The sequence below is a fragment of the Arthrobacter sp. CAN_A214 genome (genome assembly GCF_015751955.1).
Lineage (GTDB): Bacteria > Actinomycetota > Actinomycetes > Actinomycetales > Micrococcaceae > Arthrobacter_D.
The window spans coordinates 170,870-285,504 of the sequence record NZ_JADOUU010000002.1 but is presented as its reverse complement, the minus strand read 5'-3'; the positions used below and the strand labels follow the sequence as shown (position 1 = coordinate 285,504).

Below are 114,635 nucleotides of genomic sequence, written 5' to 3'. Positions count from 1 at the left end.
TTGAGCGGTTGGCAATCCACCTGCACCACGCCCCCGGCCCGGAGGGCATCGAGAAGCTTTTTGCCCCTGTTCCCTCCGCTGTGCCGCAACACCAGCACGACATCCGGGGCAGGGTCGCGGAGATACGCCAGGGCATCCTCGAGGAAGCTGTCATTCATCTGGGCGAGTCCCCCGGCTTCGATGACTTTCCAGTCACCGAAGAGGGATGGACTGGCGTGGATGGTCAGGCTCCCCGGTTCATAGGTGGCGGCATCCAGGGTTACCAGTTCCGCCGAAGGCTGGGCGCGGCGCACCTGGTGCCGGATGGACTCGGAGGCCTTCGCTGCAAGGTAGTCCTCAGGCCCGATGAGCAGGACCACCGGTGCCGGCTGGACCTCCCGCCAGGATGCCGGTGCGCTGTTCGCCGTGTTGCGGTTGGTGTTCCCTTTGGTGGCCACGAGTCCTTCATTCCGGCTGGTTGATGCGACACTTCACTGTGCCATGTGGGGGATCCTCCGCCAAGTATGGGTCACTGCGCGCTGCGGATATCGAGGACCGAACCGTTCAGGGTCAGGGTGAACGAGCCGAGCTGGTCTGTCCGTGCAGTGACGATGCCCTCCGCGTCCAGGGTAGTGACGATGGCGGGATGTGGGTGGCCGTAGTCGTTACCCTCTCCGACGGAGATCAGTGCTACCTTCGGCCGGAGTTCCTCGATGATGGCGGAACCTCCGTTTCGAGCACCATGATGAGCCACTTTCAGGACGTCGATGCCCTGTCGGGTGAGTGCGGGATTCGCGGCGAGCATCCGCGCGGCAGCAGCCTCCTCAATGTCGCCGGTGAAAAGGATGCTTAGCGCTCGCCCTGCTGTGCCCATCTCGACCTGCACCACGGCGCTGGCGTCGTTCTCCTCGCCCGGCAATGCGCCCGGTTGCGGCCAGAGCACGGCGAACTCGACCTCGCCTGCGCGGAAGGAGTGCCCCGTACCGATCCGGACGGGCTCAGTTCCGGCCTCCCTGGCGACATCCACCACCTCACGCGGCAATTCGGGCTCCGCCGAGGAATAGAAGACGGCGTCGAGCCGGCGGCCCTCGGCAACGCCCGCAATTCCTCCGTAGTGGTCGAGATGGAGGTGTGTGAGGACCAGGACCTCCACTACGTCGATGGAGAGGTCGGACAGGCAACGGTCAACCGCCGCGGCATCCGGACCTGCGTCGATCACCACCGCCCGTCCGGTCCCTGTCCGCAGGACGAACGAATCACCCTGTCCTACGTCACATGCGGCCAGCAACCATCCGCCCGCCTCGTCATACTCGTCCAGCGGCAGGACCACCACGAGCAGGACGCCGATTCCGCAGCCGGCACAGATCAGAACCAGCCAGGGAGGCGGCCGGATGAACTGCCGCACCCTCCTTCCGTTGCGGCTGAGCGCCGGCGCGAAGACGAAACCGAGGACGACGGCGAGGCACAGACCACCGGTCAGGGCGGCACCCGCCGGTCCGCCCAACCAGGGCACCGAGGCGTAGGGAGCATTCTCGAGGGTTCGAGCCACCGCTGCCACCCAGGACGTACCGACCTGACCGGACACAAGGAAAGGGACCACCGCGGGAGGGAAAAGGGTTAGGGCGCCGATCGACAGCATCCCCGCAATGGTGATGAACGGTACCAGCGGAGCCGCGGCGACGTTCGCGGGCACCGAATAGAGCGGCAGCGATGGCTGCAGCATTACCAGCACGGGTGTGCAGAAGAGCTGTGCCGTGACCGGCACGGCAAGCAGCTGTGCCGCGAAGGTGGGCATGATGCTGCCGAGCCGTGCTGCCAGATAGGGGCCGGCCACCACCAGCCCTCCCGTGGCACACACCGACAGGATGAACGCGTAGGACGAATGGAGCCACGGATCCGCGGCGAGCAGGGCGATGATGGATAGGAACAGCAGTGACAGCGATAGGCGTCCGCGGCCGGTCAGGACGGCAAGAACGCCGATCGATCCCATGACAGCCGCGCGGAGAACGCTCGGTTCCGGCCGGACAAGGAGGACGAAACACACCAGAGCGGCGAGTGCCGCTCCAGCGGCCCAGAGCCGTGGCAGCCTGGCACATCGGGCTCCCAGGAAGACGAAGGCCAGCACGTAGGAACAGTTGGCTCCGCTGACTGCCGTCAGGTGGGTGAGGCCGGTGGTCCTCATCGCCCCGGCGAGGGCCTGGTCAAGGCCTGAGCGGTCGCCGATTGCCATTCCCGGCAGGAGACCGCCGTCATTTGCTCCGCGAGCCAGCGCAGCGTCGGTGAAACCGTCCCGTAGGTTCGCGGTATACGCCTGCCACCCCCGCGCCGGTGCGATACGAGGCCCGGCGGTGGGGATGAACAGGGCTATCTGCTTGCCCGGCCCGAGGGGTGGCGCCAGGGTTCCCAGAACCCGCACGGTGTCACCGGGAGTCATTTCGAGCCACTCCCCACCTGCAAGCACCGTCACGGGAGAGGCTGAGCTGAAAGGCTCGCCCAGGTACTGACCGCCGGTCACGGTGGCGTCGATCATCACACGCTCCTGGCCGCTGAACCTGTCCGGCGTAACAGTAGTGGGTTCTCCGTCGATGCTCAGGATCACTGCGAGGCCGCCACCCTGCACGGCTGCTTCCGCTACCGGTCCTGCCGCGTAGCGGACCAGGCTGCCTGCAGCGGCCAGGCAGATGAGGCACGCGGCCGCGGCGGGTACCACCAACGTCCCGGGAACCGACGCCAGGATCAGGTGAACCGGCCGTTCGCTGTTCGTCCGGGCGCTGCTGAACATTGCGTGGGCGCAGGCGAGGATCAGCGCCACACCCGCGAGGAGCAGCCCGGCGAACAGGGCCATGCCGGGTTCCAGTTCCGTCGATATTGCTGCCGCGGCCCACGCTGCAACGGCCGGCAGCCCGAGCCGAAGGTCGAGGGGGGCTGATGGTTCCAGCCGCACTGACTGCCCTGGGGCCCGCACGGCGTCGGGAACCAACGCATCCAGAGCCGCACGGAATTTGACCCACGCGATCATCCCGGTACCCGCGCGTCGCGGTGCGCCCTGCGCCAGGCGCGGCGTCGACCCCCGCATCCTACCCGGTCCGCCCGACCACCCGCCGGACCACCTGCCGGGCCGCAGTCCGTCGAGCCGAGTCGGCGCTTTCTTCGCGTCCGGCGTGCTTCGCGGAGGGACTGCCGGCCCGGGGCGGAAACCGGCATCCCGGAATCGCCGCCGACGGGCAGCGCTTGCTCTTGCCTCGTCCGAGGTCACGTTGCGGTGACGAGAGGCAGGATCGCCTCGAGCAGGGCCGGCCCGATGCCGGGTACGGCGTCCAGGTCGCCCGGCTGGGCGAAGCTGCCATTCAGCGTGCGCCACTCAAGGATCCGTTGCGCGAGGACGGGCCCTACACGGGGCAGGCTGTCGAGCTCGGCAAGCGTGGCGGTGTTGAGGTCGATGACCGGTGCCTGCGACCCCTCAACAGGGCCGGCAGGTGCCGGCTGGACTGGTCCTGCCGGCCGCAGTGGCTCGCCCTGGACGGGGACATGGAGTTGCGCGCCGTCCTGTGCCACCGCGGCGAGATTGACCCCGGCGAGGTCGGCCTCCCCCAGTGCGCCTCCCGCCTTCTCCAGCACGGTGAAGATCCTCGAACCGGGCGCCACTTCGACGACGCCGGGCTGCGCGACGGCTCCCGTCACGTGCACGTAGAGCGTTTCCGCGCGGGCAGCCGGCGGTATGCCCTCCGGTACCGTCTCCGGGAGGACTTCCGGAGAAGCACCCTCCCCCTGCCCGCTACCCGGGTCGATCCCGACCGGGCCGGGGCCGGAAGAAGGGGGGTCCTCCGCTTCGACCGCGGGGTCCTGGCCGAGTTCAACCGAGGTGGCAGCCGACGACGGCTCGCTGCTGCGCACGAAGAACAGGGCAGTGCCCACTGCCAGCGCAACTCCCAGGAAGACCAGGGCGGCTGCCCTGGTCGCTGCCCAGCGCCGTCGGGCCGGGCCCTGTCCCGGCAGCACGTCGGGCGCCGGAAGCCCCTCGACGGCGTCGGCCTGATAGCCCGAGATTTGCTGGACCCGCCCGCGAGGGTCCGTGGTAGCCCACCGGTGTCTTGGCATGTTCCACGGTAGGCAGGACACCAGCTTCCGGAAGCTTGCTGCGGAGGCTATGTGGACAACGACCTACCTGCATCGACCTACCCGAGAGCCGCCCTTCCGCTGATTGCCACGGCGACGACCCCGAGGCCGACATGCGCAGCGAGCACGGCGGGACAGGGTGCCACCGAGATCCGTGCCGCCGGTGCCGCGGCACCGAGACGCCCGGCGACACCTGCAGCCTGATCCTCGTTGCCGTAGTGGTGGACGGTCAGTTCAACCGCAGGGTCACGGGTTGCGAGGTCCGCGCGCACCAGTTCCTCGACGCGTTCCAGGGCGCGCCTCGGTGTCCGGACTTTCTCGAGCGGCACCAAGCGCCCCTCCTGCACCTTGAGCAGGACCTTGACGGACAGCACCGAGCCGAGCCAGCCCGCCGCGGCGCTGATCCTGCCCCCGCGGCGCAGCCGGTCCAGGTTCGGCACGTAGACGTAGAGGGCCGACCCCCGTCCGGCCATTGCTGCGGCCGCCGCGCTGCGCTCGAGGTTGAGACCTGCGCGGAGGGCGGCGGCAGCCTCCAGGGCGGCGTAACCCTGCGCCATTCCTGTGGTGCCGGTGTCGATGACCTCGACGGGGATGTCCACCGACGCCGCTGCAAGGCGTGCCGCATCAACCGTTCCCGACAGCAGGCCCGACAGGTGCACCGAGATGATGCCGTCGAATCCTGCGGTCTCCAGCGCCCGGTAGACCTGCTCGAACCGGCCCGGGGACGGTCGGGACGTCCGGACGTCCGTACCCTGGGCGAGCGCCACACTGAGCGGCCGGAACAGCGCGGCATCGTCCTGGGCGACAGTCTCCCCGCCGATCGAGACGGGAACCGGCACCACGGTGATTCCCCGGGCGGACCCGGGTCCCTCGAACCAGCCGGGCGGAAAGCCCGCGGCGGAATCCGTCACCACGGCGATGCGAGGCGGAGTCGCAGGCACGGTCAGTTCGGAACGATGTTGACCAGTTTGGGTGCCCGCACGATCACCGTGCGGATGCTCCGTCCGTCGAGGATCCTGGTGACCGGTTCGCTCCCGAGAGCCAGGGTCCGCAGCTCGTCCTCGGAGATGTCCGGAGACACTTCCAGCCGGTCCCGGACCTTGCCCTGCACCTGGACCACTGCCACTACGGTGTTCTGGGTCAGCAGGTTCCCGTCGACGGCGGGCCAACCGGCGGTGGCGACCGTCGCGCTGCGGCCCAGCCGGCTCCACAGGTCCTCGGCCGTGTACGGCGCGAAAAGACTGAGCAGGACGGCCACGGCTTCAGCGGCTTCGCGGACCGCAGGGTCCGCGCCGCCGGGACCGGAGTCGATGGCCTTGCGCGTGGCATTGACCAGTTCCATCAGCTTCGCGACCACCACGTTGAACTTGTTGGCATTCATGAGTTCGGCGGCGTCGGCCACCGTTCGGTGGGTGATGGAGCGGAGCTCCCGGTTGCCGGACGCGGGATCGGCTCCGGGCTCACTCGTCACGTCGGCTCCGAGGCGCCATGCGCGGGCGAGGAACTTCGCCGAGCCCGACGGCGAAACATCCGCCCAGTCGACGTCGTCCTCGGGAGGGGAAGCGAACACCATGGTGAGCCGGATGGCGTCGACACCGTACCGGTCGAGCTGCTCGCTCAGGTCGACACCGTTGCCCAGCGATTTGCTCATCGCCTTTCCCCCGTTGAGCACCTGACCCTGGTTCAGGAGCGCGGCGAAGGGCTCGGTGAAGTCGACCATTCCCAGGTCGTACAGAACTTTGGTGAAGAACCTGCTGTACAGCAGGTGCAGGATCGCGTGTTCCACGCCGCCGACGTACTGGCCGACGGGCAGCCACTTGTTGACGGCATCGGTGTCGAAGGGTGCCGTCTCGAGGTCAGGTGAAAGGAAGCGCAGGTAGTACCAGGACGAGTCGACGAAGGTGTCCATCGTGTCGGTGTCCCTCTTGGCCGCCCCGCCGCACGAGGGGCACGGAACGTTGACCCACTCCTCCACCGCTGCCAGGGGGGACGTGCCCTTCGGGGAGAGGTCCTCACCGCGCAGATTCTCAGGCAACCGGACGGGCAGCTGGTCATCGGGGACCGGGACCTCACCGCAGGACGGGCAGTGGATGATCGGGATGGGCGTACCCCAGAACCGCTGCCGGGACAACAGCCAGTCGCGCAGGCGGTAGTTGATGGTGCGCTCACCCGTACCCTGCGCGGCCACCAGCTCGATGGCCCTGGCGATCGCTGCGTCCTTGTCCAGGCCGCTCAGTTCTCCGGAGTTCACGAGGGTTCCCTCGCCGGTGGTCGCGACACCGCTCACGGCCGCGTCCTCTGCGCCGGTGTCGACGACGGTGCGGACAGGAAGGTCGAAACGGCGGGCGAAGTCGAGGTCGCGCTGGTCATGCGCCGGAACAGCCATGATGGCGCCCGTGCCGTAGTCGGCCAGGACGTAGTCCGCGGCCCAGACGGGCAGTTTCTCGCCATTCAATGGATTGACGGCGTACCGGCCGGTGAAGACGCCGGTCTTTTCCCGCTCGGTGGCCTGGCGCTCGATCTCGGACAGCGCCTTGACCTCCTCGCGGTAGGCCTCCAGCTCACCGCGCTTGTCCGGGGTGACCAGGTCCAGCGCCAGCGGCGCATCGGCTGCCACCACGAAGAAGGTTGCCCCGTACAGGGTATCCGGGCGGGTCGTGAAGACTTCCACCTGGTGGCCGACCTGACCGTCCACGGGCTCGATGGCGAAGCTGACGTGCGCGCCCTCGGAGCGTCCGATCCAGTTGCGCTGCATCGCCAGGACGCGCTCGGGCCAGTGGCCCTTGAGCTGCTCCATGTCATCCAGCAGGCGGTCCGCGTAATCCGTGATCTTGAAGTACCACTGATTCAGGTCCTTCTTGGTCACGAGGGTCCCGCAGCGGTCGCAGGCTCCGTTGATGACCTGCTCGTTCGCCAGGACGGTCTGGTCCTTCGGGCACCAGTTCACCGGTGAATTGCGGCGGTACGCGAGGCCCTTCTGGAAGAACCGGACGAAGAGCCACTGCGTCCACCGGTAGTACTCGGGGTCCGAGGTGTGGATCCTCCGGGACCAGTCGACGCTGATGGCATAGCGCCGAAACGAGTTGGCCTGCGTCTCGATGTTCGCGTAGGTCCACTCGGCGGGGTGGGCGTTCCGCTTGATGGCCGCGTTCTCGGCCGGCAGACCGAAGGAGTCCCACCCGATGGGGTGCAGGACATCGAAGCCCTGCTGGCGGTAGTAACGCGCCGCGACGTCCCCCATCGCGAAAGCCTCGGCGTGGCCCATGTGGAGATCCCCCGAAGGGTAGGGAAACATGTCGAGCACGTAGCGGCGCTTCCGGACGCCGTCATCGGCCGGCCGGAAGGGTTGGAGTTCCTCCCACACTGCGGGCCATCGCGCTTCGATGGCAGCGGCGTCGTAGGTGTTCTCGTTCGGCTGCGCGGCCTCGGGGTGGGTGCTCACTGGGTATCGCCCTGTCCTGTTCGAAGAAACGTTCAAAGTGCGTGGTGCGGCTTGCCGCCGTTGCTGCGGCGGGCGCGTTCGGGATTACAGTCCGGCCGGACACACAAAAGCCCCTCACACATGGAGGGGCCGCCGCACGGTTGGAACCGGGCGGCTAGGTAAGGAGGAGCTCGTGCGGCAGAGAAACAAGCATGGAAACACCTTAGCAGTGTCCCTGACCGGACCCTTCTGAGCCGATGACGCCAGCCGCTGACCAGGTTACTGACACCAGCCACTGACAAGGCCACTTACGCCAGGCCGCCCGGTTCGTTCCCCTGCAGGGAACGAACCGGGCAGCCGGCAGGTGAGGGACGCGGCGGCAGTACGTGTTACTGGACGTCCTCGTCGACCCAGTCGAACGTCCGCGTGACAGCCTTCTTCCACAGGCGCAGCTGGCGGTCCCGTTCGCCTTCATCCATCGAGGGGCTCCAGCGCTTGTCCTCGGACCAGTTCGACGTCAGCTCTCCGAGGTCGTTCCAGAATCCGACGGCGAGTCCCGCTGCGTACGCGGCTCCCAGGGCCGTCGTCTCGATCACCTTGGGGCGGACGACGTCGACCCCGAGGATATCAGCCTGGAACTGCATGAGCTCGTCGTTGGCGACCATGCCGCCGTCGACCCTCAGGTCCTTCAGCGGAACACCGGAATCGGCGTTGACGGCGTCGAGCACCTCGCGGGTCTGGAAAGCCGTGGCTTCCAGTGCTGCCCGCGCGATGTGGCCCTTGTTGACGAACCGTGTCATTCCGACGATGGCGCCCCGGGCGTCGGGACGCCAGTAGGGTGCGAAAAGGCCCGAGAAGGCCGGCACGATGTACACGCCGCCGTTGTCCTCCACGCTGCGCGCCAGTTCCTCGACCTCGGGAGCACTCTTGATGATGCCGAGGTTGTCTCGAAGCCACTGGATCAGTGAACCGGTGACCGCGATCGAACCTTCAAGGGCGTAGACCGGCTTGTTGTTCCCGAGGCGGTACGCCACGGTGGTCAGCAGGCCGTTCTCCGAGCGGACGATCTCCTCGCCCGTATTGAAGATGAGAAAGCAGCCCGTGCCGTAGGTGTTCTTGGCGCCACCCTGACCGAACGCGGCCTGACCGAACGTCGCTGCCTGCTGGTCGCCGAGGATGCCGGCAACCGGCACTTCGCGCAGCAGCTGTGAACCGTGAACCGTGCCGTAGACCTCGGACGAGGACTTGATCTCGGGCATCATCGACACCGGGACGCCGAAGTCCGCGAGGATGCCCTCGTCCCACGACAGTGTTTCGAGGTCCATGAACAGCGTGCGCGAGGCGTTGGTGACATCGGTGATGTGGACACCGCCGTCGGTGCCTCCCGTCAGGTTCCAGGTGACCCACGAATCGGTGTTGCCGAAGAGCAGGTCACCGGCTTCGGCTTTCTGCCGGGCGCCGTCGACGTTGTCGAGGATCCACTTGATCTTCGTTCCCGAGAAGTAGGTGGCGAGGGGCAGCCCTACCTTGGCCTTGTAACGCTCGACCCCGCCGTCCTTCGCAAGCTCGTCCACGATGTTCTGCGTCCGGGTGTCCTGCCAGACGATGGCGTTGTAGACCGCCTTGCCGGTGGTCCTGTCCCACACCACGGCAGTCTCACGCTGGTTCGTGATGCCGACGGCGGCAATGTCGTGGCGGGTCAGGTTCGCCTTGGACAGGGCGTTGCCGATCACCTCACGCGTGTTGTTCCAGATCTCGGCGGGGTCGTGCTCGACCCAGCCGGCCCGCGGGAAAATCTGTTCGTGTTCCTTCTGGCCCGAGGAAACGATGTCCCCGTGGTGATCGAAGATGATGGCGCGGCTCGACGTGGTTCCTTGGTCGATGGCGATAACGTACTGCGACATGTCCTACTCCTTTGTTGAATGTCGGTGGTCCTGCAGGCGCCCTGCGGCGCCGTTTCGTTGGCTGGGCTGGTACTAGGCGGGAAGCGGGAAGTCGACGAGCTGGATGGCTAGTCCGGCAAGGATGCCGCCGATGATCGGTCCCACGATCGGCACCCACGCGTAGCCCCAATCGCTGCCGCCCTTGCCTTTGATGGGCAGGAAGGCGTGGGCGATACGCGGGCCGAGGTCGCGGTTCGGGTTGATCGCGTACCCGGTGGGCCCGCCGAGCGACGCGCCGATTCCGACGACGAGCAGCGCAACCGCGAGCGGCCCGAGCCCCGAGGGGGTGTTGCCGAAGGACAGGATGACGAACACCAGCACGAACGTTCCGATGACCTCCGTGACGACGTTCCAGCCTGCGGAGCGGATAGCCGGGCCCGTGGCGAAGACACCCAGCTTGTTCGCGGGATCCGGCTCTTCATCGAAGTGCTGTTTGTAGGCCAGCCAGCACGCAACGGCTCCGAGGATGGAGCCCAGCATCTGCGCTGCAAGGTAGCCCATGGCGTTCATGAAGGACTTGTCGACACCGCCCGCGAACTCGGCGGTGTCACCGTTGACCCAGAGGCCTACCGTCACCGCGAAGTTCAGGTGGGCACCGGACAGGGCCGCCACATAGACACCGGCGAAGACCGCAAGGCCCCAGCCGAAGTTGACCATCAGAAAGCCGCCGTTGTTGCCTTTGGTTCGAGCCAGGGCAACGTTGGCGACGACGCCGGTACCCAGCAACAACAGCAGGAACGTACCGAACGTTTCAGCGATAAATACTTCAAGAGACATCTTTGACTCCTCTGTCTATTCATTTATTGACGGCACCGCCGCCTCGACGGCACCGTTGGTTCCCCCCGGCAAGCACTGCCGATGGCCCTGCGACCGCTGTTTGCATCAACGGCCCGATCACGAAGGGAAGGCCCTACGCGATCAAACTTTCCACCTGCACCCCGTGCGACTGGGCGAGGACCCTTGCGGCCCGGTGGATCTCCTCGGCTGTCTCCGCTTCGTCCCAGCCGAGTAACGGCGCGAGGGCCTGCGCGAGTTCGGTGAGTAGCTCAGCCGTTACAAGCCCGCGGAAAGCGAGCGAGGTGCGCCGGATCAGGATGTCGACGAGGTGGCCGACCTGCTCGCGCTCCACCATGTAGGCCACCTCACGCCCGCTGAGTTCCCTGGTGGAACTGAACAGCGTTTCGGGCTCTACGGCGAGGAAGTCGAGAACTTCATCCGCCCGGGTACCGTAGCGGGTCAGGAGGACCTGGACCCTTGCCTCGTCGATTCCGGGACGGACGGCCTTTTGGATCCAGTCGCGCTCCTCGTCCCCGCTCCTCGGGAAGTCCTTTCCTCCGCCGATCGCCACACCTGCTGTCGATGTGGACCGCTGTTTCCCGAGTGCGGCGAGTGCATCATCGGCCAGATGCTCCGACAGGGCACGGAACGTGGTCCATTTGCCACCGACGAGGCTGAGCGTGGTGACCTTCCGGCTCCCCCGCGTCTCCTCGCGCTTCTCGATGCGGTAGTCCCGCGAGACGAAGCCGGGCTGGGTGTCGTCGTGACGGGGAAGCGGACGGACACCGGAGAAGCTGTAGACGATGTTCTCCTGGGCGACCTTGATGTCCGGGAAGACATGCCCGATCAGCTCGAAGAAATACGCGATCTCCTCGTCGGTACAGACCGCCTGCTCGTTGATGTCGACGTCGATGTCGGTGGTACCCACGAGGACGCGGTCACCCATCGGATAGATGAGCACGATGCGCCCGTCGACGTGCTCGAAGAAGATCTCGGTTCCGTTGCACGCCTCGAGCAGTTCGGGGTGGTCCAGCACGATGTGCGAGCCCTTGGTGCCGCCCATGAAGAGGGTCTCGGCGCCCAGCGCGGCATTTGTGCCGTCGGTCCAGGCGCCCGTGGCGTTCACGACGACGTCGGCCTGGAACGGAAAGGTCTCGCCGCTCAGTTCGTCGCGGAGCAGGACACCCTCCTCGCCGTTGCCGATGGCGCTCACGTAGTTGGCGGCGCGTGCAGCGGAATTCGCGATCTGGCCGTCCCTCAGCACGTCCAGGGTGAGCCGCTCGGGGTTGTGGACCGATGCGTCGTAGTAGGTGGCCGCATACTTGACGTCCTTGCGGAGTTGGGGCATCGCTGCGAGGGCCTTTTTCCTCCCGACGAACGAGTGCCGGGGCACGTTGCCGCCATCGCGCGAGAAGAAGTCATACATCGTGAGGCCGGCCTTGATGAGGACCGCACCGCGCTCCACCTGCTTGCCTTGCCGATGCGTCAGGAAGCGCAGAGGGGCGGAGAGGATTCCCGAGAACGTCGTGTAGATGGGGATGGTGGTCTGGAGCGGCTTCACGTAGTGCGGTGCGATCTTCATCAGGGCGTTGCGCTCGACGACGGACTCGCGGACGAGGCGGAATTCCCCGTTCTCCAGGTAGCGGATACCACCGTGGATCATATGGGACGATGCCCCGGATGCGCCCTGGCAGTAGTCGCCGCGCTCCACGAGAGCGACGTCGATGCCCTGCAGCGCGAGGTCCCGGAAGGTTCCGACTCCGTTGATGCCGCCTCCGATGATGAGCACCGAGGCACGGGGGGTGTTCTTCAGTCGCTGCACCCCGGCGCGGGGCTGGGGTGGAGCGCCATTCCCGTTGGTGCGGTCGGCGGAATTCCTCAATGCACTTCTCCATAACTGATCGGACCACGTGGCTGTTGCCCATTCTTCTGACCGGTGGGAATAATAGTCAACCGAATTGCACAAACGTGCAGAGGCGCGGAGACTGGAAGAATGACGGCCACCGACGACGACGCCGGACCCCCGGTCCCCGCTGCCTCCGGATACCGCTCGCGGGATGCCCTCCGTGCCGCGCAGATGTACTACCTGCAGGACCTGACGATGAACGCCATCGCCCGGGAGCTGGGGACTTCGCGCTCCACCGTGTCCAGGCTGCTGTCGATGGCGAGGGAGACGGGCCTGGTGCAGATTCAGGTCAATAACCCGACCGAGCGGGCACCGGTGCTTGAGCAGCACATCCGGCGCCGGTTCGGTGTCGAGGCGCACGTTGTTCCGGTCGTAGACACTGTGAGCGATTCCGAGGCGCTCGAGCGCGTGGCCATCCAGGCAGCACGGACTATCGGGCCGCTCGTCGACTCCAACGCCATCATCGGCGTGGCCTGGGGCTCCACACTGAGCGCCGTGAGCCACCACCTGACCCGGAAACTCACGCATGACAGTGCAATCGTGCAGCTGAACGGCGCGGGAAACACGCAGACCACCGGTATCAGCTACGCCAGTGAGATCCTGCGCCGGTTCGGTCAGGCGTACGGTGCACGCGTCGAGCAGTTCCCTGTTCCCGCTTTCTTCGACCATGCTGAGACCAAGACGGCCATGTGGAACGAGCGCAGCGTCCGGCGCATCCTCGACCTGCAGCGCCGCATGACCATGGCCATCTTCGGTGTCGGCTCGATGGGCGCAGGCGTCCCCAGCCACGTGTACAGCGGCGGTTACCTCGACGCCGGTGACCTCGAGCAGCTCGAGCGGGACCGTGTGGTGGGCGATATCGCCACCATGTTCTACCGGGCGGATGGCACTCACCGGGACATCCTCCTCAACGGGCGCAGCACCGGGCCGGACCTCACGCTGCTGAAGAAGGTCCAACGGCGGATCTGCGTCGTGTCCGGCGAATCGAAGATCCATGGACTCCGGGGAGCGCTCGCCGCGGGACTCGCAACGGACCTGATCCTTGACGAGGGCTCGGCCCGTCGGCTGATGCATTCCTGAGCGAGCGCCGGGAGAGTTCCGCTGATTCACCGAACCGGCGTCGTTCCTGGCACCGCCGCCGGAGACGGACTGGAGCTACCCAGGGCATCCAGCACGGCGTCGAGGTTCTCCGTTACCGGACAGACGGCGTCGAGTCCCACGCGTGCTCGAAGGTCCGCCCGCCGAACGGGGTAAAAGTCCCGAGGATCCAGTGGATGGAGAAGACCGGCATGCCGAGTTCTCGACCGAGGACTTCGGCCAGGGTGCTTTCCCCCGTGCCCGGTACGCCTGTGATGATGAGCTGAGCCGGCGATCGTCCCGGAGCAGCCGCTTCGAATACGGCGGGTAGGCGCGGTGACAGGTCGGTAGGTACGAGTGGGTGAAGCCAGGTGGAAAGAATTCGATGCGACGCCCGCTCGGAGACGGTACAGCTGAGGACATCGATGGAACCGTCCCTGTTGCGCAGCTACGCCCGATCGGTATGCCCGAGCGGTATGTCCGGCGCTTTCGAGGAGGGAGACGGTCAACGGTGCGTAAGCGGGCGCCCGATCGAGGGTTCTCTGGACGTAGTCGACGGGGTGAATGGCATCGGCGAACCCTGGATCGAGCGCTGTGGCGCTGCCAGAACCCCACCCTGGATCGACCAATCAACCGAACCGACCACGCAGAGGGTGAAGCTGCTTCTCGGTAGAGTTCCACTATGCAACGCGCTCCGAAAATCAAGCTCAACAACGGCTCCGGGATCGACGCCGTCGGCTACGGCGTGTACAAGGTGCCGCCGGATCAGACCGCTGTGCTGTGTACGACGGCGATCGACGCCGGATACCGCACACTGGACACCGCGGCGCTCTACGGGAACGAAGTAGGCGTCGGGCAGGCTGTACGGCAGGCAGCGGACACCGTGGGACGCCCGGAGCTCTTCGTGACGACGAAGGTCTGGAACAGCGATCACGGCTACGACGCAACGCTGCGTGCCTTCGAGGAATCCCTGAGCCGTCTGGGGCTCGACTACGTGGACCTGTACCTCATCCACTGGCCGTGCCCGGAGCGCGCACTGTACGGGGAGACATACCGCGCGCTCGAACAGCTGCACCGGGACGGCCGCGTGCGCGGAATCGGTGTGTCGAACTTCCAGCAGGCGCACCTCGAGCGGCTGCTGGAGAACGCAACAGTCGTGCCGGCCGTCAACCAGGTGGAGCTCCACCCCTACCTCCAACAACATGGGCTGCGGAAGTTCCACGACGCCCACTCGATCGCGACGCAGGCCTGGAGCCCCCTCGGCCGGGGCGCCGTCCTCGAGGATCCGGTCATCTCGGGAATCGCCGCCGAGTGCGGGCGCACGCCCGCCCAGGTGATCCTGCGTTGGCACTACGAAACCGGCAACCTCACCATCCCGAAGGCGAGCAGTGCCGACCGCATTGCGGGAAACCTGGACATCTTCGGTTTCGAGCTCGACGCCGGACACAGAGCCGCCATCGGGCAGTTGGACCGCGGCCAGCGGTTCGGCTCCCATCCGGATCAGGTGAATTGATGGCGGCCGGATCGGGCACCGCCGACGGCGCCGTCCGCACAGAAAGGCCCGCCGTCGTCCGTACCATCCCGTGGAACGGAGTACTCCAGTGCTACTGGGATTTCCCGCCGGCTGACGCCGCGGCCGACGGCACCGCCCCGGCCATTTTTATGGTCCACGGATTCCGGGGGGACCATCACGGGCTGCTCCGCATTGTCGAAGCCCTCCCACGGAACCGCATCATCGTGCCGGATCTCCCCGGCTTCGGTCAGTCCGGGCAGCTCGACGGCGCGCACACCACCGAGGCCTACTCGCGTTTCGTGGAGCACAGCCTTGGCGTGCTTGCGCTCGGGCCGTCCACAGTGCTCCTCGGGCATTCCTTCGGTTCGATCGTGGCAGCCGACTTCGCCGCGAGGCATCCCGGAAGAGTTGCCGCCCTCGTGCTGGTCAACCCCATCTGCGCTCCAGCCCTCGAGGGGCCCAGCCGCCTGGCGTCCAAAGCCGCCGAGCTTTACTACGTTGCAGCCGCGCACCTGCCCGAGGCCGGGGGCAGGGCGCTCCTTGCCAATCCGCTGATCGTGCGGCTCATGAGCGTCTTTCTGGCCAAGACCCGGGCTCCCGAGGTGCGCCGCTACATCCACGCGCAGCACTCCGCCCACTTCAGCTCTTTCGCGTCGCGGCGCGTGGTACTCGAGGCGTTCCGTGCCTCCATCTCGGGTACCGTCCGGGACAGCGCGGCGGGCCTGCGAATGCCGGTCCTCCTGATCGCCGCCGAGCTCGACGACATCGGTTCCGTCGAGGGCCAGCGCAGACTCGCCGCCCTCATTCCCTCCTCGACCCTGTCGATCCTTCCCGGTGTGGGGCATCTCATCCACTATGAGAAGCCCGGCGAGGCAGCTCAGCTCATCACCGAATTCCTCGCGGGTGTCCCGGCCGTAGGGCCGGCTGCTGAGCAGGATCCCGGACGGGCCACCAGCACTTCCGCCGGCCACGCCGTCGGGCCTTCCCCCGGTCCACCGGCACACTCGCCCGCGGAGCCGGCCAAATGAGGATCCTGATCGATGCCCGGTTCACCCGGACCGATCACCACGACGGCATCAGCCGTTACGGAGCGAGCCTCATCGCCGCCGTCGCCGGGCTCGCGGACGTGACGATGCTCATCAGCGACGAGCGGCAGCTCGCCCTGCTGCCCGACGTCCCCCATGTCCTGATGGGAAGTCCGCTCTCCCCCGCCGAGGTCTTCCTCGCCCGGGAGATCAACCGACTGGCGCCCGACGTCGTCTTCAGTCCGATGCAGACCATGGGGTCGTGGGGGCGGAAGTATGCGCTGGTCCTGACGCTTCACGACCTCATCTACTACCAGAACCGCACCCCGCCGTCATTCCTTCCTCTTCCCGTACGCGTGCTGTGGCGGCTCTACCACCTTGGGTACTGGCCACAGCGCCTCCTGCTGAACCGTGCGGACGTCGTGGCGACCATCTCGGACACCACGGCCTCACTCATGGCCCGTCACCGTCTCACACGACGCCCCGTCCGGGTTGTCGGAAACGCTCCGCAGGCGTCCGCCGTCTCCCGGCCGCCGGGCGGAGAACCTGAGAGGTCCCTTCTCTACATGGGATCCTTCATGCCCTACAAGAACGTCGAGACCGTGATCGCGGGTATGGCCGGGCTGCAGGGCTACACCCTGCACCTGCTGAGCCGGGTTTCAGCCGGCCGCAGGGCGGAACTCGAGCAGCTGATCCCGCAGGGAGCCGCCGTCGTCTTCCATGACGGCGTGAGCGACGACGAATACGACGCCCTGCTCGCCAGGGCCACTGCGCTCGTGACGCTGTCCAGGGCGGAGGGTTACGGCCTGCCGGTGATCGAGGCGATGGCCGCGGGAACCCCCGTCGTCGCGGCGGACACGCCGATCTTCCGGGAGGTGGGCGGTAGTGCAGCAATTCTGGTCGACCCGGACGATCCTGCGGCGTTCACTGCCGCGATCCGGGCGCTCGGCGACCATGACCGGTGGGACCGCGCCGCGACCGAGGGGAGGGCACGCGCCGCGGCCTACTCCTGGGAGCGCTCGGCACGCCAGCTCCTCGATGCCGCTGAGGAGGCCCTCCGCCTGCATCGGGAGCGGTGACCGCAGGGCCGCCCGGGACGATGGAGGATGTCGGAAGGCATCAGGGGATGTCAGGGGATGTCAGAGGATGTCGACGGCATCGCAGCGGATGTGCACCGGCTCGCTCGTGCGCTTGGCGGACAGCTCGACCCGCCGCGCCCGCAATCCGGCCACGGCAGCCGCGGCGTTCCGGTAGGAGAAGAAGAGCAGCAGCCGGTGTCCGCCGGTTCCCGACAGGGAGCCCGGGTCGGCCTCCACCGGCCTCCCTCCTCCGGCCGGCACCGGAACAGGCCCGGCGCGGCGCACGAACAGCTGCAGATCGATTCCCTCCACGAACGCCGCGAGGCTCTCCCTGCTGCCCGTCAGGGCCGCGTACCGCACCGACGGTGGAAGCCCGAGTTCCTTCCGGAGCGTCAACTCCCTCGAGGCAGCACCCATCGGGTCCCATCGGACGAGGTGGCCGATCGTGGCGTCGTCGTCCCCGGTGGCCACTACGAGCCCGCCCTGGTCGGCAGGTCGGGCAAGGACCGCCGCGGTGAACCATTTCCGGAGTGCGTCCTCGCCTGCGCGCAGTGATTCGCGGCTCAGCAGCGCAGTGCCGTCGAGCAGGATCACCGCCGAGTAGCCGTTGGCGGCAAGCGGCTCGGCACCCGGCGTCGCGACGACGACGGCGGGCACATCAGGCACGGTGTCGACGATGTGCTCGCCCGCTGAGGACACCACGGGAACCCCGGGGAAGGCTCGTCCCAGTTCCTCCGCCGTGCGCGTGGCACCCGACACGGTGGCCCGGATCCGACCACTGCCGCAGTGCGGGCAACGCCAGGAAGGATCCGGGCGTCCGCACCACCGGCAGGACAACGGTCCGCCGCGGCTCAGCTGGGCCAGCGGACCCGTGCACGCGGCGCATCGCGCAGGGTTCCTGCACTGTTCGCAGGCGGTGGCGGGCGAGAATCCCGTCCGCGCGACCTGCAGCAGCACCGGCCCTTTCCTCAACCCCTCCTGGGCTGCCTTCCAGGCGGCATGCGGGATGCGGGCCTGGGCTGCGAGGGGATCCCGCTCCACCTGGAAGGCGTCGGTGGCATGCTGCACGCGCGGGGTGCTGCGCCGTATCTCGGGGCGGCCGGGGTGGATGGACCGCGCCCAGCCGCCGTCGACCAGCCGCTGCGCCTCCGTGCTCCGCGCCACCGAGGCGAGGAGTACCGCCGCATGCTCCTGCTCGGCGCGCAGCAGCACGACGTCCCGTACGTGGTGGTAGGGGGCGCGCTGCTCGAGGTGGAGGTCGTCGCCGTCGTCCCACAGGCAGATGAGGCCGAGATCCGGCACTGGTGCGTAGGCCGCCGATCGCGTACCCACCGCCACGCGGGCCTGCCCATGGAGCAGTCGCAGGAAGTTGCGGTAGCGCGGCGTGGGGCCGTCCTCCCCGGTCAGGCGCGCCACGATGTCGGGACCGAAGCGGTCCGCCAGCGCCGCTTCCACGCGGGCCAGGTCGCGCTGGTCAGGAACGACGACGACGGCGCCGCGGCCTGAAGTCACCGTCGCGGCGACCGCGTCGGTCACCTCCTCCGGCCAGGCCCGCGGCCCGTACCCTCCCACCGATGTGAGGACAGCGCGCGGTGACTCCCCCGCCGCAAGGTGCAGGAGGAACGCCTCGCCGTTCTCATAGCGGCTGAAACTGCCCGATCCGGCCCGGCTGCTCGGGGGGCTCCCGCCTTCGGGGACGGGCCTTCGGCCGGCGGTCGCAGGGGCGGGGTGCGCGCCGGATACTTCAGGACCGGCCGGGGCGAACTGGTCGGGGTCGAATTCCTGGTCCACCCGCGCGGCCCGCGGCGGGATGGCCAGCCGAAGGACGTCGCTGACCAGCCCGGCCGAACGCGCGGCGACAGCGCGGGCCAGCGTGAGGATCTCCGGCGTCAGGACCGGCTGGCCGGACACCACCGAGCCCAGCGGCTGGAGGGTGGCGCTGGTGGAGGAGGAGGCGGACCGCTGCGCCACGTAGCCCGTGTGCTCGCGCCCGGCGAAGCGGACCTTCACTCGGACTCCGGGGCGGGCCACGGCATCGAGGTCGGCCGGCACGAAGTAATCGAAAAGCCGGTCCAGGTGTGGCAACGGCGAGTCGAGGATGACCTGCGCGATCGGATTCACCGCGGCAGCACCGGGAACGCCCTGCGGAAGTTTGGGGACCCCGAAGCCGTGCAGCAGGGACAGCTGCATCCCCCCGGTGTCCGCACTGCCGCTCATGTCCTGCTCACCCTGCGCTCCTCGGGGACGACCGGCCGGTCGGGCTGGCCTGTCAAGCGTTGAAATAGCTCCGAAGCTTGTCGACGCGGTCGGTCAGCTCCCAGCGAAAGCCTTCGTCCTCGCGTCCGAAGTGCCCGTGGGCTGCCGTCTTCTGGTAGATGGGGCGCTTGAGGTCGAGCGCGTCGATGATGCCGAGCGGCCGGAGGTCGAAGATCTCCCGGACGGCGGTTCCGATCGCTGCCGGATCGACCGTCTCCGTGCCGAAGGTCTCGACGTAGATCCCCACTGGCTGGGCCATGCCGATCGCATAGGCGATCTGGATCTCGGCGCGGCGCGCCAACCCGGCTGCCACCACGTTCTTCGCTACCCAGCGCATCGCGTACGCAGCCGACCGGTCGACCTTCGAGGGGTCCTTGCCGCTGAAGGCCCCTCCGCCGTGACGCGCCATTCCACCGTAGGTGTCCACGATGATCTTCCGCCCGGTCAGGCCCGCGTCCCCCACGGGGCCACCGATCACGAACTCGCCGCCCGGGTTGAGGATGTGCCGGACACTCGAGGTATCGAGGTCCGTCGTCTGCAGGACGGGCTCGATGACGAAGGTGACGAGGTCGGCTCGCAGCTGTTCGAGTGATACCCCGGCCGCGTGCTGGGAGGAGATGACGATGGAGTCGACCGACACGGGGATATCGCCGTCGTAGCCGATGGTGACCTGGGTTTTGCCGTCGGGCCGCAGGTCCGGCAACGTGCCGTCCTTCCGTACCGCGGTCAGCCGCTCCGAGAGGCGGTGTGCAAGCCAGATGGGGGTGGGCATCAAGACGGGTGTTTCGTCACTGGCGTAGCCGAACATGATGCCCTGGTCCCCTGCACCCTGGGCGTCGTACGGGTCAGATCCCGTTCCTTCGCGGGTTTCGAGTGACCGGAACACTCCGGAGGCAATTTCAGGGGACTGCTGTCCGATGGAGACGGAGACCCCGCAGCGTGCACCGTCGAAACCGTTGGCCGATGAGTCGTAGCCGATGCCGAGAATGGTCTGCCGGACGATTTCCGGGATCTCGACGTAGGCCTCGGTGGTCACCTCGCCCGCAACGTGGACGAGCCCCGTGGTGACGAGGGTTTCTACGGCGACCCGGGAATCGGGGTCCTGTTTCAGCAGCCCGTCGAGGATGGCGTCGCTGATCTGGTCGCAGATCTTGTCGGGGTGACCCTCGGTCACGGATTCGGAGGTGAAAAGCCGCAGGGCGGGGATGGGCGTTGCTGGATTCACGTGCCCACTCTACTTGGTTGGAGGAGCGGTTCCGGGCCGTGGTGCCTGCGGGAGGCAACTGTTACGGGGCGGTCTCAGCCGACGAGGATCCGGGTGATCCGCGCCACGACGGCGTCGGCGACATCCCGCTTCGAGCCGCTCACCGGCGCCGATTCGCTGCCGTCGGAGCCGAGGATCACGACAGCGCTGGCGTCCTCGCCGAAAACCCGGCCCTGCCCGACGTCGTTGAGCACCAGGAGGTCGCAACCCTTCCGCAGAAGCTTGGCGCGCGCGTGGGCAAGGGGATCGCCGTCGGCGTCACCTGTTTCGGCAGCGAAGCCCACGATCACGGCGGGCCCGCCGGCAGCCCGGCGGCGCTCCACCGACTCCTTGAGGATGTCGGGATTGCGCACCAACGAAATGACGGGGTCGACGCCGTCGTCGCCCTTCTTGATCTTCGAGGTCATGACGTCGGCCGGCCGGAAATCGGCAACCGCCGCGGCCATGATGAGGACGTCGGAAGCCGGTAGCGCGGCGAGGACTGCAGACCTCAGTTCATGTGCGGTGCTGACCCGGGTCACCTGCAGGTCTGCCGGCACCGGCACCTCGAGGTGGGCTGCGATCAGGTGTACCTCGGCGCCGGCGGCGCGAGCTGCCTGGGCGAGGGCGATCCCCTGTTTCCCGGAGGACCGGTTGCCGAGGAACCGCACCGGGTCCAGCGGTTCCCGGGTACCACCGGCGGTAATGGTCACGGTGCGGCCTGTGAGTTCGTCGGTAGCGGCGTGGGAGGCACCGCACACCCCCAGGGCGGCTGCGAAGATCTCCGCCGGTTCGGGTAGCCGTCCAGGCCCTGAATCGGCACCGGTCAACCGGCCCGACGCCGGTTCCATCACTGTGACACCGCGGGATCGCAGGGTTGCCACATTGGCCTGTGTCGCCGTATGCCGCCACATCTCGGTGTGCATCGCGGGGGCGAAGAACACAGGGCCACTCGCCATCAGCAGCGTGCCGGTCAGCAGGTCGTTCGCCAGGCCGGCGGCGGCACGGGCCAGGACGTCGGCGGTGGCCGGGGCGACGATGATGAGGTCGGCTTCGTGGCCGAGGCGCACGTGATTGACCCTGTCGACGTCGTCCCAGACGCTGTTGCTGACCGGGTTGCCGGACAGCGCCTCCCAGGTGGCCGTCCCGACGAAGCGGGTTGCCGCCTCCGTGGGGATGACGGTGACGCTGTGCCCTGCCTCGGTCAACAAACGAAGGAGGGACGCAGCCTTGTAGGCCGCGATCCCTCCTCCAACGCCGAGGACTATCCGCACTGGCGTCTGTTCTCCCGGTTCGACGCTGCCCGTACTACTCCGCCGCGTCCAGGGGGGCCGAGACGAGCATGCCCTCATTGATTTCACGCAGTGCGATCGACAGTGGCTTCTCGTTCAGCTTGGTGTCCACGAGGGGACCGACGTACTCGAACAGGCCCTCGTGGAGCTGTGAGTAGTAGGCGTTGATCTGGCGCGCGCGCTTCGCACCATAAATCACCAGGGCATACTTCGAGTCCGAGACCTCAAGGAGGGAGTCGATCGACGGGTTGATGATGCCTTCAGGCTGAGTTGACACAAAATCTCCAAAAAATAGCTGTTACCGGTCCCTGACCTGCGGTTTAGCGCTGGAGAGGGCGTAGTCCCATCAATGAAACGAGCTCGTCCGCCGCATGCTCGACACTGTCGTTGACCACGGTGTGGTCGAATTCAGGTTCGGCGGCAAGTTCCAGTTTAGCGGTTTCCAGGCGCTGCCGTTGTTCATCGGGCGTTTCGGTGCCCCGACCCACGAGCCGGCGGACCATCTCATCCCACGTGGGAGGTGCCAGGAAGACGAAATTCGCCTCGGGCATGCTCTCCTTGACCTGGCGGGCGCCCTGGAGATCGATCTCCAGCAGCACGGTCCTGCCCTCGTCCATGGCTTCCTGCACCGTGCGGCGCAGGGTTCCATAGCGGTTGCGGCCGTGGACGACCGCCCACTCGAGAAGCTCGCCGTTGCGGGCGAGGGCGTCGAATTCGTCCGCGGAGACGAAGAAGTAGTGCAGCCCATGGACTTCACCGGGCCGCGGGGGCCGGGTGGTGGCCGAAACCGACAGCCACACCTCGGGGTAGTTGTCCCGGATGTAGGTGGATACCGTGCCCTTGCCGACGGCAGTCGGGCCGGCCAGTACTGTCAGCCGGGGCTGCGTCACGAAGAGTTCCTTACTTACTGGCCGGGCCAGGGTGCTGTTGTTCGAGATGATTGACCAGTGCCTTGCGCTGGTGGATGCCGAGCCCGCGCACCCGGCGCGTGGCGGCGATGCCGACGTCGTTCATGATGGCGAGCGCACGCACGTCCCCTACACCGGGCAGGGCCTTGAGGAGATCGAGCACCTTCAGGCGTCCGACGGCGTCATCCCCCGAACTGCTGGCGATGACCTCCGCGACTGTCACTTTACCCGTTTTGAGCCGGACCTTCAGTTCCGCCCGGACGGCACGTGCGGCCGCCGCCTTCTCGCGCGCCTGCATCCGTTCGGAGTCGGTGAGGGGCTTGAGGGTCACGAGTGCTCCCTGCAGTAAGCGGACCGTCGGTGGGCACCGCAGGACCGCTGATCGAGTGGAATGGGCTTGAACTGAACCTATCGGTTCGGGTATCCCAAATCAATCCGCGGACGGGAGGGTTTCCAACTCGTGCGCGGCCTCCCTGGCAGCAGCCCGCAGTGCCTCGATGGTGGGACCCGCAGCCAGTACTGCACGGCTCGACGTCGGCACCACCAGGGCGAGGGCTTTCCCGAACGTCGCGGCGAGCTCCCGTGCGCCCGCACCCTGCGCGCCGACACCCGGAGCGAGGATCGGGCCGTTCAGGGCAGCGAGGTCCAGACCGAGCGCCTTCACCGCGGAACCGGCCGTCGCACCGACCACCAGGCCCACCGAACCGGGCGTGATCGACGCTTCGTGCGGGATGGAATTCTCCGCGGCCGCAGCCCGCGTGATCGCGAGGGCAACCGAGGCCGCTCCCCCTGCATGCTGGACCGAAGCACCCTCGGGGTTCGATGTCAGCGCGAGGACGAAGACACCCCGCCCGGTGGAGCGGGCGAGGTCAAGGGCAGGACGCAGTGACTCGAACCCGAGGTACGGGTTGAGCGTCACCGCGTCCGCCGCGAGCGGTGACCCATCAGCAAGCCATGCTTCGGCATACGCCGTCATGGTGGACCCGATGTCGCCGCGCTTGGCGTCGGCGATCGTCAGCGTGCCCTGATCGGCGGCACGCGCCAGCACCGTCTCGAGGACGGCGATGCCGCGGGAGCCGTGCCTTTCGTAGAGCGCGACCTGCGGCTTGACCGCGGCGGCCACCGGCCCGACGGCGTCGAGCACGCTCAGCGAGAAGCGCTCGAGCCCGGCCGCCGAGTCGTTCAGCCCCCAGGCCGCCAGCAGCGCCGGATGCGGGTCGATGCCCACGCAGAGGCTGCTCCGGGCAACCCTCGCACGCGCTAGGCGGACCCCGAAGGGCTCGCGGCCGGGAGTACGTCCGGGCTCGGCCGTGGCGCTGTTCCCGGGCTGGGCAGGCGGAGGCGCCACACCGGTTCCGGGCCGGGATGCCGCACCGCTAGCCGGCATTCCCGGCCTCCGCGAACGCGCGCAGCGTCGATTCCCGAAGGTTCGCCGCATGCTCCTGCAGGCTCGTCACCGACCATTCGAAGGACCGCATGGCCTCGATGGCCTGGACTGCGGCGCCGACCTCGGGGATCGTGGTGATGACCGGCAGTCCGTAGGACGTCGCCGCGGCACGGATTTCGTAGCCGTCACCGCGAGCCTGGCCCCCGGAAGGCGTGTTGATGATCATGTCGATGCCGCCGTCGGTGATGAGGTCCACCACGGTGCCTTCACCGTGCTCGCCGGTTCCCTCTGCCACCTTGCGCACCGTGGTGGCCTGGATGCCGTTGCGTCGCAGGACATCGGCTGTTCCCCCGGTGGACACGATCTCGAACCCGAGGTCCACGAGGCGTTTGACGGGCAGGATGATGGCGCGCTTGTCCCGGTTTGCGACCGACACGAAGACCTTCCCCTCGACGGGCAGCGCCGCGTTGGCAGCGGCCTGGCTCTTGGCGAAGGCTGTGTCGAAATACTTGTCGATGCCCATCACCTCGCCCGTGGAGCGCATCTCCGGCCCCAGCAGGGAGTCGACGACGGTGCCGTCGACGGTGCGGAACCGGCTGAACGGGAGCACTGCCTCCTTGACCGAGACGGGGGCGTCGAACGGAAGCGATCCGCCGTCGCCCTGGGCCGGCAGCAGGTGGTGCACGGCGCGGAGCTCGGCGATGCTCACTCCGGTTCCGATCAGGGCTGCTCCCTTGGCGAGCTGGACGCCGGTCGCCTTCGAGACGAATGGCACGGTGCGGGAGGCACGCGGGTTCGCCTCAAGGACGTAGAGGACGTCGGAGGCGAGGGCGAACTGGATGTTGATGAGCCCTCGCACTCCCACGCCCTCGGCGATGGCCAGCGTGGCCGTGCGGACCCGCTGCAGGACGTCCGCGCCGAGCGTAATGGGCGGAAGCACGCACGCGGAGTCGCCGGAGTGGATGCCGGCCTCCTCGATGTGCTCCATGATGCCGCCGAGATACATCTCGGTGCCGTCGTAGAGGGCGTCGACGTCGATCTCGATGGCGTCCTCGAGGAAGCGGTCGATCAGGACGGGGTGGGCCTCGGTGATTTCGGTGGCGTTGGCGATGTAGCGCGACAGGTTCGCCTCGTCGTAGACGATCTCCATGCCGCGTCCGCCGAGGACGTAGGACGGCCGGACCAGCACGGGGTACCCGATCTCGTCGGCAATCTTCTTGGAGTCCTCGAAGGACACCGCGGTGCCGTTCTTCGGCGCGATCAGCCCGGCGGCGTCGAGCACCCTGCTGAAGGCACCACGGTGCTCCGCGAGGTCGATGGCCTCGGGCGAGGTGCCGAGGATCGGGATGCCTGCGTCCGCGAGCTCCTGTGCCAGCTTGAGCGGGGTCTGGCCGCCGAGCTGCACGAACACGCCCAGCACCCCGCCCGTGCGCTCCTCCGCGGCGATGACCTCGAGCACGTCCTCGAGGGTCAGCGGTTCGAAGTAGAGCCGGGTGGAGATGTCGTAGTCGGTGGACACCGTTTCGGGGTTGCAGTTGACCATGACGGTCTCGTACCCGGCCTTGCGGAGCGCCAGGGTCGCGTGGACGCACGAGTAGTCGAACTCGATGCCCTGGCCGATCCGGTTCGGTCCGGAGCCGAGAATGAGAATCGACGGCTTCTCGTGCTGCGCAACCTCGTCCTCCTCGTCATAGGACGAGTAGTGGTAGGGCGTGTAGGCGGCGAACTCGGCGGCGCAGGTGTCGACGGTCTTGAAGACCGGCCGGACGCCGAGCGCGTGGCGTACACCCCGCACCACGGCTTCCGGCATGCGCCGGATAGCGCCGATCTGCTCGTCGGAGAAACCGTGGCGCTTGGCGGAGCGGAGGACGTCCTCCGTCAGCGCGCCAGCGTTCCGCACCTCTTCGGCGACCTCGTTGAGGAGCACCAGCTGGTCGAGGAACCAGGGGTCGATGCCGGTGGCGTCGTAGAGCTGTTCCACGCTCGCTCCGCCGAGCAGCGCCTGCTGGACCTGTGACAGGCGTTCAGTGGTGGGACGCCTGGCCGCTTCGACGAGGGCTGCGACGTCGCCCTCGGCGACCGGCTCGAAGACCAGCTGCGAGCCCTTCTGCTCGAGTGATCGCAGCGCTTTCTGCAGGGCCTCGGTGAAGTTCCGTCCCATGGCCATCGCCTCGCCCACCGACTTCATGGTGGTGGTCAGCGTGGGGTCCGCGGCGGGGAACTTCTCGAAGGCGAAGCGCGGAACCTTGACCACCACATAGTCCAGGGTCGGCTCGAACGAGGCCGGCGTCTTCTGCGTGATGTCGTTGGGGATCTCGTCGAGCGTATAGCCGAGGGAGAGCTTCGTGGCGATCTTCGCGATCGCGAAGCCGGTCGCCTTCGATGCGAGGGCCGAGGACCGCGAGACACGCGGGTTCATCTCGATGACGACGACGCGACCGGTGTCCGGTTCGATGGCGAACTGGATGTTGCAGCCGCCGGTATCGACGCCGACCTCGCGGATGACGGCGATGGAGATGTCCCGCAGCCGCTGGTACTCGCGGTCCGTGAGGGTCAGCGCGGGGGCCACCGTGATGGAGTCACCGGTGTGGACACCCACCGGGTCGAAGTTCTCGATGGAGCAGACCACCACCACGTTGTCGTTCTTGTCCCGCATCATCTCCAGTTCGTACTCCTTCCAGCCGAGGATGCTCTCCTCGAGGAGCACTTCGCTGGTGGGACTGTACTGGAGGCCCTGGCCGACGATGCGACGGAGGTCGCCCTCGTTGTAGGCAAGACCGGAGCCGAGCCCGCCCATGGTGAAGGATGGCCGGACCACCATCGGGTATCCGAGGTCCTCGGCGGCGATGAAGGCCTCGGCCAGGGTGTGGATGATCATGGAACGGGCCGACTCCGCACCGCAGCGCTCCACCACGCCCTTGAACTTCTCGCGGTCCTCGCCGAGCTCGATCGCGGCGATGTTCGCCCCGATGAGTTCCACGCCGAATTCCTCCAGGACGCCGTTCTTGTCGAGGGCGATGGCGGTGTTCAGCGCGGTCTGCCCGCCGAGGGTGGGGAGCAGCGCGTCGGGTCGCTCCTTCTCGATGATCTTCGCCACCACCTCGGGGGTGATCGGCTCCACATAGGTGGCGTCGGCGAACTCCGGATCGGTCATGATCGTGGCCGGGTTGGAGTTGACGAGGATGACCCTCAGGCCCTCCTCCTTCAGGACGCGCAGCGCCTGCGTTCCCGAGTAATCGAATTCGGCGGCCTGGCCGATCACGATGGGACCGGAGCCGATCACCAGGACACTTTTGAGGTCGGTTCTGCGGGGCATCAGTTGTCTTCCTGGGCGGGGAGCTGGTGGGTGCTGGTGGTGGCGAGCGAGACCGTGCTGGCATCGGTTCCGCCCGGGAAGTTCTTCTCCGCCGTCATGAGGTCGATGAAACGGTCGAAGAGGTACGCGGAGTCGTGGGGACCGGCTGCCGCTTCGGGGTGGTACTGCACGGAGAAGGCGGGCATGTCGAGGCAGGCAAGGCCCTCGACGACGTCGTCGTTGAGGCAGACGTGGCTGACCTCCACACGGCCGAAGCCGCCGTGCGGCGCGTCGACGGGACCGTCCAGGGGTGCATCGACGGCGAACCCGTGGTTGTGGGAGGTGATTTCCACCTTGCGCGTGCGGCGGTCCATGACCGGCTGGTTGATGCCGCGGTGTCCGTAACGGAGTTTGTAGGTTCCGAACCCGAGGGCCCTGCCCAGGATCTGGTTTCCGAAGCAGATGCCGAAGAAGGGGATGCGTGCTGAGAGGACCTCGCGCAGCAGCGCCACCTGCGTATCAGCGGTCGAGGGGTCACCTGGTCCGTTGGACAGGAAGACGCCGTCCGGCTCCACCGCCCGGATCTCCTCGAGGGTTGCCGCCGCGGGAAACACTACGGTGCGGACGCCGCGCTGTGCGAAGTGTCGAGGGGTCATGGCCTTGATGCCGAGGTCGAGCGCGGCGACGGTGAACAGCGGCTCGCCTTCCCAGCCGTGGTCCGACGGGTCCACTGTGTACTGCTCGGTCACACTTACTTCCTCAGCGAGCCGGGCGCCCTCCATCGGATCCTGGGCCAGCACCCGGTTCCGCAGCTCGGACTCGGCCAGGACGGCATCGGCTCCGGAGAAGATCCCGGCCCGCATCGCGCCGCGCTCGCGGAGGTGACGAGTGATGGCGCGGGTATCCACCCCCTCGATGCCGACCACGCCCTGGCTGCGCAGCTGGTCGTCCAGGCTCTGCTCGGACCGCCAGTTCGAGGGGCGCCGTGCTGCATCGCGGACGATGTAGCCCGCGACCCAGATCCGGCGCGATTCGGCGTCGTCGGCGTTGACGCCGGTGTTGCCGATGTGGGGGGCGGTCTGCACCACGAGCTGCCGCGCGTAGGAGGGGTCGGTGATGGTTTCCTGGTATCCGGTCATTCCGGTGGCGAAGACTGCTTCGCCGAACGCCGTGCCGGTGGCGCCGTAGCTGCGCCCGCGGAAGCATCGGCCGTCCTCCAGCATCAGCACGGCTGCGATTGGGGTGGATGTGTTCACTGGGATTCCCTGCCTGTGGAGTCTTGCGGTGGTGTCGTGTCTGGTGTCAGCGCGGCGGCTGCCGCCAGCAGCTGCGGTTTGTGTGCGGCATGGCGGGTGCGGAAGCCCGTATCGACGCGCTTGTCCGTCAGCCGCCAGGTGAGGACGACGAGCCCGTCCTTCTCGACGAACTTGCCCGCCATGCCGCCTTCGAGCCGGACCGAGTCGAGATCGTCCCGGGGGATGAAGATGTCCGGGGCACCGGCGCGTGCGAGGAGCACGCCCTCCGGGTGCACGGTCGCCACGGCGTTGGAGCGGATGCCCATCCCATGGACCGCCACGCGGTCCAGCCAGTCGCCTGCCGTCGTCGTGGCGACATACTGGCCCTCGGCCTCGTACAGGACCGGCCCGAGGTCCGACGGCGTTGCGGGCGGTGCGCCGATTCCTGACTGGCGCCGAAGCCGGCCGCGCCAGCCGAGGGCGATGAGGGCGACGATGAGGGCGATCATCCCCAAGGTCGTGGCGATGATGCCTAGATATTCCACGCCGGTTCCTCTGCGTCGAAAAGGAGCGGGCTGTTGAGCGCGCCGCCGAGCACCGTGGGGTGACCGCGGTAGAACGTTGCGATGACCCGGCCGGGAAGGACCGTCCCGGCGAAGGGACTGTTGCGTCCCTTGGTCGCCATTTTATGCGGCTCGACGGTCCACCGGGCCGCGGGATCGACGAGCAGGACGTTTGCGGGTTCGCCCTTCCCGAGCGGCCTGCCCTGGGATTCCAGCCGTCCGATGCGCGCCGGGGCGGTCGAGGTGACGCGCGCGAAGCCCTCCCAGTCCATGAGTCCCGTTTCGATCATGGCGTGCTGGACCACCGAGAGTGCGGTTTCGAGCCCCGTCATGCCCATGGCGGCCTGTGCCCACTCGCACTCCTTGTGTTCGCTCGGGTGGGGCGCGTGGTCGGTTCCGACGACGTCGATGGTGCCGTCCGCGAGCGCTTCGCGCAGCGCCTGGACATCCGTGGAGGTGCGCAGCGGCGGGTTCACCTTGTAGACGGGGTTGTAGCTGCGGACGAGTTCCTCGGTCAGGAGGAGGTGGTGGGGTGTGACTTCCGCAGTGACGCGGATGCCGCGCGACTTGGCCCAGCGGAGGATGTCGACGGAACCGGCAGTGGAGACATGGCACACGTGGAGCCGGGAGTCGACGTGCTGGGCCAGGAGCACATCGCGGGCGATGATGCTCTCCTCCGCCACGGCGGGCCAGCCGGTGAGCCCGAGCACGGCGGAGACATCGCCCTCGTTCATCTGGGCACCCTCGGTCAGGCGGGGTTCCTGGGCGTGCTGGGCGATGACGCCGTCGAACGCCTTGACGTACTCGAGGGCGCGCCGCATCAGAACGGGGTCGGAGACGCAGATGCCGTCGTCGGAGAACACCCGCACGTTGGCCCGTGACTCTGCCATGGCCCCCAGTTCCGCCATGCGCAGACCGGCGAGCCCCACGGTCACGGCGCCGACCGGGCGGACCTCGACCCAACCCGATGTCCGGCCGAGGCTGTACACCTGCTCCACCACGCCGGCGGTATCGGCCACGGGCGAGCTGTTCGCCATGGCGTGGATGGCGGTGAACCCGCCGAGGGCCGCCGCGCGGGAACCGGTCTCCACCGTTTCGGCATCCTCGCGGCCCGGTTCGCGGAGGTGGGTGTGGAGGTCGACCATGCCGGGGAGGGCGATGAGCCCGTCGGCGTCGATGATGGATGCAGCTGATCCGGCGCCGTCCGTCGCGTCCGGGCCGACGGCGGCGATGATGCCGTCGGCGATCAGCAGGTCCGCGGTCCGGCCTCCGAGGATCGAGGCGCCCCGGATGAGGTACTGGGTGCTGTGCTTGCTCATGCTGGCTCCTGCGTTGTCCGGTTCGCGGTTGTCGGGGTGGCGGTTGCCGGGGTAGCGCCGCCCGGGTCCGGCACTTCGTCGGAATGACCCTGGCCGGACAGCAGCAGGTACAGCGCTGCCATCCGGACCGACACGCCGTTGCGCACCTGCGCGAGCACCGTCGAGCGGGGCGAGTCGGCTGCCGCTGAGGAGATCTCCAGCCCACGATTCATGGGACCGGGGTGCATGATGACGGTGTCGTCGAGGCCCATGACGTCGAGCAGCGCGAGCCGCGCGTCGTCGAAGCCCCAGTTCCGTGAATACTCACGGGTCGAGGGAAAGAACGCGGCGTTCATGCGTTCGGCCTGAAGCCGCAGCATCATGACGGCGTCGGGCCGGGTCGCCAGGGCGTCGTCGAGGTTGTACCGGACCTCGCAGGGCCAGGACCCGACGCCGACCGGCAGCAGGGTGGGCGGGCCGACCAGCGTGATGTGCGCGCCGAGGGTCGTCAGGAGCCACACGTTGGAGCGAGCGACCCGTGAGTGGAGGATATCGCCGACGATCAGGATGCGCATGCCGGTCAGGTCCGTTCCGGAGGACCGGGTCCCCGCGATCCTGGCCCAGTGCCGGCGGAGGGTGAAGGCGTCCAGGAGCGCCTGGGTGGGGTGTTCGTGGGTCCCGTCGCCCGCGTTGACCACGGCGGCGTCGATCCACCCCGACGCCGCGAGGCGCGCCGGAGCTCCCGAAGCCGGGTGGCGGATCACGACGGCGTCGGCGCTCATGGCCTCGAGGGTCTGCGCGGTGTCCTTCAGCGATTCACCCTTGGAAACCGACGAACCCTTGACCGCGAAGTTGATGACGTCGGCTGACAGGCGCTTGGCTGCGGCCTCGAAGGAGATCCGGGTGCGGGTGGAGTCCTCGAAGAACAGGTTGACCACCGTGCGGCCGCGCAGGGCTGGCAGCTTCTTGATCTCCCGCTCCCCCACCGCTGCCATCTCCTCGGCGACGTCCAGCAGGTGGAGGGCATTGACGGCCGACAGGTCGGAGGTGGAGAGCAGGTGCTTCATGCGCCGCCCTCGATGACGACCTCGTCGCCGGGCCCACCGCTGGCTGCCACACCGGCGGCGTCGACCTCGCGCAGATGCACGCGCACCCGTTCGGACGACGACGTCGGGAGGTTCTTCCCCACATGGTCGGCCCGGATGGGAAGTTCACGGTGGCCGCGGTCCACGAGGACGGCGAGGCGGACGATCCGGGGCCTGCCGAGATCCACGAGGGCATCGAGCGCGGAGCGGATGGTCCGGCCGGAATAGAGGACATCGTCCACGAGGACCACCACCTTGTCATCGATGCCGGTGGCGGGGAGCTGGGTGGCCCGGGGGGATCTCGTTGGGTTCCGCCGGAGGTCGTCGCGGTACATGGTGACGTCCAGCTGCCCAGTGATCGCGTCCGGGTCCACTGTGGGATCGACGTCGGCGATCTTCCGCGCGAGGCGCTGCGCCAGCGGAAATCCGCGGCGGGGGATCCCGAGCAGTACCAGATCGGTGGTACCCCGGTTGGCTTCGAGGATTTCGTGGGCGATGCGGGTCAGGGCCCGGTCGATATCGGCTTCGGCGAGAACAACGCGCTGTTTGGCTCCGGAATACGGTGCAGGCACGGTCATAACACGCTTCCTCCTTCCCCGCCTCACTGGACGGAACTTAAAGGGTGGTTGCGTTGACAAAACTACCACAGGCGCATCTGCCCTTAGGGTGAAGCCATGGCCAGCAACGACCCGCATCGCCCCCTGCCCGGCACATTCCGGCCGCCGGACTCCGGTTGGTGGGAGACTTCGACCACGCGGAACGCCCAGGTGGCACCTCCCGTGAGCCTGTCCGCTCCCTTCCCTCCCGTGTGGGAGCAGCCCCGCGCCCGTGGCGCGGGCGCGCTGAATATCATCCTCGCCATCGCAGCGGCCGGAATCACCGCGCTGGTGCTGCTGTTCCTTTCCGTGTCCCTTGGTCCCTCCGCGCTGGTGCTGTGCGGCGTCCTTGCGCTGATTCCCCTGGCCATCTGCCTGCTCGGCATCCGCTGGATCGACCGCTGGGATCCGGAGCCGCGGGGTGCGCTGCTGTTCGCCTTCCTGTGGGGTGCAGGCGTCTCGGTGGTGGTCACCCTGCTGCTCGGGAACTACGTGGTCGAGTTGCTCGGGGCGGCGCTGACCACCACACCCGACGACGTCATCGGGCCGGTGCTGCAGGCGCCCCTCCTCGAGGAGATTGCCAAGGGATTCGGTGTCCTGATACTCGTGTACACGCGCCGAAGCCACTTCGATGGCCCCGTGGACGGCATCGTCTATGCCGGGACCGTCGCGGCCGGCTTCGCTTTCACCGAGAACATCCTCTACTTCGGTACGGCCGTGATCGACACCGGCAGCACCGGCGCACTGGTCAGCGTATTCATCCTCCGTGGCCTGTTCTCGCCCTTCGCGCACGTGATGTTCACGGCGGCGCTCGGCTTCGTCCTCGGACTGGCGGTCAGCCGCGGCGGCGGGAGCCGACGCGTCCTTCCGGCCTTCGTCGTCGGCCTGGTCCCCGCGATCGCCGGGCACATGCTGTGGAACGGTGGCACAGTGATCCTGTTCAGCGACTTCTTCTCCTTCTACTTCTACGTGCAGGTGCCGCTCTTCCTTGCCGCTGTCCTGTGCGTGATCCTGCTGCGCCGATCGGAACGCCGACTGACCGAGGCGCGTCTTGGCGACTATGCCAGGGCGGGCTGGTTCACACCGCAGGAAGTCGCCATGCTCGCAACCCGCCCCGGACGCCAGCAGGCGCGGGCCTGGGCGCGAAGCGTGGGGGCGAAGACAGACATGGCGGCTTTCATCCGGACGGCGTCACGCATCGCCTACACGCGCCAGCGGATGCTCGGCGGACGGCACGACGCCGGCGACGCGGCGGAGGAACGGTTCCTGCTCGACGAAGCAACCCGGAGGCGGTCGCGCATCCTGCAGATCGCCGGGAACCGCCATGCCTAGCGTAAGCGTGCCGAGGACCGCCCGACGGTGCGAAAGTCACGGTCGCCGGCCATATCCCTTGTGGTCGGATCGTCGTCCACCGAACCCGGAATGGTGCACCGAACGGCGGATGAAGCGACGACGCGGCCGAGAAACCGTCGTCGGCCTCGGGCGAAGTCAGGATTCCGGATCGAACTGCTCAGAACGCAGCACGGACCGCTGGATGAGCCGCCGCGAGTCACAATCGCATTGCGGCGGTTGTTCCCGCAATGCCTGAACACCTAGCGTGGTAGTAAGTGTGCTGATCATCTGATCAGCTCCGGCAGCGACGTGGAGCCGCTGCTCCGGATTTCCGGGGCGTGGGCACGCCTGCCTTCTCTCCGAGAATTCGAAGGAGTTTCGACGATGACCATCGAGGACGCACGCAGCGTCGATGCGCGGTTACCAGCCATGGCCGGGGCCGCACTGGCGACCCTCCTGGTGGCGGGTTGTTCCTCCGCAGACAGCACCGGAAGCGCCGAACTGAACGGGGCCGATGCCCAGGTGAATGTGGTTGAGATGGAGGACCTCTATCTGGTGGCACTGGAGGAGGGAGAGCCTGCCCGGTTCCTCGGCACCCTCATCAACCAGTCGGCTTTCCCCATGGACGTCACCCTGTCCGATGCGGACCACGAGGTGGTCGTCACGGTCCCCGCGGATAGCGAGTTCGCGTTCGCCGACGGGCAGCGCGTGAGTGGCACGGTCGAGGCGACGGATGTCGTCTCCGATCTGGCCCTGGTACGGGCCGATCGGACCGGTCTGCCTGCCGCCGAATTCGAGACCGACCTGCCGCGGACCGGCGAGACCGCCATCGTCATCGGCTCTCCCCTCGGCTTCGAGAACACCGTGACGGCGGGAATCATCTCGGGTCTTCACCGGGAGATTCCGGGGTCCGCCCGCACGAGCCAGTCGCTCGTCGATCTGATCCAGACCGATGCCCCCATCAGCCCCGGTAATTCCGGAGGTGCTGTAGTGAACGGGCAGGGGAAGATCATCGGTATCAGTGAGGCATACATACCTCCCCAGTCCGGAGCCGTGGCCCTGGGTTTCGCCATCCCCGCTGCAACTGCCGTGGAGGTGGCCGAGCAGCTGCTCGAGGACGGCACGGCCGAGCACGCCTTCCTGGGGCTCGTGCCGGGAGCAATCACCGCACAAATTGCGCAGCAGCTCGGCCTGGAAAGCCCGAGGGTGCAGTCGTGCTGTCCGTCCAGAACGGCAGCCCTGCTGACGACGCAGGAGTACGCCCCGGTGACGTCGTCGTCTCGATGGCCCCCTAGTCGGTCGGCTGTCGGAACGACGCGCGAGGACGGCCTGCTCCTTCGCGACCTGTGCACCGCTGGCGGCTGCCGGCGTCGGATTCAGGCCGGCAGTGTCGGCTCGAGCTGCTGATCGATCCGTAGAAATGGATACTGGATCGTGTCACAGTGGAGGGCGCTTCCGCAGCCCTGCGGGCTTATCATTCGTGCATGGAAGACAAGCTGTCGAGACTCGTCTACACCCTTTTCCTGGGTGTGACCATTGCGCTTTTTTTCGGGTTCGGGATCCAGACCTTCTACCCGTCGCCCGACTTCCCCCGATCGACCGAGGCCGTGCAACACGTGCCGGAGGGCGCTTCGGACCAGGAGCTGCTCGAACAGCAGAAGGCCGACGAGGCGGCCTACCGCGACCACGAGCAGAAGTCCGAGGTCTACAACCGCAACGTCTCGACCATCTCCCTGGTCGCGGCCGTCGCCCTCCTGGGGACCAGCATGCTCCTCGGTAAACGGAATCGCGTGATCACCAACGGCATCATGCTGGGCGGTCTGTTCACCCTGCTGTACAGCTTCGGCCGTGGGATGGCCTCCGGGGACACCACCATGACCTTCGTTGCGGTGACCGTCGGCCTGGCGGTGGTACTTTTCCTGGGGACCCGAAGGTTCCTTCCAGCAACTGCTGCTGATCCCGGCGAGAAACCACCGCTGGTCAGTAGGTAGCCCGCCGCGGCCGGATTCAGGCCAGCAGTGTCGGCTTGAGCTGCTGCAATCGGCCGAGAAGGCCGTTGATGAAAACCGGGGATTCGTCGGTGGACAGCATCTTGGCGAGTTCCACGGCTTCGCTGACCGCGACGCCGTCGGGAACGTCGTCGTTGTACAACAGTTCCCAGCTCCCGATCCGCAGGATCATGCGGTCCACGGCGGGCATGCGGTCCAAAGTCCAGCCCTGCGAGTAGGTGCTCAGGTACTCGTCGATCTGCTCGCTGTGGGCGAGGACTCCCTCGACCACGTCCACCGAGTAGTCGGCAATGATCATGTCGGTCTTCTCGCGGCGGGCCTTGATGACCTCGAGCGGCGTCACCGCGCGCTGCTCGGCTTCGAAAAGGATGTCCAGTGCCCGGCGTCGGGCCTTGCTGCGGGCACTCACTCGTTGACGCGTCCCAGGTAATCGCCGGTGCGGGTGTCCACCTTGACCTTGGTTCCGGTACCGAGGAAGAGCGGTACTGCGATCTCGTAGCCGGTTTCGACCGTCGCGGGCTTGGTGCCACCCGTGGAGCGGTCGCCCTGGAGTCCGGGCTCCGTGTAGGTGATCTCGAGAACCACCGACGGCGGCAACTCGACGTAGAGCGCCGAGCCCTCATGCATGGCGATCGTGACCATCAGGCTCTCGAGCATGAAGTTCTCGGCGGATCCGACGGTCTTGCCGGGTACGGTGATCTGGTCGTAATCGCTCGTGTCCATGAACACGAAGTCCTCGCCGTCCTTGTACAGGTACTGGTAGTCGCGGCGGTCGACCGTGGCCGTCTCGATCTTCAGGCCGGCATTGAACGTCTTGTCCACCACTTTGCCCGAGAGGATGTTGCGCAGCTTGGTGCGCACGAAGGCACCGCCCTTGCCTGGCTTGACGTGCTGGAACTCGAGCACGTTCCAGAGGTTTCCTTCAAGCTTCAGCACAGTGCCGTTCTTGATGTCATTCGTGGTGGCCACGGGTTCACTTTCGTCGACGAACTGGAAGAACTTGTTACAACCGGCCACCCAGCCTCAAGGGGGCATGGGGCAGCGCCGGGAAAGTCCACCGGTAAGTCTACCCTGTTGCCGCCAGGCCATTCCCGCTCCCCGGCGGGAGCCGGCGTCACTACGAGGCTATTTCCTGGTATGCGGCGAACAGCAGCGATGTGTCGGGAACCTCGAGGATGCCGGGGCGTGCGACTCCGTCGAGCACCACGAACCTCAGGAGATCTCCCCGCGCCTTCTTGTCGCGCCTCATGCCGTCGAGCAGTGCAGCCCACCGGTCACGCCGGTAGGTGACGGGAAGGCCGAGTGATTCGAGGATGCTACGGTGCCGGTCCGCTTCGGCATCGCTGAGGCGCCCCACCATGCGGGAGAGTTCGGCCGCGAAGACCAGGCCCACTGAGACGGCCGCACCGTGGCGCCAGGAGTACCGCTCGGCGAGTTCGATGGCGTGGCCGAGCGTGTGGCCGTAGTTGAGGAACTCCCGGCGTCCGGTGTCGCGGAGGTCCTCGGACACCGCTGCCGCCTTGACCGCGATGGAACGTTCGACGAGTTCGCGCACTACCGCCGAGTCCGCCTCGGACACCGCCCCCGGATTGTCCTCGATTCGGGTGAGGATCTGCGGGTCGGCGATGAAACCGCATTTCACCACCTCCGCCATTCCGGTCACGAGTTCATTCTTCGGCAGCGTGGCAAGGGCGTCGAGGTCAACCAGGACGCCGGCCGGTGGATGGAACGCGCCCACCAAATTCTTGCCCTCGGCGGTGTTGATGCCGGTCTTGCCGCCCACCGCGGCATCCACCATGCCGAGCAGGCTCGTCGGCAGGTGGACCACTTTCACCCCGCGCAGCCATGTCGCCGCCACGAAGCCGCCAAGGTCACTGACCGCTCCCCCACCCACGGTGACGACGGCGTCGGACCGGGTGAAGTCATTTTGCCCCAGCACCTGCCAGCAGAAGGCGGCGACCTGGATGTGCTTGCCCTCCTCCGCATCGGGAATCTCAGCGGTGACGGCGGTGAAACCCGCGTCGGCGAGCTCCGCCCGCACGGTGTCCCCCGTCGCCCGCAGCGCACGGGGGTGGATCACGAGGACCCGGCGGACGCGTTCCCCGAGAAGGGCAGGCAGCCGTTCGAGCAGTCCCCTGCCCACCACGACGTCGTAGTTGTGCTCAGGGGTGCTTCCCGTGACGGGAATGACGGTGGCTTCAGTGGTCATGGCCGGGTGTCCTACTTTCGTCGGTGGGCTGGATCTCGCCGGCCTGCTGAATCTGATCTGTCGGGATATCGAGCCGGCGCAGGACCTGCTCCAGCACGTCCTGGAGGGCGCGGCCGCGCGTATCGATCACGAGGTCCGCCACCTCCTCGTACAGCGGGCGGCGCTGTTCGTATAGTTCGAGCCAGCGGGCCGCGGGGTCGCCGGCCAGCAGTGGCCGCCCGGTGTCGGACAGGATGCGCGGGAGAACTGTGGGGAGGTCGGTGTCGAGGAAGATGACGAAGGCGCTCCGCAGCGCGGCCCGTGTACCGGCGTCGAGCACGGCGCCTCCGCCGAGGGCCACCACAGCGCTGTCGTCCGAGGCGAGGGCTTTCCGTACGACGGCGGCCTCCAGTTTCCGGAAACCGGTTTCGCCCCGCGACGCGAAGATTCGTGCGATCGCGCCGTGGCGCTCAACGATGCGGCGGTCGGTGTCGACGAAGGCCGCACCCCGGCGTGTTGCGAGGGTCCGCCCCAGCGCCGTCTTGCCTGCCGCCATCGGCCCGACGAGCACGAGTGGGACAGGGTGCTGCCGCATCAGTGTCCGGCCGAGTCCAGGGACCCGGGGATGTTGGCGAGGTAGCCCTGCAGATTCCGCAGCGTCTCGCCGACCGAATCGCCGCCGAACTTCTCGGTGACGGCCTCCGCCAGCACCAGTGCAGTCATCGCCTCGGCCACCACGCCGGCCGCTGGAACGGCACAGACATCGGACCGCTGGTGGTGGGCGCGGGCGGCGGCACCGGTGCTGACGTCGATGGTCCTCAGGGCGCGCGGCACCGTGGCGATGGGTTTCATCGCAGCCCGGACCCGCAGTGCGTCGCCGATACTCATTCCGCCCTCGATACCCCCGGCTCGATTGCTGGTCCGGACGATCTTGCCGGCGTCGTTGCGCACGATCTCGTCGTGCGCGGCGGTGCCCCGCCGGGCCGCGGTCGCGAAGCCGTCACCCACCTCCACGCCCTTGATGGCCTGGATCCCCATCAGGGCTGCGGCGAGGCGCGAATCGAGCCGGCGGTCCCAGTGCACGTAGCTACCGAGGCCCGGGGGCAGGCCGTAGGCCACCACCTCGACCACCCCTCCCAGGGTCTCGCCTTCCTTGTGCGCGGCGTCCACCTCGGCCACCATGGCGTCGGAGGTGTCGCGGTGGAAGCACCTCAGGGGATCGGCGTCGAGCGCGATCACGTCGGCCGGGGTGGGCAGGGGCGCGTCCTCCGGGACCGATACCGAAGCGATCGACACGGTGTGGCTGACGAGGCGGATGCCGAGAGCCGCGAGGAACTGGGAGGCCACCGTTCCGAGTGCCACCCGGGTTGCGGTCTCCCTCGCGCTCGCGCGTTCGAGGACGGGGCGTGCCTCGTCGAAGCCGTACTTCTGCATACCGGTGAAGTCGGCATGCCCGGGCCGGGGGCGGGTGAGCGGCGCGTTCCGGGCGAGCGAATCGAGTTCCTCCGGAGCCACCGGGTCCGCGGCCATGATGCTCTCCCATTTGGGCCACTCGGTGTTGGCGACCTCGATCGCGACGGGCCCGCCCTGCGTCAGGCCGTGCCGGACGCCGCCGAGGATCCGCACCGTGTCCAACTCGAACTTCATGCGGGCTCCGCGGCCGTAGCCGAGCCTCCGGCGGGCCAGCGCGGCCTGGATGTCGGCGGTGGTCACCGACACCCCGGCAGGAAGCCCCTCGATGATTCCGACCACGGCAGGGCCATGGGACTCTCCGGCAGTTAACCAACGCAGCATGGTTTCAATACTGCCACGCTGCCGGGACCGGATCAGCGCCGCGGTGCCCCCACTGCGTCACACATCACATTTATGACCTCGCGCCCGGGCTCCGGTGCCTCCGGGAAGAACAGCCGGATCTGTTCGACGGCCTGGTACAGCAGCATCTCGAGCCCGGGCACCACCGTCCCTCCGGCGTCGGCCCAGGCAGTGGCCAGTGCGCTCGGCCAGGGGTCGTACGCCACGTCGAGGAGCGTGCCGGGAGTGGCGCGGCGTCGCTGCTCCGCTGCTGCGGACCACTCTGCCGCGAGCGAATCGGCCGCGTGCGGCGGGAGCGTGGACACGACGACGTCGGCGGCGGCCAGCGCATGCCGGGCCCCGCTCCAGGGCTGGACCGTGACGGCGATGCCGAGCCGGGCTCCGACGTCGGTCAAGCCGCGCGCTCGCCCGGGCGAGCGGACGAAGACGTCGGCGCTGTCCGCACCGAGCAGGTGCAGTCCGGCGACGGCAGCCGCGGCAGTTCCGCCGCCCCCGAGGATCGCCGCACGGGTCGGAGCCCGCATCCCACTATGGGAGAGAGCGCCGGCCACACCCGCGGCATCGGTATTGTGCCCGGTGAGGTGCACGCCGGCGCCCTTACGGTCGAAGGTGACCGTGTTGAGCACGCCGAGTGCCTCCACCAGGGGCGTGTTGCTGGTCGTGAGGCGGGTCACGGTGGCCTTGTGCGGCATCGTCACGGACAGTCCGCGCCAGTCCTCCTGCTGCCGGATCCGGGCGAGGAATTGCTCGAGCTCCCCCGGGAGGACCTCCTCCGCGGAATACCGGCAATCAACGCCCAGCAGGCGGTAGGCGGCGTTGTGCAGGGCGGGCGACTTCGAATGGGCGATCGGGTGCCCGATGACCGCTGCACGGGTACCCGCAGCGTGCGCGGGCGTAGCGGGTCCCGGTACCGCCGGATGAAGGGCGGTACCGTCCGCTTGGCTCACCTAGAGGCACCGGCCGGCGTTATCAGCGCACCACGCCTGGTATTCGGCCACGTAGCGGGCATGCTCGGCAAGGGTCTCGGAGAACTTGGTTTCCCCGGTGTCGAGATTCACGGTGACCCAGTAGAAGAAGGGTACATCCGCCGGTTCGGCTGCGGCGTCGATCGCCTCTTCGCTCGGCGATCCGATGGGCCCCACAGGCAGCCCGGGGTTCGCGTAGGTGTTGTAGGGGTTGCTGGTGTCGGCTTTCTCCTCGGGAGTGAGGTCGTAGCTCTTCCTGCCCAGACCGTAGGTGACGGTCGCGTCGGACTGGATGAGCCCACTTGTCTCGACGTTGTCGGGCCCGAGCCTGTTCATGATCGCTCCCGCCACCGAGGCGTAGTCGCCCTCGCCGGCTTCCGCCTGCACGATACTTGCGACGGTCAGGATGCGGTACTGCTCGGCGGGGTCGGTGATGCCGTCCGCCTCGAGCTGCTCAAGGGTGTTGTCCACCATCTGCCGGACGATCTCCGTTGCCGTCGAGGCGACGTCGAAGCGGTATTCGCCCGGGTGCAGGTAGCCCTCGAGGCTTAGGGCCTGTTCAGGCAATCCGAACTGCGCAGGAGCGGCGCCAAGCGCCTCGAATTCGGCGACGGGGATTCCCGTGGATTCGGAGAGGACAGCGAAGACCTCCCCCTGGCGCAGGTCACGCGCAACTGCCGCATAGTACACCTGGGTGGGGTCCTCGCCGAGCAGCGCCTCCGCGGCGCCGTCGGAGGACATCTGGCGGCGCATCTCGTATTCGCCAGGCTGGACTTCGCGTCCGCCGGCGATGGCGGCAAGCGAGGACAGAAAGACCTCGGAGTCCGCAATGATGTCCTCGGACTCAAGTCCCGTACCGATGGCGAGGGAACCGGCCCCCTCCGGCACTGTGAAGACGACGCTCTCGCCGCCGGGGCCGGCGTAGTCGGTGACGTCATCGAGGCCAAGAAGGTCCCGCAGCATCATCGCCACCCCGAAAACGACGCCGGCGAAGACCAGCAGGACAACGACCATGACAACCGTGCGTCGGCGTCGGCGACGCTGTCGGGCCTTCGATGCCTGGCTCTTGGGTTTCGGTGCCTCGGCATCCGTCGTGTCGAAGAACTGCTCGATCGGTTCCGGGTGCACCGGGCCGTCGTCGTAGTCGCCGTCGTAGTCGCCGGCGTCAGCGTCGGAGGGCTGCTCCCGGTCGTGGGGCGCTGGGGGCGGGGCGGATCGATTGCTCATGACTCCCGATCCCCCTCCGTTGACGTGTTAGCGGAAATTGCCGACTCCTCGTTGAAGGTCAATGAAGGGCTTGGATCGCCATCCATCTGACGCGCTGGAACGGGGTCCCCTACATCCCGATCAAGCGAACGTTGCATGTCGATGGCGTGCTGGAGTATTCCAACGGCCGCCACCTGATCCACCAGCTTACGATGCCCACGGCTGCCGACGCCAGCCGAATGCAGTGCACGGTGTGCCGACACGGTGGTGAGCCGCTCGTCAATCAGGCGGACCGGAATTTCCAGGCCCGCCCTCTGCAGGGCCGCCGCGAGGAGGTCGGCATAGCTTCTCGCCATGGCCGCCGACTCCGATTCGCGACCGCTGAGATTCTTCGGAAGACCGACGAAGACCTGCACGGCTCCGCGCTCCGCCGCTTCGCCCACCACCACCCGGATGTCACTGTTCCTCTTGGCATCCCGTGCCAGGGTGCGGATGGGCATTGCCAGCGACGAGTCCCAGCCACTGCCGGCAAGTCCCACCCGCACCAGTCCGACGTCGACGCCGAGCTTCGGACCGGTGGGATAGCCGAGTACCGGATGCGAACCCGGGCCTGTCATCATCGTCGGCGGTTCAGCGTGAAGCCACAGCGGTTCGGATGGCGTCGAGCGCCTGGGGCACCCTGGCGGGGTCAGCGCCGCCGCCCTGCGCGACGTCGTCCTTGCCGCCGCCACCGCCGCCGAGCACGCCTGCGGCCTGCCGGACGAGGGCTCCGGCCTTGACGCCCGCGGCACGGGCCGCTTCGTTGGTGGCCACGAGCACGAGCGGCCGGTTGTTGGCCGTGCCTGCAGCGGCAACCACTGCGGCACCGGAACCGAGCCTCGCGCGAAGGTCCAGGGCGAGGGTCCGCAGCTCATCGGCACCGCCGACAGCACCGGCGTCGTGCGCGATGAGGCGTACGCCGTCGATATCCTCGGCCGTGCCGGTCAACGACGCCGCTGCCGCCGTCAACTGGCCCTTGCGCAGCCTCTCGAGCTCCTTCTCGGCAGCCTTGAGCTTACCGAGCGTCGCCGAGATCCTTTCGGGCAACTGATTGGAGGGCACCTTGAGCAGGTCCGACAGCTGGGTGACGAGCGCCCGCTCTGCAGCGAGATGACGGAACGCGTCCATCCCGACGAGGGCCTCGACCCGGCGGTTCCCCGACCCGACGGACTGCTCGCCCAGCAGCGTCAGGCTGCCGATGAGCGACGTCGATGCCACGTGCGTGCCGCCGCACAGCTCCCTTGACCAGTCGCCGTTCATCTCGACGACCCGGACGGTGTCCCCGTATGCCTCGCCGAAGAGTGCGGTGGCGCCCTGTGCCCTCGCGTCGTCGAGGGACATGATCTTCGTCTCGACCTGGTGATTGTTGCGGATGGCGATATTCGACACTTCTTCGATTTCGGAACGGGCTGCCGGGCTGATGCCCTCGCCCCAGGCGAAGTCGAACCGCAGATAGCCGGCCTTGTTGAACGAGCCGCGCTGCAGTGCTTCCGGACCGAGGATCTGGTGGAGCGCCGCGTGGACGATGTGGGTTCCGGAGTGGGCCTGCTCCCCGGCGTGCCGGCGCTGGCGGTCGACGGCGGCGGTAGCTGTCGCACCAACGGTGAGCTCTCCTTCCCGGACCACTGCACGGTGGACGCTGAGACCCTTCACTGGTCGCTGCACGTCGAGCACCTCGACGACGAAGCCGTTCCCGGTGATCATCCCGACGTCGGCGGCCTGACCGCCAGCTTCGGCATAGAACGGGGTGCGGTCGAGGATCAGCTCCACTTCGTCCCCCTGGGATGCGACCGGCACTGCCCGCCCGCTGATCACAATGCCGCGGACGGTGCCCTCGTCCGTCAGTTCGTCATAGCCGGTGAAAATGGTCGAGCCGCCGCTGAGCAACTCGGTGAAGACCGAGAGATCGGCGTGACCGGTCTTCTTGCCCTTGGCGTCGGCCTGGGCGCGCTGGCGTTGCTCGAGCATCAGGGCGCGGAACCCGTCGGCGTCGACGGCGAGACCCGCCTCCTCCGCCATCTCCAGCGTGAGGTCGATGGGGAACCCGTAGGTGTCATGCAGGGCGAAGGCGTCCTGGCCGGACAACGGGCGGTCGGCTGCCTTGGATTCCCGAACCGCGTCCTCGAGCCGGGCCGTGCCGGAGGCGATGGTCCTGAGGAACGCCTTCTCCTCGGCGTAGGCGATCCGGCTGATCCGGGCGAAATCCTCCTCGACGATCGGGTACACGCCCTTCATGGCGTCCCGCGAGGCGGGGAGCAGCTCCGGGAGGCAGGCTCTCTCCACGCCGAGAAGTCGCATGGCGCGCACGGCGCGCCGGATGAGCCGGCGGAGCACGTAGCCGCGGCCTTCGTTCGACGGCGACACGCCGTCGGCGATCAGCATGAGTGAGGACCGGATGTGGTCCGCGACCACCCGCATGCGGACGTCGTCGGTGTGGTGGGGATCATCCGGTGATTCGGCGCTCGTGTACTCCCGGCCGCTGAGCGCGGCTGCGCGGTCGAGGACGGGCCGCACCTGGTCGGTCTCGTACATGTTCTCGACACCCTGGAGGATCATCGCGAGGCGCTCCAGGCCGAGGCCCGTGTCGATGTTCTTCTTGGGCAGTTCACCGAGGATCTCGAAGTCGTCCTTGCCCGTTCCCTCGCCACGCTGGTACTGCATGAAGACGAGGTTCCAGATTTCCACATACCGTGAATCGTCGGCCTCCGGGCCACCGTCGATGCCGTAGGCGGGCCCGCGGTCGTAGAAGATCTCGGAGCAGGGGCCGGCCGGGCCGGGCTGTCCGGTGGACCAGTAGTTGTCGGCCCGGCCCATTCGCTGGATCCGCCCGGCGGGCACGCCCACCTGGTCGCGCCAGATCTCGAGCGCCTCGTCGTCGTCGGAGTAGACCGTGACCCACAATTTCTCGGCCGGGAGTCCGTAACCGCCCTGTTCCACACCGGTGGTCAGTAGCTCCCAGGCCATGCGGATCGCATCGCTCTTGAAGTAGTCGCCGAAGGAGAAATTGCCACACATCTGGAAGAACGTGCCATGCCGTGCCGTCTTGCCGACTTCTTCGATGTCCCCCGTGCGGATGCATTTCTGCACACTGACCGCACGGTCGTAGGGGGCCTGTTCGCGCGCCGTCAGGTAGGGGATGAAGGGCACCATACCGGCGACGGTGAAAAGCAGCGACGGATCACTCGACACCAGGGAAGCCGAGGGCACCGCGGTGTGCCCGTTCTTCTCGAAATAGCTCAGCCAGCGGTCTGCAATTTCTTGGGATTTCATCGGACTGAATCCTTTGTCTCAGGCGTGTGTCTCGGGCGTGGAGAAATCAGGGGTGCATGCCCGGAGGTTGGGGAGTGAACTGCGCCGGCTAGAGAGCTGCGCGGCGCCCGGCGACGACGGGCTGCACGTCAGCCGCGCCCGACGAGGCAGCGGGCACCTCGACGCCGAGGGCGGCTTTGAGGTCGGCCTCGCGTTCGCGCATGCCGGAACGGAAGGCGTCCGCGAAATCGGAGATGCTGTCACCGACCTGGCCCACCGCGCGGTTCAGTCCCTCCGGGCCCAGGGTCGACTTCACCCGGGACACCTTTCGTACTGCGATCACTCCGATGGCGACGCCTGCTGCCATCCAAAAGACTCTTCGAATCATGGTCGATCTCCTGCTTCTTCGGAGCTAGCGGCTGCGACGGCGACGTGCTGGAACTTGGCGGCCCGCGAACGCGGAGCGGACGCCGTAGGAGAACGCGGCGACCTTGATGAGCGGCGCTCCGAGGGTTGCCGCTGCGAGCGAGGACAACGCGGACAGGTTGGCTGACGCGTCCGAGACGTGCGAGGTGATGCCGTCGACGGTCTTCAACTGCTGGTGCGTGGTGCTGACCGTACTGGTGACTTCCTCGATCAGCGGCGTGGTTTCGTCGGTGACGGTGCGGATGGAGGCGCGCAACTCGTCGAACACCTTGCCGAGCTTCCAGATCGGAACAGCCAGCAATGCGACCAGGACAGCGAACACACCGGCCGCAATCAGGCCGGCAATATCTCCACCGGTCATGGGCAGTCTCCTTTTACGCGATTTCTCTGCGGGGCCGCCGAACGGCGGGTTTCTTCCTACCTTACCTACCCAATAGCCCGCGGCGTGTGCCGCGGGCTATTGGGTAGGGCTCTTCAGTTATTCCCGGGGGCGGTGCCACCGGGAGGCACGGCTAGCGTGCGTAGTACTCGACCACGAGCTGCTCTTCGCAGGTGACAGGCACCTCGGAGCGCTTGGGGCGACGCACCAGGCGGGCCTGGAGCTTGTCGAGCTGCACTTCGAGGTACCCGGGAACTGCGGGAAGGACATCGCGGTGTGCACCGGCTGCCGCAACCTGCAGCGGAACCATGGTTTCGCTGCGGGTGTGGACGTGGATCAGCTGGCCTTCGGCGACGCGGAACGAGGGACGGTCCACGCGGGCGCCGTCGACCATGATGTGGCGGTGAACCACGAGCTGGCGGGCCTGGGCGATCGTGCGGGCGAAGCCGGAGCGGAGTACGAGGGCGTCGAGACGCATCTCGAGCAGTTCGATGAGGTTCTCACCGGTCAGGCCTGCCGTGCGGCGGGCTTCCTCGAAGACGCGGGTCATCTGCGCCTCGCGGATACCGTACTGGGCGCGCAGACGCTGCTTTTCGCGCAGGCGTACGGCGTAGTCACTGTCCTGCTTGCGGCGTGCGCGGCCGTGCTGGCCGGGCGCGTAGGGCCGACGCTCGAGGTACTTCTCGGCCTTGGGAGTCAGAGCAATGCCGAGGGCCCGCGAAATGCGGACCTTACGGCGGGCACGTGTGTTGTTAGCCACGTCTACCTTTCACTATTTCTGCGGCGAAGAGCCGGCGCAGCCTTCGAAGCTGCGCGGCACTTCCTCTATGTTGCTGGCCTCCAGTGAGGAGAGCCGGGATTGGCCGCTTCCCGGTGCTACAGTCCGCCGTCCGTTCATCCACAGCACGCAAAACGTGCGGAGAGGATCAGGAGGGATCGGCGACTTGCCAGTCAACCTGCAATGTTAGCAGTTCCGCGCCGGTGCGCTGAATCTCCGCCGCAGGAGCGGGCCCCGGGAGGGACTCGGCCCGTTCACTTTCCGCGGATGATCCGCCGAAGGCGGCCGAGCCGGGTGCCGATATCGCGTTCGGCACCCCGATCAGTGGGAGTGTAGTAGTCGCGTCCCACGAGGTCGTCCGGAGCGTATTGCTGGAACGCGATGCCGTGCGGTTCGTCGTGGGAATAGACGTACCCCTTGCCGTGCCCCAACTGGCCCGCGCCGGGGTAGTGGGCATCCCGGAGATGTGCCGGGATACCCTGGCCACGGCCGGCCCGGACATCGGCAACGGCAGCATTGATGCCGTTGTAGGCCGCATTCGATTTAGGTGCGGTGGCGACATGCACTACTGCCTCGGCGAGGATGATCCGCGCCTCCGGCATTCCTACGAGCTGCACGGCATGCGCGGCCGCGACCGTCGTCTGCAGGGCCGAGGGATCGGCCATGCCCACGTCCTCGGAAGCGGAGATCATGAGCCGCCGCGCCACGAAACGGGGGTCCTCGCCTGCTTCGAGCATCCGCGCGAGGTAGTGCAGCGCTGCGTCGACGTCGGAGCCGCGAAGCGACTTGATGAACGCGCTTGCAACGTCGTAGTGCTGGTCGCCCGCGCGGTCGTAGCGCAGCGCTGCCACGTCGACGGCTTTCTCCGCATGGGAGAGTTCCACGTCGACGGTGCCCGCGGGGTGGCCCTGCACGGATTGGGCCACACCCGCCGCCGCTTCGAGGGCTGTGAGCCCGCGCCGCGCATCTCCCGCCGCCAGCCGCACCAGGTGGGCGAGTGCCTCCTCGGTGAGGCGGACGGATCCGGCGAGGCCGCGTTCGTCGTCGACGGCGCGCTGGAGCAGCCCCCCGATGTCGGCCTCGGTCAGGGGTCTGAGGGTCTGGAGGAGTGACCTCGACAGCAGGGGTGACACCACGGAGAAGGAGGGGTTTTCGGTGGTCGCCGCGATCAGGACCACCCAGCGGTTCTCCACGCCCGGCAACAGGGCGTCCTGCTGGGCCTTGTTGAACCGGTGGATCTCATCGAGGAAGAGGATGGTGGTCCGACGGTGCAGGTCCCGGGCCGTGAGCGCCTCATCCATGACCCGGCGCACATCCTTGACGCCCGCGGTGATGGCGGAAAGCTCCACGAACTGGCGGCCCTGCCCGCGCGCGATGACATGCGCCAGGGTTGTCTTCCCCGTTCCCGGCGGGCCCCACAGGATGACGGACGACGGCCCGGCCGGACCGCCGGAATCGGCATCCCCGGCGAGGGTCCGCAGCGGGGAACCCGGTCCGAGCAGATGCTGCTGGCCCACTACCTCGTCAAGGGTCCGGGGCCGCATCCGGACAGCGAGGGGACTCCGTGGGCGCTGCCCTCCGGAGGGAACACCCATTCCCGGAACACGTCCGGCGCCCACCACGACGACGCCGTCGTCGTCCGCATCGGCATCCGCGTCCGCGTCCATGCTGAATAGATCATTCACACCGCCAAGGCTACTGTGTAGCACGGACAGCGCAGCGGCCGGGCTGTTCCGGGCGGAGGAGCACATTCATGACGGACACGAGGACCGTGCTGGTCGCTGCCGGCCGTCTTACGGGCTGGATCGAACGCTTCGCCGCCCGCAACGGCGGCTATACCTTTGCGGCCGAACCCGGAGCGGCCGTTCTCACCGGCGCCAACCAGTGCCGTGCGGTGATCACTCCCCCGCTGCCCCTGGCTCTGAAAGAGGGGCCCCCGGTCGAGGCCGAGGTGATCGATGCCATTCGAACCGCCGCGGGTTCGCCCCGCACCGCCGGCGTCGTCCTCATCCGGCGCGGCGGCTACTCGGTGGGCGTGGCCCGCAGCGGAATGCTCATCGCGTCGAAGACCGGCACTCGCTACGTCCAGTCCCGCACCGCGGCCGGCGGGTGGTCGCAGCAGCGGTTCGCACGGCGCCGCGCCAACCAGGCGTCGTCCCTGGTCCTCGAGGCTGCCGAACGTGCAGCGGCCATTTTCGGCGGACATCCCGTCGAGTGCATCCAGCGCGGCGGCGACCGCGTACTGGCGGCGGAAGTGTTCGAGCAGCCGTCGCTGGGAAAGTACCGGGCGTTGCCCCAATTGCCGTTCGCGACGGTTCCCGATCCACGGCTTGTCATCCTCCAGAGGGTCGCTATGGAGACGACGGCGGTGCGGATCACGATCACCGACCCGCCGGGCTAGCAGCAGCTTCAGGAATGCATCGCGGCGCGGCGCAGCCGGTCGATGGCAGCCGACGCATCAGCCGCTCCGTACACGGAGGAACCTGCAACGAAGACGGTGGCACCGGCGTCGGCTGCACGGAGGATGGTCTCCTCGGTGATCCCGCCGTCCACCTGGATGGCCAGGGGCAGTGACGCGCCGCGGACCGCTGCGGCCGCACGCCGGATCTTGGGCAGCGTCAGGTCGAGGAAGGACTGCCCGCCGAAACCGGGCTCGACCGTCATCACGAGCAGCAGGTCAAGCTCCCCCAGCATGTCGAGGTAGGGCTCCACCGGCGTGGCGGGACGAAGGGCCATCCCTGCCTTGGCGCCGGTTGCCCTCAACTCGCGTGCAAGTCGAACCGGCGCCGCGGACGCCTCGGCGTGGAAGGTCACCGACGCGGCTCCCAGTTCCGCATAGGCCGGCGCCCAGCGGTCGGCGTCGTCGATCATCAGGTGGACGTCGAGCGGCAGTGGACTTACCTCCTGGATCCGCTTCACGACGGGAAGCCCCAGGGTCAGATTCGGCACGAAATGGTTGTCCATGACATCGACATGGACTGCGTCGGCCGACCGGATGCGCTCGAGCTCCGCCTGGAGGTTGGCGAAGTCGGCGGAGAGGATACTCGGGTGAATGCAGCAGGCTGCCATGGCTGTCCTTCAGGATGCGTGTGGATAGGTGTTCTGCGGGCGGCGTCAGGCTGCTGGTGGGCCGGCGACGGGCTTGCGGATCAGTGCGAGGAACATGGCGTCGGTCCCGTGTACGTGGGGCCACAGCTGGGCGGTGGAGCCGGAGCCCGCGTTGAGGGGACCCCCGATGCTCACTGAATCGAGGACGGTGCCCGAGTCCAGCAGTTCCATGCCGGGGCGCTTCCGCAGGCAGTCCTCGACGACGGCTAGCGTTTCGGCGTGGTGCGGCGAGCAGGTGGCATAGGCCACCACGCCGCCGGGCCGCACGGCGTCGAGCGCAGAGTAGAGGAGCTCCCGCTGCAGGGGTGCCAGATCCACGAGGTCGGACGGCTGCCGCCGCCACCTCGACTCCGGCCGCCGCCGCAGGGCACCCAGGCCTGTACAGGGCGCGTCCACCAGCACGCGGTCGAACTCCCCGGGCTCCTCCCGCCCGAGCTCGCGCCCGTCCCCCACGCGCACGCTCCAGGTGCCTGCGTCGATGGGGTTGAGCGCCTGGCGGACCAGCTGCGCCCGGTGCGGCACCGGCTCGTTGGCCACCAGGGTATGGCCCCGGGGCTGGGCAAGGGCGGCAAGCAGGGCCGACTTCCCGCCGGGGCCGGCGCAGAGATCGAGCCACCGCTCCCGCGGTTCGCCGGCGTCGGGCTGCACCGGCTCGAGGACGACAGCGGCCAGTGCACGGGCCACGAGCTGCGAGCCCTCGTCCTGAACCCTTACCGTGCCGTTCCGGATCCCGCTGAGCTGGGTGAGGTGGCCTCCTGCGAAGTAGGCCGATCCCTCAGCGAACCTGCCCGGCTCAGCCCCTTCCGCCTCGGCTTCCCCGAGCGATCCGAGCCCGGGCAGGGCAATCAGATTGACCACCGGGGCAGCGTTGTCGGCCTCGAGCAGGGCGTCGATCTCGGTCGCTTCCCTGCCGTGGGCCACGAGCGACTGCCGGAGCGCCCGCACGATCCACTCCGGGTGGCTGTGGGTCAGCGCCGCGATCTTCGTCGCGTCGCTCTGCCCTGCCACGAGCTCCGCCACCCAGGCCGCGGAGTCCTTCGCTGAAACTTTCCGCAGCACGGCGTTGACCAGGCCACTGGGCCCGGCTCCCACGACGGCGCGCACGAGTCCCACCGTCTGGTCCAGCGCGGCATGGGCGGGAACCCGCATCGCGAGGAGCTGATGGACGCCGAGACGCAGGGCATCGAGGATCGCGGGGTCGAGCTGGTCGAGAGGCCGGTCCACGCAGCGGGCGAGCACGGCGTCGTAGGTGCCCTGTCCCCGGAGGGCTCCGTATGCCAGTTCGGTGGCGAAACCGGCGTCGCGCCGGTCAAGACGGTGCTTCTTGATGCTTCCCGGCAGCACGAGGTTCGCATAGGCGTCCTCCGATGCGACGGCGCGCAGCACTTCGAACGCCACCAGCCGTGCCGGATCTGCACGCCGGGTGCGCTGCGACGGAGCGGACTCGGAGAATTTTCGCTCACCACCCCGGTTGCGCTCCCGCCCCTGCTCGTTGCGCCTGCGGGTTCCGGCGTCGCCGCTCCCCTTGTCGCTGCCCCGACTGGTGTTGCCGCCTCTGGTGTTGCCCCCTCCGGGGCTCTCCGATGTACTCATTCGAATACCAACCCTCCGTGCGCCAACGCTCCCCGCGCCCAGGCGGGCGCATCCATCATTTTCTTGCCGGCCGGCTGGACCCAGCGGAGCAGGACGGGCACGGTCCCGGTGCCGACGACGACGTCGTTCCCCTGCACCAGGACGCGACCGGGCGGTACGGCCTGCTGGCTGTGGTCGGTTGTCTCCGCTGACGGAGTCACCGGTCCCAGCTTGATCCGTTGGCCTCCAGCGATGGTCCACGCCCCCGGCTCCGGAGTGACGGCATTGATCCGCCGGCGAACGGCGACGGCGGGCTGGTTCCAGTCGATCCGTGCATCGGCAATAGTGATTTTGGGGGCAAGGGTGATGCCGCCCTGCTGCGGCTGCGCTTCGACCCCGCCGGCGTCGATTGCCGACAGCGTCTGCACCAGCAGCACCGCTCCGCTGACCGAGAGCCGGTCAAGCACTTCGCCGCTCGTGTCAGCCGGATGAAGCGTCTCGGTCATCGATCCGAAGACGGGGCCGGTGTCCAGCCCCTCCTCGAGGCGGAACGTCGACGCTCCGGTGATGTCGTCGCCGTTCAGCACGGCATGCTGGACGGGCGCTGCTCCGCGCCAGGCGGGAAGCAGGGAGAAGTGCAGATTGATCCACCCGTGCATTGGAATGGTGAGGGCCTGCTCAGGGACGAGGCCGCCGTAGGCGACGATCGCTGCAGCATCAAGGGCCAGCGCGTCGAGTTCGGCGATCACCGTGTCGTCGAAACGGTTGGCTTTGATCACCGGAAGCCCGAGCTCTTCGGCGCGGCTGGCAACCGGGCTTGGCGTTGACACCTTCTTCCGGCCGAGGGGGGCGTCCACCCTGGTGAGCACTGCAGCGATATCGAAGCCGGCGTCGGAGAGCGCCTGGAGCGAGGGCACGGCCACAAGTGGCGTTCCGGCGAAAAGTATCCTCATGGGCGGGGTTTCCGCCGCGCTCCGGTGGGGGCGAATGCCGCGGCTCCGGGCTGCTCCGCCCTGCTGAAGCTCGACCCCAAGGACCTGGCCCGCTGAAGGGCTGTCTGCTGGGTGACCGAGTTGAAGCCGGCACTGCGGATCGCCCGCATTGCCTCCCGTTTTTCTTCTCCTTCGAGCCGGTCGATGTAGAGCTTGCCGCGAAGATGGTCTGTTTCGTGCTGGAGGCAGCGCGCAAGCATGCCCGTGCCTTCGATTTCCAGCGGATTCCCGTGCCGATCCTGTCCGCGTACCCGCGCCCATTGGCTGCGCGCCAGGAAGTTCCCGAGGCCCGGCACTGAAAGGCAGCCTTCGACGTCGCCGTCCTCCTGCTGCTCCTGACCCACCTCGAGCACAGGGTTCACGACGTGCCCCTCGAAGCCGTCGATCCGGTAGGTGAAGACCTGGAGCCCGATGCCGACCTGCGGTGCGGCGAGGCCCGCACCCTGGACATTGATCATCGTCTCTTCCATGTCGGTGATGAGTTTCGACAGCTCGGGCCCGAAGTCCGTGACCCTGGCGGCGGGTGTTCGAAGGATGGGATCTCCGATGATCCGGATACTCAGGACAGCCATCTAGGGATCCTTCTGGGGAGGCGGAACGAAATAATGACCTCCCTAGTCTAGGGCGGCGACGGCGACCGGTTGGGCGGCGCTGCGCGAAGGCGGAGGTCCGATCGGGAGCAGCGCCCGGCCCGCGCCGTCCGCCGCAAGACCTGCTTCCCATGCCCGCCGCAGCGCGCAGAACCGGAGCCAGTGTTCCTTGAGGACCGCGGGGTTCGCGCGCATCGCGCGAACTTCGGTCTGGCCCACGGCCACTCCCAGGAGCAGCGGTTCCTTCCCGTACTTCCAGGCCTCCCACTGCCCCGCGTGCGGGTCGACGAGCGACTCCTGCGCTTTCATGCCGGCCACCAGCTGCATCACGACCTTGTCGTCGAGTGCCTTGACGAAGCCCTCGCGGTCGGTGTTCTTCGTCTTGTAGTCGATCAGGCAGATCCGCCCACCGATGGTGGCGACGAGGTCGAGCGTTCCGGCATAGCCGAGCTCGGAATTCCATACCGTGAGCTCCGGGGCAATCGGGCGGACGTCGTAGAGGTCCCACCACTCATCGAACCGCTGGGCGAAACCTTCCTCGCCGTTCTGCGCCAGGGCGGTCCGGGCTGCATCGAGCTCGTGCGGGCGGTCGAGGGCCCGAAGCGAAACCTGCTCGCAGTAGTGGTGCACACGGGTGCCCCGCTCCGCCGCCTGGTCCCGATAGCGCTCAGCGGCCTTCGAGGCGTCCTGCACTGCAGCCCGCAGTTCAGCCGGCTTTCCCGCCGAACCGGCGAGGCGTGGGTCCTTCGACAATGCCGTCGCTGCCATATGGCCGAACCAGCCGCTGAGGGAGGAGGGCAACTGCGAGATGACGGTGGTGATGGACGGGACGGTGGGCTGTTCCGTCGTCGACCGGGCATACATCCGGCCGTTGGCAGTCGGGTGGGCTAGGAGCGGCTCTGTCATGGATCAAGTCTGTCATCCCGCTCCGACACTTCCGTAGGGCAGGTCCGCCGAGGGCGGGAAGGTGCGGATTGGACGAACCCCCTGGCGTCCTATAGAGTTTTCTCTCGTTGGAAAGCGAAGAAACCGGCCGAATGCCCTGCATCCGAACGGTCAACTCTTCGAAATTCCTTCTGCGGACGTAGCTCAGCTGGCTAGAGCACCACCTTGCCAAGGTGGATGTCGCGGGTTCGAATCCCGTCGTCCGCTCGCAAGTCACTGTACTGCCGGGTTTGTTCCAGAGTTGACCGGCGACCGCTCGTTCGGGTCACGGTGGGGTGGCCGAGAGGCGAGGCAGCGGCCTGCAAAGCCGTCCACGCGGGTTCGAATCCCGTCCCCACCTCCAGTACAGTACGAGTACCCATATCCATGGGCGATTGGCGCAGCGGTAGCGCGCTTCCCTGACACGGAAGAGGTCACTGGTTCGATCCCAGTATCGCCCACGAGAGCGTCCCTGTCGGGGACGCTTTTTTTGCGGACGTAGCTCAGCTGGCTAGAGCACCACCTTGCCAAGGTGGATGTCGCGGGTTCGAATCCCGTCGTCCGCTCCACGCCGTCGTTTCCCCGTTGATCCGCCTCATCCGAGGTGCAGGTCGGCCTGATCCGGTGACCCTTCCTTCGATGACATCGAGCTCGGATGCGTTCCCGCGGGCAGCGTTCGCCGAGCCGATGCAAGCCCTGCCATTCCCGTTTCCCCTTCACTTCACAAGCAGGCTTCCGTCCATGGGACATCACCGGGTAGTGCGTCCCGTCCGGCCGCTCAGCCGACCTTTTCCAACCGTTGCAGGAAGCTTTCCCGTCTGGCCCACGGATGAACCGGCACGGCATTCTCGCCGGTATTCCTGGTAGCGAACAGCCAGCAAAACGTCAGGGAAGTGGGCTACGATCGACAGCGAAGGGGACGAAATTCCGTTCCCACGGATGAAAGGAGGTGCCTGTTGTCTTTATTTGACGGGCTTAAAGGCAAAGCCGGTGGATTGAAGGAAAAGGCGACCGCGCTGGTTGGCTCGAACTCCGGAAAAGTGAAAAACGGCATCGGAAAGGCCGGCCACTTCGTCAATGGCCGCACCGGTGGCAAGTATTCCAAGCACATCACCGGAGTCCAGGCCAAGGCCTCCACGCTGGTGGACAACGTCGAGAAGACCCATAAGTCCAACGGGATCAATCGAGACGTCATCCGCGACGAAGGCACCGGAACCACGGGTCCTTCCACCCCGGCTTAGACGCCTGCAGCACGACAAAAGGAGCGCCGGTCCCGCCGTGAGGCGGAGCCGGCGCTTTTGCGTGTTCCGGCCAGTCGGTCAGCTCGCGTCGCTCCCCTGGCGGGCCAGGGCCGTGAGGCGGGACACCGCGCGGTAGTACTTCTTCATGTAACCGCCATGCATCATCTCATCGGTGAACAGCTTGTCGAATGTCGCTCCGCTGGCCAGGATCGGCACGTCCCGGTCGTAGAGCCGATCCGCCAGGACCACGAAGCGCAGCGCCACCGCCTGCTCGGTGATGGTCTGGACGTTGTGCCAGGCCACGGCGTCGACGCCGTCGAGAAGCTGCCGGTACCTGCTCGGGTGAACTCCGGCCAGATGGTTGATGAGTTCGGCGAAGCCGTCCTCGGCCAGCGTGCCGCCGCTGAAGCTCCGGATGCGGTCACGCAGCCCGGTCTCGGTCAGGGGCTGCGGTGCCTCCGGCAGACCCCGGTGGCGGTAGTCCTCGCCGTCGATCCGTGACACGTCGAACTGATCGGCGAGCACCTGGATCTCGCGCTGGAAGTCGACGGCGGCGAACCGGCCGTCACCGAGCGAGCCGGGAAGGGTGTTCGACGTCGCCGCGAGCTTGACGCCGGCGTCGGCGAGTTCGCGCATCAGCCGGGACATCAGCACCGTGTCGCCGGGATCGTCGAGCTCGAACTCGTCGATGCAGACCAGCCGGTAGCCGCTGAGGGCGTCGACCGTCTTCCGGAAGGACAACGCCCCTACCAGGTTGGTGTATTCGACGAAGGTACCGAAGGCCTTGGGACCGACGGATGCGTGCCACAGCGACGCCAGCAGGTGGGTCTTGCCGACTCCGAAGCCGCCGTCGAGGTAGATGCCCGCGCGGGCCGGGGCCTTTCTGGCACCGAAGAACTTCCGGAACCCCGAGGGCTCCGGCTCATTCACCGAGGCCGCGAATCCACGGAGCGCCCGCACCGCTGCGGACTGCGAAGGCTGTTGCGGGTCGGGGCGGTAACTGTCGAAGGACACATCCCCGAATCGGAGCGACGGGTAGAAACCGTCAAGGAGCTCATCGACGGAGACCTTGGGCACCCGGTGCGTCAGGTGCTCTATGTTTGCCACAGGTTCGGACCGCTTTCTTATGCCGGGAAGGGTGGTGTGCTGAGCCCGGAGGCCGTCACGCTACGCAAGAATACGGCACTTCCACGGCGCTACCGCTCCCGGGACGAAGCTTGCGCCCAGCACCGGGCTGTGGTGCCCGGGAAGGGCGGAGGTGGAAGCATTCGGGCTCCCGCGTGGTTAGGCTAGAAGGAAACCAACCGCCAGGAGAAAGGTCGCCATGACCATCGGGAACGACCCCCAGGAAAAGTTCGCCGCCTACGCCCACCCCGAGCGCCTCGTGTCGACGCAGTGGCTCGAGCAACACCTCGGAGCCGAGGGACTGGTGGTTCTGGAGTCCGACGAGGATGTCCTGCTCTATGAGACCGGCCATATCCCCGGAGCGTCGAAGATCGACTGGCACAGCGAGCTCAATGACGAGGTGACGCGCGACTACGTGGACGGCGCCGGTTTCGCGGCGCTGATGTCCGCCAAGGGAATCTCCTGCGGCACCACCGTGGTGATCTACGGCGACAAGAGCAACTGGTGGGCGGCCTATGCCCTCTGGGTATTCGCTCTCTTCGGACACGAGGACGTAAGGCTCCTGGACGGTGGACGGGACAAGTGGATTGCCGAGGACCGCGCCCTGACCACCGACCGTCCGGTCGTCTCTCCCACCGACTACCCCGTCGTCGAGCGCAACGACGCTCCAATTCGGGCGTTCCTGGGCGAAGTCCTCGACCACTTCGGCAGCCCGCTGATCGATGTACGCTCTCCCGACGAGTACACCGGCGTCCGCACCCACATGCCGGCCTACCCGGAGGAGGGCGCCATGCGCGGCGGGCACATTCCCACCGCCGCATCAGTCCCATGGGGTCGCGCCGCGGCAGAGGACGGCACGTTCCGGCCGCGCGATGAACTCGATGCGATCTACCGGGGCGAGGCCGGACTGGAGACCGGCGACGACGTCGTGGCCTACTGCCGCATCGGCGAGCGCTCGAGCCACACCTGGTTCGTTCTCGCGTACCTGCTGGGCTTCGACAAGGTCCGGAACTATGACGGCTCCTGGACCGAGTGGGGCAACGCGGTCCGCGTGCCGATCGTCAAGGGCACCGAGCGCGGCTCGGCTCCGGATCGCGCGAACGCCGTGTCGGGCAGATAGCCATGACCAACGAGACACTGCCTCGCCAGCTCGCCGAGATCGTGGACGACTTCCAGGACCTGACCGAACCGGACCGGCTCCAGCTGTTGCTCGACTTCTCGCGCGGGCTCCCGGAACTGCCGGCCCGACTCAAGGAGCACCCGGAACTCCTGGAGCAGGTGGTCGAGTGCCAGAGCCCGCTCTTCCTCTCCCTCGAAATCGGGGAGGCACCCGAGCGGCCCGTGCACCTGTTCTTCTCCGCTCCCCCGGAAGCGCCGACCACGCGCGGCTTCGCGGGCGTACTGCTCGAGGGCCTTGACGGTCTTCCCGCCGCCGCGATCCTCGCAGTGCCCGACGACGTCCCCGACCGGCTCGGTCTCACCCGTGCGATCACTCCCCTGCGAATGAGGGGCATGACGGCCATGCTGGGCAAGATCAAGCGGAAGATCCGGGAATCGGACGGATGATGCCCCGCACCGGCAGGGGAGCCTAGGCGGAACCTGCCGGGGGGATTCGTCCCCCCGGCATCGCCTTTTCGTACAGCAGCCCGTTCAGCCACCCGGTGACCGTCTGCTCCCAACGCTCGGGAGCCACGTTCCACTCCTTGGTGTGGCGGGCACGGTGGAACCGCTCGAAGGTCACAAAAGCCCGGTTCCGCTCGGCGAGCTGCGCCGAGGCACCGACCGGAACGAACTCGTCGTCCTCGCTGTGCAGGATCAGGGTGGGGATGGTCAGCTGCTCGGCGCGGGCTATCCAGTCCATGCTCTTGAGGTCCAGCGGAGCTGCGAGGCCGGTGACCCGCTTCGCGGCGTCGCTGGCCAGGAGCCACTGGCCGAGCCTCCCGACGGGGGCCGGAATCCTGTTGAGTTCGGCGTGGTGCGCCAGTACCTCGATCCAGTTGATGACCGGACCGTTCAGCACCAGTGCGCTGATCCTGCGGCGGTGGCGCGAGAGGTCAGCTGTCTGAAGGGCGATCGCGCCGCCCATCGACCATCCGAACAGCACCACCTGCCGCGCGCCGTGCGACACCGCATAATCGATGGCCGCCTCGACGTCGCGCCACTCGGTCATACCGAGGCCGTAGCGGCCGTCCGGAGCGGAGGGCGCTTCGCCGTCGTTCCGGTAGGAGATCACCAGGCTGGTCAGGCCGAGGTTCCGCGCGGGATGCAGCGCCCGCAGCGTTTCCGAGCGGTTGGCGCCCCTGCCATGGATCAGGATCGCCCAGGTCTCGGAGGGAACCTCAGCGCGCACCAGCCATGCCGGAGCTCCACCGCCGTCGACGGGTATCCTCACTTCCTCATCCGCTAGTCCGAGATCCGAGGGCACAGCGTAGACGGCGCCGCTCCACCATCCGCGGGTCGCGGCAGCGAGGTCTCCCGCGTAGACCTTCTCGACGTCGCGCTGCACCGTGCCTTCCCGGGGGACATAGGAGCGGATCGCACCGATGCGCGCGTGCCCGGTTCCTTTGGCGAAATAGAGGCTGTAGGTTCCCTCGACCGTGGTGTCGTCGTTCGCCGGAAGGATGACCTGCTGTCCGGTGCCCGTGTTGACGACGGCGAGAATGTCGAGGTTCTCCTCCCGGTATCGCGCCGGAGTCACGATCTGGCGGGCGAAGTACGCGGCGAGGCCGGAGGCGGCTCCCGCGGCCGACGAGGTGAGGACGGCTCCGATTCCCACGCCGAGCGCGGTCCACTTGATCCACGGAGAGGTGGTGGGTTCCGCTGCGGCGGACCCTGCTTGCTTCGGTGACATACCCACATTCTTACCTGCAGGGATGCGGAGCGTCGATTCTGGCCTGAGAGCCACTCCTGGGCGGGGCTGATTCGCGGACGATACCCGGCTAATGTTTTGAGCATGAACCAGACAATCGTGGTACTGACCGAGGAAGCACTCACCGATGCCGACGCGCTGAATCTGCAGGCGCTGCAGGGCGACGACGCCACGGAATTCCTGCTTCTGGTTCCTGAGGACCGCAATACCTCGGTGGTGGGTGAATTCCTTCATCACCTGAGCCTGCTGGAGCTTGCGGAAGCCTTCCGCGGCCTCTCGAAGGACGAGCCTGCGGCAGACGCGCCGGCTCCTGCCACCGCGCTGCAGATCTCGCTGGAGGTGGTAACGCGGCACGGACTTGCCGCACGCGGGGAGACTGTGGCTGGAAACGCGGTGAAAGCCCTCGTGGCAACAGCGAAGGAGACCGACGCGTCCCAGGCGGTCGTGATCACGCGGCCGCACGCCGTGGCCGACACGTTCCATCGGGACTGGGCGAACCAGGCCCAGGACCAACTCGGTATCGCGGTGCTCCACCTCTATTCCGGCTCGGGATTTATTGGTGGCTCGTAGGCGTTGACCAGGATATGACTTCCGCGAAGAATGCCCACCAGCCCGAGGTTTCCAAGAGCGACGACGAGTGGCGCCAGGAACTGACGCCCCAGGAATTCCAGGTGCTCCGGAAAGCCGGCACCGAGCGTCCCTACACGGGCGAGTACTACGACTCGCATACCGAGGGGGTCTACCAGTGCCGTGCCTGCGGGCAGGACCTGTTCACCAGCAATGAGAAGTTCGACTCCTCCTGCGGGTGGCCGTCGTTCTGGGCGCCGCTCGCCGAGGACCGGGTCCGCTACCTCCACGACCGTTCACTCGGAATGGAACGCATCGAGGTTCGTTGCGGCCGGTGCGATTCCCACCTCGGACATCTGTTCAAGGGTGAGGGATTCCAGACCCCGGTGGACCAGCGCTTCTGCATCAACTCGATCTCGATGAAGCTCGTTCCCTCAGTGGCGGCTGAGCAGACGGGTGGGTGAACGGAGGCGGCAGCTCCGGTGCCGCCTGCGTCGAGTCCCGTAGCAGGCGCAGGGCCGCTGGTGCTTGCCGCGGGGAGTTCTCCACATAGCAAAAGCGTTTCTTATGCTCGGATCATCCCAGCATAAGAAACGCTTTTTTATTGCTACGCTCGTGCCAATCCTCCGCTCAGTCCCCGGACGAACCCCGGGCCGGCACCGAAAGCAGGCAACATGACCGCGACATCAGTGGCACCAGCAATCCTCGGCACCACAGCCCCGCAGCACCACCCGGCATGGCTGGCCCTCAAGGCGGCAGCCACCGAACTGCAGGGCCTTCAGGCCAAGGACGGTTCGATCCCCGAGCCGGACGACCATGCCCGCGCCTCGGGACTGACGGACATCCTCACCGGGTCGGTCCGGCAACTTCTGCCGTTGTTTCCCTTCGACGCCCCATACCTGGAGCTGGTGATCGCGGACTTCCAGGCCTGGGAGGCCAAGGGCTTCGAGGTTCCCGATTTCCTCGACTCGCTGCTGGCATTCCAGCCGCAGCAGAGCCGCATCGACGGGCTGCACCACCTGGTCCTGTTCCCCATGTACACCCAGAACGGCAGCTCGAGCCGCCTGGTGGAGGCCGTACTGATCGAGGTGCTCTGGCCTGAATTCATCGCCGAACTCGAGGCCGGCGACTACTCGAACGGCCTCTTCGTGCCCATCCGCTTCCTCGACTTCACCGCGGGATACGACACCAACTCGGCGGTCCTCTTTCCCGAAACCGTTGCCGTACGCCAGACCCCCACCTTCACCTGGGGCGCAATCTTCGCCGACCGCGAAGCTGCCCGCTTCCGCCGGGTGGTGCGGGCGGCAGCCGAGACCACCCGCCTGGACCTGCCGGAGGATGCCCGCGAGCTCCTCGATGACCAGAAACTCACCGAGGAAACCTTCGTGATGTGGGACCTGATCCACGACCGCACCCACATGCGCGGCGACCTGCCCTTCGACCCCTTCATGATCAAGCAGCGCATGCCCTTCTTCCTCTACTCGCTCGAGGAACTGCGGTGCGACCTCACCGCCTTCCGCGAATCGGTGAAGATCGCGAAGGACGACGACGCCTCCCCCGAGGCACGCAGGCATGCCAGGCTCGTGCAGTACGCCGTCATCTTCGATCGCATCTTCCGCTTCTCCATCACGGGAACCCGTGTGCGCAACTACGACGGCCTGGGCGGGCAGCTGTTGTTCGCCTGGCTGCACCAGCACCGCGTCCTCCACTGGACCGACACCAAACTGACGATCGACTGGGACGAGGCCGCCGGCGTCGTCGTGGCCCTCGGCGAGGAGATCGAGCAGCTGTACTGGTGCTCCATCGACCGCCCCAAGACGGCGCACTGGCTCGCCGCGTACCAGTTGGTGTCGAAGACCGTCACCCCGCATCCCGCGTCCGTCTGGGCGAAAGGGCCCGACGCACTCGCGCTGACCGGGCCGCCGCGCGGGCTGACCGACGCCGTGCTCGACGACGAGTTCCCCCTGTCGATGTTCTTCGAGGCACTCGAGCGCAAGATGAAACCCGTCATCGAATCGACGGCCGGCATCACCGGGGCTGCCGAGTGAACGCCGATCCGGGAGAAAGCACCAGTGGATCCCTTGCCGGGAGAACCGTTGTCGTAGCGGGTGCCACGAGCGCGGCGGGCGTCGCGGTTGCCCGCCGCCTCGCTGCCGGTGGGGCGCGGGTGATAGGCGTCGGATCCGATGCAGGGCGGCTCAATGCCGCGCTGGGGGATATTCCCGGCGTCGAAGTGAGCGTATGCGACCTCGCAGATGCCGCGGCAGTCCGGTCCCTGGCCGCGCGGATCGCACAGGAGAACGACGGCGGCGCCTCGACCCTGGTGCATCTGGTGGGCGGTTGGCGCGGCGGGCAGGGAATTCCCACGCAGACGGACGAGGACTTCGCCTTCCTCCACTCCTCCGTCTTCGGCACACTCTTCAACACCAGCCGGGCCTTCTATGACCAGCTGGCCGCGAACAACGGGCGTCTGGTGGCGGTCTCCGCAACCGCCGTCGAGCATCCCACGGCGTCGAATGCTTCCTACGCAGCCGTCAAGTCAGCCGTCGAGACCTGGTTGCGGGCGGTGGCCGACGGGTTCGCGAAGGACGGAACATCGGCCGCCTCCACGGCGCTGGTGGTCAAGGCCCTCGTGGACGAGGAGATGCGCCTTGCGCAGCCCGAGCGGAAGTTCCCGGGCTTCACCCCGGTGGAGCAGCTGGCCGACGCCGTCGCCGCGCTGATGTCGGCCCCCGCGGCGGCGGTGAACGGCAAGCGATTCCTCCCCGCCGAGCTCCTCGCACCGGCAGGCCCGGACGCAGGGCTTGCTGGTGGATAATGGCACGGTGACTGAAACTCTCTCGACCCTCCAGCCGCTCCATGACGCCTCGGTACGCGGATTCGCGTCCGACAACTATTCGGGCGTCCACCCCGAGGTCCTTGCCGCCCTCGCGGCAGCCAACGGCGGACACCAGGGCGCCTACGGTGACGACGTCTACACCCGGCACCTCCAGCAGGTGATGGAGAGCCACTTCGGCGAGGGCATCTCCGTGTTCCCCGTTTTCAACGGCACCGGCGCCAACGTCCTGTCGCTGCAGTCGATCCTGCCCCGCTGGGGCGCCGTCGTCTGCCCGCGGACAGCCCATATCAATGTCGACGAGAACGCCGCCCCCGAGCGCGTGGGAGGCATCAAGCTCCTGCCAGTAGCCACCCCGGACGGGAAGCTCACCCCTGAGCTCATCGACCGCGAGGCATGGGGCTGGGGCGACCCGCACCGGGCGCAGCCGCTGGCCGTATCCATCACCCAGACCACCGAGCTCGGCACGCTGTATTCGATCGAGGAGATCCGGGCGATCGCCGACCACTGCCATGCACGTGGCATGCACCTCCACATGGACGGCGCCCGCCTGGCGAACGCCGCAGCCGCACTCGGCGTCCCGCTGCGGGCGTTCACGCGCGACGCCGGCGTCGACATCCTGTCCTTCGGCGGCACGAAGAACGGACTCATCTTCGGCGAATGCGTGGTGGTACTCAACGAGCAGGCGTCGACGGGGCTCGAGTTCCTGAGGAAGATGAACATGCAGCTCGCCTCCAAGATGCGGTTCGTCTCAGCTCAGCTCATCGCGCTGCTCGAGGGCGACCTGTGGCTCCGATCGGCTTCCCACGCCAATGCCATGGCGGCACGCCTCACCGAGGCGGTGAGGGGAATCGACGGCGTCCAGCTCACCCAGGAAACCCGGGCCAACGCGGTCTTCGCCATCCTGCCTCCCGGGGCTGCCGACCGTATCCGGAAGCACTTCCGGTTCTACGACTGGGATCAGCAGACGCGCGAAGTGCGCTGGATGTGCTCCTTCGACACCACCGAGGAAGACGTCGACGCCTTCGCCGCCGCGATCCGGCGCGAACTGGGAACGTAATACCAGCCGGAAACCGCCGGCCTGCACACCGGGCCCCCGGCGCGTCGCTGTGCTGTTCTCACTACTGCAGGGCATAGCCTGCGGTAGTGAGCGCAATCGGCGGCCTGCAAGAGGTCCCCCAGGAATTCCTGAGTGCCCTGTCCGGACTCCGGGAGGCCACCTGCCGCAGTGAGCTGCGCCTCGAAGAGCTCCCCGCGCCGTCGCGCCTGGCTCCCTTCGCCGTCGCCCTGGGCGCAGAGGTCTTCCCTCCGCTGTATGCAGTTCCCACGCAAAGGGCTTCCGCAGCTTTCGGCCATGGCCCTGCCCGGCTCGGTCCGGTTCCCCGGGAACCCGAGGAGCGCGCCACGGGGCGCTTCATCCTCCTTCATGATCCCGGGCGCCCGGAAGTGTGGAACGGGACGTTCCGCGTGGTGACCTACATCCGCGCGCAGCTCGACGCGGACATGGGCAACGACGCCCTGTTGGGCTCCGTCGCCTGGACGTGGCTCGTCGAAGCCCTGGAGAACCACGGTGCGCATCACCACAGCGCGGGTGGTACGGCGACCCGGATCCTCTCGGAGAGTTACGGCACCCTCGCGGAACGGGGCGACACCATCGACATCGAGCTTCGCGCCTCCTGGACACCCGCGAGTGGGGACGTGCGCAGCCACCTGGAGGCATGGTCGGACATGGTCTGCACCTTCGCGGGGATCCCGCCGCTGCCCGAGGGCGTCCTTCCGCTGCCGCACCGGCGGAGCTAGTGCCCACGAGCCCCGGCCGAGCGTCCACCAGCCCCGGCACCCGCAGCTCGAACGGCAATCACCGCGGGGATAGACTGAAATCACCATGAGTTCCCAGACTTCCGAGCAAGCGGGCAACATTCCCGCTCCTGAAACACTCCCCCCGAACGAATTCCCCGAAAACGGTCCGCCGCTCGCCGTGCTGACCGACCCGCGCGACGGCGTACCCCTCGTCATCGATACGCTTCCCGGGCTGGAGCGGGCAGCGGCGGCCCTCGCTGCCGGAACCGGTCCCGCGGGAGTGGACGCCGAACGGGCATCGGGGTTCCGCTACGGGCAACGGGCCTTCCTCGTACAGATCCGGCGGGAAGGGGCAGGGACCTGGCTCATTGACCCCGAACCCTTCCGGGACCTGAAAATCCTCGATGACGCCCTCGAGGGGGTCGAGTGGATCCTGCATGCGGCCAGCCAGGATCTGCCGTGCCTTTCGGAACTGGGCATGTGGCCGGACAAGTTGTTCGACACCGAGCTTGCGGCACGGCTCGCCGGACTGCCGCGGGTGGGTCTCGCCGCCGTCATCGAATCCCAGCTCGGCTTCTCGTTGGCGAAGGAACACTCGGCAGCCGACTGGTCCAAGCGCCCGCTGCCCGAGCCGTGGCTGCGCTACGCGGCCCTCGATGTCGAGGTCCTCACGGAACTGCGGGACAAGCTGGTGGAGCGCCTCGCCGAAAGCGGCAAGCTCGCCCTTGCCGAAGAGGAATTCGAGCACATCCGCACGTCCCCCCTGGCAGAACCGAAGACCGACCCATGGCGCCGCACCTCCGGGCTCCACCAACTGCGTGACCGCCGCCAGCTCGAAGCGGTGCGCCAGATGTGGCTCGAGCGCGAGGATCTCGCACAGCGCCGTGACGTCGCCCCGGGTCGCCTGATCCCGGACTCGGCCATCGTGGCCGCGGCGAAGGCGATGCCGTCGACCGTCCCGCAACTGCTCTCCACCAAAGGCTTCAACGGCCGAGCCGCGCAGAAGGAGGCGCCCCGGTGGATCAAGAGCATCAACGACGCCCGGAAGGCCACCGACCTGCCGCCCCTGCATGTTCCGAGCAACGCGCCGCCTCCTCCGCGTATCTGGGCGGAGAAGGACCCGGAGGCTGCTGCACGGCTCGGAACGGCTCGACCCAGGGTGGCAGCCCAGGCGGAGAAACTCAACCTGCCCCTGGAGAATCTCCTGACCCCTGATTTCCTCCGGCGGATCGCCTGGCGCCCGCCCGCGGACATCACTCTCGAAACAGTCAGCTCGGCGCTTGCAGCACTGGGAGCGCGGCAATGGCAGATCGAGCAGGTCGCGGCAATCATCACCGTGGCCTTCCTCGATCCTGATCCGCTCCCCGCCAAGAATTCCGGCGGAGGATCCGGCACGGCGTCCGGCACGGAAAACATTCTCCGGCTCGATGCCTCTGCCGGCTGACTTGCCACCCTAAGTTACCGGTCAGTAACCTAGTCGCGGACCAACATCTCAAAGAGGAGCAACAGGTGAGCGCAGAAATCGAGACCAGCCCTGCCCGCGGAGCATCGCGCCGCGTCCGGGACGTCGTCTTCGTCGACGGGGTACGCACTCCTTTCGGCAAGGCCGGAAGCAAGGGAATCCACGCCGGAACACGGGCCGATGACCTCGTCGTGAAATGCATCCGCGAGCTCATGCGCCGGAACCCCTCGCTTCCGCCGGAGCGTATCGACGACGTCGCCATCGCCGCGACCACCCAGACCGGCGATCAGGGCCTGACGATCGGGCGGACCGCCGCGCTGCTCGCGGGCCTGCCGCGGAGCGTGCCCGGATTCGCGATCGACCGCATGTGCGCCGGCGCCCTGACGGCCGTGACCACCACTGCCTCGGGCATCGCCTTCGGCGCCTACGACGTCGTCATCGCCGGTGGTGTCGAGCACATGGGCAACCACCCAATGGGTGCCGGAACGGACCCCAACCCCCGGTTCCTGTCCGAGCGCCTCGTGGACCCCGCCGCCCTCAATATGGGGAATACCGCGGAGAATCTCCACGACCGATTCCCCGCGATCACCAAGGAGCGCACCGACGCCTACGCGGCCCGGAGTCAGGCGAGGTTCGCCGCAGCGCTTGAAGCCGGGCACATCCAGCCCGACCTCGTGCCCGTCGCGGGCAAGAAGGCCGGAGCCGGCTGGACCCTCAACACCGCTGATGAGCCGCCCCGTCCCGACACCACCGTCGAGGACCTCGCACAGCTCCGCACGCCGTTCCGTCCGCACGGCAGGGTGACCGCCGGCAACGCGGCAGGACTGAACGACGGCGCGACGGCGGCACTGCTCGCCTCTGCCGACGCCGCAGCGGAGCTGGGCCTTCCCGTCCGGATGCGCCTCGTGGCCTACGCCTTCGCCGGCGTCGAACCCGAGGTCATGGGAATCGGCCCGGTCCCGGCCACCGAGAAGGCCCTGCGCCAGGCAGGGCTGGACATATCCGATATCGGGCTGTTCGAGATCAACGAGGCCTTCGCCGTGCAGGTGCTGACCTTCCTCGACTCCTTCGGCATCGACGACGAGGACCCGCGCGTCAATCGCTACGGCGGCGCCATCGCCGTCGGGCATCCGCTCGCGTCCTCCGGCGTCCGCCTCATGAACCAGCTTGCACGCCAGTTCGAGAAGGACCCGGCCGTGCGCTACGGAATGACGACAATGTGCATCGGCCTCGGAATGGGCGCCACCGTCATCTGGGAGAACCCCCACCACGCCGACTATGGACAGGACGCAGCATGAGCTTCGACCGCTTCGAGGAACTTGCCGCGCTGGTTCCCACCGAAATCGTCACCCATTCCTATGTTCAGGACATCGACCTCCCGTTCGGGGCCGGGGTGTTGGCGCTGATCACGCTCGACAACGACCTCGACTCCGCGAAGCCCACCACCCTGGGCCCGAACACGCTGATCGAATACGGCCGAACCCTCGAAGGCCTCAAGGAGCGTGCCGGACGTGGCGAGATCCAGGCCGTCGCCGTGACGGGCAAGCCGTACTTCCTGGTGGCCGGTGCCGATCTCTCGACCGTGAAGTCGCTGAAGTCCGAGCAGTACGGGCTCCTGATGGCCGAGCTGGGCCACGAGGCCTACAACCTCTTCGGAAGCCTGGGCGTTCCGAGCTTCGCTTTCATCAACGGTGTCGCCCTGGGCGGCGGGCTGGAGATCGCTCTCGCCGCCGATTACCGCACGGTGTCAACGGGTGCCAACGGCATCGGTCTCCCGGAAGCCTTCATCGGGCTCGTTCCCGGCTGGGGCGGCGTGTATCGGTTGCCCCGTCTCATCGGGCCTGCCGCAGCAGTGAAGGTCATGATCGAGAATCCACTGAGCAACAACCGGATGCTGGGCGGCGCGGCGGCGTTCGAGCTCGGGATCGCCGACCGGCTCTTCGAGCCGGCGGATTTCCTGGAGCAGTCGCTTTTGTGGGCGGCGACGATCGTCGCCGGGGATGCTGCTGCCATCCGGACGCAGCAGGAGCGGCGCTCGCGGCTCGGATCCTACGACGACGCCACCTGGGACGCCGCCGTCGCCGCCGGTCGGGCCTTCGTCGAGGCGAAGACCCGCAACGCCGCCCCGGCGCCGTCCAGGGTCCTCGACCTCTTCGAAGCCGGGAAGAACTATTCCAGGGAGGAATCGGCCGTCGCCGAGTGCAAAGCGCTCAGCGACCTCATGCAGACCCCCGAGTTCCACTCGACGGTGTATGCCTTCCTCGACCTCGTGCAGAAGCGTGCCAAGCGCCCTGTCGGCGCGCCGGACCGGAAGCTGGCCCGGCCCGTGACGAAGGTGGGCATCGTGGGCGCCGGCCTGATGGCCAGTCAGCTCGCGCTGCTGTTCGCCCGCAATCTCAAGGTTCCCGTGGTGCTCACTGACATCGACCAGGCCCGCGTGGACAAGGGCGTGGCGTACGTGCACGCCGAAGTGGACAAACTGCTGGGCAAAAAGCGACTGTCCCTGGACGCCGCCAATCGCACCAGGGCGCTGGTCTCCGGCTCCGTGTCGAAGAACGTCTTCGCTGATGCGGACTTCGTCATCGAGGCCGTCTTCGAGGAGCTGTCCGTCAAGAAGCAGGTCTTCGCCGAAGTCGAGGCCGTGGTCACCCCGGAGTGCATCCTGGCCACCAACACGTCCTCGCTGTCAGTGGCGGAGATGGCCGCCGACCTCCAGCACCCCGAGCGCGTGGTGGGCTTCCACTTCTTCAACCCGGTGGCGGCAATGCCGCTGCTCGAGATCGTCAGGGCTCCCAGGACCGACGACGCCGTCCTCGCGACCGCCTTCGCCCTCGCCAGGGATCTCAAGAAGAATGCCGTCCTGGTCCAGGATGCGCCGGCGTTCGTGGTGAACCGGATCCTCGGCCGCATGTTCGGCGAGATCACCAGGGTCTTCGACGAGGGGACCGATGCCGAGATCGCCGACAACGCGCTCCGCCCGATGGGCCTTCCCATGACCCCCTTCCGGCTCCTCGCGCTCGTCGGCCTCCCCGTCGGGCAGCACGTCCAGGAGTCGTTGCGCGCAGCGTTCGGGAGCCGCTTCCACGTCTCGGCCAACCAGCAGAAGCTGATCGACGCGGGGGTCAAGGGCCTGTGGGAGAAGCACGACGACGGCACCTCGACGGTTCCGGGATCAACCCTTGCACTCCTCGAGCGCGGGGATTCGCCGTCGTCGGGTGCGGAAGTGCTGCGACGGACGCAAGATGCCCTCGCGGACGAGATCGGCCGCATGCTCGACGAAGGGGTTGTCGCTGCTCCCGAGGACATCGACCTGTGCGTCATCCTGGGCGCCGGCTGGCCCCTGCACCTCGGCGGGATCACCCCTTACCTGGACCGCACGGGCGCCTCGGAACGGGTCAACGGCAGGACCTTCCACTAGGCGACCGCGTGCTGCAGAGTTCGCGGTCCTGTCGGTGACGGCCACCGGCCCGGTGGCCGGAGTCGGACCGAAGTCGTGGCGCCGGCCGGCGCTGGCTATGTTCACCGTGGGTTACGGGGCCAATCAATTCGTTCCGCTCCTGGCGGTCTACCGCCGGACGCTGGGTCTTTCCGACGCCGAGGCGACAGCGGTTTTCGTCGTGTACGCCGTCGGCCTGATTCCCGGCCTGCTCGTGGGCGGCAGGATCAGCGACCGGCAGGGTCGTCGCCGTCTGATGCTCGCCTTCGCCGCCCTGTCGCTGGTCGCCACCATGGTGCTGATCAGCGGTCAGTGGGGTGTCAGCGGTCTGTATGCGGGCCGCTTCCTGACGGGTGTTGTCTCCGGGGCGATTTTCAGCATCGGTACGGCCTGGATCAAGGAGCTCTCCGAAACGGCCGCCGAGGGAGCCGGCGCCCGGCGAGCAGCGCTGGCGCTGACAGCCGGGCTTGGAATCGGACCCCTGATAGCAGGACTCCTTGCCCAGTGGGCTCCCGCTCCGCAGGTACTGCCCTACCTGGTGCACCTCGTCATCGCAGCGGTGGCACTCGTGCTGCTCTTCCGCGCCCCCGAAACCCGATTCCCCGGCCCAGCGCCGGCACGGCCCCCGCAGTTGCTTCCAGCAGCAGCGGCCACCCCGGCATTCCGGCTGATCATCGTCCCGATGGCGCCCTGGGTCTTCGGCAGCGTCACCCTCGTCTTCACCACCCTGGGCGAGCACGCAGTGCCGCGCGACAACTCCCTCGCGGTGGCCTTCTCAGGCCTACTGGCCGCTTTCGCACTGGCCGCCGGCGCACTGATCCAGCCGACGGGCCGGCGCCTGTCCTCCGCAACGAGGAGCCCGGGCGGTGCAGCGGCTGTCGGATTGGCGGTGGTCGCTACCGGGTGCCTCGCGGCCGCGGGCGCCACCGCCTGGCCTTCCCTCTGGAGCGCGGCTGCCGCGGCGCTGCTGCTGGGTGCCGGGTACGGGCTGTGCCTGATCGTGGGACTGGCCGAGGTCGAGGAACTCGCCTCACGCGAAGAGCTGGGTGGGGTGGTGGCGCTGTACTACAGCCTTGCCTATGCGGGTCTTGCGATACCCTACCTACTCGCCCTCGCAGCGCCCTCGATCGGCTACCCGGTCGCCCTGCTGGCAACGGCCTGCGCGGCGATGCTCACACTCATCGCCGTCGCCGCCGGCAGCAGACGCCTGGGATCTGCCCGCTGACCCACACCAGCAGCCCGTCCGGCCGTCGATTCCTGCCGTCGCAAACGGTTCCCCGCGCCGCAGGTGCTGGGCCGGCAAAGCGGTCCGTCGAACCGTTGCGGCGAACTATGCGGCCGACACCGAGTTATTGCCTTCGGTCTCGATGACCGGTTCGCCCGACATGTAGGTGACGGTGTTGTCGTCCCCCTCGACATCGATGCTCCGCGTCTCTTCGACCTCGACCGTGTTACTGTCGCCGTCCACATCGATCTCGCCGATCGTAGCGGCTGTCACGGTGTTGTTGTTTCCTTCGATGTCGGCCTTCTCCGCGTTGTCACCGGTGATCGTGTTGTTGTCGCCGTCCACCTCGATGTCCTGGCAGTCGCCGGTGAATTCGAGTACGGTGTCGTCGGCCTCGACGTCGATGTCCCCGCCGCCGCTGCACTCGATGGTCACCGCTGTATCCGGGCTCGTGATCTTGTATTCCCCGCCCGCGGTCAGCGCGATGGCCGTGGTGGCACCCGGGCCCCCGGACGCCGACGCAGTGCTCGAGGAACTTGCCGTTCCCGACGCCGACGCAGTGCTTGAGGAACTCGCCGATTCCGACGCCGACGCGCTGGCGGAGGCACTCCCGGTTCCGGAGGCACCGGCGGAAGCAGATTCGCTCCCAGAGGGATCGCTGGAGGTGGATTCGGAGGATTCACCGGCGGTCGGGGCGGTCGTCGCAAGCTCGCTTGCGACGGTCGTGGCGGCCCCGGGCTGCGGAGCCGGTTCGGCGTTGCATCCGGTCAGCAAGGCCACGGCGGCAACTGACCCGAGAACGAGCGTGAGGGGACGGTACGTGGAATTCATTTTTTCTCCCTGGCTGGCTGACACCTGATCCGTACGGTTTTTGCGCAGCCCCGTCTGCCGAAGCCTGCAGAAAGGTAAGTCTACTTGCCATCCCCCTGGTGTCGCTGTCGGATCCGGGAGTTTACACAGCGGCCCGTGAATGCTTGTCGGGTGCGCCCGGGGCGCGCACTAGACGAGCAGCGACTTCGGCTGGCGGGGGAAGATCCGGTCCAGCTCATCAAGGTCCTCCACCGTCGGGGCCCAGGAAACGGCCGAGGCATTCTGCACCACCTGCTTCGGTGTGGTGGCGCCGGCGATCACGGACGCCACTGCGGGTTGGGCGGCGAGCCAGGAGAAAGCGACCTGCACTTCGGTGAGGCCGCGGGAATCGGCGAAGGCCCGGAACACCGACAGTTGCTCCCAGTCCGCCTTCTCGAGGATGCTCGTGCGGGAGTGGGTCAGCCGGCTGCCCTCAGGCACTGCACCCTGCCGGTATTTTCCGGTGAGCAGCCCGTTGGCGAGCGGGAAGTAGGGAAGCACGCCCAGGCCGTAGGCCTCGGCGGCAGGGATCACTTCGTTCTCCGTCCGGCGGTCGAGCAGGTTGTAGTGGTTCTGGGCCGAGATGAAGGGGGTGAAACCGCTCGCGCTGGCGGTCAGCTCCGCCGCGGCGACCTGCCACCCTGCGAAGTTGGAGTGGCCGAGGTACCGGACCTTGCCGCTGTGAACCAGGTCATCCAGCGCCGAAAGCGTTTCCTCGATGGGTGTCAGGCGATCCGGGACATGAAGCTGGTAGAGATCGATCCAGTCCGTGCCGAGTCGGCGGAGGGACGATTCGACAGCGCGGACGATGTAGCGGCGCGATCCTCTGGCTCCCCAGTCGGGTCCGTTGGCTCCGCCCATGTCCGCACCGAACTTCGTGGCCAGGACTACGTCGTCCCGCCGGCCGCCCAGCGCCCTGCCCAGCATCTCCTCACTGGTTCCGGGTGCCTTGCCGTAGATGTCAGCGACGTCGAAGAAATTGATTCCCGCGTCGATTGCTGCGCCGATGACGGCGTTGGTGCCGTCCTGGGTCTCGGTGGGGGTTCCAGCGCGACCCAGGTTGTTGCACCCCAGGCCCACTGTGGAGACACTGAGCCCGGAATTGCCTAATCTTCGATAGTCGGTCATGACCCCACGCTATCAAGAAGGTTGCTCGGGGTACCGGACGGCACCCCGAGCAACCGATCCGGCTTCGTCAGGAGAACCAGATCTCGATCTCTCGCCGGGCTGACTCGGCGGAGTCCGAGCCATGGACGAGGTTCTGCTGGACCTTCTCTCCCCAGTCCCGGCCGAAATCCCCGCGAATGGTCCCGGGCGCCGCCGTCGTCGGATCGGTGGTTCCGGCGAGGGAGCGGAAGCCTTCGATGACGCGCTGGCCTTCGAACACTGCGGCGACCACGGGGCCGCTCAACATGAACTCGACCAACGGCTCGTAGAACGGCTTGCCGACGTGCTCGGCGTAGTGCTCCTCGAGCAGCGCGCGCGTGGCAGAGACCAGTTTGAGGTCCGCCACAGTGTAGCCCTTGGCCTCGATGCGGCCCAGGATCACCCCGGTGAGGTTCCGGGAAACGCCGTCGGGCTTGATCAGTACGAGTGTGCGTTCAACGCTCATGAATTCTCCTCAGTAGTGCCGGGTTGTCCCCTTCGACTCTACTAGCCGGCCATCGGTCGGCCGTCGGTGGATTGGGGGTGCTCCTTCTCCCACTGCGCCTGAAGCCGGTCCCGCTCGATGTTCTCCCTGTCCAGGCGCGCCCCGGTCCGAACTCCATAGAGCCACGTCAGGGTGAAGGCGATTCCGACGAAGAACATGGCCGGTTCGAGGAAGCCGGTGGCGATCATGACGAACTGCAGGATCCACGCGATCGCGATCCCCCAGCGCTTCGTCAGTACGGCACAGTTCAGCACCAGGAGCACGCTCAGCGCTACCCCGAGTCCGAGGATCAGGCCACCCGGCAGTTCGTCGCGGCGCAGTCCGAAAATGGTGAGTGTTCCGAAGAACACCGCGAACGCCTCGAGGAGGAGCACCACCGAGGCGAACATCACCTTCACCGAACGGCGCTTCTTCGGCATGCCGGGGCGCCATTCGCGCTGGGCCTTGGTCATCCGTGCCATGGGTACCTACTTTCCAAGAAGGGTTCGCGCTTCGCCCACCATGGTGATCGAACCGGTGACGAGGATTCCCCCTGCGAGGTCGTTGTTCTCTTCCGCCTTCAGAACAGCCCATTCGAGGGCGTCGTCGAGCCGATCGACGATATTGATGTTCTCCTCGGCGAAGCCCGCGGCGAGCGCCGCCTGCAGCAGGTCGGTTGCGGGAATGGAGCGCGGCGACGTGGACTGCGTCAGGCAGACGTCCTCGAGGATGCCGCCGAGTTCCTCGTACAGTTCGGCGAAGATGCCGGCGGCGTCCTTGTCCTGCAGTATCCCGATGACCAGGACGAGCCGGGAGAAGTCGAACGCTTCCTTGATGCCTTTCGCTGCCGCCCGCGCACCCGCGGGGTTATGGGCGGCGTCCACGATGATGCTCGGGGCGGTGCGCACCACCTCCAGCCTGCCGGGTGAGGTCACCGACCGCAGGCCGTCGCGGATCAGCCCGGTCTCCAGCTGCCGCGTCCCGCCGCCCAGGAATGCCTCGACGGCGGCAACCGCCACTGCGGCGTTCTGGGCCTGGTGCTCGCCGTGCAGCGGGACCAGGAGTTCACCGTACCGGCCGGCCAGCCCGGTCAGTGATACCACCTGGCCGCCCACCGCGACGGTGCGGGATTCGACGCCGAACTCGACGCCCTCGAAGCGGAAGTCGACGCCGGTTTCCCGGGCCGTCTCCAGAAGCACCTGCGCGGCCTCACGCGGCTGGGCGGCGCTGACGAGGAAGCTGCCGGGCTTGATGATGCCGGCCTTCTCGCGGGCGATGTCCTCCAGGGTATCGCCGAGCAGCTCGGTGTGGTCGAGCGAGATGGGCGTGATCACCGCGACCTGTCCGTCCCCCACGTTGGTGGCGTCGGTGATGCCGCCGAGGCCCACCTCGAGAACGGCGACGTCGACGGGTTCGTCCGCGAAGACGGCGAACGCGAGGATGGTGACGCACTCGAAGTAGGTGAGGCGGGGTTCACCGGCAACCAGCAGTTCACCGTCCACGATGTCGAGGTAGGGCTTGACCTCATCCCAGACGCGCACGAAGGTTTCGTCCCGCACGGGCTCCCCGTCGATGCTGATGCGTTCGGTGACACGGGACAGGTGGGGGCTCGTGAAGCGCCCGGTCCGGAGGTCATGTGCCAGCAGGATGCTCTCGATCATGCGGGCCGTCGACGTCTTGCCGTTGGTGCCCGTGATGTGGATGATCGGGAATGCGCGGTTCGGCTCGCCCAGGATCTCCATGGCCCGGACCAGCGGTGCCATTCGTGGCTCCATCCTGTTCTCAGGGGCTCGGCTCAGCAGCTCGGCATACACGCTTTCCACCGAGAACCGGTCGAGGGGGCCTGTGCCGGCGGTGTCTTCGGTGCTCATTGGTGCCTTTCCACTGCGACGCTGAAATCGTCCTCAACGTCGTTCCCGACGACGCGCAGGACGCGCGTCAGTGTTTCGTCCTTGATGAGGTCGGCGTTCGCCTCGAGCGCGGCCACGTTCCCGGGGGCCACCGTCACCGTCGCGGTGATGCGGTCGCTGATGTCGAGATCGGCATCGCGGCGTGCCTGCTGGATGGCCCGGATGGCATCGCGGGCGGTTCCCTCTGCCGCGAGGGCGGGGGTGACCTCGGTGTTCAGGACGAGGAATCCGCCGTCCGGAAGCACCGTCACCGCCCGGTGTCCGGCATCGGAACCGGCCACGACCGTCTCGAGCGTGTACTCGTGGGCTTCGAGGGCGAGTCCGCCCGCGGTGACTGCGCCGTCGTCGCCGATGAACCAGTCCCCCGACTTCGACGCCTTGATGACTGTCTGGACCTGCTTGCCGAGGCGCGGCCCTGCGGCGCGCGCATTGACGGACAGCTTCTGCGTGATACCGAATTCGGCGGGCTCCGCGTCCGCCGAATCGACCAGCCGTACGGCCTTGAGGTTCAGCTCGTCGGCGATGATGGACTGGTATTGACCGGCCAGCTGCCCGGCACCAGGGGCGACGACGGTCAACTCCTGCAGCGGCAGGCGGACCCGCAGGTTCGCCGCCTTGCGCAGGCTCGACCCGGCCGAGCAGACCTGGCGTGTCCGGTCCATCTGCTCCACGAGGTCCGGAGCTCCCGGGAACAGCTCGGCGGCAGGCCAGTCGGTGAGGTGCACGGAACGTCCGCCGGTCAGTCCCCGCCAGATCTCCTCGGTGACCAGGGGCAGCAGCGGCGCCGCGACCCGGCACACCGCTTCGAGGCAGGTGTAGAGGACGTCGAAGGCGTCGGTGTCCTCGTCGAAGAAACGCTGCCTGCTGCGCCGGACGTACCAGTTGGTCAGCGTGTCGAGGTAGCGCCGGAGCGATTCGCAGGCGTCGCTGATGTTGAAAGCATCGAGGGAGACGGTGAGATCGCGCACCACGTTGCCGGTGTTGGCCAGGAGGTAGCGATCGATCGGCTCGCGGAGTCCTGCAGCGGCTTCTGCGGACACCGTTTTCGCGTCGTACCCCTTCCCGCCGTCCGCCGCGTTGGTGTAGAGGCTGAAGAAGTGCCATACGTTCCAGAGCGGCAGCAGGACCTGGCGCACGCCCTCCCGGATTCCCTGCTCGGTCACCACGAGGTTGCCGCCCCGCAGGATCGGCGAGGCCATCAGGAACCAGCGCATGGCGTCCGAACCGTCGCGGTCGAACACCTCCGAGACGTCGGGGTAGTTCCTCAGGCTCTTGGACATCTTCTGTCCATCAGAGCCGAGCACGATGCCGTGGCTGATGACGTTGCGGAAGGCCGGGCGGTCGAACAGTGCAGTGGAGAGGATGTGGAGCATGTAGAACCAGCCGCGGGTCTGGCCGATGTACTCGACGATGAAGTCCGAGGGGTTGTGGGTGTCGAACCACTGACTGTTCTCGAACGGGTAATGGACCTGGCCGTAGGGCATCGATCCGGAGTCGAACCAGACGTCCAGCACGTCCTCGACGCGGCGCATGGTCGACTGCCCGGTGGGATCGTCGGGGTTCGGCCGGGTCAGCTCGTCGATGAAGGGGCGGTGGAGGTCCACCTCGCCCTGCTTGTTGACGGGAAGCCGGCCGAACGCCTCCTGCAGTTCGGCGAGCGAACCGTACACGTCGGTGCGGGGGTATTCGGGGTTGTCGGACTGCCACACCGGGATGGGGCTGCCCCAGAATCGGTTGCGGCTGATGGACCAGTCCCGGGCGTTGGAAAGCCACTTGCCGAACTGCCCGTCCTTGACGTTGCCCGGGATCCAGTTGATGTCCTGGTTGAGTTCCACCATCCGGTCACGGAACTTCGTCACCTCGACGTACCACGAGGACACCGCGCGGTAGATCAGCGGGTTCCGGCAACGCCAGCAATGCGGGTAGCTGTGCACATAGCTGGCCTGGCGGAGCAGGCGGCCCTGGCCCTTCAGGATCCGGGTGATGGGTTTGTTCGCCTCGAAGACCTGCAGTCCCGCGATCTCCGCGAGTGGTCCGCGGGAGAACACCGGCAGGAAGCGGGCACCCTCATCGACCGAGAGGATCACCTGGATGCCCGCGGCCTCGCAGATCTTCTGGTCCTCCTCGCCGTAGGCCGGGGACTGGTGGACCAGGCCGGTGCCGTCGGTCGTCGTGACGTAGTCGGCGACGAGGAATCGGAAGGCGTTGCGGTAGCCGCCCTCCTCGGCGTCCGCAAGGTAGTCCCAGAGCGGCTCGTAGGTGAGGCCCTCGAGGTCCGCGCCGAGGTGTGTCGAGGTGATTCCGGCCCGCGCGGCCGCGGCATCGGCGAAGCCGAGGTCCTTCGCGTAGTTGCCGAGGAGGTCCTCGGCGATCAGATAGCGGCCGGGAACGCCGTCGCGCTCGGCCTCGACGACCACATAGGTGATGTCGGGTCCGACGGCGAGCGCCGCGTTGGTGGGCAGCGTCCAGGGCGTGGTGGTCCACGCGAGGGCCTGCACGCCCGCTAGATCGCGGGAAAGGGCAGAGCCGCCGGCGAGGATGGGGAAGGTGACGGTCACGGTCTGGTCCTGGCGGTCCTGGTAGACGTCCTCGTCCATGCGGAGCTCATGGTTCGAGAGGGGTGTTTCGTCGTTCCAGCAGTACGGGAGCACGCGGTAGCCGTTGTAGGTCAGGCCCTTGTCGTGCAGCGTCTTGAACGCCCAGAGCACCGATTCCATGTATTCGGGGTTGAGGGTCTTGTAGTCGTTGTCGAAGTCCACCCACCGGGCCTGGCGCGTGACGTAGCTCTTCCACTCCCCCGCGTACTTCATCACGGAGGCCCTGGAGGCGTCATTGAACTTGTCGATGCCCATCGCGACGATCTGCTGCTTGTCCGTCATGCCGAGCTGCTTCATGGCCTCGAGTTCGGCGGGCAATCCGTGGGTGTCCCAGCCGAAACGGCGCTCCACGCGGCGGCCGCGCTGCGTCTGGTAGCGGCCCACGAGGTCCTTCGCGTATCCGGTCAATAGGTGGCCGTAGTGCGGCAGACCATTCGCGAAGGGAGGTCCGTCGTAGAACACGAATTCGTTGGAGCCGTCGGCGCCGGCGTCGCGGGCGTCGATGGAGGCCTGGAAGGTGCCGTCCTCGTCCCAGTATCTGAGGATCCGCTCCTCGATGGAGGGGAACTTCGGCGATGCGGTTGCGGAAGCCGACGCAGGGGCTCCGGCGGCCGGCTGGGCGTCGCTTGAAACTGCTTTGGGGTAGATCTGCGGCATGTAGTCATCCTGTGGTGGCGGCGGTCGGAGCAACGGGTGGTGATCCTGCTGCGAGGACGGACGCTGCCCTCGGATACCGGTTGCCTCTCCGGTTGCCGGGAGCTGAACCCGCGGTACCACCTCACTTGCCGCCGTCGTCGGTGCCGCTCCCCTGGGGAGCGAGACCGCCCGGGCTGCCACTCATTTTCGGCTGTAACGGGCTTCCCCGTCCGGTTCTACTGGGCCGGCGGCCCTCTGCGGGCCGGCGTGCCGTTCTTCCGGAAGCTCTCCGGTGATGGCCGGGTCGATGCTGATCTGCCAAGTCTAGCCGTCCGGATAATTGCTTGTCGAAAGGCGCTGCCCTACGCGCCTGGATTTCTCCGCTAAGAACTTGCCTTCCCACCCTGGCAGCGGAGCCAGACGACGCCGTGGGCGTCGAGGGTTATCCCGTCGGCGAGGACCGCCTGCTCGCCGCTGATGAGTTCAAGCGCCGAGTTAGGCAGTCCGGAGAGCGTCTCGGCGGAGATTTCCTGGGGCGTGTCGGCGAAGTTCGCGAGGATAAGAATTCTTGAGTCCTCGGTCGGACCGGGGCGTTGGTAGCCGAGGACCTGCGGATTGTTGGTGGAGAAGGGGACGAGCCTGCCGCCGGCGAACTCGGGTGTCAGCTTCCGCACGTCGATGAGCCGGCGCAGCCGGGTGGAAATGGCTCCTGCATCGGTTGCCGGGTCGTCCTTCGCCGCATACCGGTCGGCCGGGTAGGAGGGCCGTCCCACCCATCGGGAGTCACCGGCCTTGGCGGGGTCCTCGAGGTACGAGTAGTCGTTGAGCTGGCCGACCTCGTCCCCGAGGTAGAGCAGCGGAATCCCTCCGGTGCTGAGGATGATCGAGTGCGCCAGGAGGATCCGCCCGACGGCACCGGGATCGCCTGCCTCCAGACCGGCCAGCGACGCCGTGGTGCCGGAGATCCGGCAGTCGCCGGTGCGCGGGTTGTCCTGGAAGGGAACACCGCGGGCGAAGCTGCCGGGGAACCGGTCGACGTAGAACGCGTTGAGGAAGCGCCGATGATCGTGCCCGCGAATGCCGAGCTCCGCGGCGTCCTCGTCGGAGAAGGTCCAGCCGATGTCGTCGTGGCTGCGCACATAGTTCACCCACGCCGTGCCATCGGGGGTGGCGTGCCGGCGCTCGAGCGCCTGGGCCAGCAGGGCGACGTCGCGGGTGGCCAGCGAGTTCCAGATCAGGGCCATCTGCAGGGGGTTGTAGCTGAGCTGGCACTCCCCCGGGTGAATGTATTCCGCCACCTCGTCGGGGTGGACGATGGCCTCGGACTTGAACAGCAGCGACGGCGCCGCGAGACGGCAGACCGCGTTGAACGCCTGCAGGAGCAGGTGCGCTTCGGGAAGGCTCTCGCACGAGGTGCCGAGCCGCTTCCAGATGAACGCCACGGCGTCCATCCGGACGATGTCGATTCCCTGGTTGGCGAGGAACAGCATCTCGCCCGCCATGGCACGGAAAACCGCCGGGTTGCGGTAGTTGAGGTCCCACTGGAACGAATAGAACGTCGCCCAGACCCACCGGCCGTCCTCGAGCTGCACGAAGGAGCCGGGGTGGTCATCGGGGAAGATCTCGCGCACGGTCCGCTCATAGGCATCGGGCATCTCCCGGTCGGGGTAGATCAGGTAAAAATCCTCGTACTCCGGGTCCCCCGCGGCCGCTTTCCGGGCCCACTCGTGCTCGTTGGAGGTGTGGTTGAAGATGAAGTCGACCACCAGGGAGATGCCGTTCTCCCGCAGTTCCCGGGCAAGGTCCGCGAGTTCGTCCATGGTGCCCAGTACCGGGTCGACCTCGCGGTAGCTCGACACGGCATACCCGCCGTCGGAATTCTCCAACGGCGCCCGGAACAGCGGCATCAGGTGCAGATACGTCAGACCCAGCTCCCGGAAGTACGGGATCCGGTCCCGCAACCCGGCCAGGTCCCCGGCGTACAGGTCCACGTAGCAGACACCACCGAGCATCCTGTTCGAGGAAAACCAGGCGGGGTTCTGCGTGCGTGCCGCGTCGATGGCCTTGAGGTCGGCGGGCCGGTCCTGCCACGACGCCGCGGCGTCCAGGACCACCTGCAGCAGCTCCCCGTCCGTGTCCGGCCCGTAAATACGGGAAAACAACGACTGCAGGCGGGGGAACTCCGTCTCGAAGCGCGCCTCGAACGATGCCCAGTCCGCATCTGTCGTCGATCGCCGCCGGACCGCGAGCACGTCTGGAGGGAGGAATGCCATTGCCGCGTTGTCCGATCCGCTTGCACGATGAAAGCCGCTCCTGAGGGGAACGCCTTCCCTATCTATATCAGGTTCGGAATCAGGGCTGCCCGGTTCCTTCCGCCCCGGCGGGCCGCTTCTCGCCGGCCTCGATCCCTCCGCCGAGGCTGTTCCCCTTCACCGGCATGGGGCACGTGCCGTACGGGGTGAAAGCGCTCGGGTAGTTGACGGCACGATTGAAATCCAGGATGACTGTTCCGTCGGGATGGGGCTTCCCCGTGGAGACCCTCCGCCATCCGGCGGTGGTGTTCCCGTTGGTGGCGTCGGAGAAGGTGACGGTCAGCGCACCCTGCTGGTCCGCCGCCGCCTGCAAGCGGTACTCGGAATCCATACGGGGGAGCCGAAAGACCACCTCACCCGCTGCTCGGTGCACTCCACGCACCAGGGGGTTGGCGGTGCTGATCGGTTCGTCCACCGGCTCGGGATATGCCTCGTAGCGGGCTTCGATCACGAGGTCCGGGCGATACTCGAAGGTGGGAACGCCGTCGAACGCCGTGCGCACCGGTGATTCCGAATCCCTCGTGCGGAGGGCGTACCGGTTGGCCCGCCGGGCAAGCTCCACCACCACCTGTGTGCCGTCATCGCCCCCGTACTGGACCCACATCAGCGATTCCTCGTCGGCCAGCGTCGCAGGAACCGTCCCGGTCACGGGTCGGCCCGTTCCCACGAATGTGAGTCCGTCCTCCGCCGCCGCGGTCAGCAGCGCCGTCGTACCGTCCGAGGACCATGAGCCGGGAAGGGATCCGACGGCGCCGGGCCGGGTCTCCAGCCACTCGAACGACGTGAGCGTCAGCCAGCCGTGCTCGGCCGCAAGGTCCCTGTTGCGGGCCTCCCGGAAACGGCTCCAGCGCTCCGCCCGGGCATCGGGACTGGCATTCATGGTTCCTCCGAGGCGGGTGGGGTGTGCTGCTCTGTCAGCCGGTAGAACCCGATCGGGGCGGAAGCCATTCCCGGCACCTTTCCATTGTGCTGGATGGCATCCCTTGGCAGGGTGGAAAACGTAACCTCCCTACTTCCCGACAGGCGGTACACGCATGAGCATCCCCAGGCTGCCGACGGCCTCCGTGCCGGATACGGCAATGTTCATCGGAGCGGTCCTCCTTCCCACCCTCGCCAAGGGCCCGATCATCCGGCGGCCCCGGGTCGTCGGGTTCGCGGAGCGCTTCCGGCTCGACGACCGCGCTATTCGCGTGGTGCGCCGGCTCTCCGACAAGCATCCCGAGGGTCCGCTGCTCCTGCGCCTGCCCGTGCGCCACCAGGCCGTGATCCTCGCACCGGGCCACGTGGACACCGTGCTGGACATGTCCCCCGAACCCTTCTCCCCGGCGAGTGATGAGAAGCGCGCGGCGCTCGCACACTTCCAGCCCGGCAACGTGCTGATCTCGAAGGGACCGGTGCGGAACATACGGCGTGCTCTCCAGCAGCAGGTCCTGGACACCGACCACCCCATCCACCAGCTTGCCGGGGCTTTCCTCCCAGTGGTCCGGCAGGAGATGGACGAGCTCCTTGCCACGGCGGCGAAGCGTGGAGAGCTGGCCTGGGAGGACTTCCTTCCCGCCTGGTACCGCGTGGTGCGCCGCGTGGTCTTCGGCGATTCCGCACGGAATGACGAGGAACTGACGGACATGATCACCCAGTTGCGTAAGAGCGGCAACTGGGCCTTCCTTCACCCGAAGCAGAAAAAGCTGAGGGCACGGTTCCTGACCCGCATCAATGATGAACTGGGCCGCGCCGAGGAGGGCAGCCTCGCCTCCGTTCTGGCGGCGCGCGCACCGCAGCATGAGGACGCGGCACCTGCGGAACAGGTTCCGCAATGGCTCTTCGCTTTCGATCCCGCGGGCATGGCCACCTTCCGCGCATTGTCCGTCCTCGCCACCCATCCGGAGGCCAGGGAGCGTGCACGCCAGGAACTGCGCGACGACGACTCCGGCGGTTCATTCCTTCCCTACCTGCGCTCCTGCGTGCTCGAGTCCCTGCGCCTGTGGCCCACCACCCCCCTGATCCTGCGGCAGACCACGCGCCCCGTGGAATGGGAGGATGGACTGATGCCCGCCGGGTGCGGAGTTCTGATTTTCGCGCCCTACTTCCACCGGGACGAACGCAATATCTCCAAGGCGCACCAGTTCGCCCCCGAGCGCTGGCTCGAGGACGAGTCCGGCGACTCCGGGGGCTGGCCGCTGATCCCCTTCAGCGACGGGCCCGTGGTGTGCCCGGGGAAGCAACTGGTGCTGCTCCTGACGAGCGCAGCGCTTGCCCGGCTGATCGGGGAGACCGACTTCCACCTGAGGAGCCACCACCGGTTGGACCCGAGCGGCAGGCTCCCGGGGACGCTCGACAACTACTCGCTCCGCTTCGCCCTCGAGCCCGCCCCGGGCGGCTGAGGCTTTCCTCAGCCGCGCAGTACCTTGTGGTTGGCTGCCTGCGCGAGCGGCCGCAGGACGATCTGGTCGATGTTGACGTGGTGCGGCGCGTTCAGCGCGAAGACGATCGCGTCGGCGACGTCGGCCGCAGTGAGCGGGCGGGCCACACCGGCATACACCCGATCCGCAGCTTCCTGGTTGCCGGCCAGACGGTTCAGCGCGAACTCCTCGGTGTGCACCATCCCGGGGGCCACCTCGATGACGCGGATATTGTTCGCGGCCTCCTCGAGCCGCAGTGCCCGCGCCAGGGCCTGCTGGCCGGCTTTCGCAGCACAGTATCCCGCCCCGCCCTCATAGGCGGCCAGCGCCGCCGTCGACGTCAGGAAGAGCACGCTGCCCTGTCCGCCCGAGCGGAGCGCCGGAAGGAAGGCACGCGTCACCCTCATGGACCCGAGCACGTTCGTGTTGTACATGTACTCCCAGTCGTCATCCTTCGCCTCGGCGACGGGATCGGCACCGAACGCGCCCCCGGCATTGTTGACCACCGCGTGCACGGGTCCTGCCTCCGTCACGGTGCGCAGCAGGTCCTCGACCGATTGCTGGTCGGTGACGTCGACGACGGCGGCAGTGGCCCCGGTCTCCTCGGCCAGCGACTGTAGTCGGTCCCGACGCCGGGCAGCGGCGGTCACGTCCCAACCGGCTGCCCGAAGGGCGCGGACGGTGGCGGCGCCGATGCCGGAACTGGCACCGGTCACCACGGCACGCAGTGCTTTCGGCGCGTCAGGCGCAGGGGAACCGATGGATGCAGGCGAAAGTTGAGTCATGGACCCACTCTAGCCAGAGGAATTCCGCGCCCGGTAGGGCAAGGCCGCCGACCGCGGGAGCGGGAAACCCTGCAGCACAGGGCAGGGCACGTCGTGTTGCAGGGTTCGGATGGCAGAATGGCGGGTATGGCCGATACTACTCAGGGCACAGACACGCCCTCCTCCCAGCCCGTTCTCGTTCCCGACAAGCCCGCCCTCGAAGGGCTAGAGCCCCGGCTCGCCCGGCAGTGGCGGGACAACGGGACCTACGCCTTCCGCCGGGACACCACGCGGGAGGACGTCTACTCGATCGACACTCCTCCCCCCACGGCCTCCGGTTCGCTCCACGTGGGACACATGTTCTCCTACACCCAGACCGACGTCCTGGCACGGTTCCACCGGATGCGGGGCAAGAACGTCTTCTACCCCATGGGGTGGGATGACAACGGCCTGCCCACCGAGCGCCGTGTCCAGAACTACTACGGCGTGCGCTGTGACCCTTCGGTTCCCTACGACGCCGGCTACCGGCCCCCCGCCGAACCGGCGAAGAACCAGCGTGACTTCGATGCCGTGTCGCGGCGCAATTTCATCGAGCTGTGCGAGGAGCTCGCGGTCGAGGACGAGAAGGTCTTCGAGAACCTCTTCAGCACCCTGGGGCTCTCCGTTGACTGGAACCTGACCTACCGCACCATCGACGACACCTCGCGTGCGGTTTCGCAGCGTGCCTTCCTGGAAAACCTGGGTGCCGGGGACGCTTACCTTGCCGAAGCACCCACGCTGTGGGATGTCACGTTCCGCACCGCCGTCGCCCAGGCCGAGCTCGAGGACCGCGAGCAGCCCGGTGCGTACCATCGGATCGCTTTCGCCGCCCCCGAGGGCCGCCAGGTCCATATCGAGACCACGCGCCCCGAGCTCCTGCCGGCATGCGTGGCCCTCGTGGCCCATCCCGATGACGAACGCTACAAACCGCTCTTCGGCACCACCGTGACCACTCCCCTCTTCGGCGTCGAGGTCGAGGTCAAGGCGCATCCGCTCGCCAAGCCCGACAAGGGCAGCGGTATCGCCATGATCTGCACCTTCGGCGACCTCACCGACGTCACCTGGTGGAGGGAGCTGCAGCTGCCCACGCGCGCCGTCGTCGGACGTGACGGGCGCATCCGCAGCGAAACCCCGGAGTGGATCGTGACGCCGGAGGCACGCAGCAACTACGAAGCGCTGGCGGGCAAGACCATTTTCAGCGCCAAGGAGGCCGCGGTCGAGCTCCTGCGCGCCAGCGGGGACCTCGACGGCGAGCCGAAGAAGATCACGCACCCGGTGAATTTCTACGAGAAGGGTGACAAGCCGCTCGAGGTGGTCACCAGCCGCCAGTGGTACATCCGGAACGGTGGCCGCAACGAGACGAAGCGGGAACGCCTGATCCGGCGCGGCCGCGAGATCGAGTTCCATCCGCCGTTCATGCGGTCGCGCTACGAGAACTGGATCGAGGGCCTCAGCGGCGACTGGCTCGTCTCCCGGCAGCGCTTCTTCGGAGTCCCGGTACCGGTCTGGTACCGCCTCGACGGCGACGGCGAACCCGACTACGAGGCACCGGTCGTTCCCGGCTTCGACTCCCTGCCCGTCGACCCCGCGGCCGAACCGGCACCCGGATTCGACGAGGACCAGCGGAACCAGCCGGGCGGCTTCATCGGCGACAGTGATGTCCTCGACACCTGGGCCACCTCCTCGCTCACCCCCCAGATCGTCGGCGGTTGGATCCGGGACGAGGACCTGTTCGCCAAGGTGTTCCCGTTCGACCTGCGTCCGCAGGGACACGACATCATCCGCACCTGGCTGTTTTCCACTGCGGTGCGTGCCGACGCGCTGCAGGACTCGCCCCCGTGGCGGCACGCAGCACTGTCCGGCTGGATCCTTGATCCGGACCGGAAGAAGATGTCGAAGTCGAAGGGCAACGTGGTGGTGCCCACCGACGTGCTCGAGCAGTTCGGTGCCGATGCCGTGCGTTACTGGGCCGCATCGGCCAAGCTGGGTGTCGACACCGCCTACGAGATCGCCCAGATGAAGATCGGCCGCCGGCTCGCCATCAAACTGCTCAACGCCTCCAAGTTCGTGCTGAACCTCGGTGCCACTGAACGTTCCGCGGCACCGGAAGCACTGGCGCTGGTGACCAATCCGCTCGACCTCGCCCTTCTGGCGCAACTACGCGACGTCACGGCGCAGGCCACCACGGCCTTCGAGCGGTATGAGCATGCCCGGGCCCTGCAGCTCACCGAGGCGTTCTTCTGGACCTTCACCGACGACTACGTGGAACTCGTCAAGGACCGCGCGTACGGGGCGGCGGGCGAGGCAGGCCAGGAGTCGGTACTGACGGCACTGGCCACCACGCTCGACGCCCTGCTTCGGCTGTTCGCCCCCTTCCTGCCCTTCGCCACCGAGGAGGTCTGGGGCTGGTGGCGGACCGGTTCGGTCCACACCGCCGACTGGCCATCCACGACGGCGTTCGCCGGTGTTCCCGCAACGTCGGATCCTGCGGTCCTCACCACGGTGGCTCTCGCCCTCGGCGGGATTCGCAAGGCGAAGTCGGAGGCGAAGATGAAACAGCGGACGGAAGTGGTGACGGCCCTGGTGACCGCGCCGCCGCAGCAGGTGACGCAGCTGTCCGCGGGCCTTGAGGACCTCAAGGCTGCAGGCAACGTCCGCGAGCTTCGGCTCGCCGAGGGCGACGGCGACCTCGCGGTCACCGACGTGGACCTGGCCGCGCAGCCGGTCGAATAACAGCACCCAGAAGGGCCCCGCCGGATCGGCGGGGCCCTTCCTGGTGCTGCGGTGCCGGTGCTCGTCCCGGCCCGTCAGGAGTCAGTCGAAGGTGGGGCTTTTGGTGCGTGAACGTTTCAGCTCGAAGAACTCGGGGAATTCCGACATCATCACGGCGCCGTCGAAGATCCGTCCGGCCTGCTCCCCGCGGGGAATACTCGTGAGGACGGGGCCGAAGAATGCGGTTCCGTTGAATGCCACCACGGGGGTGCCGACCTCGTCGCCCACACGGTCGATGCCGTCCTGGTGCGATGCACGGAGCTGGGCGTCGTACTCGTCGGTGGCTCCGTAGGCCGCGAGGTCCGCCGGGAGACCCACCTCCTCGAGGGATTCGGCGATCACCGCGTCGAAGTCCTTATTGCCCTTGTTGTGGATGCGCGTGCCCATGGCGTCGTACAGCTTTTTGACGTACTCGGAACCGTGCAGCTCCTTGGCCGCAGTGATGACCCTCACGGGGGCCCAGCCCTTCCGCATCAGCTCCTGGTAGTCGGCCGGAAGATCGCGCCCCTCATTGAGGACGGCAAGGCTCATGACGTGCCAGTCGACGCTGACGCTGCGGACCTGCTCCACCTCCCCCATCCAGCGGGACGTGATCCACGCGAAAGGGCACAGGGGGTCGAACCAGAAATCGGCTTTCTCAGCGGTGGTGGTCTCGCTCATGAAAAAACTCCTCGTCATCGATGGTCAGGCGATATGCCTCTCATCGGTGCAACCGGGGCGGGGAGGAAGCTATTCCAGCATCGGGCCCTTCACGCCCGATTCGCTCAGGCGGACTTCGTGCGGCGCTTGGCGACGACCTCGTGGGAGATGAGGGTGGCCTCCGCCTGCTTGGCGACGACGTCGGCGGTGACGACCACCGCTGCCACGTCGTTCCGGCTCGGCAGGTCGAACATGACCGGCAGGAGCACTTCCTCCATGATGGCGCGGAGCCCGCGTGCTCCGGTGCCGCGCTCGAGCGCGAGATCGGCAATGGCTTCGAGTGCCTTCGGGTCGAAGCTGAGCTCGACGCCGTCAAGCAGGAACATCTTCTGGTACTGCTTCATCAGGGCGTTCTTGGGCTCGGTGAGGATCTGCATGAGGGCGGGCCGGTCGAGATGGGTCACCGTGGTGATGACCGGAAGCCTGCCGATGAACTCGGGAATGAGGCCGAACTTCAGGAGATCCTCCGGCATGACGTCCCCGTAGCTCGCCTCTTCGTTCTTGAGCGAGCTCAGCGGGGCACCGAAACCGATGCCCTTCCGCCCTGCGCGGGATCCGATGATCTCCTCGAGCCCGGCGAAGGCTCCGGCCACGATGAAGAGCACGTTCGTGGTGTCGATCTGGATGAACTCCTGGTGCGGGTGCTTGCGCCCGCCCTGCGGGGGAACCGAGGCGACGGTGCCCTCGAGAATCTTGAGGAGCGCCTGCTGGACGCCCTCTCCGGACACGTCGCGTGTGATCGACGGATTTTCGCTCTTGCGGGAGATCTTGTCGATCTCGTCGATGTAGATGATGCCCTGCTCGGCCTTCTTCACGTCGTAGTCCGCGGCCTGGATGAGCTTGAGGAGGATGTTCTCGACATCCTCGCCCACGTAGCCGGCTTCGGTGAGGGCTGTCGCGTCGGCGACGGCGAAGGGAACGTTGAGCCTGCGCGCCAGGGTCTGTGCGAGGTACGTCTTGCCGCAGCCCGTGGGACCGATCAGGAGGATGTTCGACTTCGCGATCTCCACGTCCTCGGACTCGGCGACGTCGGCGAGGGTACCTGCGGCACGCGGCGCGCTGCCGGACTGGATGCGCTTGTAGTGGTTGTAGACGGCGACGGCCAGTGATCGCTTCGCCGGTTCCTGCCCCACCACGTACTCCTGCAGGAAATCGAAGATCTCCCGCGGCTTGGGCAGTTCGAAGGTCCCGAGGTCCGCGACCTCGGACAGCTCTTCCTCGATGATCTCGTTGCACAACTCAATGCATTCGTCGCAGATATACACTCCGGGGCCTGCGATCAGCTTCCGGACCTGCTTCTGGCTTTTTCCGCAGAAAGAGCACTTCAGCAGATCTGTGCTCTCACCAATGCGAGCCATGTGTCAGTCCCCTTACGTGGTACGTGGTTGCTATGTCCACTCTAGGCCACATGCCGGAGCGAATCAGTATCGAAATGCCCGTGGTGCCGATCGGCGCCACGGGCATTTCCGCGGGGTTTCCCGCCTCATCGTGAGCCTGAACCCTCGATGGAGGACACGACCTACGGGGTATTGATCTTCGGTGGAACCATCTTGCGTGAGGCGAGGACCTCGTCGACGAGCCCGTACTCCACCGCATCCGCGGCGGTGAGGATCTTGTCCCGCTCGATGTCGCGGTTGACCTGCTCCGAATCCCGCCCGCTGTGCAGCGCGATGGTGTCCTCGAGCCAGGTCCTCATGCGCATCACTTCGTTGGCCTGGATCTCGAGGTCCGAGGCCTGGCCACCCTGCCCGCCGGACAGCGCCGGCTGGTGGATGAGAACCCGGGCGTTGGGAAGCGCCAGGCGCTTGCCCGGCGCGCCGGCCGCAAGGAGGACGGCCGCGGCACTTGCCGCCTGGCCCAGGCATACGGTCTGGACTTCGGGCCGGATGAACTGCATGGTGTCGTAGATCGCCGTCATGGCGGTGAAGGAACCGCCCGGTGAGTTGATGTACAGAGTGATGTCGCGCTCGGGGTCCGTGGACTCGAGTACGAGGAGCTGCGCCATGACGTCGTCGGCGGACGCGTCGTCCACCTGGGTGCCGAGGAAGATGATGCGGTCCTCGAACAGCTTGGTGTACGGGTCCTGACGCTTGAAGCCGTAGGGCGTGCGCTCTTCGAACTGGGGAAGGATATAGCGGTCGGTGGGCAGGTTGGTTGCCCGGGAACCCGCGGAGGCGCGGAAATCGTGGTTCATGATGTCTCCTGGTGGAACGACTGATGGAGGAGGGAGGTGGGGCGGAGCCTTAGGCGCTCTGGGTGCCGCCGCCGCCGGAAACGGATCCGGCGTGCGCGGAGATGTGGTCGAAGAAACCGTATTCGAGGGCTTCCTGCGCGGTGAACCACTTGTCCCTGTCGTTATCGACCAGGATTTTTTCAACGGTCTGACCGGTCTGCTCGGCGGTCAGCTCTGCCATGACCCGCTTCATGTGCAGGATCAGTTCGGCCTGGATCCGGATATCGGTTGCCGTTCCACCGATGCCGCCTGAAGGCTGGTGCATGAGGATGCGGGCGTGGGGCGTGGCGTACCGCTTGCCCTTGGTCCCCGAGGACAGGAGGAACTGTCCCATCGAGGCCGCAAGGCCCGTCGCCACGGTCACGACGTCGTTCGGGATGAACTGCATCGTGTCGTAGATCGCCATGCCTGCGGTCACCGAACCACCGGGCGAGTTGATGTAGAGGAAGATGTCGCGATCGGGGTCTTCGGCCGAAAGCAGCAGCAGCTGTGAGCAGATCGCGTTCGCGTTGTCGTCGCGGACCTCCGAACCGAGCCAGATGATGCGTTCCTTGAGGAGCCGGTTGTAGATGTAGTCGTCACGGCCTGCCGCTTCCGGGCTGGCCATGCGGGGTGTGGTTGGTTCGGTGGACATTCTCGTTGACCTCTCACTCTGGCGGGCCGATTCCCGAGGGAACCGCCCGGCCGTTTATCTCTCACTGGACACTAACCCGCGCCGGATCCCTTTTGCTCCCGCTCCGGCTACTGTTCGCTGACGGCGCACCAGCCGCGGACCAGCGGCGGAACCTACGAAAGCAGAGGCCCGCAGGCCCGGAATCGGCCGCCAAAGACGAAGCACCGCCGCCCGGACGGGCGGCGGTGCTTCGGGAAATTCTCGTGCTTCGCGTCCCGGTTCGGGAATCAGGCGCGGGCGGTCGCCTCGTCGTCGGACTCCTCCGCAGGAGCGGCATCGCCCGCGGTGTCTTCGGCTGCGGTGTCCTCAGCTGCGGTGTCCTCGGCCGGCATGTCCTCGACGGCTGCAGCTTCAACGGACTGGTCGGATTCCCCGATGTCGTCCGCGGAGATGGTCTCGGCGTCGTCGTCGGCGGCGCGCACGAATTCGCTGAGGTCGACCGGCGCTCCTGCGGTGTCGGTCACGGTTGCGAGTTCGAGGACCCTGGCGAGGGCCTTGCGGCGCCGAACCTCTCCGACGATCATCGGAACCTGGCCGCTTGAGTCCAGCATCTGCGCGAACTGGTTGGGCTCCATGCCGTACTGGCCCGAAGTGGACACGATGTAGTCGATCAGCTCGCTCTGGCTGACGCCGACCTCTTCCTTCTCAGCCACGGCGTCGAGGATGACCTCGTTCTGGAACGCCCGGCCGGTGTTCGTGCGGATCTCCGCCCGGTGCTCCTCGGTGTCGTGGTCCTCACCGGCGGAGTGGGAGTTCTCGCCGTTGAAGTGCTGCTCGAGCTGCTCCTCGATGACGCTCTCCGGCACAGGAACGGCGATCATCTCGACGAGCTTGTCCAGGACCTTGTCCCGGGCTTCAACGCCCTGGTCCATGAGCTTGCCCTCGGAGGCGCGCTTGGTGAGGTCCTCGCGGAGCTCGGCCACTGTGTCGAACTCGCTGGCCAGCTGGGCGAACTCGTCGTTCACCTCGGGAAGCTCGCGCTCCTTGACAGCCTTGACCACCACGTTCACCTGAGCCTCAGCACCGGTGTGTTCGCCACCGGCAAGCGTGGTTTCGAAGATTGCCGTCTCGTCCACGCTCAGACCCGTGACGGCCTCATCCATGCCCTCGAGCATGGTTCCCGATCCGACCTGGTAGGAAAGATCCTGCGCCGAGTCGACGGCTTCGCCGTCGACGGTCGCGGTGAGGTCGATCGTCAGGAAATCGCCGTCCTTCGCCGGGCGGTCCACGGCGACAAGGGTGCCGAAGCGGCTGCGCAGCTCGTCCATCGACTTCTCGATGTCGTCGTCGGATGCTTCTGCAGCCTCGACGGTGACTTCGATTCCCGCATAGTCGGGAAGCTCGATCTCGGGACGGATGTCCAGTTCGACGGTGAACAGGAGCTGGCCGTCGGCAGCGGAAGGATCGGGCACCTCGGTGATTTCCACCTCGGGCCGGCTCAACGGGCGGATCCCTGTTTCCTGGACAGCGGTCTGGTAGAAACCGTTCAGCCCGTCATTGACGGCCGTTTCGATGACGTAACCGCGGCCCACACGCTGGTCGATGAGCTTCTGGGGGACCTTGCCCTTGCGGAAGCCCGGAACCTGCACCTGCGAGGCGATCGTCTTGTAGGCCTGGTCGATGCTCGGCTTGAGTTCCTCGAAAGGGACCTCGACATTCAGCTTCACCCTGGTAGGGGAAAGGTTTTCGACGGCGCTCTTCACGGCGTAGGACTCCTGAACTAATTGGGATTGTTTCTGTAGTGACAAGATCATGCCGGAACTTCTGAGTCGGGGTGACAGGAGTTGAACCTGCGACTTCCTGCTCCCAAAGCAGGCGCTCTACCAAGCTGAGCTACACCCCGTAACTGCAGCTGTAACTGTACTTTCTTTTCACCCCGGTTGCACATTTGGCGATTCCCGGCGGGCTGTGGTGTAGTTGAAGGCGTTCCGGACGGCCGTGAGGCTGAAATGTCCCAGAGATATCTTCAGGAATGCAGCATTTTCGGGGATGTAGCTTAGTGGTAAAGCCTCAGTCTTCCAAACTGATGATGCGGGTTCGATTCCCGTCATCCCCTCCAAATCCAACAGCCGGTTCCCGTTCGGGACCGGCTGTTCCTGTGCTCCGCCCCTCAGTTCCGCTGACACTCGGGACACCAGTAGACCGTGCGTGCCGCCATGTCGGCGCTGGCGATCGACGTACCGCACCGGCGGCACGGCTCTCCCGTCCGCTTGTACACGTAGTGCGGGGCGGCTTCCGCGGCCTGCCCGTTGCGCTCGGAAGGCGTCGTCGTGAGAATTCGCCCCTCGCGCACGCCGTCCTGCATCAACCGCGCTGCGATCTCCCAGACGGCCAGGGCCTCCGACTCGAGCACCGCCTTTCCCGGGCGCCACGGATTGATGCGCTGCAGGAAGAGCACTTCCGCGCGGTACACGTTGCCGATGCCGGCGACCACGGCCTGGTTCATCAGCTGGACACCGATCGGCGTCGCGCTTGAGCGGAGCCGGGTGACGAAGGCCGCTGGGTCCGATCCCTCCCGAAGCGGGTCAGGACCGAGCCTGGCCAGCGCAAGCGCTTCCTCGCGGGCGGTGATGACGACGCACGCGGTGGGACCCCGGAGGTCGGCCCAGCCGCGCCCTGACACGAGGCGGGTACGCACGGCTCCGACGGGGGCGGGTGGCCCTGCGTAGGGCGGCTGCACGGCATCCGTGCCCCCGACCGCGTCATCGACGCGCCGCGGAGCACCGATACTGGGGAACCCGCTGAAAGTGGAGTCGCCGCCGAACGTCCACGCCCCGTAGAGCCCGAGGTGGACCCTCAGGATAAGATCGTTGTCGAAGCCCAGGAAAAGCTGCTTCCCGGAAGCCATTGCGCTGACCAGGATGTGTCCGTCGAGCTGGGAGGCGCCGGCCGCGAAGCGGCCCTGCGGACTGCTGACGGCGAGTTCCTCGCCGACGAACATCGCGGTGAACTGCAGTGCGAGCCGATGGATCGAATGACCTTCAGGCACGGGAGGTTCCCGCGGTCCGACGGACGGTGGCCCTATCCGTCAATGGTGCCGTTGGTTTCATAGGCGGCGATCTTGCCGATCCGACGCACGTGGCGCTCGGCACCGCTGAAGGGTTCCGACAGGAAGGCCTCGATGATCTCGGTGGCCTCGCCGACGGAATGCTGCCGTCCCCCGACTGCAACGACGTTCGCATCGTTGTGCTGGCGTGCCAGGCGGGCGGTGTCGAGGTTCCACGCGAGGGCTGCCCGCACGCCACGTACCTTGTTCGCCGCAATCTGCTCACCGTTCCCGGAGCCGCCCAGCACAATCCCGAGCGCGTCGGTTCCCGCCGACTGGTCGGCCACCACGGCGAGCGCGGCGTTGATGCAGAAGGAAGGGTAGTCATCCTCCGGGTCGTAGTCGCGGGGGCCGTGATCGACGACGTCGTAGCCGGTGCGGGTGAGATGCTCCAGCAGGTGGGCGCTGAGCTCCATTCCCGCATGGTCGGTGGCAAGGTGGACGCGCATGGGTGCTCCGTTCGCAGCAGGAGAGGTTTCCCCCAGAGTACTGGGTGCCGATGTGCCGGCGGGCACGCGAACCGGCACGGGAACCGGCAGGGGAACCGGCGCCGATCAGTGAGAGAATACGGAACGACATCCCCCACCACGGAGGCGAACCATGCCAGGCATGAACCTGACGCGCGATGAAGCACGTAGCCGCGCCGAGCTGCTGAGAGTCCAGTCGTACGACATCACCCTCGATCTGACCCGCGGGGAGACCGTGTTCGGCTCCACGACGGTGGTGAATTTTGAGGCGGCGCAGGGAGCGTCCACCTTCATCGACGCCGTCACCGAGACCGTCCACGGGGTGAACCTGAATGGGGTGGACCTCGACCCCGGGGCGGTGTCGGACGGCGTCCGCATCCAGCTGGACGATCTGGCGGCGTCGAACCGGCTCGTTGTCCATGCCGACCTCCCGTACATGAACACCGGAGAGGGGCTCCACCGGTTCGTGGATCCCGTGGATGACGAGGTGTACCTCTACACGCAGTTCGAGGTTCCGGACTCCCGGCGCGTGTTCGCCGTCTTCGAGCAGCCCGACCTGAAGGCGACGTTCCGCTTCACCGTGACCGCGCCGTCGCACTGGGACGTCATTTCCAACTCCCCCACCCCTGCTCCGGTGCAGGCCGGGTCCGCCGCTGAGGGCGGAGCGTACTCCACGTGGTCGTTCGAACCGACGCCGGTCCTTTCCTCCTATGTCACCGCCCTGATCGCCGGGCCCTACCAGGCGGTGCGGAGCGAAGTGACGAGTTCCGACGGCCGCATCGTCCCGCTCGGGGTCTTCGCCCGCAGATCGCTCATGCAGCACCTCGACGCGGAGAACATCTTCGAGCTGACCCGACAGGGCTTCGAGTTCTATGAGAAGCAGTTCGGGACGCCCTACCCGTTCGAGAAGTACGATCAGCTCTTCGTGCCCCAGTTCAACGCCGGCGCCATGGAGAACGCGGGCGCGGTGACGATCGTCGAGACATATGTCTTCCGTTCGCGCGTGCCCGATGCGACGGTGGAGCGCCGCGCGATCACCATCCTGCACGAGCTCGCACACATGTGGTTCGGCGACCTGGTGACCATGCGGTGGTGGAACGACCTCTGGCTGAATGAATCCTTCGCCGAATACATGTCGACCCTCGCTGCCGCGGAGGCGACGGAGTTCACCCAGGCCTGGACCACGTTCACCTCGATCGAGAAGGCGTGGGCCTACCGGCAGGACCAGCTTCCCTCGACCCATCCGATCGTGGCCGAGATCAACGATCTCGACGACGTCCAGGTGAACTTCGACGGCATCACCTACGCCAAGGGCGCCTCGGTCCTCAAGCAGCTCGTCGCCTGGGTGGGCCAGGACGAATTCATGGAAGGCGTCCGCGAGTACTTCCGCCAGCACTCCTGGGGCAATACCGAGTTGAAGGATCTGCTCTCCGAGCTTGAGCAGGCGAGCGGGCGGGACCTCGCCCAATGGTCCGCGCAGTGGCTCGAGACCGCGGGCGTCAACACGCTGCGGCCCGACATCGAAACCGCCGACGACGGCGTCATCACCGCATTCGCGATCCTGCAGTCGGCTCCCGCTGGTCATCCGACCCTTCGCCCGCACCGCCTTGCCGTAGGGTTCTACGACCTCGACGACGACGCCCGGCTGGTGCGTGTCCACCGCGTAGAGCTCGACGTCGACGGCGAACGCACGGAGGTTCCGGAGGCCGCCGGGAGGAAGCGCCCGGCGCTGGTGCTCCTCAATGACGACGACCTTGCCTACGCGAAGATCCGGCTCGACCCGGTGTCACTGCGGACCTCGGTGCGGCACCTCAAGGACTTCGCCGCTTCGCTGCCCCGCACGCTGGTGTGGGCGTCGGCATGGGACGCGGCACGGGACGGCGAGACCCCGGCCCGCAACTACGTGGACCTTGTGCTGCAGAACATCGGCTCCGAATCGGACTCGTCCGTGGTGTTGGTGCTGTTGAGGCAGCTGGCCCTGACGCTGACGTACTACGTCAGCCCTGCGGACAGCAGGGAAATGGGCGACGCCGCTGCGGACAGCCTGCTGGAGCTTGCCCGCGCAGCGGAGACGGGGTCCGATTCACAGCTGCAGTTCGTCAAGGCTTTCGCGGCCCGGGCCCGTAGTGGAAAACACCTGGACGTCGTGGAGGCCGTGCTCACCGGCACCGAAGCGCTGGAGGGCCTGGAAATCGACTCCGACCTCCGGTGGGAACTGGTGACCAGCCTGGTGGCGGGCGGCCGCTACGGACAACCGGAGATCGACGTCGAACTGGCACGCGACGGCACGTCAGCCGGCCAGCTCGCCGCAGCAACGGCCACGGCGGCGATCCCCACGCCCGAGGCGAAAGCAGCCGCGTGGGACGCCATCGTGCGCCGGGCGGATCTCCCCAACGCCACCCAGCGGGCAGCGATCCTCGGGTTCACGCGCGTCCACGACGCAGCCCTGCTCGAGTCCTATGCTGCAACCTACTTCGACGCCGTGCAGGAGGTGTGGGACACCAGGACCCATGAGATCGCGCAGCAGATCGTGGTGGGACTGTACCCTTCACGCCTCATCACCCCGGGGGCGCTCGCGCAGGCGGACGACTTCCTCGACCGGCTCGGGGAGGACAGCCCCTCCCTGCGGCGCCTCATCCTGGAGAACCGCGACGGCGTCCAGCGGGCGCTGCGCGCGCAGGCCGTGGACCGCTGATGGGAGGAGCCCCCGTGTCGGCACACACCTACGACGTCACCGTCACCTGGACCGGAAACCTCGGGGAGGGCACGACCGGCTACCGTTCGTACAGCCGCGAGAACGAAGTCACTGCTTCGGGACCCCCGCTCCTTGCCGGGACTGCCGATCCGACATTCCACGGGCAGCGCGACCGGTGGAATCCGGAGCAACTGCTTCTGGCCGCACTGGCGCAGTGCCATCTGCTGTCCTACCTCCACATGGCGGTCAAGGCGGGCGTGGTGGTCACCGCGTATTCGGACAGCGCGGCCGGTTTCCTGCGGTTGAACCGGAACGGCAGCGGCGAATTCACTTCGGCCGTGCTCCATCCGGTCGTCACCATCGCCGACCCTGCCCACCGCGACACAGCCCTTCGAATCCATCGGGAGGCTTCGGCGGCCTGCTTCATTGCACGTTCGGTGAACTTCCCCGTGCTGCACGAGCCGGTCATCCTGACCCGGTCCTAGCAGCGCAGCGCATGTAGCCTAGAAATTGCGCCGATTCCGTCCCAGCCCGCGGACAGCACCTGCGGCGCGGATCAGAAAGTAGTCTGCACCCCCATGGATCTTTTTCCGGAGCTCGGTTACGGAAGCCACATTCTCGGCGCGGCGATCATCCTGCTGCTGGCCCTCCTGCTCTGGCTGGCGGTGCGGTATCTCGTGGCGCGCTCCGTCCGGCGTGTGCAGAACGGGTACAGCGTGTTCAGCAAGCCGCACTTCAAGTGGGCCCAGCCGGTCCTGCGGTCCCTTGACCACGCGCGGCGTACCCAGCGTGCGGACACCATCGGCGGCCTGCTCACCAGCACGGCCGGCATCACCATCGCCGTCGTCGCGGCATTGATGGCCCTCGAACAGCTGCAGTTCCAGATCGGACCCATCCTCGCCAGCGTGGGAATCGTGGGTATCGCCATCGGCTTCGGGGCGCGGGAAATCATCCGCGACGCATTCCTGGGGGTCTTCATCACCATCGAGGACCAGTACGGAGTGGGCGATACCATCGAGGTCGGTGAGACGGTGGGAGTGGTGCAGTCCCTCGGCCTTCGCATCACCCGGATGATCGATGCGAACGGGGCCATCTGGTATGTCCGCAACGGCGACATCACCAAGGTCGGCAACCGGTCCCAGGGAGTCTACGTCGAACCGCCGGCAGCAGCTGCCCCGGCAGGAACCGCTCATCAGGAGGACGCATCATGAGGAACAACGACGGCGTCGAGCCCACGCCCCTTGAACTGCGCACGGGCCACGCGCGGCCGCCGTTGCCCGCCGACCGGCTCGTGGCAGCCGGGCAACAGTTCGTCCAGCCCGAATACAACTTCTATGAGTCCGTGGGCGGGCACGAGACATTCGTTCGGCTCGTGGACGTCTTCTACGAGGGTGTGGCGGAGGATGAGCTGCTGCGGCCCATGTACCCCGAGGAGGATCTGGGTCCCGCGAAGGAGCGGCTCCTGCTGTTCCTCGAGCAGTACTGGGGCGGGCCCAAGACCTACGGCGAAACCAGGGGGCATCCACGGCTCCGCATGCGGCACATGCCGTTCCGGGTCACCCCGCAGGCGCGGGACTCGTGGCTTCGGCACATGCGTGCGGCAGTCGACTCCCTCGACCTCGCACCGCTCCATGAAGCGACGCTGTGGGACTACCTGGACCGCGCGGCGCAATCCATGGTGAATTCAGCGGCTCCCTAGAGGACCGCTGCGGTCCGTACCAGGATGTGCCCCCGGCTGGTGCTCAGGCGCGTCCATCGCCCGTTGGTGAACAGTGCCGGCGCTTCGCCCGGGACGAGGAACCCGAGACTGAGGGCACCGAAGGCAGCACCAGCGGGCAGCCCTGCCGGAACGCCGGGAAGCGGTCGCCCCCAGACGGCGCCCCGCGCACTGTTGACCACGGGAGCGCCCGCGCGGTCGGGAACGAGTTCCGCAACCTTCCGGATCCCGCTGTGTGCTGCCTCCTCGAGGAGCGTGGTCGGAACGGCGCCGGCCTGCACCCATCCTGAACGTGGCGGAAGCACGCCGGCCCAGTTCTCCGTCACCGCAACGGTGGGCACCGTGAAGACGGTGTCGTCCCGCAGGCGTGCCAGACGGTCGGCGACCGATCCTAGCCCCACCGTGATGTCGACGGAGGCATTCTCCGCCAGGGGCATCGTCCTCAGCCCGAGCACGGTCGGGGTCGACTCCCCCAGCGCTGCTGCGCTGAGCGTGCAGACGTACGCCGCAAGTACGGTACCGGAGGCCTGCAGCCGCATGGCGCCGTCGCCGTTGGCACGGGCCCGTGCCGTGAAGGTCCGGAAATCGGCAGCCACGTGGGCATCGCCGAGCACTAATTCACTGCTGGACATCGCCCGCTCCTAAGCGCCGGAAGTGCGGCGGAAAGGCACCTCACGGCCGATCCACTGCGCCAGCGCGGCTTGTTGGGCCTCGCTCATCGGCACGGGCCGGCCGGACTGCCGGTCGACGAGGATCATCGTGGTCGATGCCACCGCGCACGTGGTGCCGGCGTCGGGCGCTTCTGTGTCCCGCACCGCGTAGCCCAGGGTGAAGCTCGAGGAGCCGACGGCGGTGATCCACACGTCCACTCCGGCCGGTTCCCTACTGAAATTCAGCGGGGCGAGGTATTCGATCTCGTGTCGTCCCACGAGAGTGTACTGTCCTGCGTCGGACACATCGAGGAAAGCGGAGCCACCCCCCGGTTCGGACAGCAGGCGCACCCTCGCGTCCTCGAGGAACTGCACGAACCGTGCGTTGTTGACGTGGCCGTAGGAATCTTCATCGCCGAAGCGCAGCTGAAGCGGGACGGTGAGCGGAGGCGACATACTGCAATACTCTCAAAAGCCCGTGCGTCAGGCTATTCGCCGACCGGGTGCCTGCCCGCGCCCCGCCGCCGCGCGCGTGTTGAGCAGTGCGGACCTGTCCGTCTAGTGTCGAAGGTAGATTTTCCGGGGCCGACGCTCCGCAGCTACCGCACCCGCAAGGAGACACATGACCGAACAGCCGCACGTCGCCAGCCCCGTCGATTCCGGGGAATACCCGGCAGATCCCACGAAGGCGCTGCTGGGCCTGCTCGACCTCAGCAGCGCCGACGGCGCCCACACCGATGAGGACATCTTCGTGGGTAGCTCCGCGCCGCAGCCGGGGAAAAGGGTTTTCGGCGGACAGGTTCTTGCACAGTCACTGATTGCGGCGATGCGGACCGTGGAGTCGACCCGCCAGGTGCACTCGATGCACGGGTACTTCCTGCGTGCCGGGAACGCGGACCAGCCCATCACCTTCGGAGTCCAGAGGCTGCGGGACGGGCGGTCCTTCTCGGCTCGCCGCGCGCATGCGTACCAGGACGGCGTGCCGATCCTCTCGATGATCGCGTCCTTCCAGGAACCGGACGACGGCGTCACCCACCAGGACCCGATGCCCGACAACGTACCCGATCCGGAGTCGCTGCCCACCACGGCGGAGCTGCTGGGCGGGTTCGACCACCCCGTGGCCCGTGCGTGGGCCTATCAGCGCCCTATCGATGTGCGGCACATCGACGCTCCGCTGTATATCAGCAACGCCGGGTCGCGCGAAGCCCGGAACGCGGTGTGGATGAAGACCTTCGGGCCCATGCCCGACGACCAGCACGTGCACCGCGCGGCACTCGCCTATGCCAGCGACTACACTCTGCTCGAATCGATCCTCCGCCCGCACGGGCTGAGCTGGATCCATCCGGGGATGAGCGTCGCGAGCCTCGACCACGCCATGTGGTGGCACCGGCCCGTGCGAATCGACGAGTGGCTGCTCTATGTCCAGAGCTCGCCCAGCGCTTCCGGTGCCCGCGGTCTCGCGGCCGGCCGGATCTACAATCGCGCGGGCGAACTCGTGGCAAGCGTTGCCCAGGAAGGGATGATCCGGGTTCCGGCTGCCGGCTCCTGACCACCGTCCCGGCTCGAATTGCTTGACCCGTCGAACCGGCGAGCCGCTATCACCGATCGGTCCGTCCGGCGAAGACCCCGGCCTACGCGCCCGTATGGCAGAGTTCCACCATGGAGAAGCTAAGCAATCAGCAGATCATCGATGCCGGCCTCGGCGACTGGCGCAAGCTGGCCCAGGCACTTCACGCGCGCTACTCGATCGGGGACTACACCGTGGCAGCGAGGTTCCTCACCGCTGTGGCACAGGCCGCGGAAGAGGATGGCCACCACCCCGACCGGAAGTTGACCTACGGCGTCATCGACGTCTCGCTGTGTACCCATGAGGGCGGTCTGTGGGTCACGCAGAAGGACATCGACATGGCCAGGAAGATCAGCGGGATCGCCCGCGAGAACGGGCTGGAGCCGACGCCGTCCGCCGTGGCCCAACTCGAGATGGCACTGGACACGGCACACGAGGACAGCGTCGCACCCTTCTGGTCGGTGCTGCTCACCGGTAGCTCGGGCAACAGAGTGCAGGACTCGGTCTTCGACCCCACCGGTCGGGTGCCGAGCCTCTGGTTCCAGGGCACCGAGGACCACGAGAGTCCCCGCCAGCGCTGGCACTTCGACCTATGGCTCGCCCCCGAGGTGGCCGATGAACGGATCGCCGCAGCAGTGGCCAGCGGCGGGTCCATCGTCGATGACACTGCAGCGCCGTCCTTCACCGTGCTTGCTGACCCCGACGGGAACCGGGTCTGCATCTGTACCTCACTCGATCGGAGCTGAGGCCTGCCCCCTGCGCTGCCCGCGCCGCTGCCGTCCATGGATCGGCGGAGGACTGTTCCGTCGTGCTGCTGCGGCCGCGTCAGCCGAGGAGCGGTCGTTGCAACTTCCAGGACTCCTGGATGTCGCAACGACAGCCCTCCGGCGCCCTCGGGAGCGTTCAGCCGGCCCGCAGATCAGTCGCGGGTCAGACGGCGATGCGTCACGCGGTGCGGCTTGGCCGCGTCGGGGCCGAGACGCTCCACCTTGTTCTGTTCGTAGGCGTCGAAGTTACCCTCGAACCAGTACCAGGCGTCAGGATCTTCCTCGGTTCCCTCATAGGACAGGATGTGGGTGGCAACCCGGTCCAGGAACCAACGGTCGTGCGAGACGACGACAGCGCAGCCCGGAAACTCGAGCAGCGCGTTCTCAAGGCTGGACAGGGTCTCGACGTCGAGGTCGTTGGTAGGCTCATCCAGCAGCAGGAGGTTTCCACCCTGTTTGAGGGTCATGGCCAGGTTCAACCGGTTGCGCTCGCCGCCGGAGAGGACTCCGGCTTTCTTCTGCTGGTCCGGGCCCTTGAATCCGAAGGCCGAGACGTAGGCCCGTGAGGGCATTTCGACCTGTCCCACCTGGATGAAGTCGAGCCCGTCGGACACGACTTCCCAGAGCGACTTGTTGGGGTCGATGCCGGCTCGGGACTGGTCGACGTAGGAGATCTTCACCGACTCGCCGATTCGGAGCTCCCCACCGTCAAGGGGCTCGAGTCCCACGATGGTCTTGAACAGCGTGGTCTTACCGACGCCGTTGGGGCCGATCACTCCGACGATGCCATTGCGCGGCAGCGAGAAGGACAGGCCGTCGATGAGCACTCGATCCTCGTAGCCCTTCTTCAGGTTGCGGGCTTCGATGACCTGGCTTCCGAGGCGCGGTCCGGGCGGGATCTGGATTTCCTCGAAGTCCAGCTTGCGTGTGCGGTCCGCTTCCGCGGCCATCTCCTCGTAACGTCCAAGGCGCGCCTTGGACTTGGTCTGGCGGCCCTTGGCGTTGGAGCGCACCCATTCGAGTTCCTCGGTGAGGCGTCGAGAGAGCTTGGCGTCCTTCTTGCCCTGCACCTCGAGGCGCGCGCGCTTCTTCTCCAGGTAGGTGGAGTAGTTGCCCTCGTAGGGGTAGAGGTGACCACGGTCTACTTCGGCGATCCACTCGGCCACATGATCGAGGAAGTACCGGTCGTGGGTGACGGCCAGAACGGCACCGGTGTAGGCGGAGAGGTGCTGCTCGAGCCACAGCACGCTTTCGGCGTCGAGGTGGTTGGTGGGCTCGTCGAGCAGGAGGAGGTCCGGCTTCTGGAGCAGCAGTTTGCAGAGTGCCACGCGGCGGCGCTCTCCACCTGAGAGAACCGTCACATCGGCGTCGGGCGGCGGGCAGCGAAGAGCGTCCATCGCCTGTTCCAGCTGGGAATCGAGGTCCCACGCGTCAGCGGCGTCGATCGCTTCCTGGAGCTTGCCCATCTCGTCGAGGAGTTTGTCGAAGTCGGCGTCGGGGCTCGCCATCTCCTCCGAGATCTGGTTGAAGCGCTGGATCTTTCCGTAGATCTCGCCAACGCCCTCCTGGACGTTTCCGAGCACCGTCTTCTCCTCGTTCAGGGGCGGCTCCTGGAGCAGGATCCCCACCGAGTAGCCGGGGCTGAGCCGTGCCTCACCGTTCGAGGGCGTGTCCAGGCCCGCCATGATCTTGAGGATGGTGGACTTACCGGAACCGTTCGGTCCCACAACGCCGATCTTCGCCCCTGGGATGAAGGACATACTCACGTTGTCGAGGATTACTTTGTCGCCAACAGCCTTGCGGGCCTTGGTCATTGTGTAGATAAATTCCGCCATACCTTCAAGGCTAGTGCGTGCGCACCCTTAACTCACATTCAGGGCCACCCCACCCTCGGCAGCCAGGCAGGCCCGCGCGCGACGGTCCGCCGGAGGACCGCACACGTCCCGGCGCGGATCGACCCGTTAGAAAGGAGCACCGGCGGGGTCGAGTTCCTTTGCTTTCGACGCCGAGCCGGAATCGTCGTCGTCGCCGGCCGCCGTGCCGTCCTGGTCGGGATCGGCAGTGTGACCAGTGCCGTAGCCGTCGCCGTCGAGGATCTCCCCGGTTGCGGAATCCACCCCCGCCGGCACCTCACCAACGGCTGCAGGCAGTTGACCCTGGTCATCCGTGCGATCTGCGGATGTCCGTCTGAAATTGGCGGTGCCCCACATGAGGTCGTGGCCGGCGGTATCGGCATCGATGTCGACGGAGGTACCGGTCCGGCCGTCGGCGGTGGCCCAGGGGCGAACCTTGAGCCGGCCCGTGATCACCACGCGGTCCCCCTTCTTCAGGCTGGCGGCGGCATTGGTCGCGAGCTGGCGGAACATGGAGACCGAGTACCAGTTGGTGTGCCCGTCGATCCAGGTATTCGTTTCCTTGTCGAAGCGCCGGTCGGTGGAGCACATCCGGAAACCGGCGATCGGCAGCCCGCTCTGTGCAAGTGTGAGCCGGACGTCCGTAGCCACGTACCCCCGGACCGTGATGATGTCATTCATGGAATTCCCTCTCCCTCAACTATCCGAAATACGAGCGGCGGGACGCCCCCCTCCTTCAAGTTTCTGCGCCGGGGGCACGGAAGAACCGGAATGGGGCTGCTATGTGGACAAGGAGCACGTGCAGGCAGGTCAGGGCGCCCTGCGCGTGTAGTTGAGGATTCCGATCAGCAGGGCCACTACCCCACCGATCACGAGACCGACGATACCGACCGTCACCAGTACCGCGTTGAATCCTTCCTCGCCCCGGAAGTACACCTGCAGCCGTGCGGCCGTGATGAAGGCGCCCGCGGCAGAGATGAAAGCAATCTGCGCGAAGCGGCTGGGCTTTTTCATCGTTCAAGCGTAACGGCCGGGCCGGGCGATCCATCGGGGCAGGCGGGTTGCGGCCGGACAGCAGCCCATCCGGTTTCTCCCAGGCAGAAAGGAAGCGGCCCCGACGGACGATGTGTCAGTCGGGGCCGCTTCGGTGGTGCCCCCGGCAGGATTCGAACCTGCGACCAGAGGATTAGAAGGCCCCTGCTCTATCCCCTGAGCTACGGAGGCAGTCCGCCCAGTTTACTATGGCACCGCCCACCGCCTGTGTGGGGTCGCCTACTCCGCCGGCTGGGTGAAGGTCACGCGCAGTTCGAGCCGGTGCTGTCCGTCGGGACCCTGCGAGTAGAGAGCCTTGCCCGCCACGCCTGCAAGGCCGCCGGTCCCCGACCCGGGGATGATGTGCCCGGATGCTGCTGCTTCGGTACCTTCGGCCACGCCCCAGTGCTGTACCACCATGGAGCCGGTGCGCTCCCCGAGGGTGCCGGTGAACTGTTCGGACGCCACATAGCCGGCGCCGACGTCGTTTCCCGCCATCAGCAGTTCCGCGGTGCTTGTCCCGGTGATCCCGCCCTCGAAAACCTTGACCGCCCGCACCCTCGACAATTCCCCGGTGCTGCCCGGTTCGGAATAGGGTTCGGGAGCCCATTCTGTGATCTCGAATTCCCCGGAGTATGTCTGTTCATCTGCATCGGTCATCTACTCAGTATCGCCCGTGCCGAAAGGAAGTGCATGCTCCATCCCTCTCCCCACGCCGGAAAGCGGGTCGCTAGTGCAGCTGTCCCGGAGAGAGTTGATGGAACCTGCGGCGGAAGAGGACCTTCGTGCTGCGGTCGAGGAAGACCAGGTAGAAGGCGAAGCCGAGGGCGCAGACGGCGGCGATCTGGCGCGCTGCCATCAGGCTGAATTCGAAGTAGGGAAAAATGTCCAGCTGGTCGGTGATGGCGTACACCATGAAGAAGGACACCGTGAAGTACAGCGCCTTCACCTGCCAGTCATCGCGGATCCCGGTCACGGCGAACAGCGGTATCAGCCAGACCACGTACCAGGACTGGATCATGGGTGACAGCACCACGATCGCCGCGAACGCGAAGGCAAGGCGACGAACGAGCCGGCTGTGGTCTCCCCGGAAGATCTGGAGCGCGATGATCACCAGGGAGCCCAGGCGGGCCAGTGTGTGGACCACACTGGCGAAGCCCCACCCGTCCAGCCCGACGGCGTTGCCGAGTGTCGCCACGATCAACCCGAGGAAGCCGACGGGTGCGTACCAGATCCACACGCTGCCGGGAGTACTGAGGGCGCCCACCCAGCCGAAGCCGAAGCCGTTGATCAGGCCCATGATCCAGAGCAGGCCGAGCGACAGGCCCGCCGTGACGGCCCAGTAGCCGAATTTCCGCGGCCATGAGGCGCCCCTGCCCGCCCACATCAGCCCCACGAACGGCAGGAAGATCAGGGTGATCGGCTTGATGCCCACGGACGCCGTGATGAGGATGATGCCCCAGATGGGACGGCGGGTCGCGGCGAGGTAGAGCCCGGCGAGGGCGAGCCCGATCATGAGGGAGTCATTGTGGATGGAAGCAACGAAATTGATCAGGAACAGCGGGTTGGCGGCCGTCAGCCACAGGGCCCGGTTGGCGTTGATACCGTGGAGGTCGGCGAGTCTGGGAATGAAGTAGACGCACAGTCCGACCCCGGCGACGGCGACCATCCGGAACAGGGCGATCGAGAAATCGGGTTGGCCTCCCGTAATGCGCACCACCGCCTCCTCGATCCACAGGAAGACCGGGCCGTAGGGGGTGGGGCTCTGCGCCCACAGGTCGTCAGCACCGATCTGTAGATAATTCGAGATCTGCGAATAACCGTCGCGGTACGGATTCAGCCCGGCGATCATGACCTGGCCCTGGGCGATGTAGGCGAAGACGTCACGGCTGAACAGTGGGAGCGCCACGCACATCGGTGCCGCCCAGGCCAGGACGGCTTTCAATACGAAGGGCCGGGTCTCGGGTCCCCAACCGGAGAGTCGCTGCCCGAGGCGGAGCCACGAGCGCACGAGCAGCATGCCGCCGACCGCGAGGACGAGCACGGAGAAGACCGCCCCTTCCGGCTCGAAGCGAAGCCACATGATCATCGGGTTGCGGCGTAGCTCGGTCGACGCGAGCGACAGCCAGCCCACCCCCATGGAACCGAGCCACATCAGCATCGAGCCGACGAACCCCTGGATGATCGCGATGTTGGGGCGTTCAAGGCGCGACGCCGAGGGCTCAGTCACAGGGACTTGGGCGGTCATCTCGGTGCGTCCGATCCTTGTACGGCGGGAGGGTGCTCCGGCGGCTGCCGTACCTGAGTCAACGAGTGCGCCGGGCTTCGACGATATTAGCAGTTCGGACCCGTCCCATCCTGGGAAGTGGAAGCCCATCCTTGCTCCTGGAACGCTATCCGGGGCCCTGCCGGACCGTGCGCGGTACATTTGTCGGGTGCCGATATCAAATGAACCAATTGTGTGGATCGACTGCGAAATGACGGGGCTCGATCTGGAGAAGGACGGCCTCATCGAAGTAGCCGTCCTCGTCACCGACTCCGAGCTGAACGTGCTGGGGAATGGAGTGGACGTCGTCATCGCTCCCGAACCGGCGGCCCTGGAGCAGATGGGGGACTTCGTGCGGCAGATGCACACCGACTCGGGACTACTCGAGGAACTACCGCAGGGCATCGGAATGCAGGACGCCGAGGCCCGGGTCCTCGAGTACATCAAGGAGTGGGTCCCCGAGCCGCGCAAAGCGCAACTCGCCGGGAACTCGGTAGGCACTGACAGGAACTTCCTGGCGAGGGACATGCCCGCTGTCGTCGATCACCTTCACTACCGCGTCATCGATGTGTCGACCATCAAGGAACTCGCCCGTCGCTGGTACACCCGAGCCTATTTCCAGAGTCCGGCGAAAAGCGGCGGCCACCGCGCACTCGGCGATATCAAGGACTCGATCCGGGAGCTCCGTTACTACCGCCAGGCGGTTTTCGTGCCCAGCCCGGGGCCCGACTCCCCCACGAGCAAGGCGATCGCCCAGTCGCTCGACCAGTAACGGGAGGCCGGTCGAGGCGGAGCCTCCGGCTACGACGGAACCCGGATGGAAAAAGCCCCGCGAAAAGTGTGTAAACTTGTTTCCGCTGCCTTTCGCAGCCTGCCCGGGTGGACGATCGCTGAGTGAATCGGCTGAGTTCCAAGGGGTCGGCGCGGATTGCATGGTGGGTATAGCTCAGTTGGCAGAGCGCCTGGTTGTGGTCCAGGAGGTCGCGGGTTCAAGCCCCGTTACTCACCCGTAGAGTTCGGTTGTTCCGACAATCGAGAGAAAGCCGCCCTGGAGATACTCCGGGGCGGCTTTACGTTTGACCGCCATTCCCAGAGGAATCGGGTTCCGGCCCGTCCGGTACGCCGAAGCGAGTGTTGGAGAGGACTGTCCGCATGGAACGCACGGTATTCGAAGAGGATCACGAGCTCTTCCGCGATGTTGCCCGGGAGTTCAACGCCCGCGAAGTGGCGCCGCACTACGCGAAGTGGGACCAGGAACACATCATGCCCCGCCGGTTGTGGCAGGCGGCGGGTGAGCAGGGCCTGCTGGGAATGGCGGTTCCCGAGGAGTTCGGGGGCGCCGGTATGGCGGATTACCGCTTCCGCGCAGTGCTCGACGAGGAATTCGCGAAAAGCAACCACCTCGCCGTCGGGCTTGCTTTCCATCTGCACGACGACCTCGTCCTGCCCCATCTGTTGGCCCACGGCTCGGAGGACCTGTTGCAGCGCTGGCTGCCCGGCATGGTTTCCGGGGAAACGGTCACCTCGTGTGCCTGGACCGAACCGGGCGCCGGCAGCGATTTGCGCGGAATCCGCACCAAGGCAGTGCGCGACGGCGACGACTGGCTCCTCAGTGGGCAGAAGGTCTTCATCGGGAACGGCATCAGCGGAGATGCCTCACTGGTCCTGGCGAGGACCGACGGTAGTGCAGGCCGGGGTTCAAGCGACGCATTCTCCCTGTTCATGGTCGAAAAGACCGAGGGCTACACGACGGGCCGCCAGCTCGACAAGATGGGGCTGAAGGCCTCGGACACCTCCGAGCTGTTCTTCGACAACGTCCGCGTGCCGGGAAACAACCTCGTCGGGGAGGAAGGCCAGGGCCTGCGATACAGCCTCGAGCAGCTTCCGCAGGCACGCCTCGGGATCGCCGTGGCGTCGTCGGCTGTCGCCCGGGCTGTCTATGAGCAGACGGTCGCCTATACCAGGGACCGCAACGCCTTCGGTGAACGCGTCATCGACTTCCAGAACACGCGCTTCGCCCTCGCCGACATCCTCACCGAGGTGGAGGTGACCGAGACCTACGTCGACGCCGCCATGCTCGCCTTCAACGACGGCAAGCTCGACGGCGTGTCAGCCGCCCGCGCGAAGCTGTGGGCGAGCGAGCGGGTGAAGTCGATCACCGACCGTTGCCTCCAGCTGCACGGCGGCTACGGGTACATCCTCGAATATCCCGTCTCACAGGCCTTCCTCGCGGCCCGGCTGCTCACCATCTTCGGCGGCACCAGCGAGATCATGCGCGAAAGCGTCGGCCGCTCCATTGCGGGCTGACCACAGAACCAAGGAAGGACCCATGACTGTCCACCCCATCACCATCACCGGCGAAGCGGTTCTTCACCGGCGTGCGCTGCCCGTGGAGCACTTCGACGACGAACTCCGGATCCTCATCGCCGACATGTTCGAGACCATGGACGTCGCCAACGGGGTGGGCCTTGCCGCTCCGCAGATCGGTGTGGGTTCGAGGATCTTCGTCTATTCGATGGCGAACGACGACGGCGTGCCGCCGCGCGGAGTCCTGGTGAACCCCACCCTGGTGACGTCCAAGGTTCCAGGGTCGGCTCCGGACCCTGAGGAGGAGGCCGAGGGGTGCCTTTCAGTACCCGGCGAGGCCTTTCCCCTCAAGCGTGCCGAATGGGCGAAGATCTCGGGCTTCGACGGCGACGGCAGTCCTGTGGCTTTCGAGGCCACCGGCTGGTTCGCCCGGTGCCTGCAGCACGAGTACGACCATCTCGACGGCCTGCTGTACGTGGACCGGCTCAACGGCCGCTACGCGCGCAAGGCGCGCAAGGCTATCGCTGCGGAGGGGTGGGGTGTTCCGGGGCGAACGTGGCTGCCCGGTGTCGATCCGGACCCGTTCGGTCACTGACCGGCATCTCAGCGCGGAGGAATGGAGGCGGCTCGCTCGTCCCGAACGGGATCCGGCCCCTGATCCAGATCCTCGAGCCGCTGCACCTTCCGGAGCGGGCCGAGCATGGCCACCACCGGGGCAGCGAGGGCTATTCCGATGCCGATGAGCATCGCTGTCCGCACGCCGAATGCCTCCGCAAGCACCCCTGCTGCCACTGCCGCGATGGCCAGCATGCCCCAGCTCACGGTCCGCGAAGCCGCGCCGAGACGCCCCATCATCCCGGGAGGGCATACGCGCTGCCGGAAACTGATGCCGATCACGATGTTCCAGGCGACACTCGCGCCCATGATGAACATCCCGGCGAGTCCGGGAAGCATGCCCCAGCCCGGCGTCATCACCAGAAGCGACGCATAACCGAGTACCCCGGGGACCATGGACCAGCGCCAGAGCGGCCCGGAGCCGAACCGTTTTCCCAACGCCGTGACTGTCACCCCGCCGACGGTTCCGCCGATCGACGCTGCCGCAAGCAACAGGCCCAGCCATACCTGCGACTCGTTGAGGGTTCGCAGCACCAGCAGCACGATGAGCGAGGCTGCGATATTGCCGCCCAGATTCCACAGGGCTGCGTTATAGAGGATGGCTCGTAGGGGGGCGGTGCTGAAGGTGTACCGCATGCCGTCCGCCATCTCCCGGAAGATGCGGTGCTCGGTCTTGTCGGGAACGATCTCGGCGACGTCCAGGCGCCGCACGGCCACCAGTGAGACGACAGAGGTCCCCACCTCGATCAGGAGCGAGTTGGACGCCCCCGCCGAACTCGTGAGCCAGCCGGCCATCGAACGGCCCGCCGCGTCGGCAGCGGCTCCGGATCCTGTGATCAGCCCGTTGCCCTCCATCAGCTCGTCCTTGGTGACGGCCTGCTGAACCATGGCCTGATCGGCGAGGGTGAAGAAGACGGAGGTCACTCCGGCAAGAAAGGCAACGATGAACAACAGGGCAACGCTGAGGCTGCCCGACCAGTAGGCGAGCGGAAGACTCGCGAGGGCCGCAATACGGACGATCAAGGACCATACCATGACCGGACGGCGCGGCAGCCTGTCCACCCACACCCCGATGACAAGACCGAAGAGGAGCCACGGGAGGAACGTCATTCCGGCGAGCGCCGCAACCTCGAAATCGCTCGCGTGCAATTCCACCGCCGCGATCACCGGGAGAGCAACGGATGCCACGGCGTTACCGAAAATCCCTGCGGTGCTGGAGATGAAGAGCGCCCGGAAGTTCCGGTTGCGCACCAGAAGGTGAGGCTTGTCACTGGTGCTCGCGGTCATTGGATCAGGGTAGCGGAGCAAGTGCAGCGCGTTTGTTCACCACGGCCGTTTCGCCGGGAAAACCTCCACAGGGGTTGACTGTTATCCTGGGCAACCGGATAATTCCTCCGAAGGATTTACAGGAGTGCCGGGTGTCGATCACCCCGCAGGAGCAGCATAGACGTGAAGCGGTGCGCCTTCGCTGAAGGTCACCACATAGGTCTGCCCCTCGATGAGCACCTCGCATCGCTGCACGCCGTCCACTCGGCAATCCTCGCCCGGCTCCACTGGTGCCGGATCCCACGGAGTCCAATCGCCGGGAGCGACCGGGGGCACCGGCTCGGAGAACCCCCGCGATTCGGGGGGAAGGCAGGTATAGGGGTCTGCCGGGTCGGTCCACCAGTTACCCAGCTCGGTCACGGGACACGGAGGATAGGCCGGGCTGGGCAGCAGCTCCGGAGGAAGGTCGCCGCCCATTCCGCTGCCGACCTCTTCGACGGGAAGAGATTCCGCTGATTCCGGCTGTGATTCCAGCCCTGTTCCGGGCGCATCCTCGGAAATGACGGGGACGGCAGCCGGAGAAAGGACATGATCGGCGCCCGGTACACCCGGTACTTGTTCCACCAGCGAGGAGGAAGGTTCCCCTGCGGAATCCCTTCCGTCCGAGGCCGCTTCGCCCGTTCCGGGCAGGAACGCGATCAAGAGCGCGCCCCCGATCGCCAACACTGGACCACTGTGTACTTTTTTCACTTTTGCCACCCCAGATGACTAGTTTTCGTTGTTACCGAAAACTACGTGGGACTTCGCGCCAGGGACACAGTAGCGGTTACCTGCTTTTAGGGTTGACTACTTGGAAAGGGATGGGTCGACCGATACGCCGGGTTCTGTCATCCCGCACCGTTACCGGCCCGGGAGTGGCGGCCATCCATCTACGAGCGCCGTTGCCGACGCCCTCCAGCGGCCTACCCGTGCACTCGGGCGGGCAGCCCTCAAGCGCGCACTGTCTGGCCTTGCTCCGGGTGGGGTTTACCTAGCCGCACCGGTCACCCGGCACGCTGGTGGTCTCTTACACCACCGTTTCACCCTTACTCCCCTGCCGGTTGACGGCGGGAAGCGGTCTATTCTCTGTGGCACTGGCCTGCGGGTCACCCCGAGTGGGCGTTACCCACCACCCTGCCCTGCGGAGCCCGGACGTTCCTCGGTGGTTCTCATGCCTTACGGCACTCCTCCAACGCGGCCGCCTGATCGACCCATCCAGCTCCGATTATACGGCGTATGGCGTGCACGACGTGCCGGCCGGCCTGTGCGGGCCCGGCACCCTACCTTCGGTAAAGTTGATCCGGTGCTGATCCTGCTGCCCCCCTCCGAAGGAAAATCCGCGGTATCCAAAGGGCACCCGGTCTCACTGGCCGAACTTCATTTCCCGGAGCTCAACAAGGCCCGGTCGGAAGTACTGACGGCCCTCCGGCAGGCGAGCGGGCATCCCGATGCCCACCGGATCCTCGGAGTCGGCGCCTCGCTCGTCGACGACGTCCAGCGGAACCTCCTGCTCGACGTCGAGCCTTCGGGCCCGGCCCACGACGTGTATTCAGGGGTTCTGTATGATGCGCTCGACTACCGCCACCTGACCGCGCTCCAGAAAAGGAAGGCACGGGAACACATAGTCATCATCTCGGCACTCTGGGGCGCGCTTCGCTTCGGTGATCCGATCCCTGCGTACCGGTTGTCGATGTCGGTGGACCTCCCTGGTACCGGCAGGCTTTCCTCATTCTGGAAAAGGGTCCTGGACGAGCCCCTGCGGACACACGCTGGTTCATCCCTCGTGGTCGACTGCAGATCAAGCACCTACGCGGCCGCCTGGTCACCCCCGGTGGAGAACAGCGTCGCAGTGAATGTCTATCAGGCGCGCAACGGAAAGTGGACCGTCGTCTCCCACTTCGCGAAACACACACGCGGCGAACTGGCTCGCCACCTGATCACCAGGCGCGGGAAGATCCCGGAGTCGCCAGCGCAGCTGCTCAGGGCCGCACAGGAACGGTGGACCGCGGAACTGGCGCCTGGAAGCGGGAAACGGGGCTCCCAGCTGAATCTCCTGCTCCCTCCGACCGTCTAGCCGGGCGCGTCGGCCACTAGTTCCACTTCGAAGCCTTCGTCGTTTTCGAGGTAGGCGGCATAGTGCCCAGGGCCCCCGGCGAAAGGGTGCCGATCCGCGAACAGAAGCGTCCAGCCGTGACTTGTGGCGCGCCGCGCCAGCAGGTCCACCTCGCTGCGGGTTCCGGCGGCAAAGGCCAGGTGGTTGACTCCGGGACGACGCCGGTGGTGGCCTTCGGGAGCCACGTCCGGTCCGGATTCGAGCACCACGTAGAAGCCCTCTCCCCCGTAGCTGACGCCGTCCTTCCAGTTTTCCCGTGCGGGGAAACCGAGGCGCTCGAGCAGCCAGCCGACGCTCCGGACTCCCTTGTCGAGATCTGCGACCCAGATTTCGATGTGGTGCAGCCGTCCGGAAAGCTTCGGTCTCGCAGGCGCTGCGCCGGGCACGGCTGCGCCGGCAGGAGAACTCCCGGAACCTCCTCCCGACGAAACGGCCTTTCGGGGAACCCAATCGACGCCCGCCATGCCGGCGTCCATTGCCTCGTTGGAAAGCCGGTCGGCGTCCTTGTTGCGCTCGCGCGGGATCCACTCGTAGGTGACGTTCCGCGGGTCCACCACCTTGCGCGCCTTACCGGCGAGAACGCGCATGTCGGCGTGCTTGATCTGCCATCGGCCCGACATCTGCTCGACCACGAGCTTCGAGTCCATCTTCACGTGGATCCGTGCTCCGGGGTCGATCTCCTGCGCAAGTTCCAGTCCTGCCACCAGGCCCGAGTACTCGGCCACATTGTTCGACGCCTTACCGATGTAGGCCGCCTTCTCCACGAGGATGGCGCCGGTCGCAGGATCGCGTACCAGCGCGCCATAGCCCGCATGGCCCGGATTTCCACGGGAACCGCCGTCGGCCTCCACGATCAGCTGCCCGCCACGAACAGGATGCTGCGCATCATCCCGGGCATGGGGGTTGAACAGCTCGGCGTCGGCTGCCACTGAAATCAGTTCCCCCACTCCGACGAGCGGACAAGGATGCAGCCCGAATCGGGACACATCACTATGTCATCCGGTGCGGCGCGGAGGATCTCCGCGAGGTCGCCCGGGCTGAGCTGCATTCCGGACCCCTCCGAGGTGCCATGGAACAGACGCGCAGCACCCACCCCCCGTTTGGCGAGCGTTTTCTCGTAGATCGCGAGTAGCGGGGCATCGATGGTCGCCGCCAACTCGTTCCGCTCGGCCTGGACGGTTGAGCGCTGGCCGGCAATCTGCACCAGGTCCGCGTCCCGGGCCTCCTCGAGCTCTTTCAACTCACGCCGCACCGAATCGGTGCGCTCCTGCACGGCCACCTGCGCGGCTCGTGCCGCCTCGGCGCGTTCCATGATGTCCAGTTCCACGTCCTCCAGATCGGACCGGCGCCGTGTCAGCGAGGCCACCTCGCTCTGGAGGGCAGTGAGGTCCTTCGAGGTTCCCTGTCCGCTGTTCAGGCGTTTTTCATCGCGTTCGATCCGGCCCACCACTGCCTGGACGTCGTCTTCCGCACGGGTGAGCTCGCGCTCGAGGTCCGCCAGCTCCGTACTTGCCCGGACGAGCTCACCGTCCACGGTGGCCACCCTTCCACCGAGCACGGCAAGCTCGGAGTTGTTCTGCACCACCGCGGCCTGCCTCTGGAGCTGGTTCAGCCGTGAATCGAGCGCCTGCAGATCGAGCAGTCGCAATTGTTCCTCTGGTGCAGCCTTGGCCACGGGATACCTCCGCGTTGGGGACGAATGACGTTCCCTCCAGCCTATGGCACGGCGGGAATGAGCACGGCGGGAGCCGGTTCAGTGGCCGGGGGTGAGGACGAAGTCCCAGGGGTCGGTATTGATGCCGCTGACCCGGATGTCGGCGTCGAACCCCTGGTCGGCCAGCATGTTGCCCAGCGCTGCCGACGCCGGCGTCAGCCACAACCACTCGCTGCCGAAGTGGGAGACATCGATCAGGTAGGGCCTTCCGTTGCCCGCCGCCTCCCGGACCTCAGAGGCCGGATGGTGGCGCAGGTCGGCGGTGACATAGACGTCCGCCTGGCTCGCCCGGACCTCCGGGAACAGCGAGTCTCCCGCGCCTCCGCATACTGCGACCCGCCGGATCAGCCCGTCCTTGTCACCGGCTACCCGTACTCCCCCGGCCACCGCCGGCAACAGGGAGAACACCACGCCGGCGAAGTCACCGAGGGTCGTCGCATCGGGAAGGTTCCCCACGCGGCCGATACCCTCCTCGGGCAATCCGTCGCGGGCCTTCACCAGGGGCTGCACGTCCTGGAGGCCCAGGGCGTCCGCAAGGACATCGGATACGCCTCCGACGGCGCTGTCACCGTTGGTGTGGACGGTGACCAGGGCACACCCGCTTTCGATCAGGCGGTGCACGATCTCTCCCTTGAACCCGGACGCCGCCACCGAATGGACCGGCTTCAGGAGGAGCGGGTGGTGCGAGATGATCAGCTGCGCCCCCCAGTCGAGTGCTTCGTCAAGAACTGCAGCAGTGGGATCGACGGTGAAGAGGATACGTTCGACGCCGGCGCCGGCCCTGCCCGCCACCAGCCCCACGGCGTCCCAGTTCTCCGCGAGCGATTCGGGCCACAATTCCTCGATCGCGCCGAGGACGTCCCTCACCGTCGGAACCGTGTCCG

103 protein-coding genes, 8 tRNA genes and 1 other RNA gene (2 of these 112 running past the window's edge) are annotated in these 114,635 nt (G+C 67.0%); 40 read left to right on the top strand and 72 right to left on the bottom strand.

The genetic code is table 11. From position 1 onward, the window contains the following. From holA to IWX65_RS03175, 8 genes are all read right to left on the bottom strand, one after another. On the bottom strand, positions 1–437 hold the start of the coding sequence (gene holA / locus IWX65_RS03210) for a DNA polymerase III subunit delta (protein WP_196880995.1). It extends 574 nt beyond the left edge of the window; 437 of the gene's 1,011 nt are visible here — the first part of the coding sequence; it begins with the start codon at positions 435–437; its stop codon lies off the left edge, out of view. 71 nt (positions 438–508) lie between these two features. Next, complete coding sequence (locus IWX65_RS03205) at positions 509–2,998, bottom strand: ComEC/Rec2 family competence protein (RefSeq protein WP_196880994.1); 2,490 nt, start codon at positions 2,996–2,998, stop codon at positions 509–511. A 233-nt stretch (positions 2,999–3,231) separates the two neighbouring features. Beyond that, entirely contained in the window at positions 3,232–4,077 is an 846-nt protein-coding gene (locus tag IWX65_RS03200; protein ID WP_196880993.1) for a helix-hairpin-helix domain-containing protein, read from the bottom strand. A 77-nt stretch (positions 4,078–4,154) separates the two neighbouring features. Continuing rightward, complete coding sequence (locus IWX65_RS03195) at positions 4,155–5,036, bottom strand: DegV family protein (protein WP_196880992.1); 882 nt, start codon at positions 5,034–5,036, stop codon at positions 4,155–4,157. A 2-nt stretch (positions 5,037–5,038) separates the two neighbouring features. After that, on the bottom strand, positions 5,039–7,537 hold the full coding sequence (leuS, locus tag IWX65_RS03190; protein ID WP_196880991.1) for a leucine--tRNA ligase: 2,499 nt from the start codon (positions 7,535–7,537) through the stop codon (positions 5,039–5,041). A gap of 368 nt (positions 7,538–7,905) precedes the next feature. Further along, positions 7,906–9,420 carry a glycerol kinase GlpK gene (gene glpK, locus IWX65_RS03185; RefSeq protein ID WP_196880990.1) on the bottom strand — a complete coding sequence of 505 codons (1,515 nt, stop codon included), beginning with the start codon at positions 9,418–9,420 and terminating at the stop codon, positions 7,906–7,908. A 72-nt stretch (positions 9,421–9,492) separates the two neighbouring features. Next, positions 9,493–10,236, bottom strand: a complete 744-nt coding sequence (locus IWX65_RS03180) for an MIP/aquaporin family protein (RefSeq protein WP_196880989.1) — start codon at positions 10,234–10,236, stop codon at positions 9,493–9,495. 133 nt (positions 10,237–10,369) lie between these two features. Continuing rightward, positions 10,370–12,118 carry a glycerol-3-phosphate dehydrogenase/oxidase gene (locus IWX65_RS03175; protein ID WP_196880988.1) on the bottom strand — a complete coding sequence of 583 codons (1,749 nt, stop codon included), beginning with the start codon at positions 12,116–12,118 and terminating at the stop codon, positions 10,370–10,372. Positions 12,119–12,229: 111 nt separating this feature from the next. Here IWX65_RS03175 and IWX65_RS03170 point away from each other — a divergent pair, with 111 nt between their 5' ends. The 4 genes from IWX65_RS03170 to IWX65_RS03155 all read left to right on the top strand — a co-directional run bounded on the left by IWX65_RS03170 (position 12,230) and on the right by IWX65_RS03155 (position 16,836). Beyond that, positions 12,230–13,222 carry a sugar-binding domain-containing protein gene (locus IWX65_RS03170; RefSeq protein WP_196880987.1) on the top strand — a complete coding sequence of 331 codons (993 nt, stop codon included), beginning with the start codon at positions 12,230–12,232 and terminating at the stop codon, positions 13,220–13,222. A gap of 679 nt (positions 13,223–13,901) precedes the next feature. Next, a complete protein-coding gene (locus IWX65_RS03165) occupies positions 13,902–14,732 on the top strand; it encodes an aldo/keto reductase (RefSeq protein WP_196880986.1) in 831 nt (276 codons plus the stop codon). Further along, complete coding sequence (locus IWX65_RS03160; RefSeq protein WP_196880985.1) at positions 14,732–15,760, top strand: alpha/beta fold hydrolase; 1,029 nt, start codon at positions 14,732–14,734, stop codon at positions 15,758–15,760. The genes IWX65_RS03165 and IWX65_RS03160 overlap by 1 nt, the downstream gene beginning before the upstream one ends. Further along, positions 15,757–16,836: a glycosyltransferase family 4 protein gene (locus IWX65_RS03155; protein WP_196880984.1), complete on the top strand. Its 1,080-nt coding sequence runs from the start codon at positions 15,757–15,759 to the stop codon at positions 16,834–16,836. Before IWX65_RS03160 ends, IWX65_RS03155 begins: the two co-directional genes overlap by 4 nt. A gap of 60 nt (positions 16,837–16,896) precedes the next feature. Here the strand turns inward: IWX65_RS03155 and IWX65_RS03150 are convergent, their stop codons facing one another. From IWX65_RS03150 to pyrR, 13 genes are all read right to left on the bottom strand, one after another. After that, on the bottom strand, positions 16,897–19,053 hold the full coding sequence (locus tag IWX65_RS03150) for a primosomal protein N' (RefSeq protein ID WP_196880983.1): 2,157 nt from the start codon (positions 19,051–19,053) through the stop codon (positions 16,897–16,899). A 52-nt stretch (positions 19,054–19,105) separates the two neighbouring features. Further along, a complete protein-coding gene (gene metK / locus IWX65_RS03145; RefSeq protein WP_334683608.1) occupies positions 19,106–20,317 on the bottom strand; it encodes a methionine adenosyltransferase in 1,212 nt (403 codons plus the stop codon). Between the two features lie 74 nt (positions 20,318–20,391). Further along, a complete protein-coding gene (gene coaBC, locus IWX65_RS03140) occupies positions 20,392–21,609 on the bottom strand; it encodes a bifunctional phosphopantothenoylcysteine decarboxylase/phosphopantothenate--cysteine ligase CoaBC (RefSeq protein ID WP_196880982.1) in 1,218 nt (405 codons plus the stop codon). 34 nt (positions 21,610–21,643) lie between these two features. Continuing rightward, positions 21,644–21,904: a DNA-directed RNA polymerase subunit omega gene (gene rpoZ / locus IWX65_RS03135; protein ID WP_026533320.1), complete on the bottom strand. Its 261-nt coding sequence runs from the start codon at positions 21,902–21,904 to the stop codon at positions 21,644–21,646. A gap of 43 nt (positions 21,905–21,947) precedes the next feature. Further along, positions 21,948–22,517 (bottom strand): guanylate kinase, encoded by a 570-nt coding sequence (gmk, locus tag IWX65_RS03130; protein ID WP_196880981.1) that lies wholly within the window; start codon positions 22,515–22,517, stop codon positions 21,948–21,950. Positions 22,518–22,527: 10 nt separating this feature from the next. After that, a complete protein-coding gene (gene mihF / locus IWX65_RS03125; RefSeq protein WP_196880980.1) occupies positions 22,528–22,866 on the bottom strand; it encodes an integration host factor, actinobacterial type in 339 nt (112 codons plus the stop codon). Between the two features lie 99 nt (positions 22,867–22,965). After that, entirely contained in the window at positions 22,966–23,922 is a 957-nt protein-coding gene (gene pyrF / locus IWX65_RS03120; protein ID WP_196880979.1) for an orotidine-5'-phosphate decarboxylase, read from the bottom strand. Then, a complete protein-coding gene (carB, locus tag IWX65_RS03115) occupies positions 23,912–27,238 on the bottom strand; it encodes a carbamoyl-phosphate synthase large subunit (RefSeq protein ID WP_196880978.1) in 3,327 nt (1,108 codons plus the stop codon). The genes pyrF and carB overlap by 11 nt, the downstream gene beginning before the upstream one ends. Next, positions 27,238–28,440, bottom strand: coding sequence for a glutamine-hydrolyzing carbamoyl-phosphate synthase small subunit (gene carA / locus IWX65_RS03110; RefSeq protein ID WP_196881086.1), 1,203 nt, complete (start codon positions 28,438–28,440; stop codon positions 27,238–27,240). The genes carB and carA overlap by 1 nt, the downstream gene beginning before the upstream one ends. Before the next feature lie 29 nt (positions 28,441–28,469). Then, complete coding sequence (locus IWX65_RS03105) at positions 28,470–28,961, bottom strand: PH-like domain-containing protein (protein WP_196881087.1); 492 nt, start codon at positions 28,959–28,961, stop codon at positions 28,470–28,472. A gap of 23 nt (positions 28,962–28,984) precedes the next feature. Continuing rightward, positions 28,985–30,334 carry a dihydroorotase gene (locus tag IWX65_RS03100; protein WP_196880977.1) on the bottom strand — a complete coding sequence of 450 codons (1,350 nt, stop codon included), beginning with the start codon at positions 30,332–30,334 and terminating at the stop codon, positions 28,985–28,987. After that, positions 30,331–31,380 carry an aspartate carbamoyltransferase catalytic subunit gene (locus IWX65_RS03095; RefSeq protein ID WP_196880976.1) on the bottom strand — a complete coding sequence of 350 codons (1,050 nt, stop codon included), beginning with the start codon at positions 31,378–31,380 and terminating at the stop codon, positions 30,331–30,333. The genes IWX65_RS03100 and IWX65_RS03095 overlap by 4 nt, the downstream gene beginning before the upstream one ends. Further along, complete coding sequence (gene pyrR / locus IWX65_RS03090; RefSeq protein WP_196880975.1) at positions 31,377–31,976, bottom strand: bifunctional pyr operon transcriptional regulator/uracil phosphoribosyltransferase PyrR; 600 nt, start codon at positions 31,974–31,976, stop codon at positions 31,377–31,379. Before pyrR ends, IWX65_RS03095 begins: the two co-directional genes overlap by 4 nt. A 96-nt stretch (positions 31,977–32,072) precedes the next feature. Between pyrR and IWX65_RS03085 the strand changes: the two genes are divergently transcribed. The 3 genes from IWX65_RS03085 (at position 32,073) to IWX65_RS03075 (ending at position 35,317) form a co-directional block, all read left to right on the top strand. Beyond that, complete coding sequence (locus IWX65_RS03085) at positions 32,073–33,326, top strand: PrsW family intramembrane metalloprotease (protein WP_196880974.1); 1,254 nt, start codon at positions 32,073–32,075, stop codon at positions 33,324–33,326. Between the two features lie 384 nt (positions 33,327–33,710). Beyond that, the gene (locus IWX65_RS18010; protein WP_442859156.1) at positions 33,711–34,733 is read left to right on the top strand and encodes a S1C family serine protease; all 1,023 of its coding nucleotides are present in this window, start codon (positions 33,711–33,713) and stop codon (positions 34,731–34,733) included. 77 nt (positions 34,734–34,810) lie between these two features. Next, positions 34,811–35,317, top strand: a complete 507-nt coding sequence (locus IWX65_RS03075) for a hypothetical protein (RefSeq protein ID WP_196880973.1) — start codon at positions 34,811–34,813, stop codon at positions 35,315–35,317. Between the two features lie 16 nt (positions 35,318–35,333). On the opposite strand, the gene nusB is transcribed toward IWX65_RS03075, so the two are convergent. The 13 genes from nusB to IWX65_RS03010 all read right to left on the bottom strand — a co-directional run bounded on the left by nusB (position 35,334) and on the right by IWX65_RS03010 (position 48,062). After that, positions 35,334–35,744, bottom strand: coding sequence for a transcription antitermination factor NusB (nusB, locus tag IWX65_RS03070; protein WP_196822181.1), 411 nt, complete (start codon positions 35,742–35,744; stop codon positions 35,334–35,336). Beyond that, entirely contained in the window at positions 35,741–36,304 is a 564-nt protein-coding gene (gene efp / locus IWX65_RS03065) for an elongation factor P (RefSeq protein WP_026550346.1), read from the bottom strand. The genes nusB and efp overlap by 4 nt, the downstream gene beginning before the upstream one ends. Before the next feature lie 148 nt (positions 36,305–36,452). Then, entirely contained in the window at positions 36,453–37,544 is a 1,092-nt protein-coding gene (aroB, locus tag IWX65_RS03060; RefSeq protein ID WP_196880972.1) for a 3-dehydroquinate synthase, read from the bottom strand. Further along, entirely contained in the window at positions 37,534–38,118 is a 585-nt protein-coding gene (locus IWX65_RS03055; RefSeq protein WP_196880971.1) for a shikimate kinase, read from the bottom strand. Before IWX65_RS03055 ends, aroB begins: the two co-directional genes overlap by 11 nt. Further along, a complete protein-coding gene (gene aroC, locus IWX65_RS03050; RefSeq protein WP_196822178.1) occupies positions 38,118–39,317 on the bottom strand; it encodes a chorismate synthase in 1,200 nt (399 codons plus the stop codon). The genes IWX65_RS03055 and aroC overlap by 1 nt, the downstream gene beginning before the upstream one ends. 32 nt (positions 39,318–39,349) lie before the next feature. After that, positions 39,350–40,282 carry a shikimate dehydrogenase family protein gene (locus IWX65_RS03045; RefSeq protein ID WP_196880970.1) on the bottom strand — a complete coding sequence of 311 codons (933 nt, stop codon included), beginning with the start codon at positions 40,280–40,282 and terminating at the stop codon, positions 39,350–39,352. After that, positions 40,283–41,527, bottom strand: coding sequence for an endolytic transglycosylase MltG (gene mltG, locus IWX65_RS03040; RefSeq protein WP_196880969.1), 1,245 nt, complete (start codon positions 41,525–41,527; stop codon positions 40,283–40,285). After that, positions 41,524–42,126 carry a Holliday junction resolvase RuvX gene (gene ruvX, locus IWX65_RS03035; protein ID WP_442859155.1) on the bottom strand — a complete coding sequence of 201 codons (603 nt, stop codon included), beginning with the start codon at positions 42,124–42,126 and terminating at the stop codon, positions 41,524–41,526. The genes mltG and ruvX overlap by 4 nt, the downstream gene beginning before the upstream one ends. Positions 42,127–42,136: 10 nt before the next feature. Continuing rightward, positions 42,137–44,815, bottom strand: coding sequence for an alanine--tRNA ligase (alaS, locus tag IWX65_RS03030; RefSeq protein WP_196880968.1), 2,679 nt, complete (start codon positions 44,813–44,815; stop codon positions 42,137–42,139). An 88-nt stretch (positions 44,816–44,903) separates the two neighbouring features. Continuing rightward, complete coding sequence (locus IWX65_RS03025; protein WP_196880967.1) at positions 44,904–45,161, bottom strand: hypothetical protein; 258 nt, start codon at positions 45,159–45,161, stop codon at positions 44,904–44,906. 45 nt (positions 45,162–45,206) lie between these two features. Beyond that, on the bottom strand, positions 45,207–45,581 hold the full coding sequence (locus IWX65_RS03020) for a DUF948 domain-containing protein (RefSeq protein WP_196880966.1): 375 nt from the start codon (positions 45,579–45,581) through the stop codon (positions 45,207–45,209). Between the two features lie 151 nt (positions 45,582–45,732). Then, positions 45,733–46,359, bottom strand: coding sequence for a 30S ribosomal protein S4 (gene rpsD, locus IWX65_RS03015; protein WP_196880965.1), 627 nt, complete (start codon positions 46,357–46,359; stop codon positions 45,733–45,735). Positions 46,360–46,631: 272 nt separating this feature from the next. Continuing rightward, positions 46,632–48,062 (bottom strand): replication-associated recombination protein A, encoded by a 1,431-nt coding sequence (locus IWX65_RS03010; RefSeq protein ID WP_442859154.1) that lies wholly within the window; start codon positions 48,060–48,062, stop codon positions 46,632–46,634. A 68-nt stretch (positions 48,063–48,130) separates the two neighbouring features. Between IWX65_RS03010 and IWX65_RS03005 the strand changes: the two genes are divergently transcribed. Next, positions 48,131–48,778: an acVLRF1 family peptidyl-tRNA hydrolase gene (locus IWX65_RS03005; protein ID WP_196880964.1), complete on the top strand. Its 648-nt coding sequence runs from the start codon at positions 48,131–48,133 to the stop codon at positions 48,776–48,778. An 8-nt stretch (positions 48,779–48,786) separates the two neighbouring features. Here the strand turns inward: IWX65_RS03005 and rpe are convergent, their stop codons facing one another. The 5 genes from rpe to IWX65_RS02980 are packed head-to-tail and all read right to left on the bottom strand — an operon-like array spanning position 48,787 to position 53,545. Beyond that, the gene (rpe, locus tag IWX65_RS03000) at positions 48,787–49,446 is read right to left on the bottom strand and encodes a ribulose-phosphate 3-epimerase (protein ID WP_196880963.1); all 660 of its coding nucleotides are present in this window, start codon (positions 49,444–49,446) and stop codon (positions 48,787–48,789) included. A gap of 45 nt (positions 49,447–49,491) precedes the next feature. Next, entirely contained in the window at positions 49,492–51,078 is a 1,587-nt protein-coding gene (locus IWX65_RS02995) for an RsmB/NOP family class I SAM-dependent RNA methyltransferase (RefSeq protein WP_196880962.1), read from the bottom strand. Beyond that, the gene (fmt, locus tag IWX65_RS02990; protein WP_196880961.1) at positions 51,075–52,010 is read right to left on the bottom strand and encodes a methionyl-tRNA formyltransferase; all 936 of its coding nucleotides are present in this window, start codon (positions 52,008–52,010) and stop codon (positions 51,075–51,077) included. Before fmt ends, IWX65_RS02995 begins: the two co-directional genes overlap by 4 nt. After that, the gene (def, locus tag IWX65_RS02985; protein WP_196880960.1) at positions 52,007–52,621 is read right to left on the bottom strand and encodes a peptide deformylase; all 615 of its coding nucleotides are present in this window, start codon (positions 52,619–52,621) and stop codon (positions 52,007–52,009) included. Before def (IWX65_RS02985) ends, fmt begins: the two co-directional genes overlap by 4 nt. 42 nt (positions 52,622–52,663) lie before the next feature. After that, on the bottom strand, positions 52,664–53,545 hold the full coding sequence (locus IWX65_RS02980; protein ID WP_196880959.1) for a cytochrome: 882 nt from the start codon (positions 53,543–53,545) through the stop codon (positions 52,664–52,666). Positions 53,546–53,717: 172 nt separating this feature from the next. Between IWX65_RS02980 and IWX65_RS02975 the strand changes: the two genes are divergently transcribed. The 5 genes from IWX65_RS02975 to IWX65_RS02955 all read left to right on the top strand — a co-directional run bounded on the left by IWX65_RS02975 (position 53,718) and on the right by IWX65_RS02955 (position 54,804). Next, a tRNA-Gly gene (locus tag IWX65_RS02975) sits at positions 53,718–53,791 on the top strand. Positions 53,792–53,853: 62 nt separating this feature from the next. Continuing rightward, a tRNA-Cys gene (locus IWX65_RS02970) sits at positions 53,854–53,927 on the top strand. 25 nt (positions 53,928–53,952) lie between these two features. Beyond that, a tRNA-Val gene (locus tag IWX65_RS02965) sits at positions 53,953–54,024 on the top strand. A 31-nt stretch (positions 54,025–54,055) separates the two neighbouring features. Continuing rightward, positions 54,056–54,132: transfer RNA gene (locus tag IWX65_RS02960), tRNA-Gly, on the top strand. 387 nt (positions 54,133–54,519) lie between these two features. Continuing rightward, on the top strand, positions 54,520–54,804 hold the full coding sequence (locus tag IWX65_RS02955) for an antitoxin (protein ID WP_049822895.1): 285 nt from the start codon (positions 54,520–54,522) through the stop codon (positions 54,802–54,804). Positions 54,805–54,882: 78 nt separating this feature from the next. Here IWX65_RS02955 and zapE read toward each other — a convergent pair whose 3' ends face one another. Beyond that, complete coding sequence (gene zapE / locus IWX65_RS02950) at positions 54,883–55,911, bottom strand: cell division protein ZapE (protein ID WP_196880958.1); 1,029 nt, start codon at positions 55,909–55,911, stop codon at positions 54,883–54,885. Between the two features lie 217 nt (positions 55,912–56,128). Here zapE and IWX65_RS02945 point away from each other — a divergent pair, with 217 nt between their 5' ends. After that, on the top strand, positions 56,129–57,049 hold the full coding sequence (locus IWX65_RS02945) for a sulfurtransferase (protein ID WP_196880957.1): 921 nt from the start codon (positions 56,129–56,131) through the stop codon (positions 57,047–57,049). A 2-nt stretch (positions 57,050–57,051) separates the two neighbouring features. Then, the gene (locus tag IWX65_RS02940) at positions 57,052–57,495 is read left to right on the top strand and encodes a SufE family protein (protein WP_196880956.1); all 444 of its coding nucleotides are present in this window, start codon (positions 57,052–57,054) and stop codon (positions 57,493–57,495) included. Between the two features lie 22 nt (positions 57,496–57,517). Here the strand turns inward: IWX65_RS02940 and IWX65_RS02935 are convergent, their stop codons facing one another. Next, positions 57,518–58,780, bottom strand: coding sequence for an alpha/beta hydrolase family protein (locus IWX65_RS02935; RefSeq protein WP_196880955.1), 1,263 nt, complete (start codon positions 58,778–58,780; stop codon positions 57,518–57,520). A gap of 102 nt (positions 58,781–58,882) precedes the next feature. On the opposite strand from IWX65_RS02935, the gene IWX65_RS02930 reads away from it, so the two are divergent. The 10 genes from IWX65_RS02930 (at position 58,883) to IWX65_RS02885 (ending at position 70,124) form a co-directional block, all read left to right on the top strand. Next, positions 58,883–59,368 carry a hypothetical protein gene (locus tag IWX65_RS02930; protein WP_196880954.1) on the top strand — a complete coding sequence of 162 codons (486 nt, stop codon included), beginning with the start codon at positions 58,883–58,885 and terminating at the stop codon, positions 59,366–59,368. A gap of 14 nt (positions 59,369–59,382) precedes the next feature. Next, entirely contained in the window at positions 59,383–59,829 is a 447-nt protein-coding gene (gene msrB / locus IWX65_RS02925; protein WP_196822161.1) for a peptide-methionine (R)-S-oxide reductase MsrB, read from the top strand. Positions 59,830–60,039: 210 nt separating this feature from the next. Next, entirely contained in the window at positions 60,040–61,413 is a 1,374-nt protein-coding gene (locus IWX65_RS02920; RefSeq protein WP_196880953.1) for a DUF6421 family protein, read from the top strand. Further along, positions 61,410–62,183: an SDR family NAD(P)-dependent oxidoreductase gene (locus tag IWX65_RS02915; RefSeq protein ID WP_196880952.1), complete on the top strand. Its 774-nt coding sequence runs from the start codon at positions 61,410–61,412 to the stop codon at positions 62,181–62,183. Before IWX65_RS02920 ends, IWX65_RS02915 begins: the two co-directional genes overlap by 4 nt. A 7-nt stretch (positions 62,184–62,190) precedes the next feature. Continuing rightward, complete coding sequence (locus IWX65_RS02910) at positions 62,191–63,261, top strand: threonine aldolase family protein (RefSeq protein WP_196880951.1); 1,071 nt, start codon at positions 62,191–62,193, stop codon at positions 63,259–63,261. A 95-nt stretch (positions 63,262–63,356) separates the two neighbouring features. Beyond that, entirely contained in the window at positions 63,357–64,001 is a 645-nt protein-coding gene (locus IWX65_RS02905) for a DUF3000 domain-containing protein (protein WP_196881083.1), read from the top strand. A gap of 85 nt (positions 64,002–64,086) precedes the next feature. Beyond that, positions 64,087–65,445, top strand: a complete 1,359-nt coding sequence (locus tag IWX65_RS02900; protein WP_196880950.1) for an HRDC domain-containing protein — start codon at positions 64,087–64,089, stop codon at positions 65,443–65,445. Positions 65,446–65,510: 65 nt separating this feature from the next. After that, positions 65,511–66,761 carry a thiolase family protein gene (locus IWX65_RS02895; RefSeq protein WP_334683606.1) on the top strand — a complete coding sequence of 417 codons (1,251 nt, stop codon included), beginning with the start codon at positions 65,511–65,513 and terminating at the stop codon, positions 66,759–66,761. Then, positions 66,758–68,881 carry a 3-hydroxyacyl-CoA dehydrogenase NAD-binding domain-containing protein gene (locus tag IWX65_RS02890; RefSeq protein WP_196880949.1) on the top strand — a complete coding sequence of 708 codons (2,124 nt, stop codon included), beginning with the start codon at positions 66,758–66,760 and terminating at the stop codon, positions 68,879–68,881. Before IWX65_RS02895 ends, IWX65_RS02890 begins: the two co-directional genes overlap by 4 nt. Positions 68,882–68,915: 34 nt before the next feature. Continuing rightward, positions 68,916–70,124 (top strand): MFS transporter, encoded by a 1,209-nt coding sequence (locus IWX65_RS02885; protein WP_196880948.1) that lies wholly within the window; start codon positions 68,916–68,918, stop codon positions 70,122–70,124. A gap of 105 nt (positions 70,125–70,229) precedes the next feature. On the opposite strand, the gene IWX65_RS02880 is transcribed toward IWX65_RS02885, so the two are convergent. Continuing rightward, positions 70,230–70,559 (bottom strand): DUF3060 domain-containing protein, encoded by a 330-nt coding sequence (locus IWX65_RS02880; protein WP_196880947.1) that lies wholly within the window; start codon positions 70,557–70,559, stop codon positions 70,230–70,232. Between the two features lie 16 nt (positions 70,560–70,575). Between IWX65_RS02880 and IWX65_RS02875 the strand changes: the two genes are divergently transcribed. Beyond that, on the top strand, positions 70,576–70,983 hold the full coding sequence (locus tag IWX65_RS02875; protein WP_196880946.1) for a hypothetical protein: 408 nt from the start codon (positions 70,576–70,578) through the stop codon (positions 70,981–70,983). A 140-nt stretch (positions 70,984–71,123) separates the two neighbouring features. Here the strand turns inward: IWX65_RS02875 and IWX65_RS02870 are convergent, their stop codons facing one another. The 7 genes from IWX65_RS02870 to IWX65_RS02840 form a co-directional block, all read right to left on the bottom strand. Next, positions 71,124–72,101: an aldo/keto reductase gene (locus tag IWX65_RS02870; protein ID WP_196880945.1), complete on the bottom strand. Its 978-nt coding sequence runs from the start codon at positions 72,099–72,101 to the stop codon at positions 71,124–71,126. A 67-nt stretch (positions 72,102–72,168) separates the two neighbouring features. Beyond that, positions 72,169–72,585, bottom strand: coding sequence for a nucleoside-diphosphate kinase (gene ndk, locus IWX65_RS02865; RefSeq protein WP_196880944.1), 417 nt, complete (start codon positions 72,583–72,585; stop codon positions 72,169–72,171). 41 nt (positions 72,586–72,626) lie between these two features. Next, on the bottom strand, positions 72,627–73,085 hold the full coding sequence (locus IWX65_RS02860) for a DUF4233 domain-containing protein (RefSeq protein ID WP_196880943.1): 459 nt from the start codon (positions 73,083–73,085) through the stop codon (positions 72,627–72,629). 6 nt (positions 73,086–73,091) lie between these two features. Next, positions 73,092–74,474, bottom strand: coding sequence for a bifunctional folylpolyglutamate synthase/dihydrofolate synthase (locus tag IWX65_RS02855; protein WP_196880942.1), 1,383 nt, complete (start codon positions 74,472–74,474; stop codon positions 73,092–73,094). Then, positions 74,471–77,767, bottom strand: coding sequence for an isoleucine--tRNA ligase (ileS, locus tag IWX65_RS02850; RefSeq protein ID WP_196880941.1), 3,297 nt, complete (start codon positions 77,765–77,767; stop codon positions 74,471–74,473). Before ileS ends, IWX65_RS02855 begins: the two co-directional genes overlap by 4 nt. A 362-nt stretch (positions 77,768–78,129) precedes the next feature. After that, complete coding sequence (locus IWX65_RS02845; protein ID WP_196880940.1) at positions 78,130–80,019, bottom strand: amylosucrase; 1,890 nt, start codon at positions 80,017–80,019, stop codon at positions 78,130–78,132. Between the two features lie 79 nt (positions 80,020–80,098). Then, the gene (locus tag IWX65_RS02840; protein WP_196880939.1) at positions 80,099–80,938 is read right to left on the bottom strand and encodes a DUF1684 domain-containing protein; all 840 of its coding nucleotides are present in this window, start codon (positions 80,936–80,938) and stop codon (positions 80,099–80,101) included. Positions 80,939–81,092: 154 nt separating this feature from the next. Between IWX65_RS02840 and IWX65_RS02835 the strand changes: the two genes are divergently transcribed. Next, positions 81,093–82,439: a cytochrome P450 gene (locus tag IWX65_RS02835; RefSeq protein ID WP_196880938.1), complete on the top strand. Its 1,347-nt coding sequence runs from the start codon at positions 81,093–81,095 to the stop codon at positions 82,437–82,439. An 8-nt stretch (positions 82,440–82,447) separates the two neighbouring features. Here IWX65_RS02835 and IWX65_RS02830 read toward each other — a convergent pair whose 3' ends face one another. Beyond that, positions 82,448–83,242, bottom strand: a complete 795-nt coding sequence (locus tag IWX65_RS02830; protein WP_196880937.1) for an SDR family oxidoreductase — start codon at positions 83,240–83,242, stop codon at positions 82,448–82,450. A 126-nt stretch (positions 83,243–83,368) separates the two neighbouring features. Between IWX65_RS02830 and valS the strand changes: the two genes are divergently transcribed. Beyond that, positions 83,369–85,993, top strand: coding sequence for a valine--tRNA ligase (valS, locus tag IWX65_RS02825; protein WP_196880936.1), 2,625 nt, complete (start codon positions 83,369–83,371; stop codon positions 85,991–85,993). A gap of 81 nt (positions 85,994–86,074) precedes the next feature. On the opposite strand, the gene IWX65_RS02820 is transcribed toward valS, so the two are convergent. The 6 genes from IWX65_RS02820 to IWX65_RS02795 form a co-directional block, all read right to left on the bottom strand. Beyond that, a complete protein-coding gene (locus IWX65_RS02820; RefSeq protein ID WP_196880935.1) occupies positions 86,075–86,692 on the bottom strand; it encodes a mycothiol-dependent nitroreductase Rv2466c family protein in 618 nt (205 codons plus the stop codon). A 104-nt stretch (positions 86,693–86,796) separates the two neighbouring features. Further along, the gene (gene clpX, locus IWX65_RS02815; protein ID WP_196880934.1) at positions 86,797–88,089 is read right to left on the bottom strand and encodes an ATP-dependent Clp protease ATP-binding subunit ClpX; all 1,293 of its coding nucleotides are present in this window, start codon (positions 88,087–88,089) and stop codon (positions 86,797–86,799) included. Between the two features lie 161 nt (positions 88,090–88,250). Then, positions 88,251–88,925: an ATP-dependent Clp protease proteolytic subunit gene (locus IWX65_RS02810; protein WP_196822142.1), complete on the bottom strand. Its 675-nt coding sequence runs from the start codon at positions 88,923–88,925 to the stop codon at positions 88,251–88,253. Between the two features lie 49 nt (positions 88,926–88,974). Continuing rightward, entirely contained in the window at positions 88,975–89,598 is a 624-nt protein-coding gene (locus IWX65_RS02805) for an ATP-dependent Clp protease proteolytic subunit (RefSeq protein ID WP_442858967.1), read from the bottom strand. Between the two features lie 266 nt (positions 89,599–89,864). Then, entirely contained in the window at positions 89,865–91,340 is a 1,476-nt protein-coding gene (tig, locus tag IWX65_RS02800) for a trigger factor (RefSeq protein WP_196881081.1), read from the bottom strand. A gap of 66 nt (positions 91,341–91,406) precedes the next feature. Further along, positions 91,407–91,480 (bottom strand) — tRNA-Pro (locus IWX65_RS02795). 142 nt (positions 91,481–91,622) lie between these two features. On the opposite strand from IWX65_RS02795, the gene IWX65_RS02790 reads away from it, so the two are divergent. Further along, positions 91,623–91,696: transfer RNA gene (locus tag IWX65_RS02790), tRNA-Gly, on the top strand. Between the two features lie 51 nt (positions 91,697–91,747). Here the strand turns inward: IWX65_RS02790 and IWX65_RS02785 are convergent. Then, entirely contained in the window at positions 91,748–92,626 is an 879-nt protein-coding gene (locus IWX65_RS02785) for an Fpg/Nei family DNA glycosylase (RefSeq protein WP_196880933.1), read from the bottom strand. Between the two features lie 32 nt (positions 92,627–92,658). Continuing rightward, the gene (locus IWX65_RS02780) at positions 92,659–93,132 is read right to left on the bottom strand and encodes a ribose-5-phosphate isomerase (protein WP_196880932.1); all 474 of its coding nucleotides are present in this window, start codon (positions 93,130–93,132) and stop codon (positions 92,659–92,661) included. A gap of 160 nt (positions 93,133–93,292) precedes the next feature. Between IWX65_RS02780 and pepN the strand changes: the two genes are divergently transcribed. The 4 genes from pepN to IWX65_RS02760 all read left to right on the top strand — a co-directional run bounded on the left by pepN (position 93,293) and on the right by IWX65_RS02760 (position 97,544). Beyond that, positions 93,293–95,845 (top strand): aminopeptidase N, encoded by a 2,553-nt coding sequence (pepN, locus tag IWX65_RS02775; protein ID WP_196881080.1) that lies wholly within the window; start codon positions 93,293–93,295, stop codon positions 95,843–95,845. A 14-nt stretch (positions 95,846–95,859) separates the two neighbouring features. After that, positions 95,860–96,330, top strand: coding sequence for an OsmC family protein (locus tag IWX65_RS02770; protein WP_442859153.1), 471 nt, complete (start codon positions 95,860–95,862; stop codon positions 96,328–96,330). A gap of 93 nt (positions 96,331–96,423) precedes the next feature. Beyond that, positions 96,424–97,056: a mechanosensitive ion channel family protein gene (locus IWX65_RS02765; RefSeq protein WP_196880930.1), complete on the top strand. Its 633-nt coding sequence runs from the start codon at positions 96,424–96,426 to the stop codon at positions 97,054–97,056. Further along, positions 97,053–97,544, top strand: a complete 492-nt coding sequence (locus tag IWX65_RS02760) for a globin (protein ID WP_196880929.1) — start codon at positions 97,053–97,055, stop codon at positions 97,542–97,544. Before IWX65_RS02765 ends, IWX65_RS02760 begins: the two co-directional genes overlap by 4 nt. On the opposite strand, the gene IWX65_RS02755 is transcribed toward IWX65_RS02760, so the two are convergent. Together IWX65_RS02755 and IWX65_RS02750 are read right to left on the bottom strand one after the other, a co-directional pair. Then, positions 97,541–98,194 (bottom strand): hypothetical protein, encoded by a 654-nt coding sequence (locus IWX65_RS02755; RefSeq protein ID WP_196880928.1) that lies wholly within the window; start codon positions 98,192–98,194, stop codon positions 97,541–97,543. The two genes, IWX65_RS02760 and IWX65_RS02755, sit on opposite strands and share 4 nt — an antisense overlap. A gap of 9 nt (positions 98,195–98,203) precedes the next feature. Further along, the gene (locus tag IWX65_RS02750) at positions 98,204–98,668 is read right to left on the bottom strand and encodes an acyl-CoA thioesterase (RefSeq protein ID WP_196880927.1); all 465 of its coding nucleotides are present in this window, start codon (positions 98,666–98,668) and stop codon (positions 98,204–98,206) included. A gap of 166 nt (positions 98,669–98,834) precedes the next feature. Here IWX65_RS02750 and IWX65_RS02745 point away from each other — a divergent pair, with 166 nt between their 5' ends. Both IWX65_RS02745 and IWX65_RS02740 read left to right on the top strand, forming a co-directional pair. After that, positions 98,835–99,761 carry an acyl-CoA thioesterase gene (locus IWX65_RS02745; protein WP_196880926.1) on the top strand — a complete coding sequence of 309 codons (927 nt, stop codon included), beginning with the start codon at positions 98,835–98,837 and terminating at the stop codon, positions 99,759–99,761. A 110-nt stretch (positions 99,762–99,871) separates the two neighbouring features. Further along, the gene (locus IWX65_RS02740) at positions 99,872–100,525 is read left to right on the top strand and encodes a 4a-hydroxytetrahydrobiopterin dehydratase (protein WP_196880925.1); all 654 of its coding nucleotides are present in this window, start codon (positions 99,872–99,874) and stop codon (positions 100,523–100,525) included. Positions 100,526–100,698: 173 nt separating this feature from the next. Here the strand turns inward: IWX65_RS02740 and ettA are convergent, their stop codons facing one another. The 6 genes from ettA to mptB form a co-directional block, all read right to left on the bottom strand. After that, positions 100,699–102,381 carry an energy-dependent translational throttle protein EttA gene (gene ettA / locus IWX65_RS02735; protein WP_196880924.1) on the bottom strand — a complete coding sequence of 561 codons (1,683 nt, stop codon included), beginning with the start codon at positions 102,379–102,381 and terminating at the stop codon, positions 100,699–100,701. A gap of 126 nt (positions 102,382–102,507) precedes the next feature. Further along, positions 102,508–103,080 carry a single-stranded DNA-binding protein gene (ssb, locus tag IWX65_RS02730; protein WP_196880923.1) on the bottom strand — a complete coding sequence of 191 codons (573 nt, stop codon included), beginning with the start codon at positions 103,078–103,080 and terminating at the stop codon, positions 102,508–102,510. Positions 103,081–103,209: 129 nt separating this feature from the next. Next, complete coding sequence (locus IWX65_RS02725) at positions 103,210–103,413, bottom strand: hypothetical protein (protein ID WP_196822130.1); 204 nt, start codon at positions 103,411–103,413, stop codon at positions 103,210–103,212. 134 nt (positions 103,414–103,547) lie between these two features. After that, positions 103,548–103,623: transfer RNA gene (locus IWX65_RS02720), tRNA-Arg, on the bottom strand. 48 nt (positions 103,624–103,671) lie between these two features. Further along, the gene (locus IWX65_RS02715; RefSeq protein ID WP_196880922.1) at positions 103,672–104,091 is read right to left on the bottom strand and encodes a DUF3224 domain-containing protein; all 420 of its coding nucleotides are present in this window, start codon (positions 104,089–104,091) and stop codon (positions 103,672–103,674) included. A gap of 70 nt (positions 104,092–104,161) precedes the next feature. Then, entirely contained in the window at positions 104,162–105,679 is a 1,518-nt protein-coding gene (gene mptB, locus IWX65_RS02710; RefSeq protein ID WP_196880921.1) for a polyprenol phosphomannose-dependent alpha 1,6 mannosyltransferase MptB, read from the bottom strand. A gap of 187 nt (positions 105,680–105,866) precedes the next feature. Here mptB and orn point away from each other — a divergent pair, with 187 nt between their 5' ends. From orn to def (IWX65_RS02690), 4 genes are all read left to right on the top strand, one after another. Continuing rightward, the gene (gene orn, locus IWX65_RS02705; RefSeq protein ID WP_196880920.1) at positions 105,867–106,469 is read left to right on the top strand and encodes an oligoribonuclease; all 603 of its coding nucleotides are present in this window, start codon (positions 105,867–105,869) and stop codon (positions 106,467–106,469) included. A gap of 163 nt (positions 106,470–106,632) precedes the next feature. Next, positions 106,633–106,705 (top strand) — tRNA-His (locus tag IWX65_RS02700). Between the two features lie 144 nt (positions 106,706–106,849). Continuing rightward, a complete protein-coding gene (locus tag IWX65_RS02695; protein ID WP_196880919.1) occupies positions 106,850–108,004 on the top strand; it encodes an acyl-CoA dehydrogenase family protein in 1,155 nt (384 codons plus the stop codon). Positions 108,005–108,026: 22 nt separating this feature from the next. Beyond that, positions 108,027–108,599: a peptide deformylase gene (def, locus tag IWX65_RS02690; RefSeq protein WP_196880918.1), complete on the top strand. Its 573-nt coding sequence runs from the start codon at positions 108,027–108,029 to the stop codon at positions 108,597–108,599. A gap of 8 nt (positions 108,600–108,607) precedes the next feature. Here def (IWX65_RS02690) and IWX65_RS02685 read toward each other — a convergent pair whose 3' ends face one another. The 3 genes from IWX65_RS02685 to rnpB all read right to left on the bottom strand — a co-directional run bounded on the left by IWX65_RS02685 (position 108,608) and on the right by rnpB (position 111,138). After that, entirely contained in the window at positions 108,608–109,906 is a 1,299-nt protein-coding gene (locus tag IWX65_RS02685) for an MFS transporter (protein ID WP_196880917.1), read from the bottom strand. Positions 109,907–110,044: 138 nt separating this feature from the next. Beyond that, positions 110,045–110,611 (bottom strand): hypothetical protein, encoded by a 567-nt coding sequence (locus tag IWX65_RS02680; protein ID WP_196880916.1) that lies wholly within the window; start codon positions 110,609–110,611, stop codon positions 110,045–110,047. A 131-nt stretch (positions 110,612–110,742) separates the two neighbouring features. Further along, positions 110,743–111,138: RNase P RNA component class A (rnpB, locus tag IWX65_RS02675), an RNA gene on the bottom strand. A gap of 89 nt (positions 111,139–111,227) precedes the next feature. On the opposite strand from rnpB, the gene IWX65_RS02670 reads away from it, so the two are divergent. Continuing rightward, positions 111,228–111,998 (top strand): YaaA family protein, encoded by a 771-nt coding sequence (locus IWX65_RS02670; protein WP_196880915.1) that lies wholly within the window; start codon positions 111,228–111,230, stop codon positions 111,996–111,998. Here IWX65_RS02670 and IWX65_RS02665 read toward each other — a convergent pair. The 3 genes from IWX65_RS02665 to IWX65_RS02655 all read right to left on the bottom strand — a co-directional run. Further along, a complete protein-coding gene (locus IWX65_RS02665) occupies positions 111,995–112,966 on the bottom strand; it encodes a reverse transcriptase-like protein (protein WP_196880914.1) in 972 nt (323 codons plus the stop codon). The genes IWX65_RS02670 and IWX65_RS02665 overlap by 4 nt on opposite strands. A 5-nt stretch (positions 112,967–112,971) precedes the next feature. After that, positions 112,972–113,712 (bottom strand): zinc ribbon domain-containing protein, encoded by a 741-nt coding sequence (locus IWX65_RS02660; RefSeq protein ID WP_196880913.1) that lies wholly within the window; start codon positions 113,710–113,712, stop codon positions 112,972–112,974. 78 nt (positions 113,713–113,790) lie between these two features. Next, positions 113,791–114,635, bottom strand: partial view of a Nif3-like dinuclear metal center hexameric protein gene (locus IWX65_RS02655; protein WP_196880912.1) — the 3' portion only. The gene runs 37 nt beyond the window's last position; only the last 845 of its 882 coding nucleotides appear in the window; its start codon lies off the right edge, out of view; its stop codon occupies positions 113,791–113,793.

What these genes read in the sequence shown, in the direction of transcription:
- IWX65_RS02945 (WP_196880957.1), top strand. Translation starts at nt 56,129, where the DNA reads ATGACCATCGGGAACGACCCCCAGGAAAAGTTCGCCGCCTACGCCCAC.
- IWX65_RS03200 (WP_196880993.1), bottom strand. Translation starts at nt 4,077, where the DNA reads ATGCCAAGACACCGGTGGGCTACCACGGACCCTCGCGGGCGGGTCCAG.
- IWX65_RS03180 (WP_196880989.1), bottom strand. Translation starts at nt 10,236, where the DNA reads ATGTCTCTTGAAGTATTTATCGCTGAAACGTTCGGTACGTTCCTGCTG.
- IWX65_RS03165 (WP_196880986.1), top strand. Translation starts at nt 13,902, where the DNA reads ATGCAACGCGCTCCGAAAATCAAGCTCAACAACGGCTCCGGGATCGAC.
- def (WP_196880918.1), top strand. Translation starts at nt 108,027, where the DNA reads ATGACTGTCCACCCCATCACCATCACCGGCGAAGCGGTTCTTCACCGG.
- IWX65_RS03075 (WP_196880973.1), top strand. Translation starts at nt 34,811, where the DNA reads ATGGAAGACAAGCTGTCGAGACTCGTCTACACCCTTTTCCTGGGTGTG.
- IWX65_RS03100 (WP_196880977.1), bottom strand. Translation starts at nt 30,334, where the DNA reads ATGAGCAAGCACAGCACCCAGTACCTCATCCGGGGCGCCTCGATCCTC.
- IWX65_RS02695 (WP_196880919.1), top strand. Translation starts at nt 106,850, where the DNA reads ATGGAACGCACGGTATTCGAAGAGGATCACGAGCTCTTCCGCGATGTT.
- IWX65_RS03105 (WP_196881087.1), bottom strand. Translation starts at nt 28,961, where the DNA reads ATGATCGCCCTCATCGTCGCCCTCATCGCCCTCGGCTGGCGCGGCCGG.
- ndk (WP_196880944.1), bottom strand. Translation starts at nt 72,585, where the DNA reads ATGAGCGTTGAACGCACACTCGTACTGATCAAGCCCGACGGCGTTTCC.
- alaS (WP_196880968.1), bottom strand. Translation starts at nt 44,815, where the DNA reads ATGAAATCCCAAGAAATTGCAGACCGCTGGCTGAGCTATTTCGAGAAG.
- IWX65_RS02860 (WP_196880943.1), bottom strand. Translation starts at nt 73,085, where the DNA reads ATGGCACGGATGACCAAGGCCCAGCGCGAATGGCGCCCCGGCATGCCG.
- carB (WP_196880978.1), bottom strand. Translation starts at nt 27,238, where the DNA reads ATGCCCCGCAGAACCGACCTCAAAAGTGTCCTGGTGATCGGCTCCGGT.
- IWX65_RS02890 (WP_196880949.1), top strand. Translation starts at nt 66,758, where the DNA reads ATGAGCTTCGACCGCTTCGAGGAACTTGCCGCGCTGGTTCCCACCGAA.
- IWX65_RS02820 (WP_196880935.1), bottom strand. Translation starts at nt 86,692, where the DNA reads ATGAGCGAGACCACCACCGCTGAGAAAGCCGATTTCTGGTTCGACCCC.
- aroB (WP_196880972.1), bottom strand. Translation starts at nt 37,544, where the DNA reads ATGACCACTGAAGCCACCGTCATTCCCGTCACGGGAAGCACCCCTGAG.
- IWX65_RS02870 (WP_196880945.1), bottom strand. Translation starts at nt 72,101, where the DNA reads ATGACCGACTATCGAAGATTAGGCAATTCCGGGCTCAGTGTCTCCACA.
- pyrR (WP_196880975.1), bottom strand. Translation starts at nt 31,976, where the DNA reads ATGACCGTGCCTGCACCGTATTCCGGAGCCAAACAGCGCGTTGTTCTC.
- IWX65_RS03095 (WP_196880976.1), bottom strand. Translation starts at nt 31,380, where the DNA reads ATGAAGCACCTGCTCTCCACCTCCGACCTGTCGGCCGTCAATGCCCTC.
- IWX65_RS02685 (WP_196880917.1), bottom strand. Translation starts at nt 109,906, where the DNA reads ATGACCGCGAGCACCAGTGACAAGCCTCACCTTCTGGTGCGCAACCGG.
- ssb (WP_196880923.1), bottom strand. Translation starts at nt 103,080, where the DNA reads ATGAATGACATCATCACGGTCCGGGGGTACGTGGCTACGGACGTCCGG.
- IWX65_RS02755 (WP_196880928.1), bottom strand. Translation starts at nt 98,194, where the DNA reads ATGTCCAGCAGTGAATTAGTGCTCGGCGATGCCCACGTGGCTGCCGAT.
- clpX (WP_196880934.1), bottom strand. Translation starts at nt 88,089, where the DNA reads ATGGCTCGCATTGGTGAGAGCACAGATCTGCTGAAGTGCTCTTTCTGC.
- mltG (WP_196880969.1), bottom strand. Translation starts at nt 41,527, where the DNA reads ATGAGCAATCGATCCGCCCCGCCCCCAGCGCCCCACGACCGGGAGCAG.
- IWX65_RS02920 (WP_196880953.1), top strand. Translation starts at nt 60,040, where the DNA reads ATGACCGCGACATCAGTGGCACCAGCAATCCTCGGCACCACAGCCCCG.
- IWX65_RS02725 (WP_196822130.1), bottom strand. Translation starts at nt 103,413, where the DNA reads ATGAAAAAGCCCAGCCGCTTCGCGCAGATTGCTTTCATCTCTGCCGCG.
- def (WP_196880960.1), bottom strand. Translation starts at nt 52,621, where the DNA reads ATGGCTGTCCTGAGTATCCGGATCATCGGAGATCCCATCCTTCGAACA.
- IWX65_RS02740 (WP_196880925.1), top strand. Translation starts at nt 99,872, where the DNA reads ATGGAGAAGCTAAGCAATCAGCAGATCATCGATGCCGGCCTCGGCGAC.
- glpK (WP_196880990.1), bottom strand. Translation starts at nt 9,420, where the DNA reads ATGTCGCAGTACGTTATCGCCATCGACCAAGGAACCACGTCGAGCCGC.
- IWX65_RS02940 (WP_196880956.1), top strand. Translation starts at nt 57,052, where the DNA reads ATGACCAACGAGACACTGCCTCGCCAGCTCGCCGAGATCGTGGACGAC.
- msrB (WP_196822161.1), top strand. Translation starts at nt 59,383, where the DNA reads ATGACTTCCGCGAAGAATGCCCACCAGCCCGAGGTTTCCAAGAGCGAC.
- ettA (WP_196880924.1), bottom strand. Translation starts at nt 102,381, where the DNA reads ATGGCGGAATTTATCTACACAATGACCAAGGCCCGCAAGGCTGTTGGC.
- IWX65_RS02745 (WP_196880926.1), top strand. Translation starts at nt 98,835, where the DNA reads ATGACCGAACAGCCGCACGTCGCCAGCCCCGTCGATTCCGGGGAATAC.
- IWX65_RS18010 (WP_442859156.1), top strand. Translation starts at nt 33,711, where the DNA reads ATGACCATCGAGGACGCACGCAGCGTCGATGCGCGGTTACCAGCCATG.
- IWX65_RS02935 (WP_196880955.1), bottom strand. Translation starts at nt 58,780, where the DNA reads ATGTCACCGAAGCAAGCAGGGTCCGCCGCAGCGGAACCCACCACCTCT.
- IWX65_RS02715 (WP_196880922.1), bottom strand. Translation starts at nt 104,091, where the DNA reads ATGACCGATGCAGATGAACAGACATACTCCGGGGAATTCGAGATCACA.
- carA (WP_196881086.1), bottom strand. Translation starts at nt 28,440, where the DNA reads ATGCTGGAGGACGGCCGATGCTTCCGCGGGCGCAGCTACGGCGCCACC.
- IWX65_RS03025 (WP_196880967.1), bottom strand. Translation starts at nt 45,161, where the DNA reads ATGGCAGCAGGCGTCGCCATCGGAGTGATCGCAGTACGAAAGGTGTCC.
- valS (WP_196880936.1), top strand. Translation starts at nt 83,369, where the DNA reads ATGGCCGATACTACTCAGGGCACAGACACGCCCTCCTCCCAGCCCGTT.
- fmt (WP_196880961.1), bottom strand. Translation starts at nt 52,010, where the DNA reads ATGAGGATACTTTTCGCCGGAACGCCACTTGTGGCCGTGCCCTCGCTC.
- IWX65_RS03155 (WP_196880984.1), top strand. Translation starts at nt 15,757, where the DNA reads ATGAGGATCCTGATCGATGCCCGGTTCACCCGGACCGATCACCACGAC.
- IWX65_RS03205 (WP_196880994.1), bottom strand. Translation starts at nt 2,998, where the DNA reads ATGATCGCGTGGGTCAAATTCCGTGCGGCTCTGGATGCGTTGGTTCCC.
- IWX65_RS03170 (WP_196880987.1), top strand. Translation starts at nt 12,230, where the DNA reads ATGACGGCCACCGACGACGACGCCGGACCCCCGGTCCCCGCTGCCTCC.
- IWX65_RS02930 (WP_196880954.1), top strand. Translation starts at nt 58,883, where the DNA reads ATGAACCAGACAATCGTGGTACTGACCGAGGAAGCACTCACCGATGCC.
- IWX65_RS02855 (WP_196880942.1), bottom strand. Translation starts at nt 74,474, where the DNA reads ATGAGCACCGAAGACACCGCCGGCACAGGCCCCCTCGACCGGTTCTCG.
- IWX65_RS02835 (WP_196880938.1), top strand. Translation starts at nt 81,093, where the DNA reads ATGAGCATCCCCAGGCTGCCGACGGCCTCCGTGCCGGATACGGCAATG.
- IWX65_RS02760 (WP_196880929.1), top strand. Translation starts at nt 97,053, where the DNA reads ATGAGGAACAACGACGGCGTCGAGCCCACGCCCCTTGAACTGCGCACG.
- IWX65_RS02765 (WP_196880930.1), top strand. Translation starts at nt 96,424, where the DNA reads ATGGATCTTTTTCCGGAGCTCGGTTACGGAAGCCACATTCTCGGCGCG.
- ileS (WP_196880941.1), bottom strand. Translation starts at nt 77,767, where the DNA reads ATGCCGCAGATCTACCCCAAAGCAGTTTCAAGCGACGCCCAGCCGGCC.
- IWX65_RS02810 (WP_196822142.1), bottom strand. Translation starts at nt 88,925, where the DNA reads ATGAACCACGATTTCCGCGCCTCCGCGGGTTCCCGGGCAACCAACCTG.
- rpe (WP_196880963.1), bottom strand. Translation starts at nt 49,446, where the DNA reads ATGGCAGCCTGCTGCATTCACCCGAGTATCCTCTCCGCCGACTTCGCC.
- IWX65_RS02980 (WP_196880959.1), bottom strand. Translation starts at nt 53,545, where the DNA reads ATGACAGAGCCGCTCCTAGCCCACCCGACTGCCAACGGCCGGATGTAT.
- pyrF (WP_196880979.1), bottom strand. Translation starts at nt 23,922, where the DNA reads ATGCCGGCTAGCGGTGCGGCATCCCGGCCCGGAACCGGTGTGGCGCCT.
- IWX65_RS02750 (WP_196880927.1), bottom strand. Translation starts at nt 98,668, where the DNA reads ATGTCGCCTCCGCTCACCGTCCCGCTTCAGCTGCGCTTCGGCGATGAA.
- aroC (WP_196822178.1), bottom strand. Translation starts at nt 39,317, where the DNA reads ATGCTGCGTTGGTTAACTGCCGGAGAGTCCCATGGCCCTGCCGTGGTC.
- IWX65_RS03085 (WP_196880974.1), top strand. Translation starts at nt 32,073, where the DNA reads ATGGCCAGCAACGACCCGCATCGCCCCCTGCCCGGCACATTCCGGCCG.
- IWX65_RS02805 (WP_442858967.1), bottom strand. Translation starts at nt 89,598, where the DNA reads ATGTCCACCGAACCAACCACACCCCGCATGGCCAGCCCGGAAGCGGCA.
- IWX65_RS03160 (WP_196880985.1), top strand. Translation starts at nt 14,732, where the DNA reads ATGGCGGCCGGATCGGGCACCGCCGACGGCGCCGTCCGCACAGAAAGG.
- IWX65_RS02780 (WP_196880932.1), bottom strand. Translation starts at nt 93,132, where the DNA reads ATGCGCGTCCACCTTGCCACCGACCATGCGGGAATGGAGCTCAGCGCC.
- mptB (WP_196880921.1), bottom strand. Translation starts at nt 105,679, where the DNA reads ATGACCGCCCAAGTCCCTGTGACTGAGCCCTCGGCGTCGCGCCTTGAA.
- pepN (WP_196881080.1), top strand. Translation starts at nt 93,293, where the DNA reads ATGAACCTGACGCGCGATGAAGCACGTAGCCGCGCCGAGCTGCTGAGA.
- IWX65_RS02845 (WP_196880940.1), bottom strand. Translation starts at nt 80,019, where the DNA reads ATGGCATTCCTCCCTCCAGACGTGCTCGCGGTCCGGCGGCGATCGACG.
- IWX65_RS03005 (WP_196880964.1), top strand. Translation starts at nt 48,131, where the DNA reads ATGACGGACACGAGGACCGTGCTGGTCGCTGCCGGCCGTCTTACGGGC.
- IWX65_RS02840 (WP_196880939.1), bottom strand. Translation starts at nt 80,938, where the DNA reads ATGAATGCCAGTCCCGATGCCCGGGCGGAGCGCTGGAGCCGTTTCCGG.
- ruvX (WP_442859155.1), bottom strand. Translation starts at nt 42,126, where the DNA reads ATGATGACAGGCCCGGGTTCGCATCCGGTACTCGGCTATCCCACCGGT.
- IWX65_RS02995 (WP_196880962.1), bottom strand. Translation starts at nt 51,078, where the DNA reads ATGAGTACATCGGAGAGCCCCGGAGGGGGCAACACCAGAGGCGGCAAC.
- IWX65_RS02900 (WP_196880950.1), top strand. Translation starts at nt 64,087, where the DNA reads ATGAGTTCCCAGACTTCCGAGCAAGCGGGCAACATTCCCGCTCCTGAA.
- IWX65_RS03020 (WP_196880966.1), bottom strand. Translation starts at nt 45,581, where the DNA reads ATGACCGGTGGAGATATTGCCGGCCTGATTGCGGCCGGTGTGTTCGCT.
- IWX65_RS03055 (WP_196880971.1), bottom strand. Translation starts at nt 38,118, where the DNA reads ATGCGGCAGCACCCTGTCCCACTCGTGCTCGTCGGGCCGATGGCGGCA.
- IWX65_RS02830 (WP_196880937.1), bottom strand. Translation starts at nt 83,242, where the DNA reads ATGACTCAACTTTCGCCTGCATCCATCGGTTCCCCTGCGCCTGACGCG.
- IWX65_RS03150 (WP_196880983.1), bottom strand. Translation starts at nt 19,053, where the DNA reads ATGAGCGGCAGTGCGGACACCGGGGGGATGCAGCTGTCCCTGCTGCAC.